This window comes from Anoxybacillus sp. ST4, from assembly GCF_019448545.1.
GTDB classification, from domain to species: Bacteria; Bacillota; Bacilli; order Bacillales; family Anoxybacillaceae; genus Anoxybacillus; species Anoxybacillus pushchinoensis.
The window spans coordinates 227,613-340,230 of the sequence record NZ_JAHZOE010000001.1 but is presented as its reverse complement, the minus strand read 5'-3'; the positions used below and the strand labels follow the sequence as shown (position 1 = coordinate 340,230).

At 40.2% G+C, this 112,618-nt stretch carries 139 protein-coding genes, 1 tRNA gene and 1 pseudogene (2 of these 141 only partly in view); 121 read left to right on the top strand and 20 right to left on the bottom strand.

Annotated elements, in window-relative coordinates; all coding sequences use genetic code 11:
• On the top strand, positions 1-120 hold the end of the coding sequence (locus K1I44_RS02005) for a phosphatidylserine decarboxylase (RefSeq protein ID WP_003393840.1). 675 nt of this gene lie to the left of the window's left edge; 120 of the gene's 795 nt are visible here — the last part of the coding sequence; its start codon lies off the left edge, out of view; it ends in the stop codon at positions 118-120.
• A 10-nt stretch (positions 121-130) separates the two neighbouring features.
• Here the strand turns inward: K1I44_RS02005 and K1I44_RS02000 are convergent, their stop codons facing one another.
• Positions 131-271 carry a sporulation histidine kinase inhibitor Sda gene (locus tag K1I44_RS02000; RefSeq protein ID WP_003393842.1) on the bottom strand — a complete coding sequence of 47 codons (141 nt, stop codon included), beginning with the start codon at positions 269-271 and terminating at the stop codon, positions 131-133.
• 281 nt (positions 272-552) lie between these two features.
• Between K1I44_RS02000 and K1I44_RS01995 the strand changes: the two genes are divergently transcribed.
• Genes K1I44_RS01995 through K1I44_RS01960 form a run of 8 tightly spaced genes read left to right on the top strand, consistent with a single transcriptional unit; the run spans position 553 to position 5,536 of the window.
• The gene (locus tag K1I44_RS01995; RefSeq protein WP_003393845.1) at positions 553-1,065 is read left to right on the top strand and encodes a YqeG family HAD IIIA-type phosphatase; all 513 of its coding nucleotides are present in this window, start codon (positions 553-555) and stop codon (positions 1,063-1,065) included.
• 5 nt (positions 1,066-1,070) lie between these two features.
• Positions 1,071-2,174, top strand: coding sequence for a ribosome biogenesis GTPase YqeH (yqeH, locus tag K1I44_RS01990; protein ID WP_219985105.1), 1,104 nt, complete (start codon positions 1,071-1,073; stop codon positions 2,172-2,174).
• Positions 2,175-2,192: 18 nt separating this feature from the next.
• Positions 2,193-3,017 carry a shikimate dehydrogenase gene (gene aroE / locus K1I44_RS01985; protein WP_091703563.1) on the top strand — a complete coding sequence of 275 codons (825 nt, stop codon included), beginning with the start codon at positions 2,193-2,195 and terminating at the stop codon, positions 3,015-3,017.
• Entirely contained in the window at positions 3,011-3,304 is a 294-nt protein-coding gene (yhbY, locus tag K1I44_RS01980; protein ID WP_003393851.1) for a ribosome assembly RNA-binding protein YhbY, read from the top strand. The genes aroE and yhbY overlap by 7 nt, the downstream gene beginning before the upstream one ends.
• A gap of 10 nt (positions 3,305-3,314) precedes the next feature.
• The gene (locus K1I44_RS01975; RefSeq protein WP_003393853.1) at positions 3,315-3,881 is read left to right on the top strand and encodes a nicotinate-nucleotide adenylyltransferase; all 567 of its coding nucleotides are present in this window, start codon (positions 3,315-3,317) and stop codon (positions 3,879-3,881) included.
• The gene (gene yqeK / locus K1I44_RS01970) at positions 3,871-4,446 is read left to right on the top strand and encodes a bis(5'-nucleosyl)-tetraphosphatase (symmetrical) YqeK (protein WP_003393855.1); all 576 of its coding nucleotides are present in this window, start codon (positions 3,871-3,873) and stop codon (positions 4,444-4,446) included. The genes K1I44_RS01975 and yqeK overlap by 11 nt, the downstream gene beginning before the upstream one ends.
• Entirely contained in the window at positions 4,443-4,799 is a 357-nt protein-coding gene (gene rsfS / locus K1I44_RS01965) for a ribosome silencing factor (RefSeq protein WP_219985104.1), read from the top strand. Before yqeK ends, rsfS begins: the two co-directional genes overlap by 4 nt.
• The gene (locus tag K1I44_RS01960) at positions 4,796-5,536 is read left to right on the top strand and encodes a class I SAM-dependent DNA methyltransferase (protein ID WP_219985103.1); all 741 of its coding nucleotides are present in this window, start codon (positions 4,796-4,798) and stop codon (positions 5,534-5,536) included. The genes rsfS and K1I44_RS01960 overlap by 4 nt, the downstream gene beginning before the upstream one ends.
• A gap of 62 nt (positions 5,537-5,598) precedes the next feature.
• Here K1I44_RS01960 and comER read toward each other — a convergent pair whose 3' ends face one another.
• Entirely contained in the window at positions 5,599-6,429 is an 831-nt protein-coding gene (gene comER, locus K1I44_RS01955; RefSeq protein WP_219985102.1) for a late competence protein ComER, read from the bottom strand.
• A gap of 77 nt (positions 6,430-6,506) precedes the next feature.
• Here comER and K1I44_RS01950 point away from each other — a divergent pair, with 77 nt between their 5' ends.
• From K1I44_RS01950 to K1I44_RS01940, 3 genes are read left to right on the top strand one after another with little or no spacing between them, the layout of a single operon-like run.
• Positions 6,507-7,094 carry a helix-hairpin-helix domain-containing protein gene (locus K1I44_RS01950; protein ID WP_219985101.1) on the top strand — a complete coding sequence of 196 codons (588 nt, stop codon included), beginning with the start codon at positions 6,507-6,509 and terminating at the stop codon, positions 7,092-7,094.
• A 45-nt stretch (positions 7,095-7,139) separates the two neighbouring features.
• Positions 7,140-7,607 carry a ComE operon protein 2 gene (locus K1I44_RS01945; RefSeq protein ID WP_003393864.1) on the top strand — a complete coding sequence of 156 codons (468 nt, stop codon included), beginning with the start codon at positions 7,140-7,142 and terminating at the stop codon, positions 7,605-7,607.
• Between the two features lie 18 nt (positions 7,608-7,625).
• Complete coding sequence (locus tag K1I44_RS01940) at positions 7,626-9,863, top strand: DNA internalization-related competence protein ComEC/Rec2 (protein WP_219985100.1); 2,238 nt, start codon at positions 7,626-7,628, stop codon at positions 9,861-9,863.
• Positions 9,864-9,911: 48 nt separating this feature from the next.
• On the opposite strand, the gene K1I44_RS01935 is transcribed toward K1I44_RS01940, so the two are convergent.
• Positions 9,912-10,046, bottom strand: a complete 135-nt coding sequence (locus K1I44_RS01935; protein WP_003393868.1) for a YqzM family protein — start codon at positions 10,044-10,046, stop codon at positions 9,912-9,914.
• Between the two features lie 239 nt (positions 10,047-10,285).
• Between K1I44_RS01935 and holA the strand changes: the two genes are divergently transcribed.
• Complete coding sequence (holA, locus tag K1I44_RS01930) at positions 10,286-11,266, top strand: DNA polymerase III subunit delta (RefSeq protein WP_035044563.1); 981 nt, start codon at positions 10,286-10,288, stop codon at positions 11,264-11,266.
• A 7-nt stretch (positions 11,267-11,273) separates the two neighbouring features.
• On the opposite strand, the gene K1I44_RS01925 is transcribed toward holA, so the two are convergent.
• Both K1I44_RS01925 and rpsT read right to left on the bottom strand, forming a co-directional pair.
• Positions 11,274-11,957, bottom strand: a complete 684-nt coding sequence (locus K1I44_RS01925; RefSeq protein WP_219985099.1) for a Crp/Fnr family transcriptional regulator — start codon at positions 11,955-11,957, stop codon at positions 11,274-11,276.
• A 59-nt stretch (positions 11,958-12,016) separates the two neighbouring features.
• Positions 12,017-12,283: a 30S ribosomal protein S20 gene (gene rpsT / locus K1I44_RS01920; RefSeq protein WP_003393873.1), complete on the bottom strand. Its 267-nt coding sequence runs from the start codon at positions 12,281-12,283 to the stop codon at positions 12,017-12,019.
• A gap of 191 nt (positions 12,284-12,474) precedes the next feature.
• On the opposite strand from rpsT, the gene gpr reads away from it, so the two are divergent.
• The 33 genes from gpr (at position 12,475) to K1I44_RS01755 (ending at position 42,190) form a co-directional block, all read left to right on the top strand.
• Positions 12,475-13,578, top strand: a complete 1,104-nt coding sequence (gene gpr, locus K1I44_RS01915) for a GPR endopeptidase (RefSeq protein WP_003393875.1) — start codon at positions 12,475-12,477, stop codon at positions 13,576-13,578.
• Between the two features lie 70 nt (positions 13,579-13,648).
• Positions 13,649-14,809, top strand: coding sequence for a stage II sporulation protein P (gene spoIIP, locus K1I44_RS01910; protein ID WP_219985098.1), 1,161 nt, complete (start codon positions 13,649-13,651; stop codon positions 14,807-14,809).
• Between the two features lie 9 nt (positions 14,810-14,818).
• Positions 14,819-15,124 carry a YqxA family protein gene (locus K1I44_RS01905; protein ID WP_219985097.1) on the top strand — a complete coding sequence of 102 codons (306 nt, stop codon included), beginning with the start codon at positions 14,819-14,821 and terminating at the stop codon, positions 15,122-15,124.
• A 93-nt stretch (positions 15,125-15,217) separates the two neighbouring features.
• The gene (gene lepA, locus K1I44_RS01900; protein WP_219985096.1) at positions 15,218-17,044 is read left to right on the top strand and encodes a translation elongation factor 4; all 1,827 of its coding nucleotides are present in this window, start codon (positions 15,218-15,220) and stop codon (positions 17,042-17,044) included.
• Between the two features lie 46 nt (positions 17,045-17,090).
• Positions 17,091-18,233, top strand: a complete 1,143-nt coding sequence (hemW, locus tag K1I44_RS01895) for a radical SAM family heme chaperone HemW (RefSeq protein WP_219985095.1) — start codon at positions 17,091-17,093, stop codon at positions 18,231-18,233.
• A 77-nt stretch (positions 18,234-18,310) separates the two neighbouring features.
• On the top strand, positions 18,311-19,345 hold the full coding sequence (hrcA, locus tag K1I44_RS01890; RefSeq protein WP_003393885.1) for a heat-inducible transcriptional repressor HrcA: 1,035 nt from the start codon (positions 18,311-18,313) through the stop codon (positions 19,343-19,345).
• A 66-nt stretch (positions 19,346-19,411) separates the two neighbouring features.
• Positions 19,412-19,993 (top strand): nucleotide exchange factor GrpE, encoded by a 582-nt coding sequence (gene grpE, locus K1I44_RS01885; protein WP_219985094.1) that lies wholly within the window; start codon positions 19,412-19,414, stop codon positions 19,991-19,993.
• 13 nt (positions 19,994-20,006) lie between these two features.
• Positions 20,007-21,824, top strand: coding sequence for a molecular chaperone DnaK (gene dnaK / locus K1I44_RS01880; protein WP_219985093.1), 1,818 nt, complete (start codon positions 20,007-20,009; stop codon positions 21,822-21,824).
• 131 nt (positions 21,825-21,955) lie between these two features.
• Complete coding sequence (gene dnaJ / locus K1I44_RS01875; RefSeq protein WP_003393893.1) at positions 21,956-23,077, top strand: molecular chaperone DnaJ; 1,122 nt, start codon at positions 21,956-21,958, stop codon at positions 23,075-23,077.
• A 23-nt stretch (positions 23,078-23,100) separates the two neighbouring features.
• Positions 23,101-24,039 carry a 50S ribosomal protein L11 methyltransferase gene (gene prmA / locus K1I44_RS01870; protein ID WP_219985092.1) on the top strand — a complete coding sequence of 313 codons (939 nt, stop codon included), beginning with the start codon at positions 23,101-23,103 and terminating at the stop codon, positions 24,037-24,039.
• A 31-nt stretch (positions 24,040-24,070) separates the two neighbouring features.
• A complete protein-coding gene (locus tag K1I44_RS01865) occupies positions 24,071-24,820 on the top strand; it encodes a 16S rRNA (uracil(1498)-N(3))-methyltransferase (protein WP_003393895.1) in 750 nt (249 codons plus the stop codon).
• Positions 24,821-24,830: 10 nt separating this feature from the next.
• A complete protein-coding gene (mtaB, locus tag K1I44_RS01860; RefSeq protein ID WP_003393896.1) occupies positions 24,831-26,183 on the top strand; it encodes a tRNA (N(6)-L-threonylcarbamoyladenosine(37)-C(2))-methylthiotransferase MtaB in 1,353 nt (450 codons plus the stop codon).
• A 99-nt stretch (positions 26,184-26,282) separates the two neighbouring features.
• Positions 26,283-26,456: a 30S ribosomal protein S21 gene (rpsU, locus tag K1I44_RS01855; RefSeq protein ID WP_003393897.1), complete on the top strand. Its 174-nt coding sequence runs from the start codon at positions 26,283-26,285 to the stop codon at positions 26,454-26,456.
• 14 nt (positions 26,457-26,470) lie between these two features.
• Complete coding sequence (locus K1I44_RS01850) at positions 26,471-26,914, top strand: GatB/YqeY domain-containing protein (RefSeq protein ID WP_003393899.1); 444 nt, start codon at positions 26,471-26,473, stop codon at positions 26,912-26,914.
• Between the two features lie 94 nt (positions 26,915-27,008).
• Positions 27,009-27,671 carry an NfeD family protein gene (locus K1I44_RS01845; protein ID WP_003393901.1) on the top strand — a complete coding sequence of 221 codons (663 nt, stop codon included), beginning with the start codon at positions 27,009-27,011 and terminating at the stop codon, positions 27,669-27,671.
• Entirely contained in the window at positions 27,668-28,657 is a 990-nt protein-coding gene (gene floA, locus K1I44_RS01840; protein WP_219985091.1) for a flotillin-like protein FloA, read from the top strand. Before K1I44_RS01845 ends, floA begins: the two co-directional genes overlap by 4 nt.
• Positions 28,658-28,664: 7 nt before the next feature.
• Positions 28,665-29,009, top strand: a complete 345-nt coding sequence (locus tag K1I44_RS01835) for a hypothetical protein (RefSeq protein WP_035044569.1) — start codon at positions 28,665-28,667, stop codon at positions 29,007-29,009.
• Positions 29,010-29,062: 53 nt separating this feature from the next.
• Positions 29,063-29,347 (top strand): sporulation protein YqfC, encoded by a 285-nt coding sequence (gene yqfC / locus K1I44_RS01830; RefSeq protein WP_003393904.1) that lies wholly within the window; start codon positions 29,063-29,065, stop codon positions 29,345-29,347.
• A gap of 11 nt (positions 29,348-29,358) precedes the next feature.
• Positions 29,359-30,546, top strand: coding sequence for a sporulation protein YqfD (gene yqfD / locus K1I44_RS01825; protein ID WP_003393905.1), 1,188 nt, complete (start codon positions 29,359-29,361; stop codon positions 30,544-30,546).
• Positions 30,547-30,549: 3 nt separating this feature from the next.
• The gene (locus K1I44_RS01820) at positions 30,550-31,512 is read left to right on the top strand and encodes a PhoH family protein (protein ID WP_003393906.1); all 963 of its coding nucleotides are present in this window, start codon (positions 30,550-30,552) and stop codon (positions 31,510-31,512) included.
• 70 nt (positions 31,513-31,582) lie between these two features.
• Positions 31,583-32,050 (top strand): rRNA maturation RNase YbeY, encoded by a 468-nt coding sequence (ybeY, locus tag K1I44_RS01815; RefSeq protein ID WP_003393910.1) that lies wholly within the window; start codon positions 31,583-31,585, stop codon positions 32,048-32,050.
• A gap of 6 nt (positions 32,051-32,056) precedes the next feature.
• Complete coding sequence (locus K1I44_RS01810) at positions 32,057-32,443, top strand: diacylglycerol kinase family protein (protein ID WP_003393913.1); 387 nt, start codon at positions 32,057-32,059, stop codon at positions 32,441-32,443.
• Positions 32,444-32,509: 66 nt separating this feature from the next.
• On the top strand, positions 32,510-33,418 hold the full coding sequence (era, locus tag K1I44_RS01805) for a GTPase Era (RefSeq protein ID WP_003393916.1): 909 nt from the start codon (positions 32,510-32,512) through the stop codon (positions 33,416-33,418).
• A gap of 99 nt (positions 33,419-33,517) precedes the next feature.
• Entirely contained in the window at positions 33,518-33,661 is a 144-nt protein-coding gene (locus K1I44_RS01800) for a YqzL family protein (RefSeq protein ID WP_003393918.1), read from the top strand.
• Positions 33,662-33,680: 19 nt separating this feature from the next.
• Positions 33,681-34,442, top strand: a complete 762-nt coding sequence (gene recO, locus K1I44_RS01795) for a DNA repair protein RecO (RefSeq protein ID WP_219985090.1) — start codon at positions 33,681-33,683, stop codon at positions 34,440-34,442.
• Between the two features lie 91 nt (positions 34,443-34,533).
• Positions 34,534-35,163, top strand: a complete 630-nt coding sequence (gene ccpN, locus K1I44_RS01790) for a transcriptional regulator CcpN (RefSeq protein ID WP_219985126.1) — start codon at positions 34,534-34,536, stop codon at positions 35,161-35,163.
• Between the two features lie 12 nt (positions 35,164-35,175).
• Positions 35,176-35,982: a pyruvate, water dikinase regulatory protein gene (locus tag K1I44_RS01785; protein WP_219985089.1), complete on the top strand. Its 807-nt coding sequence runs from the start codon at positions 35,176-35,178 to the stop codon at positions 35,980-35,982.
• Positions 35,983-36,273: 291 nt separating this feature from the next.
• Positions 36,274-38,088, top strand: coding sequence for a DNA primase (gene dnaG, locus K1I44_RS01780; protein WP_219985088.1), 1,815 nt, complete (start codon positions 36,274-36,276; stop codon positions 38,086-38,088).
• Entirely contained in the window at positions 38,081-39,199 is a 1,119-nt protein-coding gene (gene rpoD, locus K1I44_RS01775) for an RNA polymerase sigma factor RpoD (RefSeq protein WP_003393929.1), read from the top strand. Before dnaG ends, rpoD begins: the two co-directional genes overlap by 8 nt.
• A gap of 74 nt (positions 39,200-39,273) precedes the next feature.
• Complete coding sequence (locus K1I44_RS01770; protein WP_219985087.1) at positions 39,274-39,807, top strand: hypothetical protein; 534 nt, start codon at positions 39,274-39,276, stop codon at positions 39,805-39,807.
• Positions 39,808-39,917: 110 nt separating this feature from the next.
• Complete coding sequence (gene cccA, locus K1I44_RS01765; RefSeq protein ID WP_003393933.1) at positions 39,918-40,280, top strand: cytochrome c550; 363 nt, start codon at positions 39,918-39,920, stop codon at positions 40,278-40,280.
• 90 nt (positions 40,281-40,370) lie between these two features.
• Positions 40,371-41,075: a tRNA (adenine(22)-N(1))-methyltransferase gene (locus K1I44_RS01760; protein ID WP_219985086.1), complete on the top strand. Its 705-nt coding sequence runs from the start codon at positions 40,371-40,373 to the stop codon at positions 41,073-41,075.
• Positions 41,072-42,190, top strand: coding sequence for a Nif3-like dinuclear metal center hexameric protein (locus tag K1I44_RS01755; RefSeq protein ID WP_219985085.1), 1,119 nt, complete (start codon positions 41,072-41,074; stop codon positions 42,188-42,190). The genes K1I44_RS01760 and K1I44_RS01755 overlap by 4 nt, the downstream gene beginning before the upstream one ends.
• Positions 42,191-42,199: 9 nt before the next feature.
• Here the strand turns inward: K1I44_RS01755 and K1I44_RS01750 are convergent, their stop codons facing one another.
• Together K1I44_RS01750 and vrrA are read right to left on the bottom strand one after the other, a co-directional pair.
• A complete protein-coding gene (locus K1I44_RS01750) occupies positions 42,200-43,147 on the bottom strand; it encodes a 4-hydroxy-3-methylbut-2-enyl diphosphate reductase (protein ID WP_003393940.1) in 948 nt (315 codons plus the stop codon).
• A 67-nt stretch (positions 43,148-43,214) separates the two neighbouring features.
• A complete protein-coding gene (gene vrrA, locus K1I44_RS01745) occupies positions 43,215-43,658 on the bottom strand; it encodes a VrrA/YqfQ family protein (RefSeq protein ID WP_003393942.1) in 444 nt (147 codons plus the stop codon).
• 158 nt (positions 43,659-43,816) lie between these two features.
• On the opposite strand from vrrA, the gene K1I44_RS01740 reads away from it, so the two are divergent.
• Both K1I44_RS01740 and K1I44_RS01735 read left to right on the top strand, forming a co-directional pair.
• The gene (locus tag K1I44_RS01740; protein ID WP_003393944.1) at positions 43,817-45,097 is read left to right on the top strand and encodes a DEAD/DEAH box helicase; all 1,281 of its coding nucleotides are present in this window, start codon (positions 43,817-43,819) and stop codon (positions 45,095-45,097) included.
• 13 nt (positions 45,098-45,110) lie between these two features.
• Positions 45,111-45,998, top strand: coding sequence for a deoxyribonuclease IV (locus K1I44_RS01735; protein ID WP_219985084.1), 888 nt, complete (start codon positions 45,111-45,113; stop codon positions 45,996-45,998).
• Positions 45,999-46,021: 23 nt separating this feature from the next.
• Here K1I44_RS01735 and K1I44_RS01730 read toward each other — a convergent pair whose 3' ends face one another.
• Complete coding sequence (locus K1I44_RS01730; RefSeq protein WP_003393948.1) at positions 46,022-46,276, bottom strand: DUF2624 domain-containing protein; 255 nt, start codon at positions 46,274-46,276, stop codon at positions 46,022-46,024.
• An 84-nt stretch (positions 46,277-46,360) separates the two neighbouring features.
• Between K1I44_RS01730 and K1I44_RS01725 the strand changes: the two genes are divergently transcribed.
• The 4 genes from K1I44_RS01725 to K1I44_RS01710 all read left to right on the top strand — a co-directional run bounded on the left by K1I44_RS01725 (position 46,361) and on the right by K1I44_RS01710 (position 49,337).
• Positions 46,361-47,236 (top strand): YitT family protein, encoded by an 876-nt coding sequence (locus tag K1I44_RS01725; RefSeq protein ID WP_003393950.1) that lies wholly within the window; start codon positions 46,361-46,363, stop codon positions 47,234-47,236.
• Positions 47,237-47,299: 63 nt separating this feature from the next.
• Complete coding sequence (locus K1I44_RS01720; protein ID WP_003393953.1) at positions 47,300-48,055, top strand: metal ABC transporter ATP-binding protein; 756 nt, start codon at positions 47,300-47,302, stop codon at positions 48,053-48,055.
• A 15-nt stretch (positions 48,056-48,070) separates the two neighbouring features.
• Positions 48,071-48,904: a metal ABC transporter permease gene (locus K1I44_RS01715; RefSeq protein WP_219985083.1), complete on the top strand. Its 834-nt coding sequence runs from the start codon at positions 48,071-48,073 to the stop codon at positions 48,902-48,904.
• A 7-nt stretch (positions 48,905-48,911) separates the two neighbouring features.
• Positions 48,912-49,337 carry a Fur family transcriptional regulator gene (locus K1I44_RS01710; protein ID WP_003393957.1) on the top strand — a complete coding sequence of 142 codons (426 nt, stop codon included), beginning with the start codon at positions 48,912-48,914 and terminating at the stop codon, positions 49,335-49,337.
• A 2-nt stretch (positions 49,338-49,339) separates the two neighbouring features.
• Here K1I44_RS01710 and K1I44_RS01705 read toward each other — a convergent pair whose 3' ends face one another.
• Complete coding sequence (locus K1I44_RS01705) at positions 49,340-49,915, bottom strand: hypothetical protein (protein WP_003393959.1); 576 nt, start codon at positions 49,913-49,915, stop codon at positions 49,340-49,342.
• A 129-nt stretch (positions 49,916-50,044) separates the two neighbouring features.
• On the opposite strand from K1I44_RS01705, the gene K1I44_RS01700 reads away from it, so the two are divergent.
• Positions 50,045-50,380 (top strand): hypothetical protein, encoded by a 336-nt coding sequence (locus K1I44_RS01700; protein ID WP_003393962.1) that lies wholly within the window; start codon positions 50,045-50,047, stop codon positions 50,378-50,380.
• Between the two features lie 27 nt (positions 50,381-50,407).
• On the opposite strand, the gene ispG is transcribed toward K1I44_RS01700, so the two are convergent.
• A complete protein-coding gene (gene ispG / locus K1I44_RS01695; RefSeq protein WP_003393965.1) occupies positions 50,408-51,496 on the bottom strand; it encodes a flavodoxin-dependent (E)-4-hydroxy-3-methylbut-2-enyl-diphosphate synthase in 1,089 nt (362 codons plus the stop codon).
• Positions 51,497-51,575: 79 nt separating this feature from the next.
• Positions 51,576-51,887 carry a type IV pilus assembly protein FimV gene (locus K1I44_RS01690; RefSeq protein ID WP_003393968.1) on the bottom strand — a complete coding sequence of 104 codons (312 nt, stop codon included), beginning with the start codon at positions 51,885-51,887 and terminating at the stop codon, positions 51,576-51,578.
• Positions 51,888-52,047: 160 nt separating this feature from the next.
• Here K1I44_RS01690 and K1I44_RS01685 point away from each other — a divergent pair, with 160 nt between their 5' ends.
• Complete coding sequence (locus K1I44_RS01685) at positions 52,048-53,790, top strand: methyl-accepting chemotaxis protein (protein WP_219985081.1); 1,743 nt, start codon at positions 52,048-52,050, stop codon at positions 53,788-53,790.
• A 14-nt stretch (positions 53,791-53,804) separates the two neighbouring features.
• Here the strand turns inward: K1I44_RS01685 and K1I44_RS01680 are convergent, their stop codons facing one another.
• Positions 53,805-54,578, bottom strand: coding sequence for a DUF1189 domain-containing protein (locus K1I44_RS01680; protein ID WP_219985080.1), 774 nt, complete (start codon positions 54,576-54,578; stop codon positions 53,805-53,807).
• 137 nt (positions 54,579-54,715) lie between these two features.
• Here K1I44_RS01680 and K1I44_RS01675 point away from each other — a divergent pair.
• The 9 genes from K1I44_RS01675 (at position 54,716) to phoU (ending at position 63,638) form a co-directional block, all read left to right on the top strand.
• Positions 54,716-54,789: transfer RNA gene (locus tag K1I44_RS01675), tRNA-Ile, on the top strand.
• A 166-nt stretch (positions 54,790-54,955) separates the two neighbouring features.
• Positions 54,956-55,564, top strand: coding sequence for a superoxide dismutase SodA (gene sodA / locus K1I44_RS01670; RefSeq protein WP_003393974.1), 609 nt, complete (start codon positions 54,956-54,958; stop codon positions 55,562-55,564).
• Between the two features lie 92 nt (positions 55,565-55,656).
• Positions 55,657-56,871 (top strand): MFS transporter, encoded by a 1,215-nt coding sequence (locus tag K1I44_RS01665; RefSeq protein ID WP_003393976.1) that lies wholly within the window; start codon positions 55,657-55,659, stop codon positions 56,869-56,871.
• 61 nt (positions 56,872-56,932) lie between these two features.
• Positions 56,933-59,086 carry a peptidoglycan D,D-transpeptidase FtsI family protein gene (locus K1I44_RS01660; RefSeq protein ID WP_219985079.1) on the top strand — a complete coding sequence of 718 codons (2,154 nt, stop codon included), beginning with the start codon at positions 56,933-56,935 and terminating at the stop codon, positions 59,084-59,086.
• 114 nt (positions 59,087-59,200) lie between these two features.
• The gene (locus K1I44_RS01655; RefSeq protein ID WP_003393979.1) at positions 59,201-60,166 is read left to right on the top strand and encodes a PstS family phosphate ABC transporter substrate-binding protein; all 966 of its coding nucleotides are present in this window, start codon (positions 59,201-59,203) and stop codon (positions 60,164-60,166) included.
• A gap of 76 nt (positions 60,167-60,242) precedes the next feature.
• The gene (gene pstC / locus K1I44_RS01650; RefSeq protein WP_003393981.1) at positions 60,243-61,193 is read left to right on the top strand and encodes a phosphate ABC transporter permease subunit PstC; all 951 of its coding nucleotides are present in this window, start codon (positions 60,243-60,245) and stop codon (positions 61,191-61,193) included.
• Between the two features lie 2 nt (positions 61,194-61,195).
• Positions 61,196-62,077, top strand: a complete 882-nt coding sequence (gene pstA / locus K1I44_RS01645) for a phosphate ABC transporter permease PstA (RefSeq protein WP_003393983.1) — start codon at positions 61,196-61,198, stop codon at positions 62,075-62,077.
• Positions 62,078-62,103: 26 nt separating this feature from the next.
• Positions 62,104-62,916: a phosphate ABC transporter ATP-binding protein PstB gene (pstB, locus tag K1I44_RS01640; RefSeq protein WP_003393986.1), complete on the top strand. Its 813-nt coding sequence runs from the start codon at positions 62,104-62,106 to the stop codon at positions 62,914-62,916.
• A gap of 62 nt (positions 62,917-62,978) precedes the next feature.
• Positions 62,979-63,638 carry a phosphate signaling complex protein PhoU gene (gene phoU, locus K1I44_RS01635; RefSeq protein ID WP_003393989.1) on the top strand — a complete coding sequence of 220 codons (660 nt, stop codon included), beginning with the start codon at positions 62,979-62,981 and terminating at the stop codon, positions 63,636-63,638.
• A 35-nt stretch (positions 63,639-63,673) separates the two neighbouring features.
• On the opposite strand, the gene K1I44_RS01630 is transcribed toward phoU, so the two are convergent.
• The gene (locus K1I44_RS01630; protein WP_219985078.1) at positions 63,674-64,084 is read right to left on the bottom strand and encodes an endolytic transglycosylase MltG; all 411 of its coding nucleotides are present in this window, start codon (positions 64,082-64,084) and stop codon (positions 63,674-63,676) included.
• The gene (locus K1I44_RS01625; protein ID WP_003393995.1) at positions 64,081-64,398 is read right to left on the bottom strand and encodes a hypothetical protein; all 318 of its coding nucleotides are present in this window, start codon (positions 64,396-64,398) and stop codon (positions 64,081-64,083) included. The genes K1I44_RS01630 and K1I44_RS01625 overlap by 4 nt, the downstream gene beginning before the upstream one ends.
• Positions 64,399-64,542: 144 nt before the next feature.
• Here K1I44_RS01625 and K1I44_RS01620 point away from each other — a divergent pair, with 144 nt between their 5' ends.
• The 6 genes from K1I44_RS01620 (at position 64,543) to K1I44_RS01595 (ending at position 70,743) form a co-directional block, all read left to right on the top strand.
• Positions 64,543-66,927 (top strand): sugar phosphate nucleotidyltransferase, encoded by a 2,385-nt coding sequence (locus tag K1I44_RS01620; RefSeq protein WP_219985077.1) that lies wholly within the window; start codon positions 64,543-64,545, stop codon positions 66,925-66,927.
• Positions 66,928-67,007: 80 nt separating this feature from the next.
• Complete coding sequence (rpmG, locus tag K1I44_RS01615; protein ID WP_003394001.1) at positions 67,008-67,157, top strand: 50S ribosomal protein L33; 150 nt, start codon at positions 67,008-67,010, stop codon at positions 67,155-67,157.
• Positions 67,158-67,211: 54 nt separating this feature from the next.
• Positions 67,212-67,781: a 5-formyltetrahydrofolate cyclo-ligase gene (locus K1I44_RS01610; protein WP_219985076.1), complete on the top strand. Its 570-nt coding sequence runs from the start codon at positions 67,212-67,214 to the stop codon at positions 67,779-67,781.
• 160 nt (positions 67,782-67,941) lie between these two features.
• On the top strand, positions 67,942-68,892 hold the full coding sequence (locus K1I44_RS01605; RefSeq protein ID WP_219985075.1) for an L-lactate dehydrogenase: 951 nt from the start codon (positions 67,942-67,944) through the stop codon (positions 68,890-68,892).
• A gap of 76 nt (positions 68,893-68,968) precedes the next feature.
• A complete protein-coding gene (locus K1I44_RS01600; RefSeq protein ID WP_219985074.1) occupies positions 68,969-69,154 on the top strand; it encodes a hypothetical protein in 186 nt (61 codons plus the stop codon).
• 35 nt (positions 69,155-69,189) lie between these two features.
• Positions 69,190-70,743 (top strand): rhomboid family intramembrane serine protease, encoded by a 1,554-nt coding sequence (locus K1I44_RS01595; RefSeq protein ID WP_219985073.1) that lies wholly within the window; start codon positions 69,190-69,192, stop codon positions 70,741-70,743.
• Here the strand turns inward: K1I44_RS01595 and K1I44_RS01590 are convergent.
• Positions 70,714-71,574, bottom strand: coding sequence for a hypothetical protein (locus tag K1I44_RS01590; RefSeq protein WP_003394010.1), 861 nt, complete (start codon positions 71,572-71,574; stop codon positions 70,714-70,716). The genes K1I44_RS01595 and K1I44_RS01590 overlap by 30 nt on opposite strands.
• A gap of 120 nt (positions 71,575-71,694) precedes the next feature.
• On the opposite strand from K1I44_RS01590, the gene K1I44_RS01585 reads away from it, so the two are divergent.
• The 5 genes from K1I44_RS01585 (at position 71,695) to K1I44_RS01565 (ending at position 77,515) form a co-directional block, all read left to right on the top strand.
• Entirely contained in the window at positions 71,695-73,140 is a 1,446-nt protein-coding gene (locus K1I44_RS01585; protein WP_219985072.1) for a spore germination protein, read from the top strand.
• A gap of 108 nt (positions 73,141-73,248) precedes the next feature.
• Positions 73,249-73,482, top strand: a complete 234-nt coding sequence (locus K1I44_RS01580) for a YqgQ family protein (protein ID WP_003394015.1) — start codon at positions 73,249-73,251, stop codon at positions 73,480-73,482.
• On the top strand, positions 73,467-74,432 hold the full coding sequence (locus K1I44_RS01575; RefSeq protein WP_219985071.1) for an ROK family glucokinase: 966 nt from the start codon (positions 73,467-73,469) through the stop codon (positions 74,430-74,432). Before K1I44_RS01580 ends, K1I44_RS01575 begins: the two co-directional genes overlap by 16 nt.
• A gap of 266 nt (positions 74,433-74,698) precedes the next feature.
• Positions 74,699-76,561, top strand: a complete 1,863-nt coding sequence (locus tag K1I44_RS01570; RefSeq protein ID WP_003394019.1) for an LTA synthase family protein — start codon at positions 74,699-74,701, stop codon at positions 76,559-76,561.
• A gap of 39 nt (positions 76,562-76,600) precedes the next feature.
• Entirely contained in the window at positions 76,601-77,515 is a 915-nt protein-coding gene (locus K1I44_RS01565) for a M14 family metallopeptidase (RefSeq protein WP_219985070.1), read from the top strand.
• Positions 77,516-77,544: 29 nt separating this feature from the next.
• Here K1I44_RS01565 and K1I44_RS01560 read toward each other — a convergent pair whose 3' ends face one another.
• Positions 77,545-77,730 (bottom strand): DUF2759 domain-containing protein, encoded by a 186-nt coding sequence (locus K1I44_RS01560; protein ID WP_003394025.1) that lies wholly within the window; start codon positions 77,728-77,730, stop codon positions 77,545-77,547.
• Positions 77,731-77,862: 132 nt separating this feature from the next.
• On the opposite strand from K1I44_RS01560, the gene K1I44_RS01555 reads away from it, so the two are divergent.
• Together K1I44_RS01555 and K1I44_RS01550 are read left to right on the top strand one after the other, a co-directional pair.
• Complete coding sequence (locus tag K1I44_RS01555) at positions 77,863-78,495, top strand: MBL fold metallo-hydrolase (RefSeq protein WP_219985069.1); 633 nt, start codon at positions 77,863-77,865, stop codon at positions 78,493-78,495.
• Positions 78,496-78,638: 143 nt separating this feature from the next.
• Positions 78,639-79,709 carry a class I SAM-dependent methyltransferase gene (locus tag K1I44_RS01550; RefSeq protein WP_219985068.1) on the top strand — a complete coding sequence of 357 codons (1,071 nt, stop codon included), beginning with the start codon at positions 78,639-78,641 and terminating at the stop codon, positions 79,707-79,709.
• A gap of 27 nt (positions 79,710-79,736) precedes the next feature.
• Here K1I44_RS01550 and K1I44_RS01545 read toward each other — a convergent pair whose 3' ends face one another.
• Both K1I44_RS01545 and K1I44_RS01540 read right to left on the bottom strand, forming a co-directional pair.
• A complete protein-coding gene (locus tag K1I44_RS01545; RefSeq protein ID WP_003394032.1) occupies positions 79,737-79,979 on the bottom strand; it encodes a DUF2626 domain-containing protein in 243 nt (80 codons plus the stop codon).
• Positions 79,980-80,050: 71 nt separating this feature from the next.
• Entirely contained in the window at positions 80,051-80,749 is a 699-nt protein-coding gene (locus tag K1I44_RS01540) for a helix-turn-helix transcriptional regulator (protein ID WP_003394034.1), read from the bottom strand.
• A 188-nt stretch (positions 80,750-80,937) separates the two neighbouring features.
• Between K1I44_RS01540 and K1I44_RS01535 the strand changes: the two genes are divergently transcribed.
• The 39 genes and pseudogenes from K1I44_RS01535 (at position 80,938) to K1I44_RS01345 (ending at position 108,003) form a co-directional block, all read left to right on the top strand.
• Positions 80,938-81,309 carry a Spx/MgsR family RNA polymerase-binding regulatory protein gene (locus K1I44_RS01535; RefSeq protein ID WP_003394038.1) on the top strand — a complete coding sequence of 124 codons (372 nt, stop codon included), beginning with the start codon at positions 80,938-80,940 and terminating at the stop codon, positions 81,307-81,309.
• A 111-nt stretch (positions 81,310-81,420) separates the two neighbouring features.
• The gene (gene comGA, locus K1I44_RS01530; protein ID WP_003394041.1) at positions 81,421-82,491 is read left to right on the top strand and encodes a competence type IV pilus ATPase ComGA; all 1,071 of its coding nucleotides are present in this window, start codon (positions 81,421-81,423) and stop codon (positions 82,489-82,491) included.
• Positions 82,475-83,506 (top strand): competence type IV pilus assembly protein ComGB, encoded by a 1,032-nt coding sequence (gene comGB / locus K1I44_RS01525; RefSeq protein WP_219985067.1) that lies wholly within the window; start codon positions 82,475-82,477, stop codon positions 83,504-83,506. Before comGA ends, comGB begins: the two co-directional genes overlap by 17 nt.
• Positions 83,507-83,517: 11 nt before the next feature.
• A pseudogene (locus K1I44_RS01520) lies at positions 83,518-83,664 on the top strand (prepilin-type N-terminal cleavage/methylation domain-containing protein); the annotation flags it as partial.
• A gap of 35 nt (positions 83,665-83,699) precedes the next feature.
• Complete coding sequence (locus K1I44_RS01515; RefSeq protein ID WP_219985066.1) at positions 83,700-83,987, top strand: hypothetical protein; 288 nt, start codon at positions 83,700-83,702, stop codon at positions 83,985-83,987.
• Positions 83,988-84,149: a hypothetical protein gene (locus K1I44_RS01510; RefSeq protein WP_219985065.1), complete on the top strand. Its 162-nt coding sequence runs from the start codon at positions 83,988-83,990 to the stop codon at positions 84,147-84,149.
• Positions 84,150-84,312: 163 nt separating this feature from the next.
• Positions 84,313-85,365, top strand: a complete 1,053-nt coding sequence (locus K1I44_RS01505) for a hypothetical protein (protein WP_219985064.1) — start codon at positions 84,313-84,315, stop codon at positions 85,363-85,365.
• A gap of 207 nt (positions 85,366-85,572) precedes the next feature.
• A complete protein-coding gene (locus K1I44_RS01500) occupies positions 85,573-86,037 on the top strand; it encodes a helix-turn-helix domain-containing protein (RefSeq protein ID WP_219985063.1) in 465 nt (154 codons plus the stop codon).
• Positions 86,038-86,144: 107 nt separating this feature from the next.
• Positions 86,145-86,654, top strand: coding sequence for a hypothetical protein (locus tag K1I44_RS01495; protein WP_219985062.1), 510 nt, complete (start codon positions 86,145-86,147; stop codon positions 86,652-86,654).
• Positions 86,651-87,553 (top strand): hypothetical protein, encoded by a 903-nt coding sequence (locus K1I44_RS01490; protein WP_219985061.1) that lies wholly within the window; start codon positions 86,651-86,653, stop codon positions 87,551-87,553. Before K1I44_RS01495 ends, K1I44_RS01490 begins: the two co-directional genes overlap by 4 nt.
• Positions 87,554-87,832: 279 nt before the next feature.
• Positions 87,833-88,033 carry a hypothetical protein gene (locus K1I44_RS01485; RefSeq protein ID WP_219985060.1) on the top strand — a complete coding sequence of 67 codons (201 nt, stop codon included), beginning with the start codon at positions 87,833-87,835 and terminating at the stop codon, positions 88,031-88,033.
• 94 nt (positions 88,034-88,127) lie between these two features.
• A complete protein-coding gene (locus K1I44_RS01480) occupies positions 88,128-88,331 on the top strand; it encodes a helix-turn-helix domain-containing protein (RefSeq protein WP_219985059.1) in 204 nt (67 codons plus the stop codon).
• Positions 88,332-88,362: 31 nt separating this feature from the next.
• The gene (locus tag K1I44_RS01475) at positions 88,363-88,575 is read left to right on the top strand and encodes a DUF5659 domain-containing protein (protein ID WP_219985058.1); all 213 of its coding nucleotides are present in this window, start codon (positions 88,363-88,365) and stop codon (positions 88,573-88,575) included.
• 4 nt (positions 88,576-88,579) lie between these two features.
• Positions 88,580-90,328: a hypothetical protein gene (locus K1I44_RS01470; RefSeq protein ID WP_219985057.1), complete on the top strand. Its 1,749-nt coding sequence runs from the start codon at positions 88,580-88,582 to the stop codon at positions 90,326-90,328.
• A gap of 1,005 nt (positions 90,329-91,333) precedes the next feature.
• Positions 91,334-93,934, top strand: a complete 2,601-nt coding sequence (locus K1I44_RS01465) for a hypothetical protein (protein WP_255573148.1) — start codon at positions 91,334-91,336, stop codon at positions 93,932-93,934.
• A gap of 382 nt (positions 93,935-94,316) precedes the next feature.
• Positions 94,317-94,496, top strand: coding sequence for a helix-turn-helix transcriptional regulator (locus K1I44_RS01460; RefSeq protein ID WP_219985055.1), 180 nt, complete (start codon positions 94,317-94,319; stop codon positions 94,494-94,496).
• A 320-nt stretch (positions 94,497-94,816) separates the two neighbouring features.
• Positions 94,817-95,194, top strand: coding sequence for a hypothetical protein (locus K1I44_RS01455; RefSeq protein WP_219985054.1), 378 nt, complete (start codon positions 94,817-94,819; stop codon positions 95,192-95,194).
• The gene (locus K1I44_RS01450) at positions 95,191-95,355 is read left to right on the top strand and encodes a hypothetical protein (protein WP_219985053.1); all 165 of its coding nucleotides are present in this window, start codon (positions 95,191-95,193) and stop codon (positions 95,353-95,355) included. Before K1I44_RS01455 ends, K1I44_RS01450 begins: the two co-directional genes overlap by 4 nt.
• Positions 95,355-95,555: a hypothetical protein gene (locus K1I44_RS01445; protein ID WP_219985052.1), complete on the top strand. Its 201-nt coding sequence runs from the start codon at positions 95,355-95,357 to the stop codon at positions 95,553-95,555. Before K1I44_RS01450 ends, K1I44_RS01445 begins: the two co-directional genes overlap by 1 nt.
• Before the next feature lie 18 nt (positions 95,556-95,573).
• Positions 95,574-95,798, top strand: a complete 225-nt coding sequence (locus K1I44_RS01440; protein ID WP_219985051.1) for a hypothetical protein — start codon at positions 95,574-95,576, stop codon at positions 95,796-95,798.
• Complete coding sequence (locus K1I44_RS01435) at positions 95,785-95,988, top strand: hypothetical protein (protein WP_219985050.1); 204 nt, start codon at positions 95,785-95,787, stop codon at positions 95,986-95,988. Before K1I44_RS01440 ends, K1I44_RS01435 begins: the two co-directional genes overlap by 14 nt.
• A gap of 74 nt (positions 95,989-96,062) precedes the next feature.
• Positions 96,063-96,392, top strand: coding sequence for a hypothetical protein (locus K1I44_RS01430; protein ID WP_219985049.1), 330 nt, complete (start codon positions 96,063-96,065; stop codon positions 96,390-96,392).
• A 61-nt stretch (positions 96,393-96,453) separates the two neighbouring features.
• Positions 96,454-96,873 carry a hypothetical protein gene (locus K1I44_RS01425; RefSeq protein WP_219985048.1) on the top strand — a complete coding sequence of 140 codons (420 nt, stop codon included), beginning with the start codon at positions 96,454-96,456 and terminating at the stop codon, positions 96,871-96,873.
• A 125-nt stretch (positions 96,874-96,998) separates the two neighbouring features.
• Positions 96,999-97,586, top strand: a complete 588-nt coding sequence (locus K1I44_RS01420) for a recombinase family protein (protein WP_219985047.1) — start codon at positions 96,999-97,001, stop codon at positions 97,584-97,586.
• A 141-nt stretch (positions 97,587-97,727) separates the two neighbouring features.
• The gene (terL, locus tag K1I44_RS01415; RefSeq protein WP_219985046.1) at positions 97,728-99,317 is read left to right on the top strand and encodes a phage terminase large subunit; all 1,590 of its coding nucleotides are present in this window, start codon (positions 97,728-97,730) and stop codon (positions 99,315-99,317) included.
• A 15-nt stretch (positions 99,318-99,332) separates the two neighbouring features.
• Positions 99,333-100,610, top strand: a complete 1,278-nt coding sequence (locus K1I44_RS01410) for a phage portal protein (RefSeq protein WP_219985045.1) — start codon at positions 99,333-99,335, stop codon at positions 100,608-100,610.
• Positions 100,603-101,460: a minor capsid protein gene (locus tag K1I44_RS01405; RefSeq protein WP_219985044.1), complete on the top strand. Its 858-nt coding sequence runs from the start codon at positions 100,603-100,605 to the stop codon at positions 101,458-101,460. Before K1I44_RS01410 ends, K1I44_RS01405 begins: the two co-directional genes overlap by 8 nt.
• Before the next feature lie 111 nt (positions 101,461-101,571).
• Complete coding sequence (locus K1I44_RS01400) at positions 101,572-102,189, top strand: DUF4355 domain-containing protein (protein ID WP_219985043.1); 618 nt, start codon at positions 101,572-101,574, stop codon at positions 102,187-102,189.
• 78 nt (positions 102,190-102,267) lie between these two features.
• Complete coding sequence (locus tag K1I44_RS01395; protein ID WP_219985042.1) at positions 102,268-103,074, top strand: phage major capsid protein; 807 nt, start codon at positions 102,268-102,270, stop codon at positions 103,072-103,074.
• Between the two features lie 64 nt (positions 103,075-103,138).
• On the top strand, positions 103,139-103,303 hold the full coding sequence (locus K1I44_RS01390) for a hypothetical protein (protein ID WP_219985041.1): 165 nt from the start codon (positions 103,139-103,141) through the stop codon (positions 103,301-103,303).
• Between the two features lie 5 nt (positions 103,304-103,308).
• Positions 103,309-103,608: a head-tail connector protein gene (locus K1I44_RS01385; protein WP_219985040.1), complete on the top strand. Its 300-nt coding sequence runs from the start codon at positions 103,309-103,311 to the stop codon at positions 103,606-103,608.
• A complete protein-coding gene (locus K1I44_RS01380; RefSeq protein WP_219985039.1) occupies positions 103,605-103,919 on the top strand; it encodes a hypothetical protein in 315 nt (104 codons plus the stop codon). The genes K1I44_RS01385 and K1I44_RS01380 overlap by 4 nt, the downstream gene beginning before the upstream one ends.
• Before the next feature lie 6 nt (positions 103,920-103,925).
• Positions 103,926-104,249 carry an HK97-gp10 family putative phage morphogenesis protein gene (locus K1I44_RS01375; protein ID WP_219985038.1) on the top strand — a complete coding sequence of 108 codons (324 nt, stop codon included), beginning with the start codon at positions 103,926-103,928 and terminating at the stop codon, positions 104,247-104,249.
• Positions 104,246-104,647: a hypothetical protein gene (locus K1I44_RS01370; RefSeq protein WP_219985037.1), complete on the top strand. Its 402-nt coding sequence runs from the start codon at positions 104,246-104,248 to the stop codon at positions 104,645-104,647. Before K1I44_RS01375 ends, K1I44_RS01370 begins: the two co-directional genes overlap by 4 nt.
• Before the next feature lies 1 nt (position 104,648).
• On the top strand, positions 104,649-105,188 hold the full coding sequence (locus tag K1I44_RS01365; RefSeq protein ID WP_219985036.1) for a hypothetical protein: 540 nt from the start codon (positions 104,649-104,651) through the stop codon (positions 105,186-105,188).
• 66 nt (positions 105,189-105,254) lie between these two features.
• Positions 105,255-105,575, top strand: coding sequence for a hypothetical protein (locus tag K1I44_RS01360; protein WP_219985035.1), 321 nt, complete (start codon positions 105,255-105,257; stop codon positions 105,573-105,575).
• 56 nt (positions 105,576-105,631) lie between these two features.
• Positions 105,632-105,862: a hypothetical protein gene (locus tag K1I44_RS01355; RefSeq protein WP_219985034.1), complete on the top strand. Its 231-nt coding sequence runs from the start codon at positions 105,632-105,634 to the stop codon at positions 105,860-105,862.
• Entirely contained in the window at positions 105,862-107,757 is a 1,896-nt protein-coding gene (locus K1I44_RS01350) for a tape measure protein (RefSeq protein WP_219985033.1), read from the top strand. Before K1I44_RS01355 ends, K1I44_RS01350 begins: the two co-directional genes overlap by 1 nt.
• A 39-nt stretch (positions 107,758-107,796) precedes the next feature.
• On the top strand, positions 107,797-108,003 hold the full coding sequence (locus K1I44_RS01345; RefSeq protein ID WP_219985032.1) for a hypothetical protein: 207 nt from the start codon (positions 107,797-107,799) through the stop codon (positions 108,001-108,003).
• Between the two features lie 140 nt (positions 108,004-108,143).
• On the opposite strand, the gene K1I44_RS01340 is transcribed toward K1I44_RS01345, so the two are convergent.
• The gene (locus K1I44_RS01340; protein WP_255573147.1) at positions 108,144-108,389 is read right to left on the bottom strand and encodes an XRE family transcriptional regulator; all 246 of its coding nucleotides are present in this window, start codon (positions 108,387-108,389) and stop codon (positions 108,144-108,146) included.
• Between the two features lie 320 nt (positions 108,390-108,709).
• On the opposite strand from K1I44_RS01340, the gene K1I44_RS01335 reads away from it, so the two are divergent.
• From K1I44_RS01335 to K1I44_RS01325, 3 genes are read left to right on the top strand one after another with little or no spacing between them, the layout of a single operon-like run.
• Positions 108,710-109,045 (top strand): hypothetical protein, encoded by a 336-nt coding sequence (locus tag K1I44_RS01335; protein WP_219985031.1) that lies wholly within the window; start codon positions 108,710-108,712, stop codon positions 109,043-109,045.
• Positions 109,046-109,097: 52 nt separating this feature from the next.
• Positions 109,098-110,288, top strand: coding sequence for an FtsK/SpoIIIE domain-containing protein (locus K1I44_RS01330; protein ID WP_219985030.1), 1,191 nt, complete (start codon positions 109,098-109,100; stop codon positions 110,286-110,288).
• Positions 110,269-110,916, top strand: a complete 648-nt coding sequence (locus K1I44_RS01325) for a replication-relaxation family protein (protein WP_370627947.1) — start codon at positions 110,269-110,271, stop codon at positions 110,914-110,916. The genes K1I44_RS01330 and K1I44_RS01325 overlap by 20 nt, the downstream gene beginning before the upstream one ends.
• A gap of 212 nt (positions 110,917-111,128) precedes the next feature.
• On the opposite strand, the gene K1I44_RS01320 is transcribed toward K1I44_RS01325, so the two are convergent.
• Complete coding sequence (locus K1I44_RS01320) at positions 111,129-111,344, bottom strand: helix-turn-helix domain-containing protein (protein ID WP_219985028.1); 216 nt, start codon at positions 111,342-111,344, stop codon at positions 111,129-111,131.
• A 306-nt stretch (positions 111,345-111,650) separates the two neighbouring features.
• Here K1I44_RS01320 and K1I44_RS01315 point away from each other — a divergent pair, with 306 nt between their 5' ends.
• The 3 genes from K1I44_RS01315 to K1I44_RS01305 all read left to right on the top strand — a co-directional run.
• On the top strand, positions 111,651-111,803 hold the full coding sequence (locus tag K1I44_RS01315) for a hypothetical protein (RefSeq protein ID WP_219985027.1): 153 nt from the start codon (positions 111,651-111,653) through the stop codon (positions 111,801-111,803).
• A 14-nt stretch (positions 111,804-111,817) separates the two neighbouring features.
• Positions 111,818-112,045 carry a hypothetical protein gene (locus tag K1I44_RS01310; protein WP_219985026.1) on the top strand — a complete coding sequence of 76 codons (228 nt, stop codon included), beginning with the start codon at positions 111,818-111,820 and terminating at the stop codon, positions 112,043-112,045.
• A gap of 80 nt (positions 112,046-112,125) precedes the next feature.
• Positions 112,126-112,618, top strand: partial view of a recombinase family protein gene (locus K1I44_RS01305; protein ID WP_219985025.1) — the start only. It continues 1,187 nt past the right edge of the window; 493 of the gene's 1,680 nt are visible here — the first part of the coding sequence; it begins with the start codon at positions 112,126-112,128; its stop codon lies beyond the right edge, outside the window.

The window sequence follows — 112,618 nt, the reverse complement described above, 5'->3', positions numbered from 1 at the left end:
ACGGTCGTATTGTTGTTCGAAAAAGGAGTATTCACGTTAGATGAGCAAATTGTTCCGCCGTTAGAAGTTAAAGTGGGACAACGGCTCGGGCTCCTCGGTCTAAAAGAAAAAAGCGAGTGAGAGCCCGAACTTATGACGACTGCTTTAGCTTATGGTGAAGACGGCGGCGGACAATTTCTCGTTCGATTAGTTGAATAAACTCTGGGCTCAGTTGCAATTCTTTCGCTTTGTAGTATGATTCAATTAATAAGTCGTCAGGTAAACATTTCATTTTTTTCGCCTCCTTACGTATATGTGAATGAAGGTATACATATAATGGTAGGTTTATCTTCACTTTACCATAAATTAAAAACAAGAACAATCGTTCTGATTATCCACATGTCATCGTGGATAAGTTGTGGATGTGTTGTTTATAACATGGAGAGAAAGTTGAAAAATAAGTGTGGAATATGTGTATAAAGTTATCCACAATCTGTGAAAATGGTCGGATTTTGTCGAAAAATTTTACAATTTGTTTATTTATGTAAAAAATGAAAAAAGGAATGAGCAAAGATGTTAAAATATTTTTTGCCGAATGAACACGCAAAAAGCATTTTTGAAATTACCCCGGAGCGACTGAAGCAAAAAGGAATAAAAGGAATTATTACCGATTTAGACAATACGTTAATTGAATGGGATCGTCCGCTTGCGACGCCAGACGTTGTTCGATGGTTCGAGCAAATGAAACAAAGCGGCATTCAAGTGACGGTCGTATCCAATAATAATAAAAAACGAGTAGAAGCGTTCGCTAAACCGCTTGGCATCCCATTTATTTTCGAAGCGCGCAAGCCGTTGACGCGAGCGTTTCAACAAGCGTTGCACGATATGAGGCTGAAAAAAGAAGAGGTTGTCGTCATCGGTGACCAGCTTCTTACCGATGTATTCGGCGGCAATCGGATCGGATTACATACGATTTTAGTCGTTCCTGTTGCGCAAACAGACGGCTTTTTTACCCGTATTAATCGAAACATAGAAAGAAAAATTTTAAATATGATGCGAAAAAAAGGTATGATTCATTGGGAGTGATCGAAATGAGTGAACAAGTCATTTGTATCGGATGTGGAGTAACGATTCAAACAGAAGATGAAAAGAAAATTGGATATGCGCCTCCTTCAGCGCTCGAGCGCGATCCGATTATTTGTCAACGTTGCTTTCGTTTAAAACATTACAACGAAGTGCAAGACGTGTCGTTGACGGATGATGATTTTTTAAACATTTTAAACGGCATCGGACAATCGGACGGATTGGTCGTGAAAATTGTTGATATTTTTGATTTTAACGGTAGTTGGCTACCGGGGTTACATCGATTTGTCGGAAAAAAAGACGTGTTGCTTGTCGGCAACAAAGTCGATTTATTGCCGAAGTCGGTTAAACATGAAAAAGTGACGCGATGGATGAAACAGGCGGCACGGGAGCTCGGACTACAGCCGCGCGACGTCTTTTTAGTAAGCGCTAATAAAGGTTATGGCATGAAAGAAGTGATGGCAGCGATTGATGAGTATCGTAACGGCAAAGACGTATATGTTGTCGGTTGTACGAATGTTGGAAAATCAACATTTATTAATCGTATCATTAAAGAGGCGACAGGGAGAGGAAACGTCATTACGACGTCGTATTTCCCGGGAACAACGCTCGATATGATTGAAATTCCGCTCGATGACGGATCAGCGCTTTACGATACACCGGGCATTATTAATCATCATCAAATGGCTCATTTTGTCGACAAAAAAGATTTAAAAATCATTACGCCGAAAAAAGAAATAAAGCCGAAAGTGTATCAATTAAACGAACAACAAACGCTCTTTTTCGGGGGGCTGGCTCGGTTAGATTATGTAAGCGGTGGAAGACGCCCATTTGTATGTTATATGTCAAATGAACTATTTATTCATCGGACGAAGCGCGAACATGCCGATGAGTTATATGAAAAACATTTAGGCGAACTGTTGCAGCCACCGCGCAAAAGTTACTGTGAGCAATTGCCGCCGCTCGTTGCCCACCATTTTACGTTAAAAGAGCCGAAGACGGATATCGTTTTTTCAGGTCTTGGTTGGGTGACATGTCATGAGCCGGGCGCTCACGTTATCGCTTACGCACCGAAAGGCGTTGGCGTCATGTTGCGCAAGTCGCTCATTTAATGCAAGGGGGAGAGGAGTTTGAAATTATTTGCGCTCATTGGTTGTCCTGTACATCATTCGCTATCGCCGCTCATGCATAACGATGCATTTCAATCGCTCGGCATTCATGCGCATTATCACGCCTTTCACGTCGAGCCGCACATGTTAAAAGAGGCGGTACAAGGGTTAAAAGCGTTGCAGTGTGCAGGATTGAACGTGACAATTCCGCATAAAACGGCGGTAATGGAATATGTCGATGAATTAGATGAAACCGCAAAACAAATGGGTGCGGTCAATACGATCGTCAATGAAAACGGCAAATGGATTGGTTATAATACAGATGGTGAAGGATTTGTCCGAGCGCTATGCGAGCAAATGGACGTCGAATTGTCAGGTGCGCGCATTTTGCTTGTCGGTGCAGGTGGAGCAGCGCGCGGCATTTATTTCTCTCTTCTTAAACATCGTGTCGCCGCTGTCGATGTATGTAATCGAACAGTCAAAAAAGCAGAGGCGTTTGTTGTCCAACAATCGTCTGTATATTCGCTTGAAGAAGCAGAAGAGCGGGTAGGGGAGTACGATATCATTATTAACACGACGTCTGTCGGCATGTATCCGCATGTCGATGCGACGCCGCTGTCCCTTCGGCATGTAAAAAAAGATACGATCGTAAGCGACATTATTTATAATCCGCTCATGACGAAATGGCTGCAAGAAGCGAAAGAAAAAGGTGCACGCGTGCAAAACGGCGTCGGCATGTTCGTTTATCAAGGTGCGCTCGCGTTTGAAAAATGGACAGGTATATTCCCGAATACGAAACGAATGGAACAACTTGTCATACAACAGTTAGGAGGAAAAACATGTTAACAGGAAAACAAAAACGATTTTTACGTTCTTTAGCCCATCATTTAACGCCGATTTTCCAAGTGGGAAAAGGTGGCGTAAATGACAATATGATTAAACAAATTGCTGATGCGCTTGAAGCGCGAGAGTTAATTAAAGTGAGCGTATTAAAAAACTGCGAAGAAGAGAAGGAAGTTGTTGCTGAGCAATTAGCGAAGGGCGCGGGGGCGGAAATCGTCCAATTGATCGGCCATACGATCGTGTTATATAAAGAATCACGTGAACATAAACAAATTGTATTGCCAACATAGGAGAGACGAAGTGAAAAGAGTGGGCATTTTAGGTGGGACGTTTGATCCGCCTCATTACGGACATTTATTAATTGCAGACGATGTCCGAACGGAGCTAAAACTAGATGAAATATGGTTTATGCCAAACTACATGCCGCCGCATAAAGAAAATAAAGTGACAGATCATACGCATCGCGTCAATATGCTTTATGCGGCGATTGGCGATGAGCCGCACTTTCGCGTAGAAACGATTGAATTAGAACGAGAAGAGCGATCATACACGTATGATACGATTGTTTTATTGAAGGAAAGGTATCCAAATACAACGTTTTACTTTATTATCGGCGGGGACATGGTCGAATATTTACCGCGTTGGTATCGTATTGATGAGCTCATTCAACTCGTGCAATTTGTCGGTGTGAAACGTCCTGGGTATTCGCTTCGTACGGCATATCCGATTATCGAAGTAGATGTCCCGATGTTCGCAGTTTCTTCTTCACTTATTCGTGAACGCATTCAACGTCGGAAAAGTGTCGCGTATTTGTTGCCGAAAGCCGTTCAATTATATATAAAGGAGAATCGGTTGTATGAAACGTGAAGAAGCGTTAGCAATCGTGCGCAAGCAATTAAAAGAGCAACGGTATATTCATACATTAGGCGTCATGGAAACAGCGGTAGAGCTCGCCACTCTATACGGAGCAGATGTTCAACAGGCAGAATTAGCTGCCATTTTTCATGATTATGCGAAGTTCCGCTCAAAAGAGGAAATGAAGCGCATCATCATCGAGCAACAAATGCCGCAAGATTTATTGATGTATAGCCCAGAATTGTGGCATGCGCCCGTCGGAGCGTATTTAGTTCAAACGGAAGTTGGCATTCAAGATGAACACATTTTGAATGCCATTCGTTATCACACATCGGGGCGCCCAAATATGACGTTGCTTGAAAAAATTGTATACATTGCGGATTATATTGAGCCGAATCGTTCGTTTCCGGGCGTTGACGATGTGCGGGCGTTAGCAAGAGAACATATCGATCGCGCCCTTTTGCGCGCACTGCAAAATACCATTCAATTTTTAATGGAGAAAAATGAGCCGATTTACCCTGATACGTTTCATACGTATAATGATATCGCGAAAAAGTTAAAGGGGGTTTCATCATGACAGAACGAGATATTTTACGAATAGCAGTAAAAGCAGCCGATGAGAAAAAAGCGGAAAACATCGTTGCTTTAAATATGAAAGGGATTTCGCTTGTTGCCGATTATTTTATGATTTGCCATGGCAATTCCGATAAGCAAGTGCAAGCCATTGCGCGCGAAATTAAAGAAAAAGCGGAAGAGCATCACGTTTCTGTAAAACGTGTCGAAGGGTTTGATGAAGCGCGTTGGATTTTAGTTGATTTAGGAGACGTTGTCGTTCACGTTTTCCATAAAGAAGATCGTGAATATTACAATCTCGAACGGTTGTGGGGAGATGCGCCGCTTGAGCGGATCGAGAGTGATCTCGGAGCATGACGTACGAACGATTTGCGGGTTGGTATGATCAGCTGATGAGCGATGCTCCTTACGATGCGTGGTGCGCGCTCGTCGAACGGACGGTAGCTTCTTATCATGTTGGAAAGCGGCTTCTCGATCTCGGGTGTGGCACAGGGGAACTTGCGATTCGTTTAGCGAATAAAGGGTTTGATGTGACCGGCGTTGACTTGTCGGAACAAATGTTGGCGATCGCGCAAATGAAAGCAGAAGAGCGCGGGGTTCATGTTTTGTTTTATCAACAAGATATGCGTCATTTCGGCCCGTTTGAGCCGTTCGATACGATCGTTATTTTTTGCGACTCACTCAATTATTTATTGGAAGATGAAGATGTCGTCGCCACGTTTTCGCGCGTATATGATCAATTGCGTCCGGGCGGACTGTTTTTATTCGATGTTCATTCTTTATTTAAAATGGAGCATATCTTTTTGCAGAAAGAGACGTTTGCAAGTAATGATGAACAAGTAAGTTATATATGGAATTGTTACCCGGGTCCACGGCCGCATAGTGTCGAACATGAGCTGACGTTTTTCGTTCAACTAGAGGAAGGTGTATATGAACGAGTAGATGAAATGCACGTGCAGCGGACGTACGATGTGGCGCAATACGAAACGTGGCTAAAAGATGCAGGATTTCGCTTGTTGCACGTATGGGCCGACTTTACAGAACAACAGCCGACAAATGAAAGTGAGCGCATCTTTTTCGTTGCGCAAAAATAACATTCGTCCCAAAAGCATTTGCTTTTGGGACGTTTTTTATCAAAGCAGCAGGATTTTTTTAGTTAATGGCGAATATTGTCGATTTGTTGGCGCACCTTTTCTGTTTCTTCGTAAAACTTTTCATGTGTTTTTTGAAAAATATGGACGAACAAGTCCCCCACTTCTTTTTCTAGCACGTCAATGCCAGCCCCAGTAATGCCACCTTTGACGCATACTTTTTCCTGCAATGTCGGCAACGTATACAATTGTTGTTCAAGCAACGCACCTAGCCCGATGATCATTTCTGTCGCTAACGTCGTCGCTTGTTCTTTTGTAATGGGTGTTTGTTGCACCGCTGCGTCAATAAATTTTTGAATTAAGTAGCTAAAAAAAGCGGGGCCGCAACTTGCCAAATCAGAGGCGATGCGCGTAATAGGCTCGTCTATGTATATTGGACGAGAAATAGAGCGAAACATGTGTTCAACCGTCGTCCGATACTCGTCTCGGCAACGGTCGCCTACAGTAATTAAAGAGCTTCCAGCGAGTGCGCGGTTCGTAATGCTCGGGATGACGCGAATGACATGACAAGGAACGAGCGATTCGAGCTGTTGGACGGAAATTGGGCTCGTAATTGATACGATGCAGTGCTCATCAGTTAAGAGCGGTTGTAGTTGTTTTAATACGATCGGCATATGTAGCGGCTTTGTGCAAAGAAAAATGATCGTCGCTCGCTTTACTACTTCTTCGTTCGTTTTAAGCACGTGTATATTTGGGTAGCGTCGTTGTATGTTGTACGCTTTTTCAAGCGTTCGGTTCGTAATAAATAGTTGTTCTTGCTTCACTGCATTTCCGTTCATGAACGATTCAATTAAAATCGTTCCCATATTTCCTGTTCCAATAAATCCTATATTCAACGGTATTCCCCCCTTATCCGTCACCACTATACGTCATATGTATGCGACAACGATCCTTTTTATGAAAGGGTGAAAGCATGAAATGGATAAAAACGTATGAACGTTGGGTGTATATCGCGATTATTGTAATCGGGGCGGTCATATGGGGCGCGCAGCAAGAAGAAACGACGATCGAGCCGCTACCGTTAGAACAACAAGAACAGCAAGAACAACAAGAGGAGAAAAAAGAAGAGTTGTCCATTGTCGTCGATGTGAAAGGAGCAGTGAAACGAGTTGGCGTATATGAAGTAGCGCCGGAAAGCCGAGTTCATGACGTCATCCAACTCGCAGGAGGATTCACAGATGAAGCGGATGAGACGAAAGTTAATTTGGCGATGAAAGTGCACGATGAGATGGTGATTTATGTACCAAAGAAAGGAGAGGAAATAACGACGGAAGCGGCAACGACGAACGATGCAAGCCGCTCGAGTGAAAAAATCAACATTAATACAGCGACGGCAGAACAACTGCAAACGCTAGACGGCATCGGTCCCGCGAAAGCGTCGGCTATTATTGCGTATCGCGAGGAACACGGTCCATTTCAAAAAGTGGAAGATTTATTACATGTGAGCGGGATCGGCCAAAAATCGCTTGAAAAAATAAAAGAACAAATTGTCGTCCGATAAAATTGGCGATAAACTAAAAGCATAATGGACAAGGGGGAGAAACGAGTGGAGCGAATTACATGGGATCAATATTTTATGGCACAAAGCCATTTATTAGCGCTGCGGAGCACGTGTACGAGACTCGCAGTTGGAGCAACGATTGTGCGCGACAAGCGCATGATTGCAGGAGGTTACAATGGTTCGATCGCAGGCGGGGCGCATTGTATAGATGAAGGATGTTATGTGGAGGATAACCATTGCGTGCGTACAATTCACGCCGAAATGAACGCGATTTTACAATGCGCAAAGTTTGGTGTGCCAACAGAGGGAGCGGAAATATACGTCACTCACTTTCCGTGTCTACAATGTTGTAAAGCAATTATTCAAAGTGGAATTCGAGCAGTTTATTATGCGAACGATTATAAAAACCATCCGTTTGCGTTACAGCTGTTTGAACAAGCAGGTGTTAAAGTGCAGCACGTTCCGTTTGATGTCGAATCCATTCCGACATTTTTGCATAAAAAGGGGAGATGACGTATCGTTTATGCGGCGATGGCGGCCGTCTTGGCCGTCTTGTCTATATTGACGAAATCGGTCGTTTGTTTCGTGCTGTCGCTTATTTACTTCGCCTTTTTGTTTTGGCGCAAGCGAAAGCAATGTTTTGCTTACGTCAGCTGTTACTTATTTTTTTCGGTGTGGAGCCATTGGATTCATCAGCACAATGTGACGACGCTTTCAGGAAACGAAACGGCGCTCGTTGTTCGATTTATTGCTCCGATTTATGTTGATGGCGATCGAGTTAAGACGGTCGTTCAATGGCAAAATGAACGGCTGCAACTGATTTATCGTCTCCGTACGGAAGAAGAAAAGCGACAATGGGACGAACTGCAAATAGGGACAACGTGTTCACTCCAAGGGATGCTTGAGCGGCCTTCTTTGCCGACTAATCCGTATGCCTTCAATTATCGCCGCTATTTATTTCACCAACGCATACATTGGATTGTTCGTCCGACTTCACTCGAACGTTGTATGCGCGCCAACATCACATGGATGGAGCGGCTTCAGACGATTCGTCAAGACGGTATTCGCTACATTCAAAACCATTTTCCTCACGATGTTGGTGCGTTCATGCAAGCGCTCATTTACGGTGAGCGAAGCGATATTCATCCTGCGGTTCTTTCGAGTTATCAAAAGTTAGGATTAATTCATTTACTTGCTATTTCAGGTTTGCATATGACGTTGCTTGTCGGCGGTTGTTTTTATTTGTTCATTCGCTTCGGTATGACGAGGGAACGAGCGAGCACGGTTTTATTATTATGCATTCCGCTGTATGTCATTTTAGCAGGTGCTGCCCCGTCGGTCATGCGTGCAGCAATTATGACAAGTTGTTTTCTTCTCGCTTCTTCTCACCTTCGCACGCTCGATGTGTTAAGCGTGTCTTGCCTTCTTTTATTAGTGAAAGACCCGTACATCATTTTTCATCTCGGTTTTCAGCTCTCTTTTCTTGTTTGTTTTGCATTAATTATTTGTTCTCCGTGGATTCAAAGCGGTCGATCATTTGTTCATCAACTACTTATGACTTCGTTTGTTGCGCAAGTTAGTACGCTACCGATTTTACTTTACCATTTTTACGAAATATCTCTTTTATCTATCCCATTTAATGTCATCTTCGTTCCGCTTTATACGTTCGTCATTTTGCCGCTTTCCTTTTCAGCGTTGTTTATACACGCATATGTGCCGCTCGTTAGCCCGCTCGTCATATACGTGCTGACATTCGTCATTGAACGTACGAATGCGCTTGTTGTTACTCTTTCAGACGCGTTCATGCTTACTCTCGGTCGCCCACCAACGTGGCTTATGATCGCCTACATCATTGCGATATGTGTTTTTTTCCTCTCATTTGAACAGCGGCGGGCGGTTACGTTTCGCTTTTTATTTGCCGTCGTTATCGGTGTTCATTTCGTTTTGCCGTTTTTTCGTCCGAACGGTGAAGTTGTCATGTTAGACGTCGGTCAAGGGGATAGTATATATATCGAGCTGCCGTATCGAAAAGCAGTCTATCTCATTGATACCGGAGGAACGATGTCATGGGTGGATGAGCCGTGGAAAGAGCGCAAACAGTCGTTTCGTGTCGGAGAAGATGTCATCGTTCCATTTTTAAAAGCAAAAGGAGTGCGAACGATTGATGCGCTTATTGCGACACATGGCGATTTTGATCATATTGGGGATGCGAGGGATGTATGTCGTGCGGTTCGCATAAAAACGTTGATCGTCGGGATAAAAAAGGAGCGAAGCGATTTAGAGCAAGCGCTTATTTCCCAAGCGATAAAAAATGGTGCGCGTGTGCAAGTCGTGCAGAGTGGTCATCGTTGGAAGGTGGGGAATGCGCAATTTTATATTATGTCCCCATTCGGAAATGAAACGACGGAAAATGGTCGTTCTGTCGTATTGTATGCGTTTATCGGAGGAGTGTATTGGCTATTTACTGGGGATTTAGAGGAAGATGGGGAGCAGCAACTCATACGCACGTATCGGTCATTGCCTGTAGATATATTAAAAGTTGGGCATCATGGGAGCAAAACGTCAACGTCTGAATTATTTTTAAAACATATTCGTCCGAAAGTGGCGTTCATTTCAGTCGGTCGCCGCAATCGATATGGTCATCCGCATCGTGAAGTCATTGACCGTTTGCGCGATCATAACGTTCGTATATTCCGCACCGATGAACATGGCGCTGTCGTTATTCGTTTTCGTGAGCGGATAAGCACCATTCAGACGTTTTCACCATAATATGCAAGAAAAAAGAGACTGCACGCAGCAATCTCTTTTTGTTGTTCATTACGCACCGAAAAACTTCACAAGTGTGGCAATAATGAACATTGTGGCGAAAAAGCCGAATGATACGATGAAGCCAACAGCCGAGTCAACGGCATCGTTGCGCGTACATTGAACGTTTTTTTCAAATTCGTTCATGACCATCCCTCCTATTTTCTCACCATTAGTATAAGGGAAAAAAGAGAGAAAATCTACATCGTTGACAACAGTTGTCACAAATAGTTCTCGTCAGATCGGAAAAGATAAAGATACCCGTTGGACAAACGAGTTCCTAGGGCTTGTTTTCCAGCGTTTAAATAAATGGGAGTTGGCGATTTTCATCTGCTAACTCCCTTGTAAAATGCTCCGAAACGTTGTATGTTCTTTAAAGAAAGTGGATGAAGAATGGGGAAGAGAACATGGAACAACTATACGTCATTTATGGCACGGAGCATTTTTTAATTAAACAAGCCCACGAACAAATTGTTCGCCGAGCGTTGTCGGACGAAGAGCGGGAGTGGAATGTCAGTACATACGATTGCGAAGAAACACCGATTGAAGTGGCGCTTGAAGATGCAGAAACGCTTCCGTTTTTTGGTGAGCGGAAAGTCGTTGTCGTGAAGCAGCCGTATTTTTTAACGGCGGAAAAAGGAAAAGACAAGGTCGAGCACGACGTCAAACGGCTAGAGGCTTACATCGAGCGGCCGGCGCCGTTTTCGAGCGTCATTTTTGTCGGGGCGTATGAGAAGCTAGATGAGCGTAAAAAAGTGACGAAAGCGTTATTAAAGAAAGCGAATGTCATCGTTGCCAAGCCCCTCAATGAAAAAGAACTAAAGCAATGGCTGAAAGGGCAATGTCAAATCGATGATGACGCAATTGATACATTGCTTACGTTAGCAGGGACGGACTTAGCTACGCTAGCAAATGAAATCGAAAAGCTTATGCTTTTTGCCGAGCATCGCGCCATTACGGCGAACGATGTCCGTTTGCTTGTATCGCGGACGCTTGAACAAAATGTGTTCACTCTTGTCGAACAGATGGCGAAGCGAGACGTTCCAGCCGCGCTACAAACACTTCAAGATTTACTGAAGCAAAACGAGGAGCCGATTAAGCTTGTCGCGTTGTTAGCGAGTCAGTTTCGTCTCATTTACGAAGTGAAGGAACTGATGAAAAAAGGATATGGCCAACAACAAATTGCCTCGATGTTAGGTGTCCATCCGTTTCGTGTCAAAGTGGCAGCTAGTTATGCGAGCGGGTTTTCCGAACGACAGCTTATGCGTATATTATACGATTTGGCAGAAACCGATTATGCGTTAAAAAGTAGCGCGACGGACAAGCAGCTGTTGTTACAGTTGTTTTTCTTAAAGTTAGAGCGGTAGCGTTTCACTACCGCTTTTGTTGTAGTGCATGAACATCAATGATATAGCAGCCGTCTTCGTCGGTTGTGACGATGTCTTGTTGTTTCAGTTGACTTAACGCGCGGCTTACCGTTTCGCGCGCTGTTCCGATCATGTTGGCTAATTCGCGAGTCGTTAGCGGTGCTTTTAAGCGATAGCGACCGTTGACGTATGTGCCGTTTGTTTTTGCCAATCGAATGAAAAGTCGAGCTAATTGTTCCGCTGTATTATGGAAAGCGAGCTCTTCTAAACGAGTTTGCAATTCAATGATTTTTTCTCCCATCACGCGAAACAACTTGACGCACAATTGTGGGTAACAAATAAGCGTTTGTTCAAATTGCTCAATCGGGATGACGATGAGCGTCGTTTCGCTCATCATTTCTGCATGTGCAGGGTATGCGCCACGCCGAAAAAAGCCGGTATGTGGAAACATATCGCCTTCTTGTAAAAGGGAGACAATTTGTTCCTTTCCGTTCGTATCAGTTTTATAAATTTTTACCATTCCACGAGCGATGAAAAAGACGCGGTCGAGCGGATCTCCTTGCATAAATGCGAGCGTTTTCGGTTTATATGTCCGAACCGTCGCAATATGTACAATGGCGTCTAACTCTTGATCGGATAGATTGGAAAATAATGAAATCGCCTTTAAACGCTCTTTTACCCAATGAAACATATGTATCCCCTCCCGAAACGAAAAAACAGCTTGCCGCGTATGACAAGCTGTTTTTTTCATTATGCTGTAATGCTGTTTAATTTTTTCGCTAAACGTGATTTATAGCGATTTGCAGCGTTTTTGTGGATTAAGCCTTTGCTAGCTGCTTTGTCGATTTTTTTCGTTGCAAGTACGAAAGCTTCTTTCGCTTTTTCCACGTCTTTTAATTCAACAAGCGCTTCAAACTTTTTGATTGCTGTGCGCATTGCTGATTTCATAGATGCGTTATGAGCGCGACGCTTTTCGCTTGTTTTTGCACGTTTAATTGCAGATTTAATGTTTGCCATCTTTTTCACCTCCGTTAACCGATCGCAAATATATACGTTCAATACGCGACAGTTCGATGAACAATAAGAACAAGTGATATTCTACCAAACTGCTCTTAATTATGCAATAGGGCAAAGCCGGAAAAGTGCGATTGTATGAAAAAGGAGAGAAATGGATAAAACAAATGATAAAAAAACATGGAGGAAACAGTATGATCGACTTGCGACCATATAGTGTTCGAACGGACTTGGCGATTGAAGCGCACGAAATAGCGATTGAAGAACGGCTGCAAAACGAGCAACAAACATCGCTCGAAGGAATATATATTCGCGATTGGGAAGAAGATGGCATCCACTTTTCATTTGTGGAAGTAACGGAAGAAGGAGAAAAAACGTTAGGAAAAAAGGCTGGGAAATATTTAACGATTGAAGCGCAAGGCATTCGAACGCAAGATACAGATTTGCAGCAAAAAGTAGAAAAACTGTTCGCTAAACATTTTTATTCGTTTTTACAACAACTTGGCATTCCGAAAGAAGCGAGCTGTTTAGTCGTTGGATTGGGGAATGCAGAAGTAACACCTGATGCGCTCGGTCCGCTTGCTGTATCCAATTTAGTTGTGACGCGTCATTTATTTCAGCTACAACCAGAACGTGTTCAAGACGGCTTTCGGTCTGTCAGTGCGCTCGCTCCCGGGGTGATGGGGATGACAGGAATTGAAACGAGCGATATTATTGCAGGCATTGTAGAAAAAACGAAACCTGATTTCATTATTGCAATTGACGCGCTAGCTGCACGTTCAATTGAACGAGTAAACGCCACTATTCAAATTTCGGATACCGGTATTCATCCAGGTTCAGGAGTTGGGAACAAACGAAAAGAACTTAGCAAACAAACGTTAGGCATTCCTGTTATTGCGATCGGTGTACCGACTGTGGTTGATGCGGTATCGATTGCGAGCGATACGATTGATTTGCTTTTAAAACATCTCGGACGGGAAATGAAAGAAGGAAATCGGGCAGCTCGTGCTCTTGCCCCAGCTAGTCTCGTGTTCGGAAAGAAAAAAAGGTTAACGGAAGAAGATTTACCGAGCGAGGCAGATCGTTCTACTTTTTTAGGAATGGTCGGTATGCTTCAAGAGGAAGAAAAGCGGCGGTTAATTTACGAAGTGCTTGCCCCAATCGGTCATAATTTAATGGTCACCCCAAAGGAAGTCGACTTATTTATCGAGGAGATGGCGAACATATTAGCTAGCGGTTTAAATGCAGCTTTACACGGCCGCATTGATCAAGAAAATGTCGGGGCATATACGCATTAGTTTTTCGTTCTATCTTTCAAAGCTTTGTCATAATGATAGAGTAGACAAGCTTTGAAAGGGTGAAATAGACATGATGGTAACGGTTGATGGGACGAGTATAAAAAAATGGATCATATTTATTTTGTTTTTGTTTATAGGAACAATTACCGTTGTCGCTACGATGACAGCGACATCAACATATCGTCTTTCTTCTTCTTCCGTGCATGAAGTTGCACATCGTTTTTCAACAGAATCGCTCGTGCATGTGCTTTCGTCCGAAAATGTGTATTTCCGTCAAACGTTGCCGAAAGAAAAAAGACAGTTACCTTATTCGACATATTTTTTCGAAATGACGACGAGCGTAAACTTTAACGATCCGCGCAGCTTACTTGGACGGGAGCTTCCCGGTTTTTCATTGTACGATAGCGAAATTATTTTGGCGGGTGAAGGGACGAACTTTACAAACATTCCGTACGAATCCCCGCCTCCTCTAGAAGTGTTGCTTGCAGAGCGCGAAGCTGCACAAGAACAGCTTCAAGAGGAAGAAACTCCGCCAGCTCCTGCTCCTTCGCAAACGACAGGAGGAAAAAAGGTTGTTTATATATACCATACGCATACACAAGAATCGTATTTGCCGGCGTTAAAAGGGGTGACAAATCCAAACTTCGCCCACCATCCGACTGTGAATGTGACGAGAGTGGGGAAAAAGCTCGGGGAAGAATTAGAAAAGCGCGGAATCGGTACAGTTGTTGATACGACTGACTTTATAGGCAAATTGTTAAAAAACAATATGCCGTATTACCAGGCATACGACATGTCGCGTAAAACGGTTATTGAAGCGATGACGAACAATCGGGATGTTCAATATTTGATTGATATTCATCGTGATTCTCGTCGCCGTAATGATACGACCGTAACAATTAACGGCGTCGACTATGCGAGGGTGTCATTTATTATCGGTGGAGAAAATGCGAAATATGAAAAAAACTTGCAGCTTGTCACGAAATTACATGAGTTACTTGAAAAAAAATATCCTGGGTTGAGCCGTGGAACGTTTGAGAAAAAAGGTGTTGGCACGAACGGAAAGTTTAATCAAGATTTATCCGAAAACGCCATTTTAATTGAATTTGGTGGTGTCGATAATACGTTTCCAGAGTTGTATCGAACAGCGGCCGCTGTTGCCGATGTATTTAGTGAATATTATTGGCAAGCAGAAAAAGTGAATGCGCCGCAACAAGCAGAAAAAAAGTAGGTGAGTACGATGGTGAAGTTTACAATTCAAAGTTTACTCATCGCCGTCATTTTTTTAGTTGGCGTGTTGCTCGGCATGCAACAAGCGAATGAAGGAATGCGAAAAATGAAAGGGTATAACGATCCGTCGCTTGAACGAGTTGTACATGTGTCAAAAGATGAAACGATTGTGCTCGGACAATCGCTTGAACAAAAAAAAGCAAAACTACAACAAATCGAAACGTTTAACGTGTTTTCGAAGGTAGGACAACAGCTTGCCACTTTCGTTCATTCGCTCGTCGAACATATGCTTTCATTTACACAAAAGGCCGGATAACGATCCGCCTTTTCTTTTTTACGTTGAATATTGCGAACGTTGTTGCTATAATCAAAGCTAGCGTATTTCGGATGTTATAGGAGTGGAACATAGATGAATCGTGAAGAAAGATTAAAAAGAAGGGATCGCATTCGCAACTTTTCCATTATTGCACATATCGACCACGGCAAGTCTACCCTTGCTGACCGCATTCTTGAAAAGACGGGTGCGCTATCTGAGCGCGAGATGAAAGATCAAGCGCTTGACTCGATGGAGTTAGAGCGTGAGCGTGGCATTACGATTAAATTAAACGCCGTCCAGCTTCGCTACAAAGCGAACGACGGCAACGATTACATTTTACATTTAATTGACACACCGGGACACGTCGACTTTACGTACGAAGTATCTCGTAGTTTAGCGGCGTGTGAAGGGGCAATTTTAGTCGTTGATGCTGCCCAAGGCATTGAAGCTCAAACGTTAGCGAACGTATATTTAGCAATTGATAACAATTTAGAAATTTTACCAGTCATTAATAAAATTGACTTGCCAAGTGCAGATCCTGAACGTGTTCGTCAAGAAATTGAGGATGTGATCGGTCTCGATGCATCAGAAGCGGTGTTGGCATCAGCGAAAGTCGGTATCGGGATCGACGAAATTTTAGAACAAATCGTTCAAAAAATTCCTGCTCCATCTGGTGACCCGGATGCGCCGCTTAAAGCGCTCATTTTCGACTCGTTGTACGACCCGTATCGCGGCGTCGTCGCATACATTCGTGTCGTTGAAGGTACAGTTAAAGCCGGTCAAAAAATTAAAATGATGGCGACAGGAAAAGAATTTGAAGTTGTTGAAGTCGGGGTGTTCACACCGAAAGCGAAAGTCGTGGACGAACTAACAGTTGGGGATGTGGGTTATTTAACGGCTTCAATTAAAAATGTCAGCGATACGCGAGTAGGGGATACGATTACGCACGCAGACAATCCAGCAAGCGAGCCGCTTCCAGGGTATCGTCGATTAAACCCGATGGTGTTTTGCGGCTTATATCCGATCGATACGGCGCGCTATAACGATTTGCGTGAGGCGCTAGAAAAGCTACAGTTAAACGATGCTGCGTTGCAGTTTGAACCAGAGACATCCCAAGCGCTCGGTTTCGGTTTCCGATGCGGCTTTTTAGGGCTTTTGCATATGGAAATTATTCAAGAGCGTTTAGAGCGCGAATTTAATATTGACATTATTGCAACAGCGCCAAGCGTTGTTTATAAAGTATATTTGACGGACGGAACGGAATTAGCTGTCGATAACCCGTCAAACATGCCTGATCCGCAAAAAATTGATCGCGTAGAAGAGCCGTATGTGCGCGCGACCATTATGGTGCCAAACGATTACGTCGGACCTGTCATGGAACTATGTCAAAAGAAGCGCGGTATTTTTGGCGATATGCAATATTTAGACGAGCGACGTGTGACGTTAACGTACGAATTGCCGCTCGCAGAAATTGTATATGATTTCTTCGACATTTTAAAATCGAGCACAAAAGGATACGCATCGTTTGACTATGAATTAATTGGTTATAAACCATCGAAGCTTGTCAAAATGGACATTTTATTAAATGGGGAAAAAGTCGACGCCTTATCGTTCATCGTTCATCGCGATTCAGCATACGATCGCGGAAAAGTGATTGTTGAGAAATTAAAAGATTTAATTCCGCGCCAACAGTTCGAAGTGCCTGTTCAAGCAGCCATCGGAAATAAAATCATTGCACGTTCAACGATTAAAGCGCTCCGTAAAAACGTATTAGCGAAATGTTACGGGGGCGATATTTCCCGTAAGCGGAAGTTGCTTGAGAAGCAAAAAGAAGGGAAAAAGCGCATGAAACAAGTGGGCTCGGTGGAAGTGCCACAAGAAGCGTTTATGGCTGTTTTAAAGATGGACGACCAAAAATAACCGCAGAATGTTTCTGCGGTTTTTTATATAGAAAAGGGTGAAACGGATGATTCAAGCTGCGTATATTCACATTCCATTTTGTACGCACATTTGTCATTACTGTGATTTCAATAAAGTATTTTTACATCAACAACCGGTCGATGCGTACATAGATGCGTTGATCGTCGAAATGGAACGGACGTTTGAGCGCGTTCCGACATCGCAACTCCAAACGGTATTTATCGGGGGAGGAACGCCGACGTCGCTTACCGCCAAACAGCTCGATCGACTGTTAGGAGCTATTCACCGCATCGTCCCAATCGCTTCAAATGTTGAGTTGACAATTGAGGCGAATCCAGATGGAGTAAGTGATGAACAGCTGCACGTATTTAAACATTGGGGAGTTAATCGCCTAAGTTTTGGGGTACAAACGTTTACAAATGAGCTATTGCAGCGCATTGGACGCACGCATACGAAAGAAACAGCGATTGAGACAATTGAGCGAGCGCACAAACTTGGTTTTTATAACATCAATATCGATTTAATGTACGCATTGCCGACCCAAACGCTCGATCAACTAAAAGAGACGTTGCAACTGACATTTTCTTTACCGATTCAACACGTTTCGGCGTACTCATTAATTATCGAGCCGAAAACGGTATTTTATAATTTGATGAAAAAACGAGCGTTGTCGCTACCAAGTCAAGAAGAAGAAGCTCATATGTATGAGATGGTCATGGAGCAGATGGAGAAGCATGGGTATAACCAATATGAACTAAGTAATTATGCACAAGAAGGATGGATTAGCCGTCATAATATGACGTATTGGAATAACGAGCATTACTACGGATTCGGGGCAGGGGCGCATAGCTATGTAAACGGAGTGAGATATGTAAACGCTGGACCGATTAAAAAATATATTCAACTCATTGAACAAGGTCAACTTCCGCATGTGCACACACATATCGTTTCAAAAGAAGAGCAAATGGAAGAGCATATGTTTCTTGGATTGCGAAAAACGAAAGGGGTAAATAAGCAACAATTTTTACAACGTTATGGAAAAACGGTCCATGACGTCTTTTCCGATGCCATTATGTTGCACAAAAGAAATGGATTACTTGATGAAACAGATGAAGCTCTCTTTCTTACGCATCGCGGTAAATTGCTTGGCAATGAAGTATTTCAATCGTTTCTTGGCGTTTCATCTTGACATGACCTGTTCAATTTGATACCTTAATAGTAGATTTAGCACTCGCTTCATTAGAGTGCTAACAGAGGTGATGAGCATTGCTGACAGATCGCCAATTGTTAATTTTAAAAGTGATTGTTGATGAGTTTATTCGTTCAGGGCATCCTGTTGGTTCACGGACGTTATCGAAGAAGGAGGATATTACGTTTAGCTCTGCCACCATCCGCAACGAAATGGCGGATTTAGAGGAACTTGGGTTTATTGAAAAGACACATATTTCGTCTGGTCGCGTTCCGTCCCAAAAAGGATACCGTTATTATGTCGATCACTTACTGCCGCCTGTTCGGCTAACAAGTGAAGATATTCAAACGATTCAATCTATTTTTCATGAGCAAATATATGAATTAGAAAAACTCATTCAAAAATCGGCGCAAATTTTATCTGATTTAACGAACTATACGACCGTCGTTCTTGGTCCTTCAGTGAAGGAACATAAGCTAAAAACGATCCAAATTATTCCGCTTCATGCGGAGACGGCTGTTGCGATTATCGTAACGGATACAGGATATGTTGAAAAGCATGTCGTGACGCTTCCGCCGTCTATTGCGCCATCCGATGTAGAGAAGATGGTGAACATTTTAAACGAGCGGTTGACGGGTGTGCCTTTAGACGAATTAACAAATAAAATTCAAACGGAAGTTGCGCACATTTTCCGTGAACACATCGAAAACTACGACCATATGTTGCGTATGCTTGCGTCTTCTTTAGATTTAAATGCGCCTGCGCAAATGTTTTTAAGCGGAAAAATGAATATGCTCCGTCAGCCGGAATTTAGCGACATTGATAAGCTTCGCGCGTTGTTTAATGTCATCGAGCACGAAAAAGAGTTTTATCGCTTGTTAAGAAAGCATAAACAACAAGGTGTTCAAGTGAAAATTGGTACTGAAAACGATGTGGAAGGAATGGAAAATTGCAGTTTAATTACTGCCACATATTCCGTCGGTGGCGAAAAGCTCGGTACGATTGCAGTGCTTGGACCGACACGTATGGAATATTCCCGCGTCATTTCTTTATTGAATCTTGTCGCGAACGATTTATCGAAGGTATTGACGATGTGGTATCAAAAATATTAGCGATGTCAATATTATGGATGGGGATTTTCCCCATCCGCTTTTCAAGTATTTGAGGGAGGTGAGAAGATGGAGAAAGAACAGCGTACATATGATGAAACGATTGAACAACAAAACGAAGACGTACAAGCTGAACAAAAAGAAGATGAGCAAGTACACAACGAAGAAACGCAAGAGGAAAAAGATGAGTTAGCGCTTGCAAACGAAAAAATCGCTCAATTAGAAGCGAAATTAGCGGAAGCGGAAAATCGTTTACTTCGTTTGCATGCTGATTTCGATAACTATCGTCGCCGAGTGCGTTTAGATATGGAAGCTGCTGAAAAATATCGCGCGCAAAGCTTAGTAGCTGACTTGTTACCGATTTTAGATAACTTTGAACGCGCGCTACAAGTGCAAGTCGAAGATGAAAAGGCAAAATCGTTATTACAAGGAATGGAAATGGTATATCGCGCGTTAATTGAGGCGCTCAAAAAAGAAGGGGTCGAAGCGATTGAATCGGTTGGAAAACCGTTCGATCCTCACGTACATCAAGCGGTGATGCAAGTGGATGATCAAAACTATGAACCAAACACGGTCGTTGAAGAGTTTCAAAAAGGGTACAAGTTAAAAGATCGTGTGATTCGTCCAGCAATGGTCAAAGTAAATCAATAAGGAGGGACTGTATATGAGCAAAATTATCGGTATTGACTTAGGTACGACAAACTCTTGTGTCGCTGTGCTAGAGGGTGGAGAACCAAAAGTTATTCCAAACCCAGAAGGAGGTCGCACGACACCATCTGTCGTTGCGTTTAAAAACGGTGAACGTTTAGTCGGTGAAGTTGCAAAACGTCAAGCGATCACAAACCCGAATACGATCATTTCGATCAAGCGTCATATGGGAACAGACTATAAGGTGCAAATAGAAGGAAAAGAATATACACCACAACAAATTTCGGCAATGATTTTACAATACTTAAAATCGTATGCGGAAGCATATTTAGGTGAGCCGGTTACACGTGCGGTCATTACTGTTCCAGCATACTTTAACGACGCACAACGCCAAGCGACAAAAGACGCAGGTCGCATCGCTGGTTTAGAAGTCGAGCGCATCATTAACGAGCCGACAGCAGCAGCGTTAGCATACGGATTAGATAAGATGGACGAAGATCAAACGATTCTCGTTTATGACCTTGGCGGCGGTACGTTTGACGTGTCCATTCTTGAATTAGGTGATGGTGTATTTGAAGTAAAAGCAACAGCTGGCGATAACCATCTCGGTGGTGACGACTTTGACCAAGTCATTATTGATTACTTAGTCGAGGAGTTCAAAAAAGAAAACGGCATTGACTTATCAAAAGACAAAATGGCGTTACAACGTTTAAAAGATGCGGCAGAAAAAGCGAAAAAAGAGCTTTCCGGCGTTATGCAAACGCAAATTTCGTTGCCGTTTATTAGCGCGAACGAGAACGGTCCACTTCACTTAGAAATGACGTTAACGCGCGCAAAATTTGAAGAATTGTCCGCGCACTTAGTTGAGCGTACGATGGGACCTGTCCGTCAAGCGCTAAAAGATGCTGGTTTGACTCCTAATGATATCGACAAAGTCATTCTTGTCGGTGGTTCAACGCGCATTCCAGCCGTTCAAGAAGCGATTAAAAAAGAAATTGGAAAAGAGCCGCATAAAGGTGTAAACCCAGATGAAGTCGTTGCGATCGGTGCGGCAATTCAAGGTGGCGTTATTGCCGGTGATGTAAAAGACGTCGTTTTATTAGACGTTACACCACTTTCGCTCGGTATTGAGACGATGGGTGGCGTATTTACAAAATTAATTGAACGCAATACGACGATCCCAACAAGCAAATCACAAATTTTTACAACGGCGGCAGACAATCAAACTGCAGTGGACATTCACGTGTTACAAGGTGAACGTCCGATGGCTGCCGATAACAAGACGCTCGGCCGTTTCCAATTAACAGATATTCCACCAGCTCCACGCGGCGTGCCGCAAATTGAAGTCACGTTCGACATTGATGCAAACGGTATTGTGCACGTGCGGGCAAAAGATTTAGGTACAAATAAAGAACAATCGATTACAATTAAATCTTCTTCTGGTCTTTCTGAAGAGGAAATTCAACGCATGATTAAAGAAGCGGAAGAAAACGCAGAAGCGGATCGGAAGCGAAAAGAAGAAGTAGAACTTCGCAACGAAGCAGACCATCTCATTTTCACAACGGAAAAAACATTAAAAGAGCTAGAAGGAAAAGTAGACGAAGCGGATGTGAAAAAGGCGCAAGAAGCAAAAGATGCATTGAAAGAAGCGCTTGAGAAAAAAGATATGGAAGACATTCGTGCGAAGAAAAACGCGTTGCAAGAAGTTGTACAACAACTTTCGATCAAGTTATACGAACAAGCTGCACAACAAGCACAAGCGCAACAAAGCGAAGGCAAAAAAGATGACAACGTCGTCGATGCAGAGTTTGAAGAAGTGAAAGAAGATAAGTAAACAAACAAAAAGTCAAAGTCAGGCCTGCCTTGGCTTTGACTTTTTTGCTATGGAAACGTCAAATATATTGCACAACGAGTTCAGACAATGATAAAATTACGTTCATGTGAACGAGTCGGGAGTGGGTGATCATGAGTAAACGAGACTACTATGAAGTGCTCGGCGTGAGTAAAAATGCGACAAAAGAAGAAATTAAAAAAGCATATCGGAAGTTATCAAAACAGTATCATCCAGATATTAATAAAGCGCCCGATGCAGCAGAAAAGTTTAAAGAAATTAAAGAAGCATACGAAGTGTTAAGCGATGATCAAAAACGCGCCCATTACGATCAGTTTGGCCATACTGATCCGAACCAGCAGTTTGGTGGGTTTGGCGGTGCGGACTTTGATTTTGGTGGATTCGGCGGCTTTGAAGATATTTTCAGTAGCTTTTTTGGCGGCGGTCGTCGCCGTGATCCGAACGCACCGCGCGCAGGCGCAGATTTGCAATACACGATGCGCCTGACATTTGAAGAAGCGGTATTCGGTAAAGAAACGAACATTGAAATTCCGCGCGAAGAAACGTGCGATACGTGCCATGGTTCCGGTGCGAAAGCTGGAACGAAAAAAGAAACGTGCGCGCATTGTCACGGGACAGGACAACTAACGATCGAACAAGCGACACCGTTTGGCCGCATCGTGAATCGGCGCGTTTGTCATCATTGCGGCGGCACAGGGCAGTTGATTAAAGAAAAATGTGCGACGTGTCACGGGACAGGTCGCGTGAAAAAGCGCAAAAAAATTCATGTCAAAATTCCTGCAGGTGTCGATGATGGTCAACAGCTCCGTCTAGCCGGTCAAGGTGAACCGGGTATTAATGGCGGACCAGCGGGAGATTTATATATCGTCTTCCATGTCGAACCACATGAGTTTTTTGAACGTGACGGCGATGATATTTATTGCGAAATGCCAATTACGTTTACGCAAGCAGCGCTTGGAGCAGATATTGAAGTGCCGACGTTATATGGGAAAGTGAAATTAAAAATTCCTGCTGGTACGCAAACAGGTACGAAATTCCGTCTGAAAGGAAAAGGAGTGCCGAATGTGCATGGGTATGGAAAAGGGGACCAACATATTCGCGTTCGCGTCGTTACGCCAACAAAATTAACGGAACGCCAAAAACAGTTGTTGCGTGAATTTGAGCAATTGAGTCAAGGGCACGGTCAAGAGGAAAGCTTTTTTGCGAAAGTGAAGCGAGCATTTAAAGGGGAGTAACGTGAAGGAGGAGTTGGTAGATCATGAAATGGTCAGAAATAAGCATTCATACAACACATGAGGCGGTCGAAGCGATTTCGAATATTTTACATGAAGCAGGTGCAGGCGGCGTCGTCATTGAAGATCCGTTTGAACTTACGAAAGAACGAGAAACGACTTACGGGGAAATCTACCAACTCAATCCTGACGATTACCCCGAAGAAGGCGTGATCATTAAGGCGTATTTGCCAGTAAATAGTTTTTTAGGTGAAACGGTTGAAGAAATTAAACAGGCGATTAACAACTTAATGTTATATAACATTGACATCGGGCGAAATAAAATTACAATTAGCGAAGTGAACGAAGAAGAGTGGGCAACAGCGTGGAAAAAATATTATAACCCTGTCAAAATTTCTGAGCGCTTTACGATCGTACCAACGTGGGAAACGTATGAACCGGTTTCGAGCGATGAACTAATTATTGAGCTAGATCCGGGCATGGCGTTCGGTACAGGGACGCACCCGACAACTGTGATGTGTATTCAAGCGCTTGAAAAAACGGTGAAAAAAGGCGATACGGTCGTCGATGTCGGCACAGGTTCGGGCATTTTAAGCATTGCCGCAGCCATGTTAGGGGCTGAACGTGTGCATGCGCTCGATTTAGATCCGGTTGCAGTAGAAAGCGCGAAGTTGAACGTAAAGCTAAATAAAGTACACGATGTCGTTATCGTTTCACAAAACAATTTGCTTGATCGAATGGATGAACAGGCCGATGTCATCGTGGCGAACATTTTAGCTGAAATTATTCTTCGCTTTGTTGACGATGCGTATCGTTTATTGCGTGCTGGTGGTATGTTTATTACATCGGGCATCATTCAAACGAAAAAGCAAGAAGTAAAAGAAGGTCTTTTGCGCGCCGGCTTTACAATTGAAGAAACGTTAACGATGGAAGACTGGGTTGCGTTTATTGCGAAAAAACAATAAATTGACATGATGACGAAAAAGGGTGTTCGCATTGCAACGATATTTTGTACGTAACGAGCAAGTCGTTGGCGATCATGTAGTCATTTCTGGCGATGACGTCCATCACATTGGACGAGTCATGCGCATGAATGAAGGTGATCGCCTTCTTTGTTGTAATGAAAAAAGTGAGACGATGCTTTGTGAAATCGAACAAATTTCCAATGATTTTGTTCGGTGTCGTATTATACAATGGATGGAGACAAATGTAGAACTTCCTGTGCATGCGTATATCGCTAGCGGATTGTTAAAGGGCGACAAATATGAATTCGTGTTGCAAAAAGGAACAGAACTTGGAGCAAAAGGGTTCATTCCTCTTATCACTTCTCGCTCCGTCGTCAAGTGGGATGAGAAGAAAGGCGATAAAAAAGTAGAACGTTGGCAAAAAATTGTCAAAGAGGCGGCCGAACAATCCCACCGAGCGTATATGCCGCCTGTCTATGCCCCGATGACCATTCGCCAGCTTCTCGCATGGGCGAAAGATATCGATCATAAATGTATCGCTTACGAGGAAGAGGCGAAAGAAGGGCGGCATCGTGCATTTGCTCATCTCCTTCAAACGATGAACGACGGGGAATCGCTCCTGATCGTTTTCGGATCGGAAGGAGGGCTTTCGGAGCAGGAAGTTGCTTTGCTAACGGAAAATGGGTTCGTCGCTTGTAGTCTAGGGCCGCGCATCTTACGGGCAGAAACGGCGCCGTTATATGCGTTATCAGCTTTGTCTTACGAATGGGAACTAAAGTGAGGTGATATATATGCCAACAGTTGCATTTCATACGTTAGGATGCAAAGTGAATCATTACGAAACGGAAGCGATTTGGCAATTGTTTAAGCAAGCTGGATATGAACGAAAAGATTTTGAGACTCATGCAGATGTGTATGTTATTAATACATGTACAGTAACGAATACAGGGGATAAGAAAAGCCGTCAAGTCATTCGTCGCGCGGTGCGCCGTAATCCAGATGCAGTCATATGTGTAACGGGCTGTTATGCGCAAACGTCTCCGGCGGAAGTGATGGCGATTCCGGGTGTTGATATCGTCATCGGCACACAAGATCGCGGGAAAATTTTAGAGTACATTGAACAGTTTAAACAACAACGTCAGCCGATTAATGGGGTGCGCAACATTATGAAGACGCGCGTGTATGAAGAACTTGATGTCCCTGCGTTTACCGACCGCACGCGCGCATCGCTTAAAATTCAAGAAGGATGTAACAACTTTTGTACGTTTTGCATTATTCCGTGGGCGCGCGGCTTAATGCGTTCGCGTGATCCAAAAGAAGTCATTCGTCAGGCGCAACAGCTTGTAGATGCAGGCTATAAGGAAATCGTATTAACGGGCATTCATACAGGCGGATATGGAGAAGATATGAAAGATTATAACTTCGCCATGTTGTTGCGCGATATTGATGAGCAAGTGAAAGGATTAAAACGGTTGCGTATTTCATCTATTGAAGCGAGTCAAATTACAGATGAAGTGATTGACGTGTTGAAACGGTCGGATAAAATTGTCCGGCATTTGCACATTCCGCTACAATCCGGCTCAAATACAGTGTTAAAACGGATGCGCCGCAAATATACGACCGAATTTTTTGCGGAACGATTAGCTCGTCTGCGCGAAGTATTTCCAGATTTAGCTGTTACATCTGATGTCATTGTCGGCTTCCCAGGGGAAACGGAAGAAGAATTTATGGAGACGTATGAATTTATTCGTGCGCAACGTTTCTCTGAATTGCACGTCTTCCCATACTCGAAACGAACAGGTACACCAGCTGCGAGAATGCCTGATCAAGTGGACGAGGAAATAAAAAATGAACGTGTCCATCGTTTAATCGCGCTTTCTGATCAATTGGCGAAAGAGTATGCGTCGATGTTTGAAGGACAAGTGCTAGAAGTCATTCCAGAAGAACTTGATAAAGAAAATCCAACGAGCGGCCTATACGTCGGTTATACAGACAACTACTTAAAAGTAAAGTTCCCGGCGACGGAAGACATGGTCGGTCAACTCGTGAAAGTGAAGATTACGAAGGCAGGTTATCCGTATAACGAAGGCGAGTTTGTCCGCGTCATTCACGATGTCGACGATGCCATTCGGTTAAGCTCGTAAAAAGAAGTTGACTTATGGACTTGGTTATATTATACTTTGAAAGTACATGTTCTACATGTGACAAGGATTAGCGGTTTTGTTCGGAGGGAGGGAAGTAGGATGTCAAAAACGATCGTTCGTAAAAACGAGTCGCTTGAAGATGCTCTTCGTCGCTTCAAACGTGCGGTTTCAAAAACAGGTACGTTACAAGAAGCAAGAAAGCGCGAATTCTATGAAAAGCCAAGCGTAAGACGCAAGAAAAAGTCTGAAGCGGCTAGAAAGCGCAAATATTAAAAGAGGGTGTATTTATGAGTCTTCTCGAACGTTTGAACAATGATATGAAACAAGCGATGAAAAACAAAGAGAAGGACAAATTGTCGGTCATTCGTATGGTAAAATCCGCTTTGCAAAACGAAGCGATTAAACTTGGCAAAACGTTGACCGAAGATGAAGAATTAACCGTACTTTCTCGCGAATTAAAACAGCGTAAAGACTCCCTCCAAGAATTTGAAAAAGCTGGTCGCACAGACCTTGTTGATAAAGTAAAAGAAGAAATTACGGTTCTTGAACTTTACATGCCGAAGCAGTTGAGCGAAGAAGAGCTTGTGCAAATCGTGAAAGAAACGATTGCCGAAGTAGGCGCTTCCTCAAAAGCGGATATGGGTAAAGTAATGGGAGCGATCATGCCGAAAGTGAAAGGAAAAGCGGACGGCTCGCTCGTAAACAAACTTGTTCAACAGCATTTAAGCTAAAGAAAAACACCTTACAATACTGTAAGGTGTTTTCTATTTTTGAAACTTTTTTTCTCCCCGTACGTACATATTAAAGGTGAAGGGAGGAAAAAGCATGACCGGTTTCATTATCGCTTTGACGCACCCGTTTCTCGTTGCGCTTTTGTTGATCGTCGGTAGCGTGACGTTTGTTGCGCAGCTGTACGATGCGCGTTGGAATTGGAAAGGAACAATAAGCTTCATTTGTTTCTTCCTTTTTTTTTCATCGCATTTAGCGGCTGGTTTAACAAGCGTCGGGGCGATCATATTGTTCGCTATTGGTCTCATTTTGTTGGTCATTGAGTTGTTTGTACCGGGCGGGGTGATCGGTTTCGCTGGGGTAGGCACGCTTGTGTGGAGTTTGTTTTTGGCTGCCAAGCACTCTCCGTTCATTACCGTGTCTTTATCGGTAGCCGTCGTTAGTGCGCTTATTATGGGGCTGTGGCTTAGTCGAGTTGCTAAAAAGAAGATGGCGCTTTTTGAAAAAATTGTGCTAACTGACGAACAGCGAAATGAAAGAGGGTATGTGTCTCATGAAGCGCGTGTCGATTTAATCGGAAAGCGCGGCATGACGCTAACGGTGTTGCGACCGGCTGGGACAGCGCTCATTCATGAAGAGCGTGTAGATGTCGTGACAGAAGGGGAATATATTGATCGACATCGTCCTGTTGAAGTCGTTTATGTAGATGGCTTAAAAATCGTCGTTCGTGAATGTAAAAAAGAGGAGGAAGTCGTATGACACCAGATCAATTTTTATTTATTATTGCGATTGCTTTAGGGCTTGTGTTGTTAGCTGTTTTCTTTTCATTTGTTCCGGTTATGCTTTGGATTTCAGCGCTTGCTTCCGGCGTGCCGATTAGCATTTTTACGCTGATCGGAATGCGATTGCGCCGCGTCATTCCATCGCGCGTCATTAATCCGCTCATTAAAGCGAAAAAAGCGGGATTAGATGTGACAATTAATCAGTTAGAAAGCCATTACTTAGCAGGTGGTAATGTTGACCGCGTCGTTAACGCTTTAATTGCCGCTCAAAGAGCGAACATTAATTTAACGTTTGAGCGTTGCGCAGCGATTGACTTAGCTGGTCGAAACGTATTGGAAGCCGTACAAATGAGCGTCAATCCGAAAGTCATTGAAACGCCGTTCATTTCTGGTGTGGCGATGGATGGTATTGAGGTGAAGGCGAAAGCGCGCATTACTGTACGTGCAAATATTGATCGTTTAGTTGGTGGTGCAGGTGAAGAGACGATTATTGCGCGCGTAGGGGAAGGAATAGTTTCAACGATCGGCTCTCAAGACGATCATAAAAAAGTGCTAGAAAATCCAGATATGATTTCTCAAACGGTGTTAGCTAAAGGGCTAGATTCAGGGACGGCGTTTGAAATTTTATCGATCGATATTGCCGATATTGATATCGGGAAAAACATTGGTGCGGAATTACAAACAGACCAAGCGGAAGCAGATAAAAAGATTGCGCAAGCGAAAGCAGAAGAGCGTCGTGCAATGGCAGTAGCGCTTGAACAAGAAATGAAAGCGCGCGTACAAGAAATGCAAGCGAAAGTAATTGAAGCGGAAGCGCAAGTGCCGCTTGCGATGGCAGAGGCGCTTCGCTCTGGCAAGCTCGGCGTCATGGACTATATGAACTTAAAAAACATTATGGCAGATACAAATATGCGTGATTCGATTGGTAAGCTCACACAACATCCTGATGACGAGCAAAAGTGAGGAATGAATGATGATGCTCATCGATTGGCTTTTTGACAACATATTTGTCGTGTTTATTTTAGGAGCGTTTATTTCTTGGATTGGAAAATGGATGAAAGCATTAGAAGAGACGGTGGAACGAAAAGAACAACGAGAACAACAAGAACAACAGTCGACAGCTGTTTTGACAGAAGTTGAACCGCGAACGAGACGGACAGTCAACCAAAAGCAGGAGCAAGTTGTCGTATCACAGCCGACTGCCAAGCAGCAAACAAAAGCAAAACAATTGCCCACCCATCCGCTCGTACAAGGTGTAATTTTTTCTGAAGTGTTTGGTCCGCCGCGCGCGAAGCGTCCGTTTGGCAGAAAATAAGTGCTATAACCCCCTTTTCTCTCATACATATGAGATGAAAGGGGGTTTTGTTTATGATAAAAAAGTGGAAAAACAAAATGCGGCAATGGCTAACGAATCAAATGGAATTGCCGGCAGATGTCATCGTTGATCTCCCCCGTATTACGATGATTGGACATATTCACATCTACATAGAAAATCATCGCGGTTTGCTTCTATTTACAGACCGCGAGTTGCGCTTATTGTTAAAAAACGGTCAGTTACTTGTTAAAGGGGAGTCGTTTAGCATTAAAACGATTTTGCCTGAAGAAATTTTGCTTGAGGGGAAAATTAGCCAAGTGCTGTATTTGGAAGAATAGGGGGGGCGGGTGTGAAAAACGAATGGATGTATCGGCTGTCAGGAAACTTGCGTATACGTATTGTTGGAAAAGGATTAGAACGATTATTAAACGAATGCACACGACGAGGCATATACATATGGGACGTAAGAAGAGAGGGGGAACATTCACTCACGTGTTATATATTTCTCCGCGATCTTCGTCATGTGCGTATTGCGATGCGAAAAAGTGGTTGTAAATTGTATATTCTCGAGCGAAAAGGGGCACCGTTTTGGGTGAAAGCGTCATGGAAAAATAGCGGCATCGTTGTCGGATTAGTTGTTTTTATATGTATTGTATTTTTATTATCTAATATGGTTTGGCGAATTGAAGTGACAGGAGGAAACGCTGAAACGGAACATGCGGTTCGGCAACAATTGAAAAAAATCGGTGTTGAACGAGGAGCGCTACAATTTGTCGTCCCTACTCCCGAATCCATTCAAAAAACAATTATGAACAATATGGATACGATTACATGGATTGGTGTTGAATGGCGTGGAACGACGCTATATTGTCAAGTAGTCGAAAAAAAGCAACCGAAACAAACCGAATCGCACACTCCCCAACATCTCGTTGCGAAGAAAAAAGCAGTCATTACGTATATGTTTGTTGAACAAGGTCAAGCGGTTGTAGAAGTTCATGATCACGTCGTTCCAGGACAACTGCTCGTCTCAGGTTTCATTGGGAAAGAAGGGCAAACGGAGATCGTGCCTGCGCGCGGTCAAATTTTAGGAGAAACATGGTACAAGTCTACCGTTATCGTTCCGATGAAGACGACGTTTTACATGTTTACAGGAAAGAAGCGTGAAACACATTATCTTCGACTCTGGTCGTGGAAAATTCCGTTTTTTTGGAATAATAAAGAGCAATTTTCACAATTTGAAAAACAAGTTGATGAAAAAACATTTCGTTTTTTGACGTGGACGTTGCCTGTTACTTATGAAAAAGTAGTGTGGCGTGAAAAAGAGATTGTAGTTCGGGAATATTCATATGATGAAGCTAAATTAGCAGCGAAACGAATAGCGCGCGAGCAGTTAAAACGGAATTTGCCAGCAGACGCGACTATTCAAGGTGAAAAAGTTTTGCATGAGACGAAGGAGAATGGTAAAGTAAAAGTAGAAATGCACTACCAAGTCATTGAAAACATTGCGATACCACAACCAATTATTCAAGGAGACTGAGGAATGTCGGAACAGTTTGTCACGATTTACCCTAACGTACAAAATGCAGATGAAGCGCTCGCTTTGTTTGGTACGCACGATATTCACTTAAAGCGAATTGAACAAGAACTAGGTGTTTCGATTGTAACGCGCGGGGAAGCGATCAGCGTTTCAGGAAACAGACAACATATTGAACTCGTTGATGAGCTATTGCGCCATTTGTTGCTTGTCATTCGCAAAGGTATTGTAATTAGTGAACGGGACGTGCTTTATGCGCTACAAATGGCCAAAAATGGCACGATTTCTTACTTTGCGGAACTGTACAACGAAGAAGTTGGCAAAAATGCAAAGGGAAAAGCGATCCGCGTGAAAACGCTCGGTCAGCGGCAATACGTTTCTGCCATTCAACGGCACGATTTAATTTTTGGCATTGGACCAGCAGGAACAGGGAAAACGTATTTAGCGGTTGTGATGGCTGTCCAGGCATTGAAAAACGGACAAGTCAAGCGAATTATTTTAACGCGGCCAGCTGTGGAAGCAGGCGAAAACTTAGGGTTTTTACCCGGGGATTTAAAGGAAAAAGTCGATCCATATTTACGGCCGCTTTATGATGCGCTTCATGACGTGCTTGGTCATGAGCATACACAGCGATTAATTGAACGCGGTGCAATTGAAATTGCTCCGCTTGCCTATATGCGTGGGCGCACGTTAGATGATGCATTTGTCATTTTAGATGAGGCACAAAATACGACGCCTTCGCAAATGAAAATGTTTTTGACACGCCTCGGATTTGGTTCGAAAATGGTCATTACCGGTGATATTTCGCAAGTTGATTTGCCAAAAGGCGTCCGCTCCGGACTTGCGATTGCAAAAGATATTTTGACGAATGTAAACGGAATTTCATTCGTCTTTTTGGAGCAAGCTGATGTTGTACGCCATCCGCTCGTCGGCAAAATTATTGCTGCATATGAAGAAGCTGGAATGTAAATGCGACCCATATTGTTGTGGGTCCTTTTTGCACTTTTGTCATAATCATATAGAGGAAGAAGGGATTTGCGTGTTAATCATTGATTTTATAGATGAAACAAATGAAGTAACCGATGAACAGCTTGAGTTGCTTGAGCAGCTATTGCAACATGCTGCAAAGGAAGAAAACGTGCCGAGTGGCGCTGAGATGAGTGTGACATTTGTTGACAATGAAAAAATTCGCGAAATAAACCGTGAGTATCGTGGAAAAGATGCACCGACAGATGTCATTTCATTTGCGCTTGAAGAAATGGGGGAAGAAGAAATCGAAATTATCGGTGCAGACTTGCCGCCTGTGCTAGGAGATATTATCATTTCTTTGCCAAAAGCGCGTGAACAAGCAGAGCAATACGGCCATTCGTTTATGCGTGAGCTCGGCTTTTTAGCGGTGCATGGTTTTTTACATTTGCTTGGCTATGATCATGAGACGGAAGAAGAGGAAAAAGTGATGTTTGCAAAACAAGAACAATTGTTACAACAGTTCGGTTTAACGAGATGATAAATGATGAGCTGGAAGCGATTGATTGCGAGCATGTCATATGCTTTAAACGGTATTCGTCTCGCTGTTCGTCATGAGCGACATATGCGCGTTCATTTAACAGCAACGTCCGTCGTAGTTGTTGCGGCGACGGTGTTTCGTATTTCGAAAATGGAGTGGCTGATTTTGTTGCTGACGATTGGAGCAGTTATTAGCTTAGAAATAGTCAATAGCGCCATCGAACGGACGGTTGATTTAGTGACGGATGAGTATCGACCGTTAGCGAAAGAAGCGAAAGATTTGGCGGCTGGTGCTGTGCTCGTTTTTGCCATGCTTTCCGTCGTTATAGGGATTTCCATTTTCTTTCCTTATATGTATGTATTTTTTAAAAATTCTTTACATTTTCATAAATAGTAGTGAAATCGTGTTCATATTTTGGTAAAATAAAAAAGAAGCATACGTTATGCGTTGGAGGTTTACATGATTAGAGAAGGATATAAGTCAGGATTCGTAGCTATTATCGGAAGACCGAATGTAGGAAAATCTACATTTTTAAATCGCGTCATCGGGCAAAAAATTGCGATTATGAGCGATAAGCCACAAACGACGCGCAATAAAATTCAAGGTGTATACACGACAGACGACGCGCAAATCATTTTTATCGATACGCCAGGCATTCATAAGCCGAAGCATAAGCTTGGCGATTTTATGGTGAAAGTAGCGCAAAGCGCGCTGCAAGAGGTCGATTTAATTTTATTTATGGTAAACGCAGTAGAAGGGCTCGGTCGCGGAGATGAATTTATTATTGAGCGCTTAAAGCATGTGCAAACACCGGTGTTTTTAGTCATTAATAAAATCGATGAAGTGCATCCGGACGACCTATTGCCGCTCATTGAGCAATATCGCTCGCTCCATGCGTTTGCTGAAGTTATTCCTATTTCAGCGTTGCAAGGCAACAATGTCGAAACGTTGCTGCAACAAATTAAAAACTACTTGCCTGAGGGGCCACAATATTACCCAGCGCACCAAGTAACAGATCATCCCGAGCGATTCATTATTGCTGAATTTATTCGGGAAAAGGCGCTTCATTTGACGAGAGAAGAAGTGCCTCATTCGATTGCGGTCGTCATCGATTCGATCGAACGCCGTGAAAATAGCGATACAGTATACGTGGCGGCTACAATTATTGTGGAGCGAGATTCGCAAAAAGGAATTATTATCGGCAAGCGCGGTCAAATGTTAAAAGAAATCGGCCAGCGGGCGCGCGTCGATATTGAGGCGCTACTCGGTTCAAAAGTGTTTTTAGAACTATGGGTAAAGGTGCAAAAAGATTGGCGCAATAAAATGGGACAGTTGCGGGATCTTGGTTATCGAGAAGACGAATATTAAGGCTGTAAAATTTTAAAAGACATCGTGACAGCGAGAGAAGGGCAAACTACAAATGAGCTGCTCAATCACCGTCAACTAACGAGAGAAAGGTGTGGTTCGATGCTCGATTTTACTTGGAAACTGTTTAGTCAAACAGGAAATATTGACACGTATCTTTTATTTAAGGAGTTAGAACGCGAAACGCAAGAGCAAGGGGATAATGAGACATATTACTTAGCAGAACGAGATTACCACGTCCTTTAACGTTGGAAGGTTATGTTGCATGTTTGAAAAGTGTGAAGGAATTGTTATTCGAACAATCGACTACGGAGAGACGAATAAAATCGTTACGATATTTACGCGCGAATGGGGAAAGGTTGCTGCGATGGCACGAGGAGCGAAAAAGCCGAGTAGCCGCCTTTCTTCCGTTACGCAAATGTTTACATACGGAATATATCTCGTACAAAAAAGCCGTGGCGTCGGAAGCTTGCATCAAGGGGAATTGCTTTCAACGATGCGGCATATACGAGAAGATATTTTTTTGACAGCATATGCGTCATATATTGTGGAGTTAACAGATAAAGCAACGGAAGAAAGAAAGCCGAATCCGTATTTGTTTGAACTTCTTTTACAAACGCTCACGTATATGAATGAAGGGCTCGATGCTGAGGTACTGACATACATATACGAAATGAAGCTCCTTCCAGCATTCGGATTGTATCCGAAGTTGGACGGCTGCGCCGTTTGTGGACAAACAGAAGGAACGTTTGCTTTTTCAATTACAGAGGGAGGATTTCTCTGTCATCGCTGTTTTGAGCGCGATCCACACCGCATATCGATGAGCTCATCGGTGTTGAAGCTGCTTCGCCTTTTTTACTACGTTGATTTGTCCCGTATTGGTCGAATCGCTGTCAAACAAGAAACGAAACAACAACTGCAAACGATCATCTCAGCCTACTACGATGAATATTCAGGTCTCTCGTTAAAGACAAAACGTTTTTTACGGCAGCTCCATACATTAAAAGGTGAAAGCGGACAAATATAACGTTGTCCGCTTCCCACTTTTGTTTGCAAAATATGAAGATGAATTATAATATGGTCTTATAATGTAGCCTATTGTAAGGTGGTGAGCGACAATCGAACTCAATAAACGTCAAGAACAAATTTTGCAAATCGTCAAAGATCACGGTCCGATTACAGGTGAGCACATCGCTGAGAAGCTTAATTTGACGCGTGCGACGTTGAGACCAGACTTGGCCATTTTGACGATGGCGGGATATTTAGAGGCGAGACCTCGTGTCGGTTATTTTTACACAGGAAAAACAGGGACGCAGTTGCTTGCCGATAAAATTAAAAAAATTAAAGTAAGTGACTATCAATCCATTCCTGTTGTCATTCATGAAAACGTGAGCGTCTATGATGCGATTGTCACGATGTTTTTAGAGGATGTTGGCACGTTGTTTGTCGTGGACGAGGAATCTTTGCTCGTCGGCGTTTTATCTCGGAAAGATTTGCTTCGCGCGAGCATCGGAAAACAAGAGTTAACATCGATCCCTGTCAATATTATTATGACGAGAATGCCGAACATTACTTTTTGTGAAAAAGATGACTTACTTATTGATGTCGCCCAAAAATTGATTGAAAAACAAATTGATGCGATGCCTGTCGTTAAAAAAGTAGACAAAGGGTATGAAGTTGTTGGGCGCATCACGAAAACAAATATGACGAAGGTGCTTGTCGCGCTAGCGAAAGAAGACGTGCTTTAAAGGGGGAAAAACATGAGCCAGATCGTATACGTCGTATCCGATTCAGCAGGAGAGACGGCAGAACTCGTTGTGAAGGCGGCGGCGAGTCAGTTTCAAGGGGCGCTCGTGCAGTTCCGACGTGTCCCGTACGTAGAGGACGTTGAGACGTTATCGGAAGTTGTCGCTTTAGCTAAAATGAACCGAGGGATCATTGTATTTACATTAGTGATACCAGAAATGCGCCGATTTTTATTAGCTGAGGCGGCACGTGAAGGGGTTCCTGTATATGACATTATCGGACCGCTCATTGAACAAATGGAACAACTATTCGGAATGACGCCACGTTGCGAGCCAGGACCTGTTCGTGTACTAGATGAAGATTACTTCCGTAAAATTGAAGCTATCGAATTTGCGGTGAAATACGACGATGGACGTGACCCGCGCGGCATTTTGCGAGCAGATATCGTGTTAATTGGCGTATCACGCACGTCAAAAACGCCATTATCACAATATTTAGCCCATAAGCGCTTTAAAGTAGCGAACGTGCCCATCGTTCCAGAAGTTGACCCACCAGAGGAGTTATTTCAAGTGCCGCCAGAAAAATGTTTTGGACTGAAAATTAGCCCAGAAAAGTTAAATGAAATTCGTCGTGAGCGATTGAAGTCGCTCGGGTTAGATGATCGCGCCATTTATGCAAATATCGATCGGATTAAAGAGGAATTGCAATATTTTGATGGCATCGTAAAAAAAATTGGCTGCGAAGTCATCGATGTAACAAATAAAGCTGTTGAAGAAACAGCAAACGTCATTATGAATATTATGCGGAAAAGAGAGAAATAAACGAATGGAGCACAGTCACAATAGTGATATGTGCTTTTCATTTTGATGTATTTTTATAGCCAACTCATGTTTTTTATATTATAATAAAAAATTGTGATAAAACAGGTTTAGACTGAACATAGGACGAATAAACTATTTATAGCTAATTGTCAAGTGACAATGCATCGGGATTTTCGACAATATTTTTTTCGCAAAAAGAAGGATTGTTTCGCGCGATGGAGAATAAAGACATACAAAACATTTCTATATCAGAAACGAGTTTTGTCGAAATATGTTTGGAGCTGTTGGAACATGGGACAACGCATTCCTGAAGAAACGGTTGAGCATATTCGTCGCTCAGTCGATATTGTAGACATCATTCAGCAGTATGTTTCACTGAAGAAGCAAGGGCGCAACTACTTTGGATTATGTCCTTTCCACGGAGAGAAAACACCTTCTTTTTCTGTTTCACCAGAAAAACAAATTTACCACTGTTTTGGATGTGGAGCAGGCGGAAATGTGTTTTCGTTTTTAATGGAAATTGAAGGGATCACATTTATTGAGGCTGTAAAGCGATTGGCGCCGCGGGCAAATGTCGATTTATCGGACGTTGTCGATGATCATCCATCGGCTAAACGAACAGAAACAGCGGTGATGGTTGCAGCACATGAGCTGTTAAAGAAGTTTTATCATCATTTGCTTATGCATACAAATGAAGGAGAGGAAGCATTAAACTACTTGCTTCAACGTGGATTTACGCTCGAGATCATTGAACAGTTCGAAATTGGGTACGCTTTGCCATCTTGGGATGCGGCTGTCACGTTTTTAGCAAACAAAGGCTTTTCGCTTCCGCTTATGGAACGAGCGGGCTTAATTGCGAAAAAATCAGGTGAGGAATCATATTTTGATCGTTTTCGCCATCGCATTATGTTTCCGATTCATAACCATCAAGGAGAAACGGTTGCCTTTTCGGGCAGAACGCTCGGAAACGAAGATCCGAAGTACGTCAATAGCCCTGAAACACCCATTTTTAATAAACGAAACATTTTATATCATTTTCATGAGGCGCGTTTGCCGATGAGGCAAAAGCAGCAAGTCGTTCTACTTGAAGGGTTTGCAGACGTAATTGCTGCTGTGCGGGCGGGCATTACCCATGCGGTAGCAACGATGGGGACGGCGTTATCAGAAGAGCAAGCACGTATGCTGCGTCGAAACGCCTCGTCGGTGATCGTTTGTTACGATGGTGATCGAGCGGGGATAGATGCTGCGTTGCGGGCGTCAGAAACGCTCGTTGAGGCTGGTTGCTACGTAAAAGTCGCGATGATGCCAGACGGACTCGATCCTGATGAGTACGTGCGTCGATACGGTGCTGATCGTTTTCGTCATCACGTACTTGATGCGAGCTTGTCGTTGACGGCGTTTAAGCTTGAATATTTAAAGCGCGGTCGTCATTTGCAAAACGAAAGCGAGCGTCTTCGCTACATTGAAGAAGCGGTAAAAGAAATTAGCCGTTTATCTAATGCGATTGAAGCCGATTATTACTTGCGGCAACTTGCTGATGAGTTTTCTATTTCAATGGATGCATTGCGCGAACAAATGGCGGTATATGGGAAGAAGCAACAAGTCGAACGCAAGAAAGAGCATCGCGAAACAGTATTGCCGCCTACGAAATCGAAATTGTTGCCAGCCTTTCAAAAGGCAGAGCGGATGTTAATCGCACATATGTTGCGTGATAAAACGATCGCATTTACAGTTCAACAAGCGATCGAAGGGGCATTCAACATTGAAGAGCATCGCGCCATTGTCGCTTATGTATATGCGTTTTACGAAGAAGGACACGAACCCGATGTAAGCTCGTTACTTGAACGCATTCATGATCCGCAATTGAAGCGCACTGTTACAGAGCTGGCGATGATGCCGATAAACGAAAATATTTCATCAGCAGAGTTACAAGATTATATCCAATGCGTGCTCAATTACCCTCAAGAACAGTTGTTGAAGCAAAAAGAAGCGCAGCTACGGGAAGCCGAACGGCAAAAAGATTATGAGCGCGCCAAACGCATTGCAAGTGAGATCATCGCATTGCGAAAGTCTTTGCATTTTGGAAGGAGGGGAATAAATGGCTGAAAAGTCAACACATTCCGATTTAACGTTAGAACAAGTAAAAGAACAATTAGTCGAACTAGGTAAAAAACGTGGTGTTCTTACCTATGAAGAAATCGCTGAACGATTATCCCCGTTTGATCTTGATTCTGATCAAATGGATGAGTATTATGAGTATTTAAACGAACAAGGTATCGAAGTCGTCGGCGAGTCTGATCTTGATGATGCTGATTTAGACGATCCAGATTTCGACGATTTGAAAGATGAAGAGTTCGATTTAAACGATTTAAGCGTTCCGCCGGGCGTAAAAATTAATGACCCTGTCCGCATGTATTTAAAAGAAATCGGCCGCGTTCCGCTATTGTCAGCGGAGGAAGAAATTGAACTAGCGAAACGTATTGAACAAGGAGACGAAGAAGCTAAACGCCGTCTAGCAGAAGCGAATCTTCGCCTCGTCGTAAGCATTGCGAAACGTTACGTCGGCCGCGGTATGCTTTTCCTTGACTTAATTCAAGAAGGGAACATGGGCTTAATTAAGGCGGTCGAAAAATTTGATTACCGCAAAGGATATAAATTTAGCACATATGCAACATGGTGGATTCGCCAAGCAATTACGCGCGCCATTGCTGACCAAGCGCGCACGATCCGCATTCCTGTCCATATGGTTGAAACGATTAACAAGCTTATTCGCGTTCAGCGTCAGCTGTTGCAAGATCTCGGCCGCGAGCCATCTCCCGAAGAAATTGCAGAAGAGATGGATTTAACGCCAGAAAAAGTGAGAGAAATTTTAAAAATCGCTCAAGAACCTGTGTCGCTTGAAACACCGATTGGCGAAGAAGACGATTCACATTTAGGCGACTTCATTGAAGACCAAGATGCGACATCTCCTGCCGAACATGCGGCGTATGAACTATTGAAAGAACAGCTCGAAGACGTGTTAGATACGCTAACAGATCGAGAAGAAAACGTGCTTCGTCTTCGCTTCGGCCTTGACGATGGACGGACGCGAACGCTTGAAGAAGTCGGAAAAGTGTTTGGCGTGACGCGCGAACGCATTCGCCAAATTGAAGCGAAGGCGTTGCGAAAACTACGCCATCCAAGCCGCAGCAAACGTTTAAAAGACTTTTTAGAATAACCGTTTACAAGAAATAGTTTACTTCTTACAATAGAAGTAAGCTATTTCTTTATTTAGGAAGGAATGCGTATTCAATGGAACAAAAACGAAAAGAGATCATTATTAACGAAATTAAGTATTGGAAGAAGACGCGGCTGTTGCCGGAACAATATTGCGATTTTCTTCTTGCATTGTATACAGAAGGAAATCGTGACGATGTTGAACGATCAACGAGACAAGTACCGACATGGGCAATCCGTGCAACAATGGCGATGATCGGCATATGTTTACCGCTTGCTCTTCTTGTCATTTATTTTACTGAATTGTCGTTCGTTTTGCAAACGCTCATTTTGTCACTTTTTGTCATAATTTGTTTTATAGCCGTTCGTTTTTTTGTGCAAAACAAGATGTTAACGCATATTGCGCTTATTGTTGGAGCTTTGTCGTTGCTCCTTCTTTCGATTCGTGCGAGCGATTTTTATTTCTCGGGAAGTACGAATGCATTAGCGGCGGCAGTTATGTTCAACTGTTTCGTCTGGCTGTTGATCGGTTGGCGTTTTTCGCTTATGTATTTTTTCATTTCGGGCGTTGTCGGCATTATTCTTCTTATTTCTTCATTTTTCATTTAAAAAAATTTACATACGGGGCTTTTCCTTTATGGGAATTTAAAGTACAATAAAATTGTTTGTAACGTTTTCATTTTGAAAAACATGTTTTATTACATAAGGGAGGGTAAAGTATGAATCGCAATCCGTTAATCCCATTTGCACTCATTATGGTGATGGGAATTGGTCTCATTTTCTTTCTGTCTGTAAAAGGCCTCGGAGATATGAAAGAAGTCGCGAAAGAGAAAGAAGGCGGCGCAAAGACAGAAGAAACAGCAGCTGCTGGTCCAGAAGACATTTACAAGAAAAGCTGTGTAGCATGTCATGGTGCGAACTATGAAGGTGGCGTTGGCCCAGCATTAACAGGTGTGGGCGATCGTTTATCTGTCGACCAAATTAAAGAGGTGTTAGTAAACGGTCGTGGAAGCATGCCAGCTGGATTAGTACCTGCGGATCAAGCAGAAGAAATGGCAAAATGGCTTGCCGAATTGAAATAAACGAAGCTGAAAAGTCCCTTTACTTCGGTGAAGGGATTTTTCGTTTTTTGTAAAACGTGATAAACTGAAGAAAAAAGCGTGGTGATCATTGTGAATGAATTACAATTATCTAAGCGATTGCAAACGGTCGTTTCATTTATTCCAAAAGGAAGCGTGTTGGCAGATATCGGATCAGACCATGCGTATTTGCCATGTTATGCGTATTTACACGGATACATAACAAAAGCGATTGCGGGGGAAGTAGCAGATGGACCGTTTCGTTCAGCAAAACAGCAAGTAGAAAAGTGCGGACTTTCTCACGTTATTTCCGTTCGTAAAGGAGACGGTCTACAAGTTGTAGCGCCAAATGAAGTTGATTGTGTGACGATTGCCGGAATGGGAGGAACGCTTATCTCTAACATTTTAGAAGCAGGGAAAGAAAAACTATGCGCTGTTAAACGGTTAATTTTACAGCCGAACGTTGGCGCTCATATTGTGCGTAAATGGCTGTTGGAAAATAATTGGGAATTGATTGATGAGCGCATTTTAGAGGAAGATGGACAAATTTATGAAGTGCTCGTTGCCGAACGAGGTCATCCGCTTCGACCATATACACAACTTCATATCGAATTGTTGCTCGGTCCATTTTTATTAAAAGAAAGAAATGAAGCGTTCGAAAAGAAATGGATGATGGAAATGAGTCATTGGCGTGATGTGATCGAGCAGTTAAAACATGCAAAAACAGGAGAAGCGATAAAAAAGAGGCAACAGTTTATTGAAACATTACGCATAGTAGAGGAGGCTTTAAAACGATGAAAACGCCAAACGGATATGAAATCATTCAGCTGTTCGAACAATTTGCTCCGAAACATTTGGCGATGGAAGACGACAAAATTGGTTTGCAAATCGGTACATTAAATAAACCGATTCGCCGTGTCATGATCACGCTAGATGTGTTAGAACAAGTTGTCGATGAAGCGATTGAACATCAAATCGATTTAATCATTGCCCACCATCCACCGATTTTCCGCCCGCTCAAACATATTGTGACCGACCAGCCGTACGGTCGAATGATTGAAAAATGTATAAAACACGATATTGCCGTCTACGCTGCGCATACGAATTTAGATATTGCAAAAGGAGGGGTGAATGATTGGCTTGCTGAAGCTTTGCAACTGCAAGACGTTGACGTTCTCGTTCCAACGTATGAGGAGCCGCTAAAAAAGCTTGTTGTATATGTGCCGCGTACGCATGCGGATGCGGTGAGAAAAGCATTGGGTGATGCGGGGGCTGGGCATATCGGAAATTATAGTCATTGCACATTTAACAGTGAAGGGGTTGGCACTTTTTTACCAGAAGAAGGAGCCAATCCGTTTATCGGTCAGCAAGGAACGTTAGAGACAGTAGAAGAAGTACGGATTGAAACGATTGTTCCTGCCAGCTTGCAACGAAAAGTGGTGCGGGCCATGTTACAGGCACATCCGTATGAAGAAGTGGCATATGACATATATCCACTTGAAAATAAAGGAACGGCATATGGGCTTGGACGGATCGGCAAGTTAAGCGAAGAAATGACGTTGCAACAATTCGCTGAACATGTGAAGGCGTCATTGCAAGTGCCGGCTGTTCGTGTCGTCGGCGAGTTAGATAGCCGCGTTCGCAAAGTAGCGGTTATCGGAGGAGACGGAAATAAATATATTCGCGAGGCAAAAATGCGAGGTGCGGATGTGTACGTTACTGGCGACTTATACTATCACGTCGCACATGATGCGTTAATGCTCGGTTTACATGTCGTTGATCCGGGACATCATGTCGAAAAAGTCATGAAAGAAGGAGTAGCGAACGTATTAAAAACGATGTGCGCACAACAAAAATTTGCAGTTGATATATATGTGTCTCAAGTGAATACAGAACCATTTACGTTCATATAAAAAAGAGGCTTATTCGCCTCTTTTTTTCACCTTTGGTAAAATTTTTGTTAGCGGTACTTTTCGTTCACGTGTCCACGTTTCAGGACGATTTGGATCAAACTGCTCTAAAAAGTCAATGACTTCTTTTGTAATCGGTGTTGGCGTCGATGCACCAGCGGTAACCGCTACTTTTTTCGCATCTTTAATCCATTCAATATCGATTTCTGTCACATCCGCTACTCGATAAGCTTTCGTTCCGGCAATTTCTTCAGATACTTGAGCAAGTCGATTCGAGTTATTGCTTCGCGGGTCGCCGACAACAATCGTCACATCCGCTTCTTTCGCTTGTTCAGCGACCGCTTCTTGCCGTACTTGCGTCGCTAAACAAATTTCACGATGCATTTCCACATGTGGATATTTTTCTTTTACTTTTTCCATGATATGTGCAACGTCCCATTGACTCATTGTCGTTTGGTTTGTCACAATAATGTGTTCTGATTGAATATTCAGTTGTTCCACATCTTCAGGCTTTTCGATTAAATGGACGGCATGAGGTGCGACGCCAATCGCTCCTTCAGGTTCAGGGTGTCCTTTTTTTCCAATGTAAATGACTTCATATCCGTTAGCAACTTTCTCGCGAATGAGCTCATGTGTTTTTGTGACGTCTGGGCATGTCGCATCGATGGTGACGAGCCCTTTTTCTCGCGCACGCTGTTTCACTTCAGGTGAAACGCCATGAGCGGTAAAGATGACCGTTCCATGATCGATTTTCTCTAAAATCTCAAGTCGATTCGGACCGTCGAGTGTAATAATACCTTCTTCTTCAAATGCATCTGTGACATGTTTATTATGAACGATCATGCCTAAAATATAGATCGGCCTTGGTAACGTAGGATCGAGCGCGGCGTTGCGGGCGATGACCATCGCATCGACGACTCCGTAACAATATCCGCGTGGCGTAATTTTTATCACTTCCATATGGATCGCTCCTTCTCGGCGTGTTTGTCGTTTTCATTATATAAAAGAAGGAGCGAACATACAAAAGTTAAATATATAGTTTTGGAACGGAGTGTCCTTTTTTCTTCGTTTTTTCTTGTTTTTGCTCTTTTTGTTTGCGTGCAGTTGGAACGGGACGTTGTTTGTTTACTATTTGTTTCTCAGTCGTAGCAGCGCTTGTTTCGCTCGCTGTTTCACTTGTTTTTGCTGTGGAATCAGACTGTTTCAATTCACGAAAAATTCGCATCATTGAAGGCATGCTCTTAATGAGCGGGCCGTATTGTTGTACCATTGGTGTAATGGTTTGAACCATGTGCAACATTTTTTGTACATTCGTTAACATCGAATCAATGCTCGGTAATGCGCCTTGGGCAGGAAGTTGACTGCCAAACAAACGTGAAAACATCCCTCCGTGCATTTGTCGCATCATAGGTTGTTGCCACATGGGCGGCATTGGCGAACGAGAAGGCGGAAACATAAATGGGTGTCGCAATGAAAATCCTCCTTTCCGTATGAGCTAGCTAACTTTGCTTTTTTCATCTATATTACGATATGCACAAAAGTTCATATAGTTGAATGAACGGTTAGTGTTCGTATATAATATGTAACTGGTTTATTTTTTTTACTGAATAAGAAAGGGGATGAGAAATCGTGTTTGAACGTTTTTCGTTTCATCCGTTTATTATAGAAGCGATTCATCATATGCAGTTTCATAAACCGACACCGATTCAAGAGCGTGTCATTCCTGCTGTGTTGCGGGGGGAAAGCGTCATCGGTCAGTCGCAAACAGGGACGGGAAAAACTCATGCTTATTTATTGCCGATCATCCAGCGTATTGATCCACATGTGGAAGAAGTGCAGGCAGTCATTACAGCACCGACTCGTGAGTTAGCAACACAAATTTATCATGAAGTGTTAAAAATTACGAAATTTTGTCCAGATGATCATCGAATTACAGCGCGCTGTTTTGTCGGTGGGACGGATAAGGTGCGAGCGATTGAAAAATTAAAAACACAACCTCATATTGTGATTGGTACACCAGGACGCGTTTATGATCTCGTTCGTGAACAGGCTTTATTTGTTCATACTGCTCGCATGCTTGTTATTGATGAGGCGGATGTCATGCTCGATATGGGGTTCATTACGGACGTCGATCAAGTGGCTGGACGAATGCCTGGAGATTTACAAATGCTTGTCTTCTCTGCAACAATTCCTGAAAAGCTGAAGCCGTTTTTGAAAAAGTATATGGAGAACCCAACTCATATTCATATCGCTCCGAAACAAGTAGCAGCGTCCACGATTGAACATATTCTTGTTCCGCTCCGTCATCGCGACCGTTTGCAGCTTTTATATGATATATTAGTTAGTTATAATCCGTATTTAGCTATCGTGTTTGCTAATACGCGCAAAACGGCTGATGAAGTGGCGGAAGGTTTAATTGAAAAAGGATTAAAAGTAGGTGTGCTACATGGCGATTTAACACCACGCGAGCGGAAAAAAACGATGAAGGCCATTCGGGACTTGCAATTTCAATACATTGTTGCGACAGATTTGGCAGCGCGAGGCATTGACATTGAAGGTGTCAGCCATGTTATAAACTACGAGCTGCCGACGGATTTAGACTTTTATGTTCACCGTGCGGGTCGCACAGGACGTGCTGGCTATGCTGGGATTGCAACGACGATTTATGAAGCATCAGATCAACATGCGCTTGTGAAGCTAGAAAAAAAGGGGATTCAGTTTCTCCATCGCGACTTGCGTCATGGGGAATGGGTCGAGCTCGACGCATGGAACGGACGTAAAAGAGAGAAAAAAGTTGATGAAGTTGAGCAACTTGTGGAAAAAATAGCGAAAAAACAAAAGAAAGTAAAGCCAGGATATAAGAAAAAATTGCGTGAGCAACTGAAAAAACAAAGAGCGAAAAAGAAATAAGGGAGAGAATGGTGTGTTAAAAATTGGTTCGCACGTATCGATGAGCGGGAAAGAGATGCTATTAGCTGCGAGTAAAGAAGCCGTTTCATACGGGGCAAACACATTTATGATTTACACAGGGGCACCGCAAAATACAAAGCGGAAGCCGATTGAACAGTTAAACATTGAACAAGGAATTGCCCATATGAAAGCGCATGGTATCGATGAAATTGTTGTTCATGCTCCGTATATTATTAATATTGGTAATACGATGAATGCGGATACGTTTTCACTTGGCGTCTCTTTTTTGCGCTCGGAAATTGAACGAACGGAAGCGATCGGCGCCAAGCAGCTCGTTCTTCATCCCGGTGCACATGTCGGTGCAGGAATTGAGGCAGGGATAGCTAAAATTATAGAAGGATTAAACGAAGTAATCACGCCCGATCAACAAGTGCAAGTGGCATTAGAAACGATGGCTGGAAAAGGTTCGGAATGTGGAAGCCGCTTTGAAGAATTGGCGAAAATCATTGACGGCGTCGTTTATAATGATAAATTGTCTATTTGTTTCGATACGTGTCATACGCATGATGCAGGATACGATATTGTTAACGATTTTGATGGCGTGTTAGAACAATTTGATCGCATCGTAGGGCTTGATCGTTTAAAAGTACTGCATATTAATGATAGTAAAAATCCGTGCGGAAGCCGAAAAGACCGCCACGAAAACATCGGTTTCGGTCATATCGGATTTGAAGCGCTAAATTATATTGTGCATCATCCACAGCTCATGCATGTACCAAAAATTTTAGAGACGCCGTATGTTGGTGAAAAGTCAGCGGCAAAGCCACCATATCGATTTGAAATTGCGATGTTGCGTGCGCAACAGTTCGATCCGCATATTCGTGAGAAAATTGCCGAGTAGAAGGCTGTCGACAGGCAGCCTTCTTACTGTATAAACTGGCGGATAAAGTCATTTGCTTGCTTGGCAAGTTGCGGCGACGTACGATAAGCGAGTTCGCGAATCCAATCTTTTCTAGCTTGCTCATTAAACACATCAATCGTTTTTTCGCGCATCATTTGAACGATGATTTCGGCATCTTTGGACGAAAGCGACACGTTGTATTGTTTTGCGTACATCATTAACTCGGCCGCGGTAATCGATTTCATTTTATGTTGGACAATTTTATGATATACATTCACGAAGCATCCCTCCTTGTTTACGATATGAGAAAGAAGAAGAAGATGTGCGATGGTATAATGAAATAAATGAAAGGGGAGATTCGGATGAAAAGGGAGCATAAAAAAGAAACGGTAAGTCATCTATTATATCGTGTTGTCATGATGACGATTGGTGCGACGCTTGCGGCGCTATCGATCGAGTTGTTTTTAGTTCCAAATGAAATTATTGACGGTGGGGTGATCGGTATTTCCCTTATTCTTGATCGCGTCCTTCCGAATGATGTATGGCTAAATTTTGCAACGCTCGTTATTTTGCTAAACGTACCTTTTATGTATTTCGGTTATAAACAAATCGGAAAAACGTTTATGCTCTCCTCCTTTTATTCTATCGTTGTTTTAGCTGTTATGGAGCGCTTGTTTCATCATGTATCCCCGTTTACAACAGATTCCATTTTAGCAACGGTGTTCGGTGGTGCAATTCTTGGTGCAGGTGTAGGGCTTGTCATTCGACACGGCGGTTCGTTAGACGGAACAGAAATTTTAGGTATTTTAATGACGAAAAAACTACCGTTTTCTGTCGGTGAATTTGTTATGTTTACAAACGTGTTTATTTTTACTTGGGCGGCATTTGTATTTGGGCCGAAGCAAGCCATGTACTCCGTGTTGACATATTACATTGCTTTTAAAACGATTGATACGGTCATTCAAGGATTAGATGAAACAAAAGCGGTGCTCATCGTGTCGGATCGCTACGAGGAAGTATCAGATGCTATTTTGAATCGACTCGGACGCGGGACGACAAAGCTAATGGGGAAAGGTGGATATACGGATGAGCAAAAAGAAGTTATTTATGCTGTCGTTACACGCTTAGAAGTGACGAAATTGAAGTCGATTGTATATGAAATTGATCCAAACGCTTTTATTACCATTATGAATACACAAGAAGTGCGCGGTGCTAAATTTAAGTCCGCTATTCATTAATGAAGGTAAATGCGTTATACTTACTGATGAATCGGAATCATTTTGAATTAAGGTGGTTAAGCAATGGATGATATTTTACGAATAGAAAACGTATCGTTTCGATATGATGATGAGGACGTGTTGCAACATATCGATTTTCGCATTCCGAGGGGGGCTTTCGTCGGTTTAGTCGGTCCGAACGGCTCGGGAAAATCAACGTTGCTCAAATGTATTTTACGATTGTTAAAGCCGCAAACAGGGCGCATTTTTTTGTTCGGCACACCGATTGAACAGTTTAAAGATTGGTATAAAATCGGCTTTGTATCTCAAAAGGCAAATAGCTTTAACACAGGGTTTCCTGCGACGGTGTACGAAGTTGTAGCAAGCGGCTTAACTGGAAAGCTCGGTTTATTTCGTCGATTGAAAAAAAGCGATGAAAAAGCGGTATATGAAGCAATTGATGCAGTCGGTATGAGCCCGTTTGTTCATCGAAATATTGGCGAACTTTCAGGGGGACAACAGCAACGTGTATTTATTGCCCGCGCCATTGTGTCAAAACCGGAATTTTTAATTTTAGATGAGCCGACTGTTGGAGTGGACGTCCAACACGTTCAAAGTTTTTATGATATGCTTGAGCAATTAAACAAACAGCATCATATGACGCTACTTCTCGTGACGCATGATATCGGAACAATTACGGAGAAAGTGACGCATGTTGCTTGTTTAAATAAACATTTACATTTTCACGGAAGCGTGCAGCAGTTCGCGCAGCTAAAGACAGAAGATGTAGCATCATTTTATGGTCATCATCTCCATTTACTCGCCCACGACCATGTGTAGAAAGGGACGATATGCATGTTAGAAGCATTGTTTCAGTATGAGTTTTTGCGAAATGCGTTCATTGTCGGGATATTTATCGGATTCATCGCTCCTCTTTTAGGTGTGTTTATTGTCGTTCGACGTTTATCACTTATCGCCGATGCGTTAAGTCATGTGACGCTTGCAGGGATCGCCGCCAGCTTACTTGTGCAAAAAAAATGGTTAACAACAGCTACACTCAATCCAATTTATATTGGTATGGCTTTTTCCGTCGCAGGCTCATTATTTATTGAAAAATTGCGCACCGTATATAAACATTATCAAGAATTAGCTATTCCGATTATTTTATCTAGTGGCATCGGACTAAGTGTCATTTTCATTTCTCTTGCCGATGGATTTAATACTGATTTGTTTTCGTATTTATTTGGAAGCGTGAGCGCAGTAAGCCGCTCGGACGTATGGACGATCGGCATCATTTTTTTCATCGTACTTACGATCATTTTATTGTTGTATAAAGAATGGTTTATTTTATCATTTGATGAGGAGTATGCCCACGCATCAGGGGTAAAAGTAAAGACGCTCCATTTTATTTTCATCGTGTTAGTTGCGCTCGTCATTGCCGCTTCGATGCGGATTGTCGGTATTTTACTCGTTTCGTCACTTATGACTCTTCCGGTGGCAGCAAGTATTCGAATCGCGAAAGGGTTTAAACAAGCGTTATGTTTTTCGATATTATTTGGTGAGCTTGCTGTCGTTGCTGGTTTGTTTCTTTCCTATTACTTGAATTTAGCTCCCGGTGGAACGATTGTGCTGTTAGCTGTTTTCATATTGATTAGTACGATCATGTGGAAAAAGTGGAAGAGAGGGTGAAAGAAGCATGAACGTGTCTGAGGCGCTTGAATTAATGAAAAAAAGAGGATTTAAGTATACAGGAAAGCGGGAAGAAATGTTGGAGCTGTTCGCGCAAACAGACAAATATTTAACAGCAAAAGACGTGCTTGATGTGATGAAAGAGCGATATCCAGGTCTTAGCTTTGACACAGTTTATCGCAATTTGGCGTTGTTCGTCGAGCTAGGTATTTTGGAAATGACAGAGCTTTCTGGAGAGAAGCGTTTTCGGTTTACGTGCAATGTGCATCACCATCACCATCATTTTATTTGTATGTCATGTGGAAAAACAAAAGAGCTTGTGACGTGTCCGATGAATGAATTATCCGAAGATTTGCGAGGATACAGCATTTCCGGTCATAAGTTTGAAGTGTACGGAATGTGTCCATCATGCCAACAACAAGCTGATGTATAGTGTCAGCTTGTTGTTGTAACTAATTGTTCCACTTGTCGCTTCGCTTCATGCCAGTTGTACACTCGAATGACTCCTTCTGGGAGTGGGCCGCGGTTATACGGCGTATCAAATAAAATGACAGGAATGCGGCACTGTTCAGCGATATTACAAGCATTATCGTATTTGTCTTCAAAAAAAATATCGATGTTGTATTTTTTTACCGCTTCCATTTTGTCATGGGAACCGACAAGATCGATATGATGATAATGCACGCCGTGTTTTCGAAACCATTTTTCTGTAATGTCGTATAAGTGGCGACCACGTGCACTAATGTAATACAGTTCGTATTTATCCTTCCAACTGTTGATGACCTCTAATGCTCCATTGGCAAGAGGGGCTTCGCTGTAAATGATCGGTTCATATTGTTCCATCCATTCATTTAATTTTTCTTCTGTTGTGTCTAAAAAAGGAACTAAGTCGTAATCTGTAATATCATCGAGCGTTAAATTTTTTTGAAACGATTCATTTAAATATGGAATGAATGTACTTGGACATGTGACCGTCCCATCAATATCGATGCCAAATCGCCGTTTGAACATATAGTTTCCCCTTTCTATGATGCAGTTTCCTCGCCCATTATATCACTGACATAAAGTAACATCTATAATGCCGCTTCGTTTACTCCATAATAATAGTGCTCCTCATTTCACGAAAGCGAGGGAATTGTCATGGACAATGAACGTGAGCGATTGTATGACAACACACGAATAGACACGGTTCCAAATGTAGAAAGAGACTTTATGGAGGAAACAGCAGGTGAAATCGCAGAGCCGATTCGATTTTCTGACAAAGAAGTAGATCGTGGAGAGAACGGTCGCGGAGTTGGTTGGCTCGCACTTGCTTTATCGATTGTTTCCCTTTTTCTTATGCCAGTCATTATGGGAGCAGCCGGCATTATTTTCGGATTTATCGCCCGCCGTCGAGGAGCGGAAACGTTAGGTGCTTGGGCGATCGGAATCGGTGCTGTCTCCATCATTTTAAGCTTTTTCGTTCGATTTTGGTAAATAAGAGGGGCGTGTCCCCTCTTATTTTTATTTTCCTTTCGACGCATATTCTTCCGCTAATTTGTCGATTTCTTTTTTCAACTCTTCAACCATTGTTTCTTCAGGTACTTTGCGAACGATTTTTCCATGGCGAAACAATAATCCTTCTCCGCGAGCTCCTGCAATGCCGATGTCCGCTTCGCGCGCTTCCCCCGGTCCATTTACTGCACAACCGAGCACAGCGACTTTAATCGGTGCCTTAATTTTTGCGATATATTCTTCAATTTCATTTGCTATGCGAATTAAGTCAATTTCAATTCGTCCGCATGTTGGACAAGAAATTAACGTTGCCGCATTTGCAGCGAGACCGAACGCTTTCAACAGCTCCCGCGCCACTTTCACTTCTTCGACAGGATCAGCGCTGAGAGATACACGTACGGTGTTGCCGATTCCTTTGCTTAAAATCGCTCCAAGCCCTGCAGCGCTTTTTACCGTCCCTGCAAATAACGTACCGGATTCAGTAATGCCGAGATGAAGTGGATAGTCGAACGCTTGAGCTGCTTTTTCGTACGCCTCAATGGCTAAGCGTACGTCGGAAGCTTTGAGTGAAACGATAATGTCTTCAAAATCAAGGTCTTCTAAAATGCGAATATGGTGCAAAGCACTTTCGACCATACCATCTGCAGTTGGATACCCGTATTTTTCTAAAATGCGCTTTTCGAGCGAGCCAGCATTGACACCGATACGAATAGGTACTCCGCGCTCTTTTGCTGCCTTAACGACCGCCTCGACTTTTTCACGCTTGCCAATGTTTCCGGGATTAATGCGAATTTTATCCGCGCCGTTTTCAATCGCCTTTAAAGCGAGACGATAGTCGAAATGAATATCGACAACGAGCGGGATATGAATACGTTTTTTTATTTCAGCAATCGCATCGGCTGCTCTTTCATCCGGGCAAGCGACGCGAACGATTTGGCATCCAGCTTCTTCTAACCGATGGATTTGTGCAACAGTTGCATCTACATCATGCGTTTTTGTCGTCGTCATACTTTGAATGACGACTTCGTTGTTCCCGCCGATTGTAATGTTCCCAACGCGAACAGGGCGGGTTTTTGAACGATGAATGATTTCACCCACGCGTCAATCGCTCCTTTAACGTATTAATCAAATCATTTTTTATTGTAGCAATGTTACTCGTTTGTTGACAATGTTTTTGCTATTTCCGCTTATAGTATGGAATGCGATATGTTTTCCCGACTTGAAGTGAATGGGCGTTGACATGGGGATTGAGCGTTTGAAAATCTGCAATAAGTTGATGAATGGATACCGGCAACTTTCCATCCGTGTCACGTTCGACGATCGAAAGGAGGGTATCGCCACGTTGAACGGTAACCTCGCGATATGGAAGCTCGTTCGTTTGTTTGACCGTTTTTTCTGCATGAATTGTATGAATCGTTCCTTTTGTGACATCATGATACGCAATGGCACATATGGCAACGAGCATAAAAAGAATGAGAAGCTTTTTCATGATATTCCCCCATTTTCCTTTTCTTATTTATCCATATGGCTTGTCCGATCGATGTATGCGTAAAAATTACATGTGCTTTACATTGTTTTACAACGGCTTAACATATGGTTGACATGTTTTTGGTATTCTTTGTCTGTATTTGTCGAAGGGGGGATGTGCGGTGGGCGCACAAATGAAAAGGTATGTACAATACATTAGAAAACATATGAATATGTCTACATTCCAATCATCACCAAAAGTAAAAAAATGGTTACTTCAAATTAGTTTACAAAATCGTTTATTTATCTTATTTTTTAGCGTATTGATTACTTCATTAAGCGTCGTTGGGATGATTGCATATGATCAAGCAAAACAAACGACAGTAAAAGCGATCGAAAATCGTCTGGAACGAGAAGCAAAGATGATGTTTGATGTGGCGCGTAATCTCATGTACATTCATGCAGGAAATGAACAACTGTTTGAAAAAAGCTTACGTTCTACCATTAGGCAACAAAAAGCTGAGCTTATGCAAGACGGGTTGGCTGTACATATTTTTTTAATTAGAGAAGGAGAAGTAAAAACATTTGAGCGAAATGAACAGCTTGATGTACCGACATCGCTTCAAGAAACGATTGTGAAACAAAAAAACGGTGTTTCGCATATGGAATGGGACGGGCGTACATATACGTTCGCGTATAAAACGATTCAAGAGTTAAAAGGAACTTATGTGATAGCGGTAACGGATGAACAGTTTATGAAACCCATTCATCGGCTTGCGCGGCTGACGATCATTGCTATTGCTGTGAGCGTTATTATTTCTGCATTCATGATTAAATGGCTAGTGAGCGGATTGACGAGACCGATTGCTCAACTTCGTCATGCGATGAGTCGGCTGTCGCGCGGTGATTTAACGGTTGATGAACATATTTATTCGACGACGCCGGAAGTGGACTCGCTTTCGCGTAGCTTTCAGCGCATGTTAATGAATATGAAAAATATGATTCGCGAAATGAATGAAATGACAAAGCAGTTAACGATGACAGGTGGCGATTTAAGGCACGTTTCGCAGCATGCGATGGAGTCGAACGATCACCTTATGGAAGCCATTGCAACTGTGAAACAAGGGGCTGAAGAAACAGCAAGTGCTTCAGATGAAAGCATTTATCGTGTAGACGAGATGAAAAAACGAATGGAACGTTTATTAACAAGCGTGCAAAACATTTCGGAAAGCGCTAAAGATATGAATATGTCTTCGCAAGGTGGGGAGGAGCGACTGACGCATTTAATTACTGGCATTCATTCGTTCGCTGAAGAGTTTAAAAAAGTAAACGATACGATTCAAAGCGTAAAACATCATTCGACGTCGATTACAAAAGTGGTGGATGTCATCCGACAAATTGCTGAACAAACGAAGCTATTGGCGCTTAATGCAACAATTGAAGCCGCGCGCGCTGGTGAAGCTGGAAAAGGATTTGCTGTCGTTGCTATGGAAGTAAGAAAATTGGCAGAGCATGCGTCGAAAGCAACGGAAGAAATTACATCGTCTATCTTTGCGATGGAAGAGGTAGCAACTTATGCGACAGATCAGTTTGAAGGTATGATGACGCACTTGCAACATCAACTCACGTCTGCAAATGAAGCGAAGTGTTCATTCGACCGTTTATTAACAGAAATTCAGCGCGTCAACCGAAACGTTGCCGAAATGGAGGTCGAGCTAGAACAGTTTCAGCAATTGTTGCCGATGATTGAAACGGTCACCATGGCATTTGCATCTGTTGCCCAACAAACGTTAGCGAGCGCGGAGGAAATGATGTCTGTTTCTCATGACCAAACAAAACAAATGAATGATATGTATCGGGTTGGTGAGCGATTAAATGAATTATCGCAATCATTATCAATGCTTACCTCCACATTTAAAGTATAAAAGAAGCAGGTGCATTAGCCTGCTTCTTTTATAGAAGGGAGTTCTTTAATGGAGACGAACAAAATCGTCACAGAAACGAACCAGTCTAAAGCAACCGCATAAGGTACAACGATTTGCAATGCCTCCATAACGGTAAAAAAGATTGTCGCTAGCGTGATGGAGTAGGCGGATATGCTCCACATGTGGCGATACGTTCCGCGCTTATTTAATGTTCCACGGAAAATAAGACCGATGAATGCGAGAACCGTAACGTAAAGGAATTTGCTTGTACATGTGAAAAAGTACAAAACGAGAAACGATAGCGAAATGACAATCGGAAGCAGCGATTGTAGCGTCCGAGCAAACTCATATACATCTTCTTTTGTGAATCGCTCCACTTGCATGAAAGCGTACGGATATGATTGCATATGTCCATTGGCGACAAGCGCGAGCTCTTCCTTTAAAAATGCAATAGCATTGATATAGCGTGTTGCATCATCTGTGGTGAGCGTACCTGTGCTATCGAATAAAATCGTTACGTTCGGATGCGTCAATTCAATTGGCTCATTTTCATTTGATGTCAGTTTTCCGTCTATGACCTCAAATGGAGGAAGATCTTGTTCAAGTAGCTGATGCGTTGAGCCGATCATTTTGTTTATGCTTATTGTAAAATACACGGCGATTGGCAACGTTGCAATGAGCGATAAAAAGAATACGTAGCCAATCGCTTTTCCAATCGGATGAAAGCGAAAGCGAGCAATATGTACTGGGGAATAAAGGCTTTGTAACAATCGTCTCCACATCATCATTCACATCCTTTTCACGTTTACGCGTCATCATTTCCCATTCTACTTCTTTTTATGTTCGCTACACAACCATTTTGTTTCACCATTTGCACGTATTGACGATAGGTTACTTTTTTGATAAAATTACCACCGAATATGACGGACCCTTAGCTCAGCTGGTTAGAGCGGACGGCTCATAACCGTCTGGTCGCAGGTTCGAGTCCTGCAGGGTCCACTTGCCTCGCTGAGTAAGTTGGCGAGGTTTTTTTGCAAATAATTTGAAACATTCGCTTCATTTTGGTACTCTTAAAGTAGGTTCACTTATGAAACTTTTCTGTTTGTTAAACGTGTAAATAAGTTTCATTAGTGAATGATTACATAATGAAGAGGAGGAATGAAGCATGGCATTTGAATTACCACAATTGCCTTATGCGTACGACGCATTGGAACCACATATTGACAAAGAAACGATGAATATTCATCACACGAAACATCATAATGCGTATGTGACTAACTTAAACGCGGCGCTTGAAGGACATCCAGAGTTACAAAACAAAACAATTGAAGAGTTAATGGCCAATTTAGAAGCAGTGCCTGAAAGCATTCGTACAGCTGTCCGTAATAACGGTGGAGGACACGCAAACCACTCACTATTTTGGACAATTCTTTCGCCAAATGGTGGCGGTGAGCCAACAGGTGAATTAGCAGAGGCGATTAACAGCACGTTCGGCAGCTTTGAAAAATTTAAAGAGGAATTTTCAAAAGCAGCTGCAACACGTTTCGGTTCTGGTTGGGCTTGGCTTGTCGTTCATAACGGCCAACTTGAAGTGACGAGCACACCAAACCAAGACACACCACTTATGGAAGGGAAAACACCAATTTTAGGATTAGACGTGTGGGAACATGCGTACTATTTGAAATATCAAAACCGCCGTCCTGACTACATTTCAGCATTTTGGAACGTAGTGAACTGGGACGAAGTTGCAAAACGTTACGCGGCAGCGAAATAACGAAAAAGAGCTCGGCAAATTTTGTCGGGCTCTTTTTTGCATATCACTGTAAAAGAGTAGGCAAACTACTTGTCAAGAAAGGGAGTTTGCCTATGGATAGATGGAAACGAATAGTTTTGCATATTCGCACGCATCGACAATTATTTTTGTTATTGGCGATCGGTGGACTGTATGCTCTTAGCATCGCGCTGTCCAATACGTTTGTAAACGTGTATGTTTGGAAAAAAGTAAATAGCTTCCATGCGCTAGGTATATACAATTTAGCTATTGTGACATGGCAGCCGCTTGCGTTTATTGTTGCAGGGCAAATCGCTAAAAAAGTTGATCGAGTGATCGTTTTACGGATGGGCGTCACGTTTTTAGCGCTCTTTTTTTTAGTTGTCTTATTTAGCGGGGATCGGGCGATGAACCATTTATTTTTACTTGGCGGGTTGCTCGGTATTGGTTACGGTTTTTATTGGCTAGCATTTAACGTATTAACATTTGAAATTACCGAGCCGGATACACGTGATTTATTTAACGGGTTGCTTGGGGCGATGACGTCTGTGGCGGGGATGATTGGCCCGCCGCTTGCTGGCTGGGTCATCGCTTCGAGCGAGAAGTTTACCGGGTATATGGCCATTTTTTTATCCTCTTTATGTTTATTTATTGCAGCTGTTGTATGTAGCTTTTTTCTACATCGGAGACGATCGGCAGGCCGTTTCATGTTGCGATGTGCATATGCTGAACGGAAGAAAAATAAAAATTGGAGGATGATTACAAACGCCCATTTCTTTCAAGGATTTCGGGAAGGGACGTTCGTGTTTATCGTTTCTATTTTTTTATTTATAGCAACAGGAACGGAAAAAGCACTCGGTGTATTTGGCTTCGTCAATGCGATCGTTTCGTTTCTTACGTACTCGTTTGCCTCAAAATGTATAAACAAACGATGGCGGTTGCGCGCCATTTTATTTGGTGGCGTGCTATTATATGCTTCTGTATTTTTGCTCGTGTTCGATTTATCCTACTTCAAACTGATCGTATACGGTGCGCTCATTGCGATCGGATACCCGATTTTGCTCGTTCCATATTTGTCGCTTACATTTGACGTCATTGGACAAAGCCATTATGCGAAAGAGTGGCGAATTGAATACATTGTTGTACGGGAATTGTTTTTAAACGGTGGGCGTGCCACATCTGTTTTATTATTTTTACTAGCTATTACGTTATTTGAAGCAAAAGAGGCGATCCCGTTACTAATGTTAATTGTTGGATCCGGGCATTTCATTATTTACTTTTTTGTAAGGCGCATTCGACTTTCTATGTAGAAATTTGCGAGCGTTTCTTTTACAATGAGGAAGGAGCAAGTAAAGGAGGTGCTCGCTCGTTTTGAAGCAAATACAACAAGCTCAAAAAGTAAAGAAAAAGAAAAAAAGAATGCAGTTGCCGTTTCGGTTAAACGTATTGTTTTTTTTCGTGTTTTTACTGTTTTCGGCTCTTATTTTAAGATTAGGCGTTATTCAAATTGTTTACGGTGAACAATATCGGAAAGAAGTAGAACGAACGGAAAACGTCACAGTGAATACACCGGCACCGCGCGGAAAAATTTATGATCGCAATTACCAAGTCGTTGTCGATAACGAACCGCTTCATGCGATTACGTACACACGCACACAAACAACAAAGCCTTCAGAAATGATTGACATCGCCAAAAAGCTAGCGACATACATTGAAAAGCCGACGGATCGTGTGACAGAACGAGATATAAAAGACTATTGGATTTTGACGAATGAAGAAAAGGCTAAGGCGAAAATTACAGAAAAAGAATGGAAGCAGTTTCGGGATAAAAAATTAAAAGATAAAGACATTTATCGATTGCAACTAGAGCGCATTACGGAAGAAGATGTAAAATGGATTAAAGAAAAAGAACTTGAGGTTGTTGCTATTTTTCGGGAAATGAACAGCGGTTACGCACTAACGCCACAAATGATTAAAAATGATGGAGTAACGGACGAAGAGTATGCAGTCGTTAGCGAGCATTTAGAAGAGCTGCCTGGTGTAGATGTGACGACAGATTGGAATCGTCATTACGCATACGGTGACACGTTTCGCACAGTGCTCGGAAACATTACGTCATCAGAAGAAGGATTGCCGCGCGAAAAGCTTGACTACTATTTAGCGCGCGACTACAGCCGAAATGACCGCGTTGGGAAAAGTTATATTGAAGCTCAATATGAAGATGTATTGCGCGGACAAAAGGCAAAAATAAAAAACGTGACTGATAAAGCTGGAAACATTATTGAAACGATTGAGATATCGCAAGGACAGCGTGGAAAAGATATCGTTTTAACGATCGATATGGAATTGCAAAAACGGGTCGAGCAAATTATCGAGGAAGAATTAACGACGATGAAGCGTCGGAGTGGGACTGAATTGCTTGATCGCGCCTTTGTTGTCATGATGGATCCACATACAGGGGAAGTTTTATCGCTAGCTGGAAAACGATATACACGTGATGAAAATGGAAAAGTTGTGCTGAAAGATTATGCTTTAGGAACGATTACATCCGCTTATGCGATGGGATCAGCCGTCAAAGGGGCTACCGTCTTAACCGGCTTTCAAACAGGTGTCATTCGTCCGGGAACGGTGTTAGTTGATGAGCCGCTATATATTAAAGGAACGCCGACGAAAAAGTCGCATAGTGGCATTCGACCTGGCCCAATGAACGACTTAAAAGCGCTTGAAATGTCATCGAACGTTTATATGTTTAAAACAGCTATTGCGATCGCAGGTTCTACGTATCGTCCGCATCAAGCGTTGCCGATTAAAAAAGAGGCGTTTTCTATTATGCGCCGTTATTTTAATCAATTTGGTTTAGGTGTGAAAACAGGGATCGATTTGCCAGGAGAAATTATCGGATGGCCTGGTCAAAGTACGCTCCCGGGGCATTTGCTTGACTTGGCAATCGGACAATTTGATGTATACACACCTATTCAAATGGCTCAGTATGTTTCAACGATCGCTAACGGTGGATATCGCGTGCAGCCACATGTTGTAAAAGAAATTCGTGAACCAATTAGCGAAAAAGATCAAATCGGAAATGTGATTTATTCGTTTGAACCGAAAGTGTTAAATCGCGTCGATATGAAAACAGAATATATTGAGCGTGTGCGAGAAGGATTTTACCGTGTAATGCACGGTTCAAACGGAACAGCGCGCGCGTTTTTCGCTAATGCTCCTTATGACCCGGCCGGAAAAACAGGAACAGCCCAAGCGTTTTATGATGGACCGATTCAATCGCGCCGAATGGCACAAACGTATAATTTAACGTTAGTTGGTTTTGCGCCTTACAACAATCCCGAAGTCGCGTTCGCTGTCGTTGTGCCATGGGTATATCAAAATCCAAAAAACCATTATCCGATCAATAACTATATTGGGAGAAAAATTTTAGATGCGTATTTTGAATTAAAAAAAGAGCGGCAAACCAATGAACAATCCTCTACCGAATCGTTGCATAATGATGAACAAACGATGGAAAGATAGAAGAAAGCGAATTTACAAAAGCTTAACATTTCGTTAAAACGAATTTAATACCTTTCCATTATGCTATAAAACGTAGGACAAAAACGAATGAAAAAAGTAGGGGGAAATCAAAAGATGAAGAAAAACAAATGGTTTGCACTCGCAGGAATGACAAGCGCTGTATTAGCATTCACAACAGCATGTGGTGGAAATAGCGCTGAGCAAGGCGGAGAAAATGGTGGAGAACAGTTAAGCGGAAACGTTGTTGTTGACGGATCATCAACCGTTTATCCAATTATTGAAGCAGCCGCTGAAGCGTATGCGGGTGAACAGCCAGATGTGAAAGTATCTGTTGGTTTGTCCGGAACGGGCGGTGGATTTGAAAAGTTTACGAAGGGAGAAACAGACTTTTCAAACGCTTCTCGTCCAATTAAAGATGCTGAAAAAGAAGCTGCTGAGAAAAATGGCATTCAATTTGAGGAACTTCAAATTGCATTTGATGGCCTTTCGATTTTAGTGAATAAAGATAACGACTGGGTTGATTATTTAACAGTCGATGAGTTAAAGAAAATCTTTGCTTCAGGTGCAGTAAACGGCGATGACAAAGTAAAATGGTCGGACATTCGTCCAGAGTGGCCAAACGAAGAAATTAAGTTGTTCTCGCCAGGACACGATTCTGGGACGTTCGACTATTTCGATGAAGTCATTTTAGATGGACAACCGTTAAATAAAACAGCGCAATTATCTGAAGATGATAACGTGCTTGTGCAAGGAATTGCAGGCGATAAAAACGCTCTCGGTTACTTCGGATTTGCGTATTACATCGAAAATAAAGATAAATTAAAAGCTGTACCAATTGATAACGGAAATGGTCCAGTTGAACCGACGCATGAAACAATTCAAAGTGGCGAGTATGCACCACTTTCGCGTCCGTTATTTACGTATGTTAGTGTGAAATCATTAAAAGAAAAAGCGCAAGTGTACGACTTTGCGAAGTTTTTATTAGAAAACGGTGCAGAGTTTGCTGAAGAAGTTGGTTACGTCGCGCTTCCACAAGAGAAATACGATGAGCAGTTGAAAAAGATTGAAGGGTTAAAATAACAATAAAAGTGGGATGAGAAGCGACCGCATCGTCGCTTCTCATCTTTCCATGAAATTGGAAAGGGGTTTTCACATTATGGCGATGACAGATGGGAATCGTTCATATTCTGTCCGTGAAATGATTAAAGAGAATAAGAAAAAACAAAACGGACAGCAGTTTATTGAATGGCTAATGCCAAAATTGCTATTGTTGACAGCAACCATTTCTGTTTTAACGACGATCGGCATTTTATTTACATTATTGTTTGAAACATTTATTTTCTTTGAGCGAGTATCTATTGTAGAGTTTTTAACGAGTAAAGAGTGGCTTCCATGGGATGAAAAAACCGGATCGTTCGGTATTGCTCCGCTCGTGACAGGAACGCTTTTAACGACAGCAATTGCAATGCTTGTAGCGATTCCGATCGGCTTAGCTTCAGCGATTTACTTGAGTGAGTATGCGTCTGAAAAAGCACGGAAAGTATTGAAACCGATATTAGAAGTATTGGCGGGAATCCCGACAATCGTATATGGATTTTTCGCGTTAACGTTTGTTACACCGCTTTTACAAAAAGTTATTCCTAATTTAGGGATTTTTAACGCGTTAAGCCCAGGTATTGTCATGGGAATTATGATTATTCCAATGGTTGCTTCTTTGTCTGAAGATGCGATGAGTTCCGTACCGAATTCAATTCGTGAGGGGGCGCTCGGTCTTGGTTCGACAAAACTAGAAGTGGCATTGAAAGTCGTCCTTCCTGCAGCGACGTCAGGTATTGCGGCATCGTTTATGCTTGCCATTTCTCGCGCTGTCGGTGAGACAATGATTGTAGCAGTAGCAGGTGGTTCATCTCCAGTATTTACATTCGACGTAACGAAATCGATTCAAACGTTGACAGCCTACATCGTACAGGTGACTACAGGAGATGCAGGTTATGGAACAACGGTATATTACAGCATTTACGCTGTTGGTATGACGTTATTCGTGTTTACATTGGCTATGAACTTACTTGCGCAATACATTTCTCGTCGCTTTAGGGAGGAGTACTAATCATGGAAAAATTAATCGACAAACAACGTGTCGTTCAATACATGAACGGTCGTCTGTTGCGCAACAATGTGTTAAAATTTTTATTTTTGTTAGCTACATTATTTGGCTTAATCGTTCTCGTCGTCCTTCTATATCGGATATTCACTCAAGCAATTGGCTGGTTAAATGTTGACTTTTTAAATAATTTCCCGTCTCGTCGTCCAGAAAACGCAGGGATAAAAGCGGGATTGGTTGGCTCACTTTGGTTGATGGTGATCGTTGCTCCTGTTTCGCTCATCCTTGGAGTCGGAACGGCAATTTACCTTGAGGAATATGCGAAGAAAAACCGTTTTACTGATTTTATCCAAACGAACATTTCAAACTTAGCAGGGGTTCCATCGATCGTATTCGGTTTGCTTGGTTTGACGATTTTCGTTCGCGAATTAAATCTAGGGCGCAGCATTTTAGCAGCAGGTTTGACGATGAGTTTGCTCGTTCTTCCTGTCATTGTCGTTGCAGCGCAAGAAGCTATTCGCGCCGTGCCGAATCAATTGCGCGAAGCATCGTATGGTATGGGGGCAACGAAATGGCAAACGATTTATCGCATCGTTCTTCCAGCGGCCATTCCTGGTATTTTAACAGGTAGCATTTTGGCGCTGTCACGTGCAATTGGTGAAACTGCGCCGCTTGTCGTTTTAGGTATTCCGACGTTTTTAGCGTATTTGCCACGCGGCATTCTTGATACATTTACTGTCATGCCGATGCAAATTTACAACTGGACGTCGCGTCCGCAAGCTGATTTCCAAAACGTTGCAGCTGCCGGAATTGTCGTGTTGCTCGTTGTGCTCATCTTTATGAACTCGATTGCCATTTTCATTCGCAACAAGTTTCAAAAACGTTATTAATTGCGCGTTGAAAGGGGAACTTATCCATGGAATTAACAGTTGTGAAAGAACGTAAAAATAAGCAAGCTGAAGAACGAAGCGAAAAAAACGCAGTGTATCGCACGAAAAATTTAAATTTATGGTACGGCGAACATCATGCGCTAAAAAATATTGATTTAGATATTTACGAAAATGAAGTAACAGCTATTATCGGTCCATCAGGCTGTGGAAAGTCGACATACATTAAGACGTTAAACCGAATGATTGAGCTTGTACCAAGTGTGCGTACGTCTGGGGAGATTACGTATCGTGGCCGTAACATTTTCGACAAATCGTATCGTGTCGAGGAATTGCGTACGCAAGTGGGAATGGTATTCCAAAAGCCAAACCCGTTTCCGAAATCAATTTATGATAACGTAGCGTACGGACCACGTATTCACGGCATTCGTGATAAGAAAATTTTAGATGAGATTGTCGAAAGAAGTTTGCGTGGTGCGGCAATTTGGGATGAAGTGAAAGATCGTTTGCACACGAATGCGTACGGATTATCAGGTGGACAACAACAACGTTTATGTATTGCCCGCTGTTTAGCGATTGAGCCGGATGTCATTTTAATGGATGAACCAACGTCTGCGCTTGACCCAATCTCTACATTAAAAGTAGAAGAACTCGTTCAAGAATTAAAGAAAAATTATAGCATCATTATCGTTACGCATAATATGCAACAAGCTGCGCGTATTTCCGACAAAACCGCCTTTTTCTTAAACGGTGAAGTCGTCGAGTATAACGATACAGATAAGTTGTTCTCAAATCCAGACGACAAACGAACAGAAGATTATATTACAGGCCGATTTGGATAAAAAAATCGTGCGAGCGTACTCGCACGATTTTTTCAAAATACAAAAAGGGGGAGTGTGGTTCAATGGCTGTACGTGAGAAGTTTGATGATGATTTACAAGCGTTGCGCGATCAACTGTTGCAGCTCGGAAGTTTAGCAGAAATTGCATTAACACAATCATTTGAAGCATTGAAAACGAAAAATAACGATTTAGCGCTACAAGTGCTTGAAAATGATGCAAAAATCGATTTGCTTGATGAAGAAATTAACGATTTCGCCATCTTGTTAATTGCGAAGCAGCAACCAGTTGCCATCGACTTGCGCCGCATTATCGTGGCCATTAAAATTGCAACAGACGTCGAGCGTATGGCAGATTTTGCAGTAAATATTGCAAAATCTGCGATTCGAATTGGCGAACAGCCGTTTGTGATTTCGTTAAATAAGTTAGAAAAAATGCATAATATAGCAGTGAATATGCTTTCATTAACGTTAAAAGCGTACTATGAAGAAGATGTTGTTGCTGCTAAAAAAGTGGCAGATATGGACGATGAAGTCGACCGCTTATATGGAGAAACGATTCGTGAACTGCTTGAGCGAACAAAAGCTCATCCAGATGCTATGTCACAAATTACCCAACTATCTTTTACCGCTCGCTACATTGAGCGCATTGCTGACCATGCAACAAACATTGCTGAAAACGTCTTTTATTTAGTAAAAGGGAAACATTACGATTTAAATGACTAAATGAAAAGGATGTCCTCGCACGTGCGTGGACATCCTTATTTTGTTATTTGTCGTGCAATTTGTTCATGAGACATATCGCTCGTGACGACGTATGTTCCCGGGCGAACAGCGCGCGTCAACTGGTGTGTATCAAGGTATGTTAAAAATGATTGTGCGTGATCAATGATGCGAGCTTGCTCGAGACGTTTAGCGATATCTCGGCTTGCTTCCCCTTTTTCGATCGTTAACGTATAAACGTACGTTTCTTTTCGCGGAAGTGTCGTGTTTTTCTTTTCTTTTTTTAGTTTTTCTAGCTCATCAGCTAGTTTATTTCGTTCAGCGATCACTAGTTCATATTGTTGTTTCGTTACATGTGTATCGCCCATGTGATAAACGTGGTACACGATAGCTAATATCGTTGTAGCGAACAATATGCCAGCCGAAAATGCACGAGTTATGTTTCTCATCGTTCATTCCTCGCGATCGTTAAGCTCACTTCATCAATCGGCATATGTACTTTGTGGGCGATTTGTTCCTTTGTCCATCCTTGCTTATATAAGCGCCATATTTGTTCTTCATTGGAAAATGGCTCGATTCCGACGAGCAATTCCTCTTCGACCGCTTTGACACGCTTTTTTATTTCATACAATTGCTGCATCGTCGACAGCGTCAACTGCTCTACTTGTTCTTCCACTTCTTTTACACGGTCTTTTTGGAAAAAAGAGATAAGCAATAATAACACAGCAAGAGAAACAAGTCCAATAAATGTGTATTCGATCATGTTTTTCACCCCACTTTATTATACATAAGAATGTAGCTATCATGCATCATTTTCGTGTAATGTCGACAATTTTCGTATATTGTCCGAATATTGCTGTCATGATACGATGGAAAAAAGTGTGCTTTCACTTGGGGGGGATATGTTGTGAAAGCGGTCATTATGGCGGGGGGAAGAGGAACGCGGTTACGCCCTTTAACTTGCCATGTTCCGAAGCCGCTCGTCCCGGTTATGAACAAACCAGTGATGGAGTATAGTATTGAATGGTTAAAACGATATGGAATTACAAATATTGCTGTAACTGTTCAATATTTAAGTGACGAAATTGTTCGCTATTTTGGTGACGGGCGGCGGTTCGGTGTACATCTTCATTATTTTGAAGACGATGTACCACTTGGAACGGCAGGAAGTGTGAAACATGCACAATCGTTTTTAGACGATACGTTCGTTGTAATTAGCGCAGATACAATGACAACGATTGATTTACAGCCAGCATTAGACTTCCATTTCTCCAAACAAGCAATAGCTACCGTTCTTATGCATCATGAAGCTATTCCTCTTTCATACGGTGGAATTGTAACAGATCGACACGGGAAAATGATTCATTTTGTAGAAAAACCAAAATGGAATGAAGTGTGTAGCGATTTAGTTAACACAGGCATTTACATTTGCCATCCAGCTATTTTCGATCATATGCCAGAACATCCACCTTACGATTTTAGTCAACATGTTTTTCCATATCTCATTCAAAACGGATATCCGATATACGGATGGCAAGCGGATGGATATTGGTCCGATATAGGCGTCATTGAACAATACCATCAAACACATATGGACTTTATGGCTCATCGTTTTATTTCGCCGCATTATAGGGAAATTGCTCCTGACGTATGGGTCGGTGAGCGGGTCGACATTGCACAACAGGTAAAGTTGGAAGGACCGATTGTCATTGGGGATGATGTATGTATTGATCAACATGCCGTGATCGGCCCTTATACAGTCATTGGTGACGGCTCATTTATTGGAAAGCATGCATCACTAAAACGCTCTATCGTTTGGTCGGACGTGTATATCGATCAACATAGTGAATTGCGTGGGGCGATCGTAGCGAACGATGTGTATATCGGCAAAAAAAATGAAATATTTGATTATGCGGTCATCGGAGCGAAATGTAAATTAGAAAATAAGGTAAAGGTGCAGCCTTTAGCAAAAATTTGGCCGAATAAAACGATTGCTGAAAAAACGAGAGTAAAAGAATCAATCGTATGGAAAGAAAGACAGATGAAAACATCGTTTAGTGAGCAGGGAATGAAAATACGGGCAGCTGATGCGCAGCCGTCACTCATTGTGCAGCTTGCATCAGCATATAGCAACTTATATCAAAGGGGAAGCTGTATATTAATCGGTTTTGATGACCATCCGCTTTCTAAAACGATCGGCATGTTATTTGCTCAATGTTTGCACATGTATGGGCTAGATACAAACGTATATGATGGAGCATATTTGCCATCTTTTCGTTACATCATTGCTAATAGACGCTATGATGGGGGCATATTTATCACAATCAATGAACATGACGAAGTAATCATCGATATACATGATGAATATGGGTATCCGGTCGATCGAAAAGTGGAGCAAGCGATTGAACAGAAAATAGGGTATGAGCAAATGAGTTACGTGCTAACAGAGCAAATTGGTCAATCAATGAAACAAAAAGAAGACGATCACATGTACGTTCGCGCATTGCAGCAATTAATGTCTTTTTCTTCATTAGATCCATTGAAAGTCGTTGTATGCAGTTCCCCTTTATTACGACAAGTGATTGAACGTACGCTTCAGTCGTTTCCTATCGAAGTGATTTGGACAGCAAATGGGGACGACGAACATATGAAAAATGAAGTAGAAAAGACACAAGCTCATTTCGCGGTTGTGTTCCATCATTTTGGGGAACGTTTTCGCGTTTTTGACGGACGAGGGGTCGTTTTGACGAATGAAGAAGTCATCTCTTTACATGTATTAGTATCCCTTTTGTTTAGTGAAACGAAAAAAGTAGCAGTTCCTTCTTGGGCGCCGTCCGTTTTGCATACGCTGGCAGAACGTTTGCATGGCGAGATGACTTATGTCAAAAATACGAGACGAGACTTGCTGCTTGCTCATCATGAACCGTTCCATTTTTATTTTGATGGATTATATGCGTGCATACAATTGTTGCACTTGTTAGCGATTGAACGTTGCTCCCTCCGCGCCATTTTGTCGTCTATTCCGACAATCCATTTATCTTGTCGTCACGTTTACTGTCCGTGGAACGAACGTGCTGCTGTGATGCGCAAGTTGCTAGAAGATGAAGGCGATAAACAAGTTGATTTTACAGATGGAATGAAAGTATATCACGAAGACGGGGCATGGACGTTAATTTTACCGAAGCTTGATGAACCGACGTTGACCATTTATTCACAAGCGGCAAATGCTCAAAAGGCAAAAGAATATACGAAATACTATATAAAGAAAATTCGGCAATATCAAAACGTATAAAATTCATATGGAATTTGTTTAAAAAAAATGATATGATGGAAAGGTGTGATTACAATACTTTTGTTTGGAGGGAAAGAACGATGCGTGTAAATATTACGTTAGCATGCACAGAATGCGGCGAACGCAACTATATTTCAACAAAAAACAAGCGCAACAATACAGAGCGTCTTGAATTGAAAAAATATTGCCCACGAGACAAAAAAGCAACGCTTCATCGTGAAACGAAGTAAGCAGCAGGAACTTTCTCCTGTTGCTTATTTTTTTATGAAAGAGGGGGAAGGATAATGGATAAGAAATTATTGCGACAACAGATGAAACAACGTATTTTACATATGACAAAAGAAGAGCGTAAGAAAAAAGAAACAATCATTCACGACATATTATTTCAGCAACATAGTTGGAAAAAAGCACATGTAATTGGCATAACGATATCGCGGCAAACCGAAGTGGATACAATGGCCATTATTGAACGGGCATGGCAAGAGGGGAAAAGAGTTGTGATCCCGAAATGCGATGTGCAGACGAAACAAATGGTATTTCGAGAAATTCGTTCGTTTCAACAAACAGAACGCTCTTTTTTTGATTTATATGAACCGATTGTAGAAAAAACGAAAGAAGTGCAAAAGCACGATATACAACTGTTATTTGTTCCGGGGCTCGCTTTCGTTCGCCGAGGGTATCGGCTTGGCTACGGAGGAGGATATTACGACCGATATTTAGTAGACTTTTCTAACGATACCGTCTCTCTCGCGTACGACTGTCAAATTGTTTCTACCCTACCGGTCGAAACACATGACATTCCTGTTCAAATCGTCATTACGAATGAAGGAATTATCGTTTGTGAAAGCGAATAACAAAACAGTATAAGCGTTTTCATATCATACAGGTGAAAAAATTAACAAAATGTTAATAATTCATGCCTTATAAACTTTGTGAAACAGTGTACAATGTAAGTGTGAAACAGATAAACAATGCACATATTGTAAAATAACATAAACGAAAGGTGGAAGAACAATGTCTAATCAAGTAAATCGTGTCGTTTTAGTCGGAACAGGTTTTGTTGGTTCAAGTTATGCGTTCGCGATGTTAAACCAAGGGGTAACAGAAGAACTAGTACTTATTGATATCAATAAAGAAAAATCAGAAGGAGACGCGATGGACTTAAACCACGGCATGCCGTTTGCTCCGTCGCCAACGAAAATTTGGTTTGGAAATTATGAAGACTGCAAAGATGCAGATCTCGTTGTGTTAACAGCTGGAGCAAATCAAAAGCCGGGGGAAACAAGACTAGATTTGGTGGAGAAAAATACGAAAATTTTCAAAAATATTATTGATCAAGTGATGGCGAGTGGATTCGATGGTATTTTTCTCGTTGCGACAAACCCTGTTGATATTTTGACATATGCTACATGGAAATTTTCAGGTTTACCAAAAGAGCGCGTTATCGGTTCAGGTACGATTTTAGATACAGCTCGCTTTCGTTATTTGTTAGGTGAATATTTTCATGTCGATACACGCAATGTGCATGCTTATATTATTGGTGAGCATGGAGATACAGAGTTGCCGGTTTGGAGCCATGCGTTCATCGGATGCCGTCCAATCGCTGATATGATGAAGGAGAAATCTGAATATAAACAAGAAGATTTGGATCAAATTTTTGTGAATGTACGTGACGCAGCATATCAAATTATTGAGCGAAAAGGTGCGACATATTATGGAATTGCTATGGGTCTCGTTCGTTTGACAAAAGCGATTTTACAAAATGAAAATAGCGTTCTTACCGTATCCGCTTATTTAGAAGGTCAATACGGACAAAGCGATATATACATTGGTGTACCTGCGATCGTCAATCGCAACGGCATTCGCGAAGTTGTCGAATTGCAATTGAATGAGACAGAAAAGGAAAAATTTACTCATTCAGCAACTGTATTAAAAGATGTTATGAAGCGTGTTGGATTACAATAGGTTGTCTCATCATGAGGCAACCTTTTTATAATTTCGTTTTGAAAAGGGAACGGTAAAAACGAGGAGGTTGATCATATTGAATGGAAGAACATGGATTTTCACCTTACTTGCCGTACTAGTTCTTTATCGGTTTCGCTATCGGTTACTGAATGAAGTATTGAAACGGGAATTTGTTCGAAAGCGTCTTGTACAATGGGGGATGTCTATTCCGTTCATTCGCCATCGCCTTATGCCCACATTATTTTTACAAAAGTACAAATAGTTGCGCTTTGTAAAAGAGTATGGTAAAAGAGGGGTATGATAGCGAAGGGAGAGGGAAGGTTGAGCATTCGCTTTGATTTTGTATATTGGCAAATGATGTTCCAACTTTTAAAAGCAGATCATGAAATCGTTTATTTGTCGTCTGACGAAAGAGAAGCTTGGCTACAGTCCACGCGCGAGCGAAAAGCGCCCCTCGTTCGCCTCGTTCGCGCGGACATCGATTGGGGCATATCGTTAAAACGCGATATACAACGTGCGCTTATTGCTGTCGATGAGTGGCGAAGGAAACAGTTTCGTCGCCAGCTTCATGTCATTAACATATATGTGATGATGTATCCTCCAGTCGACGATTGGGAATTACATGTGCAGCATTCGTTAACAAATGACCGAGTGCATATAGAAACATTCGTCATGCATGCAGGCAATATGTACCCGATCTTGCATGAGCTTTGTGAGCGGTTTCAACAATCAATGAAAGTATATGTACCTGACGATTCTCCGATTTTATACGATGAACTGCAATCATTTAAAAAACATGTGTTATCGTTCGCTGAGCAAATGTATGAAAACGAACGGCGCATGTTTGAGCGTGGAAAAGCAAGATGGACGTATGTATTCATTGCGTTGCAAATCGCGATGTTTTTCATTTTAGAGTTAAATGGCGGAAGTACAAATACGTTGACGCTTATTGAATATGGGGCGAAATTCAACCCTCTTATTTTGCAAGGAGAATGGTGGCGATTTTTCACGCCAATCGTTTTACATATCGGTTTTTTGCATTTAATTATGAACACGTTTGCGCTATATTATTTAGGTCCGCTCGTTGAAAAATTGTACGGCTCGTCCCGATTTTTATTCATTTATATATTTGCTGGTTTTGCCGGTTCACTCGCTAGTTTTTTGTTTTCGCCATCAGTATCTGCTGGTGCATCTGGCGCGATTTTCGGATGTTTTGGGGCGCTTCTTTATTTTGGAAAAGTTCATCCACATTTATTTTTTAGAACAATCGGAATGAATGTGTTAACGGTCATTGGAATCAATGTAGCATTTGGTTTCGTCGTCCCAAATATTGATAATGCTGGCCATATCGGTGGTTTGGTCGGCGGATTTTTAGCTGCTAGCATCGTTCATCTTCCGAAAGAGCGCCCTCGTCTTGGACAGTGGCTAGCGGCTTTGTTGACTGCAATCGTTACCGCTACCTGTTTATATATTGGTTTTCAACGGCCGCCAGCGGACGAAGCACAGCTCGTTCTTGCCTTGTCAAAGCAATATATTGACGAGCGTGAGTATGGAGAGGCAGAGCGAATGCTTGCACTCATTCATCCGCGAGATGCGGAAGCGTATAAGGCTGACTTTTTACGTGCGTACATTCGTATTCAACAAAAAGATTATGATGCAGCGAAACAATATTTATACGATGCCATCGAAAAAAATGAACGTTTTCATGAAGCATTTTACTATTTAGCACTATTGTATGCGGAAGAAAAAAATTACGAAAAAGCAAAGCAAGCGGTAGAACGTGCATTGCAGCTTCAGCCAGATGACAGTCAATATAAGCAGCTATTGCGTGAACTCGAGCAGCTGCTTTAATATGACGAGCTCTCCATCCGCTGTTTCTGTGATAACAAGCAGCTTGCTGTAATCTTTTTTTATTAAAATAAGCGGAACGGTGCTGCCGATTGGTGATTCAATCGAACCGTTCTGTTTTTTTATGCCTAAAAAATAATTTTTGTATAGTCCTTCCCATAAATTTCCGATCATTATTTCCGTTTCATTTGTTGTTAAATCCATAAATGGTTGTTCGTTATATTGAACAAGTTCGGTCAAATATAGATGATAATATTCGTCTGTTTGTAGGATGTCGTTCATCTGTTTGGCAGCTTTGTTGACGATCGTCTGCGTTTGTTTATTTAATGTGTTTGCCCACGTTTTTTGTTCGCTTGTTATCGGTTTGCGAAACGATTGAAGCGGGGCGAATGAAGAGTCAATGACGTACAACAAATCTCCGCTCATTTTTTGACTGCTTCGAATATCATCGCCATTATGCAATTCCCCTTGATGATACGAAATCGCTTGAAACAGTCGACTCCCTTTTTGTTCAACATGTTTTTGTTGAATAAGATTTTTTCCTTTTTCTTTCCATTTTGATTGTGTAGCTATTAATCGTCCATTCGCGAAAAGCATGGAAATATCTTGGCGCAAGTAGGCTGTTCGATCAAGTGATGAAGTGACAATCCAGTCGATCACATAACGCGTTTCTTTCTTTTTTGGCTGTAGCGATAATTTTGTTTGAGCATTCGTAAAGCGGACGGTCGGATCAATCGGGAAAAACATAATCGTTTCACGCGCAGGTCGTTCAAACATTTGAACGATGATGACAAATACAAACAACAAGATAAATAGTAATGATAGACGTTTCATCGCATTCCTCCGGTCAAGCTTACATTTGTAAAAATGTATGTGCATGCTATACGAAATATGTATGAACGAATATGGATATGTCAAAGATGGGTGGTAGTAAATGTAAAGTAGGTGATCGCAATGAAACGAGTATCCTCGCGTCTTTCGGAAAACGTAGCATATATGAAAACAAAACTTGGCGTTGAGAAAAGCTTTGACGTCATTTATTTAGATGTGCATTATGCGGGAAAAGACATGGCATTATTTATGATTGACGGGTTTGTTAAAGATGATATTCTCCATTATTTAATGAAATTGTTGTCCGAATTGCCGAACGGTGTGTTAGATGAACAACCATTAGATAAATTATTAAGAACGCATCTTCCATATGTGGAATTGGATCAAACGGATGATTTTGAACGAATCATTGATGGAGTGCTTGCAGGACCGACAGCGCTCTTTGTAGACGGAATGAACAAAGCCATTTTAATCGATGCCCGTACATACCCTGTACGAGGCCCTCAAGAACCGGATATGGAACGTGTCGTTCGGGGGGCACGGGACGGATATGTAGAAACGATTGTCTTTAATACAGCACTAACGAGACGACGTGTGCGCGATTGTTCGTTACGGATGGAATATATGCAAATTGGGCGACGTTCCAAAACGGATGTATGCGTTTGCTATATTGAAGATATTGCCGACTCAGCTATTGTCGAAGAAGTGAAGCAATCATTAGCTAAAATTGATACAGATGGTTTACCGATGGGGGAAAAAACAGTCGAGGAATTTATTTCAGGGAGACACCTTAATCCGTATCCTGTCGTTCGCTATACAGAGCGGCCAGATACGGCAGCTGCTCATTTATACGAAGGGCATGTTCTCATTTTTGTCGACGGGTCTCCAAGTGTTTTAATTGCGCCGGCAACATTTTGGCATCATTTACAACACGCGGAGGAATATAGAAATAAACCTATTGTTGGCGCATATTTGCGCTTCGTTCGGTTTCTTGCAGTGTGGCTTTCTATTTTTTTATTGCCACTTTGGTACATGTGGATGAAAAATCCAGAGCTCGTTCCACCCGCATTATCATTTGCCGCTAAGTCAAGTGAGGGGAATATTCCGTTATTCGGTCAAATATTGCTCATTGAGTTTGGATTAGATATGTTGCGCATGGCGGCTATCCATACCCCATCTGCTTTAGCTACGGCGCTTGGGCTCGTTGCTGCGCTAATGATCGGGGGAATCGCAGTAGAAGTCGGTTTATTTTCAAACGAAGTGATTTTATATTTTGCTATGGCGACGATTGGGACGTTTGCGACACCAAGTTATGAACTCGGATTAGCTAATCGGCTCGTTCGTCTTGCTTTGCTCATCGTCACTGCGTTATTTGGAGTCGTTGGATATGTAGTCGGTATTACGATATGGCTTGTGATGCTTGCGCGCATGCAATCGTTCGGTGTGCCATATTTATGGCCATTTATCCCGTTTTCATATCGCGGAATGCGCGATGTGCTCATACGCTCCCCGATCCCATTAAAAAATCGTCGTCCGACTGTACTACATCCGAAAGATCCAGATCGGTAAAAATGTGAAAAATTCCGCAAAGTCACGGTTCGGTTCTTGACGCCTTTTCGTTTTCTTTATACATTTAAAATATGTCAGTTGAAAACGCTTATACACAGGTGAAAAAAAATGAAATCTGTATATGATGTGCAACAGTTGTTAAAAACATATGGGACGATAATTTACGTTGGTGATCGTCTCGCTGATTTAGAGTTAATGGAAGAAGAAGTAAAAGAGCTATTTCAGGCGCAACTGATCGATGTGAAAGATTATCAAATGGCACTTCTTATTTTGCGTCACGAAGCACAAATTGAACGAGAAAAAAGAGAAAAAGGGATGAAGGAACAATGGAACAATGGTTAGTCGGTGTAGATTTAGGTGGAACGACGGTCAAATTAGCATTCGTCAGTATATATGGGGAAATCATTTGTAAATGGGAAATACCTACCGATAAATCAGAAAACGGAAAATACATCACGACGCATATTGCGAAAGCGATCGACGAAAAATTACGCGAACTAGATGAATCAAAAGAGCGCCTCATCGGTATTGGAATTGGTGCGCCAGGGCCGGTCAACATGGCGACAGGAGACATTTATGAAGCTGTAAACTTAGGGTGGAAGAACTTCCCTCTAAAAAACCGTTTGGAAGTGGAAACAGGGCTTCCTGTCGTTGTTGATAATGATGCAAACATTGCTGCAATCGGAGAAATGTGGAAAGGAGCGGGCGATGGCGCGAAAAACTTAATTCTCGTCACGCTTGGCACCGGTGTTGGTGGAGGCATTATCGTAAACGGTCAAATCGTTCATGGGACAAATGGTGCTGGCGGTGAAATTGGCCATATCACTTCGATTCCAGAAGGCGGGGCTCCTTGCAACTGCGGGAAAACAGGATGTTTAGAGACGATTGCTTCGGCAACAGGTATCGCGCGTATTGCGGCAGAGCGCTTGCAACAAACGGACGAGCCGAGCCGCTTGCGTCATGTTTGGAATGAAGCGGGAACCGTTACGGCAAAGGACGTGTTTGATGCAGTGAAAGAAAATGATGCATTGGCGCAACAAATTGTTGATGAAGTGACATTTCATCTCGGTTTGGCGTTAGCCCATTTGGCGAACGGTTTGAATCCGGAAAAAATTGTTATTGGTGGCGGCGTATCGAAGGCAGGGGATGTATTAGCGCAAGCGGTTGCTCATCATTTCAAACGATTTGCGTTTCCTCGTGTGGCTGAGGCTGCCGAAATCGTGATCGCAACGCTTGGAAACGATGCCGGGGTGATAGGTGGCGCTTGGTTAGTGAAAACAAATATGGCGTAAAAGCAGGCGAGGTAATCGTCTGCTTTTTTGTCGAAAATGTGTCGTTAAAAAACGTCTTGCATTTTTACAAGAAAAGGTGTAAAACAGTCATATGCGGATAGGACGCTCGTCTATTATATCGTTCGTAGTTTAAGATAACAGTTGCTTTTTTGTTAAGAAAGTATTAATATTGTTTTTGGTTAAGATAAAGAAATGTAAAAAAACGGATATACCTCGTACAGCATAGAATAAGCAACGAATGTGTGATGAATTAAAGGAGGGAGAATATGAGAAATTACCGTTTTGTTCTTTTAACGGTATTGCTTTTATGGTTAAAAACGTATTTAGTCTATAAAAATAGCTTTGATATAAAAATTGAGTCATGGAAGCAGGAGTTCATCTTATTTATTAGTCCATTAAGCTTCCTGTTATTTATTTTTGGGCTTGCTTTATTTATGAGCGAAAAACGCCGAAATCGTTATATTGTTATAACAAGCTTTATCATTTCATTTGTTTTATATGCGAACGTCATGTTTTATCGCTTTTTTAGTGACTTTATTACTATCCCTGTGTTGTTCCAGACAAACAACATGGGTGACTTAGGAAATAGCGTATTCGAATTAATGAATGTTTCTGATATGTTCTTTTTCCTCGATGTCGCGTTGCTTGCATGGATGGCGTATAAAAAAGTGTCGTTTACTCAATATGTTCCGGCGACAAAACGGTTCCGTCGCACATATTTTGTTGCGACAGCAGCGCTCGCTTTAGTTAATTTAGGATTGGCAGAAACAGAGCGCCCGCAATTGTTGACGCGCACGTTCGACCGTGAAATGTTAATTAAAAACTTAGGTATATATAACTACCATGTGTACGACATTATTTTGCAGTCGCGTTCAAAAGCGCAGCGTGCGTTAGCGGATAGCAGTGAATTAGCAGATATTCAAAACTATATCAATGCGAATGAAAAAGCGCCGAATAAACAATTGTTCGGCATCGCAAAAGGCCGCAACGTCATTGTCGTTTCGATGGAATCGTTGCAGAGCTTCGTCATTAACAATACAGTAAACGGACAAGAAATTACGCCGTTTTTAAATGATTTTATTAAGCAAAGTTACTACTTTGATCAGTTTTATCATCAAACAGGGCAAGGAAAAACATCTGATGCTGAGTTTTTAATTGAAAACTCATTATATCCGCTCGGTCGTGGTGCGGTGTTTTTCACGCATGCGACAAACGAGTATAACGCAACGCCAGAAATATTGAAAAACTACGGCTATTACTCGGCCGTTTTCCATGCTAACAATAAAAGCTTTTGGAACCGTGATGTTATGTATCAGTCTATGAAATACGATCGCTTTTTCTCAATGACTGACTATGACATCACAGAAGAAAATTCAGTTGGTTGGGGATTGAAAGATATTCCATTTTTCGAACAATCTGTGCAACATTTAAAAACGTTGCCACAGCCTTTTTATACAAAGTTTATTACGTTGACAAACCACTTCCCATTTGAACTAGGGGAAGAAGATAAGATGGTTCCAGAGTACACGTCGAATAGCCGGACGTTAAACCGCTATTTCCCGACGGTTCGATATATGGATGAGGCGCTCAAAGTATTTATTGAGCGATTAAAAGAAGAAGGGTTGTATGAGAATTCCGTTATCATTCTTTATGGGGACCATTACGGTATTTCAGAAAATCATAATAAAGCAATGGCCCAATATTTAGGTAAGGATGAAATTACACCGTTTGACCACGTTCAATTGCAACGTGTTCCGTTCATTATTCATATTCCAGGTGTGACGGACAAACAACCGAAAGTGATTTCAAAAGTGTCTGGACAAATTGATGTAAAGCCAACGTTGCTTCATTTATTAGGTATTGATACACGCAACCAAATTCATTTTGGTGAAGACTTATTCTCAAAAGATAAGCTCGACTTTGTCGTTCTTCGTGATGGAAGCTTTGTGACAAAAGATTATGTATATACGAAAAACGCATGTTACGATAAGAAAACAGGAATAGAAGTCGATGCGTCCCATTGCGAACCGTATATGGAGAAAGCGCGTCAAGAACTTGAATATTCCGATAAAATCGTATACGGCGACTTGTTGCGTTTTTACAATAAGCAGCAAGAAAATAAACAATAAGCTAGCTCTTACGATAGGGCTAGCTTTTTTCGTATACATATGGACGAATTTTCATTTCATACAATAAAGCGAGGGGGGAGGGCAATGTACGATTTTTCAATGTTGATGAAGGATGTCGACGAATTGCGAAGCCATTCGATCGTGCGCGTACATGAGATCGGACAAAGTGTGCTAAACAAGCCGATTGTTGAATTGCAAATTGGTGAAGGTGAAACGTATGTGCATATGAATGCGTCGTTTCATGCGAATGAATGGATTACTTCAGCCGTTGTGATGGCATTTGTACGCGATTATGTGCAAGCGTTAAAGAATAAAAATCATCTTGTTAAATACGATGTACAACAATTGTATAAAAAGACGACATTATCAGTCGTCCCGATGGTTAATCCAGACGGAGTGGATCTCGTATTACATGGAAAAAAGGCTGCACAACATTACGAAGATGAAGTGTTGCACATAAACGAAGGAAACGATGATTTTTCGCAATGGAAAGCTAATATTCGCGGGGTTGATTTAAATAATCAATTTCCTGCAAAGTGGGAAGTAGAAAAGGAAAGGAAAATTCCGAAAGCACCAGCTCCACGCGATTTCCCAGGTTTTCTTCCGCTCACAGAACCAGAAGCACAAGCGATGGCTGAATTGACGATAAAACGCGATTTTTTTAAAGTGCTTGCGTTTCATACGCAAGGAAAGGAGATTTATTGGGGATATGAACAATGCGAACCACCCGAAGCGGAAGAGGAAGTAAATGAATTTGCGAAATGGAGCGGTTATACACCTGTTCGTTATATTGACAGCCATGCCGGGTATCGTGATTGGTTTATTTTCAATTGGAAACGACGCGGTTATACAATCGAGCTTGGTGAGGGGGTGAATCCGCTCCCGTTTTCCCAATTTCAATCCATTTACAATGATAGCATTGGTATTTTTGTGACTGCTCTTGCCCGAACATAAAAAGACGCCAAAAAGATGTTGGCGTCTTTTTAATGGGCAACTGGATATCCGTGATGAATGACAGTCATAATTGTAAACCAACCAAATACAGCAACCGTTCCGATTCCGAACAATACACCAAGGAAATTTTTCTCACGTAACGAACGGATCGTGCCGTAAGCAGCAAGCAACGTCACTAATGTGAAAATCACGACTAAAATAATTCCTGTCGGCATAAATTCCCCTCCTTATGTATACCGATTATTCCTTTTTCATTGTAATCGTTTTTGTTACGTTTGTCGAGGTGCAAAACGTATGTTGTTCGTGTACAATGGGAATAGAATATAGGATGAAAGTGAGGGAATAAAATGAAATGGAACCGAATTCCGTTAGGACCGTTACAAACGAATGCGTATGTGCTCGTTCATGAAGATCAAACATGCTTAGTTTTTGATCCAGGTGACGAGGGGGAAAAACTCATTGAGTATATTACTGCAAATGGTTGGACACCTCTAGCCGTTTTGCTTACACATGCTCATTTTGATCATATTGGAGCGGTAGATGACATAAGAAAGCGATGGTCTATTCCTGTATATGTACATAAACAAGAGCAACATTGGTTAACAGATCCGATGAAAAACGGTTCCTTATTGTTCATGGGAGAAGCAATTACAGCAAACGAAGCGGACGTATTGCTTGAAGGAGAGCAAACGTTGACGATTGGTGCTTTTTCTCTTCAAGTGTTTGAAACGCCGGGACATTCGCCTGGAAGTGTATCATATTATGTGGAAGAAGCTCACGCAGTTGTATCTGGAGATGTGCTGTTTTTAGGAAGTATTGGTCGTACAGATTTACCTGGAGGAAATTATGAACAATTGTTGCAAAGTATTCACCGTCATCTTCTTGTTCTTCCAGAAGAAACGGTTGTGTTGTGCGGTCATGGTCCAGAGACAACAATTGGAGCGGAGATGGATACAAATCCATTTTTAAATGGATTTTAAGAAAAAAAATCCCTTCTCTATACAGAGAAGGGGTTTGGGGGATGTTTTATTCCTATAATGGGAGGGGATATAGTTAAGCTACTAAATTAACAATATAACAAATTTAACACTATGTCAATAGTGAAAAAGGGTGCGAATAAAAAATGTTAGAAAAAATGAAACATAAACGTTTATCTTATGCACAATATATGGAACTTGTATTGTATGATGAACAGTACGGATATTACATGAAAAGAAAAGAAAAAATTGGTCGTGCAGGAGATTTTATTACAACGAGCAACGTAGCGAATGTCATCGGGCACGTATTTGCCACGTTGTTTATTCGTTTGATGGAAACGTACAACGTTCCGCCACATATATGCGAAATAGGCGGAGGGACGGGGCGATTTGCTTATGCGGTGTTAGAGCAATGGCAGCGCCAGTCGCCTGAAACGTTTTCTAACGGTCGCTATACGATTGTAGAGGCAAGTCCGTATCATCGCGAAAAACAAGTAGAAATGCTCGCTCCATTCGCCGATCACGTACATATCGTTTCCAATCTAACAGAGCTGCCGTCTTCTTTTTCCGGGATTGTGTTTAGTAATGAGTTGTTTGATGCGTTTCCTGTTCACGTTGTTGAGAAGCGAAATGGACAAATATATGAATGTTTTGTGGCGGTAGAAGGCGATAAGCTTGTTGAACAATACGCCCCGCTTGAAAATGAAGAAATTGCTCAATATTTAGCCGAGCGAAACATCGATCTTGTTGACGGACAGCGTTTTGAAGTTCCATTAGCGATGAAAATGTTTATTTTTCAGTTAAATGATGCGATCGAACGAGCGATCATTTTTACGGTTGATTACGGGTATACAGATGAGGAGTGGAAACATCCTTTAAGGAAACAAGGAAGTTTACGAGGATATTATCGCCATCAACTCATCAACGATCCGCTTCGCTATCCAGGAGATATGGATATAACGACGCATGTTCAGTGGGATGCTTTGCGGTTTTACGGAGAACAAGTTGGTTGGACATTTACGCATTTATGGCGCCAAGATGAGTTTTTATTAAAGGCAGGCATTTTTAATCAATTGATCGATCATGATGATCCGAATCCATTTTCAGAGAAAAGTCGGTATAACCGTGCGATTCGTTCGTTAGTGATGAGCGACATCGGGAGCGCGTTTCAAGTGATGGTTCAACAGAAGAAAATAAATATCCCCATTTTGACATAAAAAGCGATGAGTGTGCCTCATCGCTTTTTATTCGCCCACGCCTGGAACCATCATAAATGTTGTCCAGTACGTAAATCCGGCGAAAAAGACTGTTAAATACGCGCCGAAAATATAAATGTACATTCTTTCTGTTAATTTTAAGTAGCTTAACAAAAGAAAGAATCCAGTTTGGCCGAGGAACAATAATGACGTTGTATGCATATGGCCAAGATAAAACATGACAGCGAAAATACCTGTCCAAAATGATAAGACGCGGAACATACGATCCATATATGTATCCCTCCTTCTCTGACCGTTTCCCTTACTTATTATAATGTACTTCAAATGGTTGTGTAAACGTTCTATTTTTTAAGAACGGCTTGATACGTACATGAATTGCAGCCAGATGGCATAATGTCTTCTGTGATCAGCTCAGCATTTGTGAACAATACTTCCAACATTCCCTTTAAAAAAGCGTTATGCATATAGCAGACGGAATCAGGATGTGTGAACGCTAACTCTTTAAACGGACAGTTGAAAATTTCAAAATAAATTTTTCCTTGACTTTCACTGTAATGGAACGTCGGATAAAACCCTGCTGCTTCTGCTGCTTTTTGTAAAATGGTCATTTTTTCTTGAACGCTTAATTGGTCAAGCGTTTGCATCGATTGGACGTGTTGTTGTACAAGCTCTTGTCCGAATAACTTTCCTGTTTCATACAATGCATGTTTCCCCGCTTCTCCAAGTTTCATCATCGCTTGAATAGCAATTTTCGATAATAACTGATAATCACGAAACGGAAAATGAAGTTGGATGACATCATCGGATAGGCGATATAGTCGACTCGGTCTTCCGCCTTTTCCTGTTTTCTTTGTTTCAGATACAAGCATATTGACATCTTCGAGCTTAGTTAAATGGAGACGGGCAACGTTCGGATGAATATGGAAAGCATCTGCAATTTCTTGAACGGTAACTTCTTGATGCTTTCTAGCGATATACTGATAAATTTCGTAACGAGTCGGATCGGCAAGGACGCTTGTAATTTTCAATACTTGATCCATCTTGTCTCACTCCTACATGTTCGGTTCATTTACATTATAATACATCTATTTCCACAATGAAAATGCATATATAAAACTTTCTTCTTATCTTTTCCTAAACGTTCACAAAGTTTTAAAACAATTTTCTGTACAAAAGTTATACGGAAGTTATACAATATGTATAATAATGATGGAAGGGGATGTTTGTCATGCTGACTGTATATACGTACCCAAGCTGCACATCGTGTCGAAAAACAAAGAAGTGGCTATGTGCGAACAATATTGAATTTCGTGAGCGTCATTTGTTTCGGGAAACACCGACATACGAAGAACTATTGCATTTGTTGTCATTAACAACGGAAGGTTTAGATGAAATTTTAGCAACGCGCAGTCAATCATTTAAAAAGCTCGTTGACAATGTTGAAGAGTGGCCGTTATCGAAAGTTGTTGACTTACTTGTGAAAGAGCCTCGTTTGCTTCGCCGTCCGATTGTAACAGATGGCAAACGGATCGTCGTTGGCTACAATCCATCCGCATTAAAAAACATGGCGAAAAAATATCGCCGCGTATGTGTGTCTTGATGTTCACCCGCATATGGGTGAATATTTTTTTTGAATTTTTTGTGAATCAAGAAGGAATTTGACGAAATATGTTGAATGAAGAGGACGAGAAAACGAGAAAGGAGGATGGAGTTGCTGTCTATTGAACAGTTAGCTGATCGACTTATTGAAGAAGCTTGTATGCTTCAAGCTTCCGACATTCACATCGTTCCGCGCAAACAAGATGCGCTCGTGCAATTTCGGTTAGGAGGGATGCTTGTTACGAAAAACGTGTTGTCCAAACAAACGTGCGAACGCTTGCTGGCGCATTTTAAATTCCTCGCTGATATGGATATCGGGGAACGCCGTCGTCCGCAAAGCGGAGCAATGGAAATGAATATCGCCCACACGACTGTACATCTTCGTTTATCGACATTGCCCACCATTTATGATGAAAGCTTAGTCATCCGCTTGCTTCCATTACACTCGTTTCTTCCGCTCAAACAGCTCGCTTTATTTCCTTCGACAGTGAAAAAGTTGCTATCGTTATTAAACTATGCTCATGGATTAATTATTTTTACAGGACCGACTGGATCAGGGAAAACGACGACATTGTATAGTTTATTAAACGTATGTCGCCATCATTTTCAGCGCAACGTCATTACCCTTGAAGATCCTGTGGAAAAGCGGGCGGAAGATATGTTGCAAGTGCAAGTAAATGAAAAGGCAGGAATTACGTACGCGGCAGGGTTAAAAGCGATTCTTCGACACGACCCTGACGTTATTATGGTCGGTGAAATTCGTGATGCGGAGACCGCGCGAATTGCCGTTCGGGCCTCGCTAACTGGACATCTTGTATTGACAACGATGCATACAAAAGATGCTGTTGGAGCGATTTATCGCCTTCTTGAGTTTGGGGTGCCGTTTCAAGAAATGGCGCAAACGTTAGTCGGAGTGACAGCGCAGCGTCTCGTACAGTTGAAATGTCCATTTTGTGAAGGAGAGTGTTCCCCTTTTTGTCGTCAATATCGCCCTGTTCGGAGAGTTGGCATTTATGAGCTGCTGTATGGGAGCGAACTAACAAAAGCGATGCGAGCAGCGAGAGGAGAGAAGGCGACATATATGTATACCCGATTGAAAGATGTCATTAAAAAAGGTATTGCGCTCGGTTTTTTACATGAAAGCATGATCGAAAGTTGGTTGTTAGATGAAGCGACGTTGTAATTGGTCGTTACAAGAGCAAAGCACTTTCTTTATTCAGCTTGGCAAATTGCTTAGTAAAGGGTATTCGCTTGCTCAAGCTATCGAGTTTTTGCAAATTCAACAACCTGTTGCCAAACAACGAGATTTAGATGATTGCATACATGCGTTACGAGGGGGGATGCCTATTCACGCTGCTTTTGCTCGCATGAATTTTCATCATCATCTTTTAGGATATTTATTTTTTGCAGAACAACATGGACAACTTGCCCACGGATTCATCGAAGCCGGGGAAATCGGTCACATGAGAGCGCGTTACGTTGAACAAGTGAGGCGTATGATACGCTATCCGTTGTTTTTGTTCGGCTTTTGTGTGATGATGTTTCTTATATTTCAGCAAGTATTAGCTCCGCAGTTTTCTCAACTTCTTTCTTCGTTTCATGCTCGTTCTTCCTTTTCTACTTTCATTTTTGCTGCCGCTGTATGGCTTCCACGTATGCTTTCCGCTATGCTTATAATCGTTCTTTTTATCGTTTCATTTTACTTTCTTTTCGTTCGTTCATGGCCGATTTACAAGCAAATGGATTTGTTTATGAAATTGCCGCTCGTTCGTTCTTGGATTGTCTCTTTTCATACACAAGTGTTCTCTTTGCAGTTAAGTCACTTACTAAAAGGAGGACTATCCATTTATGAGGCGCTGCAAATCTTTATGCAACAGCCTCATCTCCCGTTATTGAAAGAAGAAGCAAAAATAATTCGACAACAGCTATGTGCAGGCGAAAAGCTGGACGAAATCATTCAGCGGCGGAAGTATTACGAAAAGGAGCTTCCTGTTGTCATTCGGCACGGTCAGTCGAATGGTGAATTAGTTCAAGAATTGTTTCATTACAGTCAATTTTCGTTACAAAAATTAGAAAATCGTATAAAAAAAATCGTGTATATCATTCAACCGTTGTTGCTCAGTTGTATCGGCATTTTTGTCATCTTCATGTATGTGGCTATGTTATGGCCCGTTTTTCAACTGTTAAATCACATATAAGGGGGATATGTATGCGCAATGAAAAAGGATTTACGTTAATCGAAATGTTAATTGTGTTAATGGTTATTACCATTTTAATTTTAATTACGATTCCAAATGTGACAAAACATAACAGTATGATTAACAGTAAAGGGTGTTCCGCGTTTATAAATATAATTGTATTCAAAGGCATCCTTTTAGGAGGTAATCAAATATGAATATTCTTTCTGATCACATTCGCTACACTACACGAACGATTGACGCTTTTCTCGATCAATACACACTCGGTACACTCATCATCGAGAACCAAACAGTTTTGCTTCTTCTCGAAAATAACGATGAAATTCAACTTGACGATTCATTCATTATCGAAGTGTTCGATGGCTCACAATATCACACAATCACATATGAGCAAGCAATCAATACTTATTGTTCTGATGCTCCTGAATGGCACTTGTTCGCAGGGTTTGAGGCAAGAGTGAAAAGAAAGGAAGTGGCGTAAATGAAAACACTAAAACTTACTGAGCAAGAATTAGCGACTTTAAAAGCGGTGCTTTTCACAGAAATTCAACGTGTGAAAAAGGAAAAAGCCGCAGGTGCAAATGTGGATGATTTGCTTGAACAATACAAAAAAGCTTTTGAAGCATTATCATTTGCACAGTAACAAAAAAAGCGGGAGTGATGTTGGCGCATCACTCCCAATAGGGTAAACATATTGAAAATAATCAGGTACTTAAAGCATACAACATTTTTTAAAAATATGCAAGATGTATGCTTATTTCAATATGTTTATCCTATCGAACATATATTCGATAGGAGGAGAAAAAATGCGTAAACATACTATCATCGAACATCATCAATTCAAACAAATTCTTCAATATCATCCTGCCGTCACATTAGAAGAAGATCGGAACAGCCTCAAAATGAAGATGCTTCGCTCAATCATTTCAGCCATCGGGGAAAAGTGGGCGCGTATGAAACAAGAAACAAAATCTGCGCTTGAATATCTGTGCTTTCTTTCTATCGAACGGGGCTTCGTTTACGCTGGCTCATATCATGTTGGCGAACGTTATGACATTGATTCAAGTACAGTTAGACGTTACATAGCGTTTTTAGAACAAAAAGGCGTAATTAAGCGATTGTGGAGATCAAGCAGTAAACAAAACGGTCGAGGCAAAGCTGTCATCTTTTTCACATCACATCCTTACTATACAAAATATTGGCAGACATTATTTTTTTCGCATTTAGATGAACAAGCTCATGCACAAACAGAAAGTGTCGAAAATGATAGAAAAATAGAAGGTTCAGACGCTCAAAATGATGCTTTACCTTATATTTCACCAGATCAAAATACAAATAATAATAATCATCTAAATGTTAGTCATTCGGACAACAAACCAACTTTTGTAAAATTTGTGTCTAAAGAGGTAAACAGAATCGTAAATGGTCTTTTCAATGCTGAAACGCTCAAGCAAGCGTGGAATCGCATCACACTTGCTTTTCGAAAAGCAATTAAGGAATTCAGAGATATCATTACAAACGATGATCGAAAACGTATTGCTATTGTTACATTTGTATCGCTTAAACAATATTTCATGAAAGCGAAAGGACAGTTGCAAACAGACGAAATTTGCGCTCTAGCATACAGTATCGCTTCAAAACAATTCGAGCAACTATATCACAGTAGAGCCGATATATCTGAACAACATCAACAAAGAAAGATCGTTAGACATGAATTGTTGCCAGATTGGTTTGATGACTATCAACAACAGCTTGAGCAGCGTATCAAAAAACAACAAGAAGAAGAAGTATATGACGAAGAACGTATCGAACGTTTGCGCGAAAAACTGAAACGAACAGGAAAGTCGAATCAGAAATAGTTGCTAGAAGCTTATATTTGTCTTGTATGACGTTTGAAACATCATGCAAGGTTCTTACCTTCTTTTCGTTTTTCGTTCGTTATACAGGGGTTTCTGTTCCTTGAAAATTTTATAAAAAATTTTCAAAAAATATATTGACTAATAATTAGTCTTTGTATTATATTTTACTTAGGTGATTGACTAATAATTAGTCGGAGGATTTTTCGTATGCACGCATTAGATTATTTTTTCGCGCTCTGGAAATTAAAAAACAAAGATGTTGCTGAATATTTAGGGATACCAGCTCCACAGATTAATGATTGGAAAAAGGGTAGAAGACCGATTCCGAAACATCATTTAGAAAAACTTTGTGAATTATTCAGCATCCCTCCCGAAAAAAGTTATTTATTGCAAAAGGAATCACTAACAAAGATAGATCGTCTTGAAATTGAAATCATTTTGAATCAAGCAAAGTTAAAAAATTTTGTTGAAGGAGACGATGAGCAGATAAACAAAGCTATTCGTATTACTTTTGAAATGAATATTGCCGTTTGTAAAAGAAATATTGAAGTGTTAAAAATTCTTGATCAATTAGAAAAAGAATTAATGGGATGTTCCCACGTTCCGCAATTGTTTTACAAAAATCTTGAAAAAGTTAAGTGTTTAATTGAAGAAATTAAAAGTGAAATGTAAAAATTTATAAAACTTTAAAGGGGTGATGCTATTGATGTAGCATGGGACGATATTGGTCGATACGTTGATTGATGGATATAAACGAAAAAGAAAATGGGGGAATAAAAATGGTAAACGAAGTAGAACTTAGAAATTTTGTTGTGAAAAGTTGTGCAGAATTACTTAATGACTATGAAGTAGTTACTCCTTTAATAAACACTATTAAAGAAATGTTTATAAATTGGGTAAATGAAGGAGTACATTACGAAGTGGAAAGTCATGAAGAATACGGAAGATGGTACTACTTTCTTAAAGCAAAGAAACTTAGTTTTGAAGAAATGATAAGTCTGTATCAAACTTTGGGGGATTGGAAAGAGGAGGAACACACTGGAGAAAAAGGTGTAAATTTTATACCTACCACATTTGCAGAAAAGATATATGATTTATTATATGACTTTATTTACGACAAGATGCTTGAGATCAGTGAATTAACTGAAGAAAGCGATGTTGATGAATTATACGAAATCTTATGCGATGAAAAATGGAGATTTATTGATAATTTTCAAGAGAAATACATCGATTATTTAACGCCACGAGAAGTAATACAAAGTAAATTAATCAAGGAGGAATCTAAATGAACGTAATTCAATTGAAAAATCAAATTAACGACTTTCTTCAAGAAACTAAACAACGTATCCAAACATTTATTGAATTTGCTGAAGATGAAAACGAAGAAATTTGGCTCATGTTTGAAACATTGAATGAAAAAGCTTTGCTGCGCATGGCGGTCGAATGTAAAAAAGAAGTGTCACCAGAGAAATTTGAGCAATTTATTAGCGATTTAGAAAAACAATACCGAATTTATGTGCCTCAAGCACGTAAATTAGAGAAATACTCTAAATTCAATCTTATCATTGAGGCAAAGCAAGCATGGAAACGATACAAAGAAATTCATCAAACGTTTGATTATTTGAAATGGTTATTGAAAAATTCATTATCAAAAATGGGAGTCATAGCAAATAAGATTGACAATCTCGACAATAATACAGTTATCAAATATTATTCGTATCTAAAAAATTCACTCGATGAAATGGATGAAATTTATGACCGCATCATGAAGTTACTTACATATCGCTTATTCGAAATAGATTTTGTACTTTACATTGATTTGATGTTTGCAGGGAACACAACAATTACGAAAAACGAAATGTTAAGCATTATCGCGCCAGACCATTTGTTTGAGAGTAAACAAGAATATATTCGCTCTTTACCAAATGAAATTGATCGAGATACATTCCATCGAGCCATCTTTGTTGAAAAAATCGAGGATATGGACAATGACGTATTCGCTGAAATGATATTTGATTCAATCATGCAGAAAAGGGAACGAAATGAAGAGGTTCGGAAGCAGATGGATGAAATGGTCGATGAGATTTTTGGAGACAAGCTACCAAAATTTAAAGTTGAATATGATGAGTACCTTCAACCAGCGAAATTAGAACGCATGAAACCTAAATTAAGACTTGTAAAAAAGTAAAAAAGACACGTTCTTCAACGCATCTTTGTAATAAAACTGTAATATTTGTAACTAAAATTTAACATAAAAGTTATAAAAAATAACTAAAATTAATTGTAATTTTTTCGATATAACTATTGACAGGTATATTTCACCTGTGTTAAGATTGGATTGACACCTTCATATCTCCAGAAATGCATAGTGAGTGCATTATAAATTAATTTTGATTCTGACTATATGATACACCATGAGCGTGGAGGTGTCAACAATAAATTTTAAAAAATTGAAAGGAGGGGAGTAATGCAAACGTACTGGGAGCTATCTGTACGCCAATTCTTCGATGAATGGAAACAGATGAAAACACCTTTGACGCATCCAGAGCATTTTGTGACGAAAAAGCAAGAAAAGATATTACTTACGATTGACGATCTCGTACATAAAACGAAACAACAGCCGACAACGGAAAAGAAACGTGGTAGACCGAAGAAAAAAGCAATTTAATACATATAATTTAACTTTAATTATATTTGACCTTCGAGGGCAAACCTTTTTTTACCCTCGAAATACTAATTTTTATTAGGGAGGAGATTATACAATGGATTTCAATATTAAACGCAGACATATTTTCATGCTTAAACGGAAAGAGCGAAAAATCACACATAAGGAGATTGCTCAAGCAATTGGAGTTACTCAATCAGCTATTTCACAATACGAAACAGGAAGAATTTCACTCAAGCCACACTTGCGGCAAGCATATGAGGAGTACATTGAAACGCACGACAACCGCATTAAAAACTGAATTTTAAACAAAAAAATAAGGGAGGAATTTTATGACGGAAACACTTATCGTTCATTCTCGTAAATTAGCAATCTATTTACAATGTCGAGGCTTTTTGCTTGTGGGAGTTGAGCCAGATTTAAAAAGTAACAACCGCAGGGTATTTCTGTTCAATGATTCTGAGCCTATTAGAAAGGCGATGCTTCAATACAAGAAAGATGCTAAATTCCATGCTTTCTTAGCTCAAATGGCAGAAGGGCGGTGAGAGCGTGGAAGCAAAACAGATCATACAAAAGGATGATGCTTATTGTCAAATATATGGTGAAAAGTACATACAAAAAATTGATTATCTCCGCAAATTAATTGTCGAAGATGAAACAGGCGAAAACATATTTAAAGTGGTCAACTTTGAAGCAGGATTGGGAAAAAGTCGATATACAGACATTATCATTAAACAATATTTTGATGAATGGAATTTTGACCGCAATTTTCTTATTGTGAAGCGATTTAATGATGAATCATACCGTTCAGCAGAAACAATCGAACAAGATAGTTTTCTTCGTGATCATGTAGTCGTTATTACTGCGGACAATTGGCAGAAGTGGAAGAAGAATGTTAAGGAATTACAATCCAAACAAGTTATCATCATATCACACAAACGATACATAGATCTATGCGAAAACGATACAGAACGAGCGATTTTCACTAAAGATCGACATACGCTCATTATAGATGAAAAGGTTAATTTCCCAATTTATACATATTCTTATCAATATTATTCAGATATTCGCAAATACATATCATATGCAAATGCAAAACTGTTTGACAAGGCTTGCCAAGCACTCAATGAAATAGCTGAAAATCCTTCTACATCGTGTACAAGAATCTATCCAAAAATCGAAAAAGAGTTACTGCAACAATTTACAGACATGATGAAAGATGAAATACGCAATCAGCACGATCTCAAAATCAAACGTCAACTAGAGAATTTTCTTGATACTGTATTGCTTCTGTATGACAAGAATGTATTAGCCTTGCACAATTCAAAAGAACTCTATACACTCAACCGTAAACACAAACACTGGGGACTCAAAAATAATATCATTCTCGATGCCTCAGCAGGAATAGATGGCGTATACGAAGTACATGACAAATTCAAAATGCAACGTCAAACAAGGTTAATTGACCATTCTGAATCGAAATTTGTACATATTAAAATGAATACGTCTAAAAGTGCAATTAGAGCAAATCAGAAGAAATATTTCGAAAAGATCATTGAAATGATACAAGAACGGCATGTTGACGGAGAAAAAACGTTGTTAGTCATACATAAGAAATATGCAGATACGCTCTATGGGCATATGAAAAAAGTGTTTGGTGATGATGTTTGGAGAGAAAAAGAAAAGGAAACTGATCATGACTACAATGAACAATCATATGCAATCTCATGGTTTGGGAATCTAATTGGCAAAAACACATTCAGCGACTTTGACAATGTTTTGATACTGGGAACACCAAATATCTCGAATGCTCATTATCTCATTCACTACATGCAGTATGCAGACAAAACGCTCGGAAAGAATAGTCTACAAGTTGACCGCACAGGTAAATTTAAAAACTCTAAATTTAGGGCGATACAGGATGGCTATATTGCAGCAGAAATTTATCAGTCGATTAAACGGATTCAGAGAAATCCTAAACCAAAGGGAAAATTTTACATCGTCACAAAAGATGAAGAGATCGTACATAAAGTGCTTGGGCAAATAAAAAATGCAAAGCTAACAGAAATCATCGAAGTTAAAGATGAGCAAAAAGAAAAATCGGCTACCAAAGAGCCGACTAAAATTGATCAAATCGTACAATACATACATACCCTTGTAAAAGATGGACAAAAGAAAATATATAAATCAGATATTCAAATGCAATTTGGTACAATCGTTTGGAATCGGGTGAAAAAACATCCGCAATTTCAAAAACTTAAGCTTAAAGAACAACAAAAATATTTCGTTGTACCATAACATTCTACAGTCAATTGAATTGACATGATAAAAGTTGACATGCTGTTTACAATGTGAACGTAGTAAAAGTTTTGCAACTTTTTACTACTCCAAAAATGACGTACGTCACTTTTGTGTCTTATTATTTTATAGCACTGATGTCAAGAAAGTGGCTTCAACCTTACAGCCACAAGGGATTCAGCGATTTTGTTATAAAATTTTTCTCGTCAAAATAGATATAAAATTAACTATGTGAATGTCAAGAAAGTGTTAAAAACGTTGATATATCAACACTTTCCAAACATCATACATAAATTTTTCACAAACTTCAAAAAATCCTTATGTATCAATACTTTTGGAACATTGATAAAGAAAAATGCAAAAAATAGGTCTAATATGTCAAGAAAGTGGCTTCAACCTTACAGCCACAAGGGATTGACGCATTTTTAGTTACAATTTTTCTTATACAATTCAACAATTAACTAATTAATTAAATAGTCAATTATTCATCAATTAATATTATACAATTCATTAATCAATTATTCAATTAACAATTCAATAATACAAGATAAGTTTAACTTTCGAATGCGTAGCATGCGAAACGTGAGTAAGATTGCAGGAAGCTACTGCTTCCGTTGCAATCTACTCGGAACAATCTGTAAACAGTGTGTCAACTTTTGAAAGGGGTGATGTCTATTGATTGTATTAATTTCGCTTTCTTCTTGTTGTTGATGAATATGAGCAACCAATTAATCAAATGCAAACAGCAAAAGGACAATGATAAGCAATCAACAGTCACAAAGATATAATGTTAAATGCAAAATGAATAATAACAAATGGCAAGCAGCCGAACACAATGCAAAAAAGAATACACAGTGCAAACAAAAAAGTGAGCAAAAAGGAGAAGATGAGCAATGACAAACGCAATGAAATTAACGATGACAAGAAGAAAGCAAGCAGTTGATGTTGTTGTTTGGGCTTATGGGATGAGAAAGAGAAAAAAAATAAATAAATGGAGGAATGAAAATGACGGTGAAATTAGAAAAATTTGTACGTATCTATTCTGTTGATACTTCTGCTTTTTACAATGATGAAGAGTATAAAATACATAAAGAACTTTTGAAATCATATCGACATAGAGATATTTTGAAAAGAAAACTTTCTGATAAAAAGTATGAGAAAAACAAAGAAAGATATAAATACTATCAAAAATACATAAGCCAACGTATTGCAAGATTAAAAGATAAATTGTATAAATCATTCGCTGAAAACAAATCTATCCGCCATCTTAGAAAAGACGCACTCAAAGAAAACAAAGTAATCGGGCTATTTGAATCTGTACTGACAAGAACATTAGGAATCAAAGAAAACGAACTATCTGAAGACATTATAGTTGTACAAGTGTATTACTTCCAAGTCTTAGAAGACATCATCAAAAATGGATTCGTACATAATGGTGAAAAATACATATATTTCAGTAGCTCCGCAGGTCAGATTCGAACGAAAAAAGCAGTATTTATTCGTGAGTCATTGTGGGAGAAACATAAAAATTCGCTCACTTGCGGTTTGAGTGTTGAGGAAATTAATCAAAAAGGCGGAGTTAACATCAACAAATACCAAGCATACTTAGCTTTAACAAATAGTGCCACTGAAGTATGGAAAGATTTTAATATTCATAAAGCAATTGTTGTAGATGATTTAGAAACAAATGTACATAGTTTATTCGATTATATTGACCGAGATACATATGAAATCACAAGAAAAGAAATGGATATTTCTATTGAGCATACAGACGGTTGTGGGATGATATTACCTAAGAAAAGTAAAAAGTCATTCATGGTCAGATTGCCGTGGATTAAGGGGTTGCTAGTCCCTTTTCCTTTCGATAAATTTGCTAAAGAATATAATTCATTCGTTGTGAAAGATATTTACGGTAAAGAATGGGATATTATTAAAGATGATATACATATCATTTTCACTAAATCACAGTTTAAAATGTGGAAGTATTATGATAGTTGGCAAGAATACAAGGATAAATTTATTAAATACAATTGCCAAGCAGCAAAATTAAATGAAGAGGATACATCGGGTGAAGCAAAATTAAATTATCAGATGTTACAGACACTTACAGATATTTCTGATGAAGAGTTAAAAAAGATTGCAGAAAGTACGGTTCAGGATATTCTAAATGTGGGTAGCGATAAAGAAACAATGTTGAGAGTGTTGGGAGCGACAAAAGAGAACAAAAAGAAAAATTGGTTTCAACAGGCGTTATTAATTTACCCTGAGTTGTTGAATGATCCACATTCAAGACAAGTTATTAAAGATAAAAAGAGAAAGTTAGTTAAAGAAGCTAGAGCTGGAAAACTGAATGTGAATGGCAAATACACTTTTCTATGCCCAGACCTATATGCGTTCTGTGAGAAGCTGTTTTTAGAGGAAGAAAATCCAAAAGGCTTACTTGCTAATGGAGAAGTTTATTGTAGATTATTTGAGAATGGCAAAGTCGATGTGTTGCGCTCCCCTCACCTTTACCGTGAACATGCTATTAGAACAAATGTAATTGATGATGAAAAGAAAAAATGGTTTATTACTGAAGGTATTTATACAAGTATTCATGATCCGATTAGCAAAATGCTTCAATTTGACAATGATGGTGATAAAGCTCTTGTGATTCAAGATGAGACATTAATCAAAGTAGCAGAAAGGAATATGCAAGGTATCGTTCCTTTGTATTATGAAATGGCTAAAGCAGGTGCGGAAGAAATTAATCCAGAGAATATTTATAAAAGTTTAATCTTAGCTTATAAAGCAAACATTGGAGTAATCAGTAATGATATCACTAAGATTTGGAATAGTGAAAAGGTGGATTTAGATGCAATCAAGTGGCTAACAATGTACAACAATTTTGTGATTGATTATGCGAAAACGTTATTTATGCCTGAGCCACCTGAAGATATAAGACAGACATTGAAATCTTATGCAAAGAGCAAAATGCCACATTTCTTCAAATACGTAAAAGAAGAAACTAAAAAAATTCAAACAATGAAGGACAGAAAAAAAAGAACAATCACGATAAAGAAGAAAAAAGAAGTTGAGCCGATTAACAATAGTACAGTGAACAGATTGCATGAAATTATACCAGATAAGAGAATTAATTTTACAAAAATTGAAGGTAAGTTTGATTTCAAAATGCTGATGAAGAACAAAAGAGTGAAATTAGATGATGAGATAATTAGCAAGTATGAAGAATTAGACGGAAACAAAAAGCAATTCATGAATGATCAAGAAGAATACAAACCGCATAAAACGCCATACATATATGAACGTATCAGAGAAGAATTATTAAAAGTTAACGGTGACGAGCAATATGTGACAGATGTGTTAGTGAAGTATTTGTATGCAGAGAAAGATAGTCCGTTTAAGACAACGCTTTGGTCAAGTTTTGGTGACATAATAATTCAAAATATGTTACGAAATTTAAAGAATACTAAACAATGTGAAATGTGTGGTGAACGGATTGAGCGTAAGAAGAAGAAAAAGTATTGCGAAAAGTGTGCTACAAAACGTGAACGCGAAAGAGTGAAACGATTAAGACAGAAACAGAAAAAAGATGAACGAAAATAAAATTGCAAAAAAAATATTATTTTTCAATAGTTTTTGTTAATTTGTGCAAAGGTAAATAATTAATTATACCCTAAATTCCTTAGAGTAGCAAGGGATTTAGGGTTATTTTTTATAAATTTCGTTAACAGTCTTTAAGGGAGACGAGCAGGTTATAAAACTTAACTTGTTTGTCTTGTTTCAACTTTTTGCTTTGCAATTACTGTATCTACACAAAGTTTAATTATTTCTTGATAAGCTTTTGCTATTTCAATATCAGAAGCATCAGCAGTGTCATAAAATTCCTCCTATATTTTTATAATTATATTTGTTGACAGTCGGAGCGTTCGGCTGTCTTATTTTTTAGTTATAAATTATAACTTTATATACAGGTAGGTGAGAGGTGATGAACAAAATCAAAAAAGTACGAATCCTTCTTGGTATGACACAAAAAGATGTAGCAAAACAGATCGGAGTCACACAAGCAATGTATTCAATGATTGAAAACGGAAAACGGAAGCCAAGTAAAAAGACGGCTACAAAGATTGAAGATTTGTTCGGAGTATCATTGTTTTTCGTAGATTGAATACACGCTGACATCTTGTTAGTGTGTACACACTTATTGTCGATAAGTGACAGACCGCATCGCTAGTGAAATGCTAGTGCCTTGTTGTTGCTCGGTCGTAAAAGATAAGCGCAACATATTAATATCTTTAAATCATTATTCACTTTACACCCTTTCTAAAGGCAGGATTCGTTTCCTGCCTCATCTTTTTTTTAACGGAGTGATTGAATGAAATTTGAACGCAAGAAGAAGAAAAAGACATTCGAACAATTACTTCGAGAGTATCTAAAGCAACATGATGAAAAACAACAACAAATTAATAAACGAAAGGAGAAAAAGAAATGAGAGATTATAAACGGTTGGAACAAAAACAAGTAACTGAAATGAATGGACAAGAAATTGAAGAATTGATGTTTCATGCTTGTCGTGGAGCGAGTGATCAACTCTTTTACGGACTGGCAAAACGTTTTTTACTTCAAATGGAAGATGAAATTCGAGCCATTCATGAGCGATTAGAGTACTTAGAACGATTGATTAAGATGTTGATTGAGTCGAAAAATGAAGCATGGAAACCAAACGCGAAAGAAGCTATTGCAAATATAAACAAAGATGCTTTGAAACAGTCTCTTGAAGAAGCGATGAAGGTAAATACATTGCGTACTTTTCCGATGCCAAAAATTGAAGTGCCAGAGTTCAAGAAAGGAGCAGACGAGAAATGATCGTTGCTCCTGCCGAACATCATGTTTTTCTTGTCAATGGTGAATATGTTTTGCGATGTGATGAAAGTGATGTACCGTTTGGAGATGATTTTTATCATTTTGTAGCAAAGAAAATGATCGAAGACGGGGAAATTCGAATCGAATGGGAAAAGGTGATGTGATGATTAATATTGAGGAAGTTATTTATCACAATGAAGGCGTAACTGTTCATTTTACATATAAAGGCGATGATATTGAATTTGATGGACATATTAGGCTAAGTCCTAAAGAATACAAAACAAGTGGCAATGGTGAGGATTTGGATTATTTAGTTAAGTGTGTGTTGGCAAGGGAATTGCATCATTTAGTGAATGGATATTGAGGGACTTGGAGGGATAAGATGAAAAATTTTCGTATTGAACGAATTGAGTTCTTTAGTGATGAAATGAAGAAGGAAAAAGGATTGGATGGTGCTTTTGGTATTGCAGGGACATTTGAACAGGATGGCAAAAAGAAATATTTTGCGATGCAGTTGGGTGAAAACTGTTTTGAAATGAGCATTAAAGAATTGATGGAGATTGCAAGGCAAGAATGTGAATGGGTGAGTATGAATGAGATTGCATGATGAAAGAGAAGAGCAGATTGCTTATATTAAAGATGGCGAAATTGTGGAAGTTTCTAAAAATGCGTCATTGGTTATAGTTAAAGATAATTTTGATGAGGAATGTATTAAAAAGATGATGAACGAAGGAGTAATAATGATTCCTGAAGATACAGAAGTAAAGTGGATTAGTGAGGATGAGTTAGGTGGTTAATTTTTTTGTTTATATAAGTACATGATTATATATTTATATATTGTGATGGTTGGTGAATGTTAAGGAGTGAATATATGCCACACAAATTTGCTGAGTGTGAATGCTGTCAGACAAAATTTAAAGCAAAGAAAATGATGAAAAAGGACATTGTTGGTTTTTATAAAGGTGATCCTGTTTATCATCATTATTATGAATGTGTTAGATGTAAATATAAACATACTGTGAAGATTGATACTCCATCTGTGAATATATGGACTGATCGAATGTTCATGTTGAAGTGGTATATGAGAATACATAGAAATGATGAAAGGAAATATGAAGAGTTGGCGAGGGAATATGAGGTAGTGAGAGGGGAAGTTGAGAAAGTGATTGAAGATGTGAAGAAGGTTGTTGGGATTGAGTAGTTAGTGAAAAATGAGTGCAAACCTAAAGACAAATGTAGACATGTTAAAGGGGGTGAAAAATATGCTCACAGAAAAACAAATGCAAGCTATCCGTTTGTACTTTGAGGGTAAAATGACTGTTCAGCAAATTTGCGATACTGTCGGTTACAAGCATAGATCGTCTATTTATGAATTGTTGCAGAAGCCAGAAGCTCAAGAATACATACAAAAACTTTCTGAAGAGGGAGTACGTGAAGCCCTTCAAATTATGCAAATTAACTCAAAAAAATTGGCTAAAGAGTTGCTTCGTATTGCTGAAGGTGACGTAAAGAATCGTCATCTTGTCTATGCTCAATTGCAAGCGCTCAATAGCTTGCTCGAAAAGGCTGGACTATCTGCAAAAAATACAGTTGTTATTGAGAACAAGAAGAACAATGATGATCAAGATTACAATGAGTTATTGGATATGTTGAAGAAAGAAGAAGGCAGCAAAGAGGAATGAGTTAAAAATTTTTTAATCAATTTGTATCATTTGACTACACCCTATTGATACATTTTTGAGATATTGATATAATAGGCTTAACGATGTATCAAATACATGTATCAAAAATAGGAGGGTGTAGTCGTATGAAATATGGATATGCAAGGGTATCATCATCTGGTCAAAATTTAGAAGCGCAATTGAAACAATTGAAAGAGTTTGGTTGCGAAAAGATATTTAAAGAAAAAGTAAGTGGACGTAAAAAGGATAATCGTGAAGAGTTTAAGAAGTTATTGGAAACAGTTAAAGAAGGCGATGTGATTGTGGTAACTAAACTAGATCGCTTTGCCAGAAGTACAAAAGATGCTTTGAATACAATAGAGTATCTTAATTCAAAAAGTGTCGGACTTGTCATCTTAAACATGGGCGGTGACAGAGTAGATACAACGACGGCAATTGGAAAACTGATGGTGACAGTCTTGGCTGGTATCGCAGAATTTGAAGCAGATATGATACGTGAAAGACAGCTTGAAGGTATTGTATTAGCAAAGCAAAGAGGCGTTTACAAAGGCAGACCAAAGACGTACGGTGAAAAGCACAAAGGTTTAGAACATGCTTTAGAACTGTTTAGAAATCGTCATGAAAATAAATTAACAGTGAATGAGATAGCAGAGATCACGAAAATAAGTCGAGCAACGATATATCGTGAAGCAAAACGATTAAATATTGATTAAGACGGTCAACAATTGACGGTCTTTTTTCTTTTGCTTTTGTTTAAGGGGTATCCTTCTTATTTTGGCTGAAAATCCCCGACAGCAAGTATCACAAATTTTTTTACCAAATTTTTAACCCTTTTTAAGACAGGAGGTGACAAAATGGACTCTCAACAAAAGCAACTCATGCTCCAATATCTCAAACGTCACTTCACAGATGAGCAAATTCAAGAATTACTCATCAAATACAAAGGCAAATATACAGGTCAAAACGGTTTGCGAAAAAAACTTGCTCAACTTGATAAGGAGTATTTCGGGAAAGCCTATTTTCCTAAATATTTCAGTCGTGAATCTCCTGCTTTTCACGCTGAAATTGAAGAACATTTACAAAAAATGCTCGATGATGAAATAAAAAATCTTTGTGTGGTTGCTCCTCGTGGGCATTCGAAATCTACGCTCGGAAGCTTCAAAATCCCATTATATTGCTTATTGTTTCGTTTGAAGCCATTCATTCTTCTTATTAGTGCAAATGAAGCAATGGCAAAGGAATTTTTGAAATCTATCCGTATCGAATTAGAAACAAATGAAGCCATTCTTGAAGACTTTGGCGATCTCAAAGGCGATACATGGAATACGGAGTGTTTAATCCTTACCAATGATACATGTATCATGGCTAAAGGTGCTGATTCTAGTTTACGTGGTATCAAATATAAAAACCTCCGTCCAACGCTTATCATTTCAGATGACATCATGAAGGACTCAAATGTTGCATCTGAATCCAAACTCGATCAATTGAAAAAATGGTACTATGAATCATTGGCAAACACAGGTGATACATATACATCTTTTCTGTTCATCGGTACTCGAATGACAGAGGATGACTTACTTGCGGATATCATGAACAATCCCACATACACAACTTTATTCTATCAAGCTGTTATTTCTTGGTCAGAACGAGAAGACCTTTGGAATGAATGGGAAGAAATCGTCACAGACCTATCGAATCCATTCAGATTGTCGGCTGCTGAAACATTCTTCGAGAAGCACAAAGACGAGATGTTGCGTGGAACTCAAGTGCTTTGGGAAGCTAAAAATGATTATTACGATCTCATGTTAAAGAGAATTGAAATTGGTGATGATGCCTTTTCTAAAGAACTTCAAAACGAGCCAAAATCATCGAAAGATAGAGTATTTCAAGAACTCATTTATTTTATACCTTCCGAACTTGATACATCGAAACTTGAAGAAATTGTAATGACAATTGACCCATCACTTGCTAAATCAAACCGTTCGGACTTTTCCGCGATTACGATTCTCGGAAAAGATTCTGACGGTTATTTTTATGTGCTTGAAGGTGATTGTAGACGATTGAAACCAGATGTGTTGATTGATGTTGTCATTGAAAAACTGTCAAAATATCCTGTTTCACGTATCGGTATTGAAACGGTAAACTTTCAAGCATTGTTAAAGCAACAGCTTGAGAAAAAACTGATTCAAAACGGCTATTACATCGAAATTGTTGAAATTAATTCACGTTCAAACAAACATTCACGTATCATGTCACTTCAGCCGATGATCGCTAATGGGTATATAAAATTCAATCCGAATTCGAAAGTATACAATCAACAAATTCTCGACTATTCGTCAACAGCAAAACACGATGATGCGCCAGACTCTTTAGAAATGGCTGTCACGTTGATTCAGAAAATGAGACGTATTCAGTCATTGGATCGAAGATTATTAGGAATATAGAAAGAAGGTGAAAAGGTGTTAACTTCGGAACAAATTAGAGATGCAATAAAGAAACATCGTCTTGAATTGCCTCGATACGAAAAGCTATATCGCTATTATACAGGCAAAAACGATATTCTGAATCGTACTTTGCCAGATCCGCTCAAGCCAAACAACAAAATTGCAACATCATATTGTAGCTTGATTGTAGATACAGTTGTCGGCTATTTCGCAAGCAAACCAGTAAGTTATTTATCTCGTTCAAACAATGAAAAGTATCTCGATGACTTGCACGAGATCTTTCTTATTAACGATGAAGAGGATACAAATGCGGAAATCGTGAAAGATTTTACGATTTTTGGTAAATGTTACGAACTTACATATATTGATCCGCAAGGAAATATCCGTTTCAAACAATATTCACCGATCGAGATGTATGTTGAAAAAGATTCACAAGACAATATCCTTTTCGGTATTCGATACTGGAAAGAAAAACAAGGCGATACGGATGTCATGAAAGTGGAAGCGTACGATGCGGAAGGATTTCACTATTTCACATCGTTTGACGGTGGTGAAACGTTTGTATTAGATCAATCCATTCCTCACTATTTCGGTGAAGTGCCAGTAACTATTTATAAAAATAACGATGAGGAAATTGGGGATTTTGAAAAACAAATTCCTTTGATCGATGCCATTGATAAGATTCTTTCAGATAGCGCAAATGAATTGGAAAGTTTCTCCAACGCGTATCTATTGATTAAGGGATATCAGGGTACGCAACCAGAAGATGTGCAAGCCATGCGTCAAAATGGTGTGCTTTTGCTTGATCAGCAGGGAGATGCTGAATGGCTTATTAAAAATATTAACAATCAATTCCAACAGAATTTCTTTGAAACAATCGATAATTTGATACATATTCAAACAGCGACACCGAAACTTACGACAGAAGAATTTAGCAGTAACCTTTCCGGTATTGCCATTGGCTTCAAGTTGTTCGGTCTTGAATCCAAGTGTTCAGTCAAAGAGCGAAAAATGGAAAAAGCGTTGCGTAAACGTATTCGATTGATTACAAGCATTTTAAATCTAAAAGGTGCGAACTACAACTATACAGATATTCAATTGCAATTTAGTCGCAACATTCCGCAAAACGATATGGAGATTACGCAACAAATTGTTCAGCTTGCAAATATGGTTGACCTTGAAACACGTCTTTCGTGGCATCCGAAAATTCAAAATCCGAAGCAGGTTATTGAAAAACTGAAGAAAGAACAAGATGTGATGGATCTCGATACAATAGGTGACAACGATGAATGAAAAAGAATTTCTCAAGATGGTCGATGAATTATTCAATATATCCGACAAAGAGCATCGTGAAGTATTAAAACTGTATCGGAAACATCGTGACAATGTTAAGCAATTGATTGCTGAATTATTCATGAAATATGGACAAGACGGCAAAGTGAACGTTTCCGACATTCCGAAAATTGAGAGGCAAATACAAGAAGAAATAAGAAACATCGCTGTTTCTGAAGTAGCAATAGTCACATCTATTCTTGCGACTGTATTTGCGCTTGCGTATTATCGGACAGCTTACGAGATTGAGAAAAGTATTGGTGTTGCCATTTCTTTTTCGTTGTTGCGAAAAGAAGTGATTGATGAGATTGTCAATTTTAATTGGAGTGGTATTCCATTTTCACAACGCATTTGGGATAACACAAATGCACTTGTAAATGCTTTGCGTACAGAACTTTATCTTGGTATTCAGCAAGGAGAAAGCATTGACAAAATTGCAAAGAGGATTGATAAACAATTCAATTCAAAAGCATATCAATCTCAACGCCTCATCCGTACAGAATCGGCTCGCGTGATTTCGTCAGCGCAAGAGAAGATTTATAAAGAAAGCGGTGTAGTGAAATATCTCATGTACACAGCAACGCTTGATAATCGTACATCAGATATATGTCGTAGTAGAGATGGGAAGAAATGGAGTATTGATGATCCGAATCGTCCAATGATTCCTGCACATCCGAATTGTCGCTCGTGTTGGATTCCTGCAATTGAAGGATACGAGCCAACGCGAAGAAAGGATAATGAAACGAAACAAGTAATTGAATACAAGACATATAATGAATGGGCAAAGAGTAAAGGAATTCAGTCACCTTAATGGTGGCTTTTTTCTTTGACCTGTCATATGTCGTTAAACTGGGCAAAAAAATCAAAATACTGCACTTCTAGGACTATACAGTGTTAGAAGGGCAACAGGAGGTAAATACATATGAATTTAGAAGATGTTAAGGAATTTTTTGAGCAAAACAAAGACAATGAAGAAGTAAAAGCATATCTTCAGGACTTACGTTCAGTAAGTGTTGAAGAGGTGCAAAAAATGCTTGTTGAAAATGATGAGTTGAAGAAATTCTTCGATTCTGAAAAGGATAAGCATTTCTCAAAAGGTTTGGAAACGTGGAAACAAAAAACACTTCCGAAACTCATTGAGGAAGAAATTTCTAAACGTTTCCCAGAAGCAGACCCGAAAGATGTGAAATTAAAAGAATTGGAAGCAAAAATTCAACAAATGGAACAAGAAAAGTTGCGTGAATCGCTCAAAAATAAAGCACTCACGCTTGCTACTGAAAAGAAACTTCCGATTCAGTTAATTGATTTCTTAATCGGTCAAGATGAAGAAACTACACTTCAAAACCTTTCTACATTTGAAGAAGTGTGGACTTCTCATTTGCAAACACTTGTTGATGAAAAATTAAGAGTGACAGGTGTTCAACCGAAAGATTCAAATGTAAGAACTCAAACATTTACCCGTGAACAAATTCAAAGTATGAGTACAGAAGAGATTCAGAAAAATTGGGATTTAATTAGAGATCAATTGAAAAATTTATAACGTTTATTAAGTCACCGTATCCGGTGACTTTTTTACATATCTAAAAAAATTAAAAAATTATAAAGGAGAGATGTTTAAATGTCAGTAGTTTCTTTTATTCCTCAAATTTGGGAGGCGCGCCTTCTTTCAAACTTCCATTCTCGTTCTGTAGCAGATGTGATTAGTACAAAACCTACTGAGGTACGAGGAAATACGGTGAAATTCAATCGCATTGGTGCGGTACAGGTAAAAGATTACGCAGGTTCGGTTACTTTCGATGACGTGAATACTACACCAATTGATCTCGTTTTAAATCAGAAAAAATATTTTGCGATCAAATTGAATGATGTTGATAAGGTTCAAGCAGCAGGTGACGTTCTTGACGCGTATACAGCAGATGCAAGCGCAAGTGTTCAAGAAGTTATTGATTCTTATGTGTTGTCATTGTATACAGAAGCACAGCATGCAATTGGCAATGATACGACTCCTATTGCACTCGACAAAACGAATGTATATGACTACATTGTTGACTTGGGTACAAAACTTTCGCAAGCGAAAGTGCCGATGGCAAATCGTTTCGTCATCGTAAATGCTCAAGTGTTAGGCTTGTTGAGCAAGGACGCACGATTCACAGCGAATCCGACTGTACTTGAAAATGGCGTTGTTGAGAATCAAAAAATTAACGGTATGCAAGTTGTTGTATCTGAAAACATTGCAAATGTAAGCGGCAAATACAAAATTCTTGCCGTTCATCAGTCAGCCGTTGGATACGAAAAACAAATCGAAAATATCGAAGCTATTCGCCTTGAATCAGACTTTGCGGATGCCGTACGGGGTTTGTTTGTGTATGGAGCTACTGTACTCCGTCCAGAAGCGATGGCAGTGCTTACAGCGACTATTGCTTAATATTTAATTTTTCAACGGGCAGGGCTTTCCCTGCTCATTTTTTTTTGAAATGAGGTGATGAGTTTTGTTATTTCGTAATAAGAAAACTGGTCTAGTATGGGAAATTGTAGACGAAGATCATATTAAACGATTACAAAATGATGATGGTTATGAAGAAGTCAAAGAAGAAAAAGAACAAAAAGAGCAACCAAAACCAACTCCTAAAAAATCCCCGACTAAAAAGGGGTGAATTAGATGGCTTCTTTAGAAAATGTAAAAACATTGTTGGGTATTTCTGATACTTCTCAAGATACTTTGATCAATTTATATCTAACTCGTGCAACATCGTTCGTTAAAAACTATTGCAACATCGAAGAAATACCTATCGAACTCGATGAGGTAATTGAAGATATCGCCGTTTATCGCTACAGAATGAAGGGTGTAGAAAACGTGAAAGCAGAATCGAAAGGTTCGCTTTCGGAAACGTATCGTGATTCGTTGCCCGATGATATCATCGCTCAATTGAACCAATATCGAAAGGTGAAGTTTGTATGAGACTAACAAAAAAAGTGTATTTTCTTGAAGAAGATGGAGAAGTGTTAGTCGGATATAACATTTTCAATGAGCCGATATATGAAAAGACGTACAAAAAAGCTTCTATTGAATGTGAAATTGAGCCGTATAGTTCTAAACTTGCTGAAAACACATACGGAATTATTGCAGACGTACAATATCGACTATTTATGAAGCCCGATGAACGATTGAAAATGGGCGAAAAAATCGAATATCAAAACGAAAACTATACGATTACAGGTATCATGAAATACGACAAACATTTCGAAGTGCTCATGAAAAAAGGTGGGTGATGATTCATGAGTCGTTTTCAAGAAGAAATCCAGAAAATGCGCGAAAGACGTGAGAAAACAATTAAAGAAATTGCTATTTTTGTTGAAGCCGAAGCAAAACTTCGCGCTCCTGTCAAAACAGGACATTTGCGAAGATCTATTTCGCATGAAACAGAAAACAGTGAAACACAATCAAAAGCGTATATCGGCACAAATGTTGAATACGCTCCGTATGTCGAATTTGGCGTGGCGAGTAAGAATATCAAACCGCAGCCATATTTGCGCCCTGCAATTGAGGAAAACAAGGATAAAATCAAAGAAATTATCGAGAAGGGAATGAATGTTCAATGACGATTTCACAAATCATTCATTACCTTCTTGTGTCTGATGAACAATTAGTTTCACTTGTTGGCTATACACCAAAAAATAAGCGCATTTCTGCAATGATTCCCAATAATCGTGAAGATTACCCTTATATTGTATTCGAAACTTTTACATATGAAGCAGGAGAAGTCGATACATACAGATGCGATATTCGCATTGTCTCAAAAAATGTAGTTGAGATGGAGAAAATCGCTAAAAGATTGATTGATTTATTACATTTTCGTGCGGCAGATAAGCCATTTAGCGTGAATAATACAACCATTTATCATGCAAAGCATGTTGGTGGTGGTGTTTTGTTTGTTGACGATTTAAACGTATATGAACAATTACTGATTTTCCATGTAAAAGTAAAGGAGATGATTTAATATGGCGACTGTAAAAGAAGATACTATTTTACTAGGTTCGGGCGATCTTTATCTAGGTCAAGTAGATCCAAACGCTACAGAAACAGAAATTCAAGCTGCACTTGTAAACGCCGGAGCTATTTCGGGCGGAGCCACATTGACGTATAAACCTACGTTTCATGACGTGAAAAGTGCCAATAGAGGAACAATCATGAGTTTTCTAACTGAGGAAGAAGTAACTTTCAAGTCGGGTTTACTCACGTGGAATCTTGAAAATTTAGCAAAATTGAGTGCTGCAAGTTATTCCGAAGATACAACGGCTGGTACAAGACGCATTGGTCTTGGTGGACTTAAAAATGTACCTGTTAACTACCTTCGTTTTGTACATACGAAGTCAGATGGTAAAAAATTGACAGTAAACATTTTCCGTGCACAAGCTCAATCAGGATTTGAAATTACTTTTGATCCAGAAAAAGAAACAGTAATTGATGCGGAGTTTAAAGCGTTAGCATGTCTCGATAAAGCAGACGGCAACTTAGTTGAGATCATCGAAGAAATTTAATTCGGAAGGGAGTTCCTTTCCTTTTTTATCTTTATGTATGACAAAAAATTAGGAGGATGAAAGTATATGAAAATCATTGATTTAGATTTACTCGTGAATGAACCTATCACATTCAAAATTGGTGAAGAAGAATTTACAGTACCATCTACACCATCTACTCAGTTAGTTTTACAAGTAATGGATATCGAAAATAAAGTCAAAAAGACAAAAGATAATAAAGAACAAATTTATTTATTAGCTGAAATGGTAGCCACGTTACTTTCTCAAGGTGAACGAAAAGTGTCTATTGATGAAGTAATACAAAAGTTTTCAGTAATTCAAATGAAAAAAGTAATTGAAGCATATCAACAAAAAATGATGGAGATTAACACCAACCCAAACTCCTAATGCCCTCCCTTCCGACTGATGAAGGGAAGGCGAGGGGAAGCGAAGGAATTGAATTCATGGAGAAAATAGCATATCTCAATATGAAAACTCGAATGTCGCATACGGAGATCATGAATCTGCCGTATGCGATTTTTTTGTCTTATCTCAAGCATTATCAAATGTTCGATCTTATGAGTACGCCAGAAGGACGAGAGTATCTCGAAAAATGTGAGCGCATCAAACAAACTATCCCAGACTTTGCAAAGTTACGTCAAGTATCGGGTTACAAAGAAGGAGGTGAAAGTTAATGAGGACAGTGAATCTCGGAGCGTATAGAGCCGAAATAATACTAGATGATTCAAAATTCACATCGAAAATGAATGCAGCCGAACGTGATCTTAAAGGTTTTGAATCGGGTGCAAGTCGTTGGGGGAGTAGACTTGGAACACTTGCGACTAGTGCGATTGCTGGTCTTAGTGCGGCAATAAGTGCAGTAGGATTGGCGGCAGGGAAAACAGGTATTGAATTCAATGCGATGATGGAGCAGTCGGAAATCGCTTGGACTACCCTTCTTGGAAGTGCAGAAGAAGCAAAGAAAACAATAAATGATCTCGTTAAACTAGGCGCAGAAACTCCGTTCGAATTCAAAGGACTTGATCGAAGTGCAAAACTTTTAAATATGGCTGGATTTGAAGGAGAAAAACTCAAGGAAACCCTTGTTGCAGTTGGTGATGCGGTATCAGCAGTCGGTGGAGGGCAGGAAGAATTAGAAGGAGTGTCAATGGCACTCTTTCAAATGAGTGCTAAAGGAAAAGCGTCAGCAGAAGAGATGAATCAATTGGCGGAGCGCGGGATTCCTGCTTGGCAGATTCTTTCCGAAACTATGGGCAAACCAATCCCTGAACTCATGAAAATGTCCGAACAAGGTAAACTAATGGCTGATCAAGTCATTCCTGCGCTTGTCGAAGGCATGGGAAATCGCTTCGGTGGAGCGATGGAGAAACAAAGTCAAACGTTCAACGGTTTGATGTCAACACTCAAAGACAATCTTAAATCGTTTTCAGCTATGATCACGACTGATCTATTTGAACGAATGAAGTCATTCCTTCCAACTATCATCGACTTTGTTGATCGTATTTCAGATGCTTTCAAAAACGCAGGATGGAAAGGTGTCATTCAAGAAATCCTTCCACCAGAAGTCGCAAATTTTATTTCGCAAAATCTTGGGATTCTCAAGGAAATTATCAATGATTTTGTTAAATTCGGGAAAGATATTTGGAAGAAATACGGTGATGAAATTACAATTATTTCAAAAGTGGCTTGGGAAGCAATATCACAGACGATTAAAGGATTGCTCGAAATCTTGCGTGGAAGTATTAAGACTATCCTTTCTTTAATTTCGGGTGACTGGAAAGGTGCATGGGAGGGAATAAAACTTCTAAGTAAAGGATTGTTTGATACCATATTAGGTATAATAAAAACAGCACTGAATGGTACTCAGAATACGGTGAAATCGACTCTTGAGGTAGTGAAGAATATTTTTTCCAGCATATGGAACGGTATCAAGTCTACGGTCTCTACAACAGTATCAGATATTTCTTCATCTGTAAATTCCATGAAAACTAACTTGTCTAATACATTTGATAATATTTTATCAACGGCAAAGCGTATTTGGAACAGTATCAAAACTGCAATAACCTCTCCTATCGAATCGGCAAAAAATACAGTATTAGGAATCATTTCAACCATCAAAGACGCATTTTCAAAGCTCACAATTTCGATTCCGAAACCGAAGCTCCCACATATTGATGTGAATTGGAAATCATTTGGTGTAGGGGATTTAAAGGTAAAAGTTCCAACCTTCGATATTTCTTGGTATCAAACGGGAGGAATTTTCGATAAACCTTCGATTGTAGGTTTAGCGGAAAACGGACGTGAGGCAATTCTTCCACTTCAGAATCCTACATACATGTCTCCATTCGCTGATGCGGTATGGGATAGAATGAAAGAGAATATGAAGAATGAAAGTGTTACAAATAATCATCAAAACATGCAAATTCATAATACATTTAATTTTTCAATTGCTGGTGCAATAGATGAGCGAACAGCGCAAAGAGCAGCGAAAATCGTAAGTGAAAACATTATAACTAATTTAAAATTAGGTAGAATGATACATAAAGGTGGTAGACCTCACTTCATTTGAAGTTCGAGGTCTTTTTTTTTAATTTTTGGAGGTGTTAAAATGACAGAAGTTTGGAAGCTCGATAATAAACATTATTGTCTCTACACAGAAAATAAAGACATCATGAGACGAATTAAACGTTATTACAAAGATTTTGACATCATGGCTGAATACTTTAAATTCGATAAATTAGTCGGCATTCAGTACAAAGTGCCAATTGCTCGTAAACGTTCAGCTTTCCGATTAGCGAAGGTGGATCAAAATTAAAAAAATGTTGCACAGTATAAAGAAAATTAGCCGATTTGAGAGTAGGGATATAAATATATAGGGATTGTATTCACAGTCTGAAAAATCAATTGTAAATCGGCTAATTTTTTGCTAAAGCGTACAAAATACACACGTTTTGTTTACTTTTCCTCGTCATCTTCTTCAACTTCAATTAACTCCGCAAGATCATCCACTTTGCATCTTAGAATTTTTGCTAAAATAAATGCTTTTTCTAAAGTCGGAAAACTTACTCCATTCTTCCAATTCCAAAGCTGTTTTTGTTGTACATCTACATGCTTCCGTATATAATCATTCCTTAATCCACTTTTTTCTATTGCTTCTCCAATTCGGCTTTTTAATTTATATTTTTTCATCATCATCACCATTTCATATTATTCTATCCGTCTTTGTTGTTTCCTGCTTCCAAAAATAATACAAGTTATTAGTAAAAAATTTTGATATGTACATGCAATTTAATTACTGATTATTCATAAGTTAAAACTAAAGCAACTACTTTAGTCACACTAATTTGTCCGCATCGTTTCATTATTTTAGTCGCTACTTTAGTCAGTTCATCATTTTATTTTTCATTTCATATCAAGCATTTACTCTAGTCGCTACTAAAGTATCCTATACTAAAGTTTTTGTGTCTGAATCGTTGAATTCAAAGGGTTTTTGCGAATCATTAAGAGAGAAGGTGGAGGAAATGTTTAAGAAAACGAAAACGGAAACGTACTCTATTCGTGAGTTCATGGCAGGGGAGCACAGAATAGAAACGTTTCCTAGAAAGAATTTTGCGTTCATTCCGGGTGTCGATATTACATTGAAAACGTTTATCCCGACAGGAACAAGTCCAGCTGATACACTCGTATTACTCGTCTGTGGTGCTGGTGCATTTTTTATCGGGGTCACGCTTCTTGAGAAAATGCTCATTAGAAACGGAAATACAATACTTGCAGAATCGATAGCGTCCACGATCAATTTTCTAGTGCCAGTCGGCATATACATCTATATTTTTTACAAAATTTGCAAAACGTTTTGAAACGGTTTAGAACGGCTCAAAACGGTTTAGAACGGTTTAGGACGGTGAGAATATGTTTGAATGGCTCAAGAAACAGTACGCAAAGTCAACGTTGATCAAGTGTTTTCGCGCTGCTGAATTGTATCAGACATATAAAACAGGAGAAAAAGCAATATATATCTATCCGAAAATTCATTCGGTGCAATTCAAAATCAATAAAACCATCTATACTTTCACGCTTCAAAACGGTATGAATCCGAAAGATGTGAAGAAGAAGGAATATGTATTTCAGCAAATATTCGGCAAACAAATTGAAATAGATGGTGATGTGAAAAAATTTACGCTTACGGTGTATCATGATTCGTTGGATCATGAAGTATTGTACGATTATCAAGCGTTCTATGACGTGATAGCAAAAATGAAACTTCCGATAATTGCAGGCAAAGATAAAAATGGTCAATGGCGTGCATTTGACATGACAAAACATCCTCATTTGCTCATCGCTGGCGAAACAGGTTCGGGGAAATCTACACAGCTCCGGTCGATTTTAACAACGCTTATTCAATACAAGAAGCCAGATGAATTAGAATTGTATTTAGCCGACTGTAAAAAATCCGAATTTCATATTTTCAAGCAGATTGAGCATGTCAAATGTGTTTTGAGTAGTCCAAGAGACATTCGGAAAATGCTTCAATATATCAAACAAGAATTAGATGAACGAAGCAATTTAACGGATGAATTCGGTGTAGCGCACATTGATGACTTGCCAGACAGTCACAAGAAGCCATATATCATCGTTTGCATTGACGAATTTGTGATGTTACGAAATGATTCAAAAATCATGGATATTCTCATTGAAATTGTGGCAATTGGTCGTACATTAGGTGTCTTTACTATTCTTTCAATGCAAAGACCGACAGCGGATGTTCTCGATACAACGATAAGGGCAAACTTAACGGTTCGCATGGGTTTTAAAGTTGCTGATGCAACAAACGCAAAAATAATTAACACAATTGGGGCAGAAAAGATTGAACAAGCAGGACAATTTATTTTGCGAATTGTAAAACAGGAAGAAATCCAAGCTCCATATCTTGATATTGAGAAAGCGAAAAAGATACTTGAGTCGTATGTAGTTGAAAAAGAGGTTAAGGAGATCAAAGACGAGCCAAAACGACCATCACAAATGAAAAATATTCCAACGTTTTTACAGCCTGTTCAAGAAAACATTGAATGGTTTGGAGTGGATGATGATGAGAGATCGTGACAAACAGATACTTGCAGCATTAGAGCGTTTTAAATGTCTTACACGCGATCAGATAGCACAAATGTTTTTCAATCACACAAAAAAACCACATACAAACGCCAATTTCGTCCTTAAACGACTTAGACGAGATGGATATATCACAGCCCGAACAGACCGAGTATTTCAACAATACGTTTACTTTCCGAATCCTCCAGAGATAAAGAAAAATTCACAAAAAGTAGACCATTATCTTCTCATCGCTCAAATATATATTGACATGATGAAATATGATACGGTTAAGCAATACGATATAGAGCCGATTGTTGACGATTTTATTCCCGATGCGTTCGCTCGTTGGAAAGGGAGTCGATGGTTTATTGAAGCCCAAAACTCATTATATACAACAAAACAGCTTGAACAAAAGTTACAGAAATATCTTGCATGGTACGAATCGGGAGAATGGAGATATACGCAATTCGTAAATGATATGAAGCCGATTTTTCCGCATGTCTTGATCGTGGGTAAAGTCAACAAAAAACTCGATACCTCCGAATATCCGTTTCGAGTGGCACAAGTAGAAAGCATAGATGCGTTCATGAAAATGATTCAGAAGCAAATACAAGTGAATGGAGTGAGAATGAGGGAATGATATTTGTCACTCCCTTTTTTTTAAATTTTCCATCTTTCAAAAACTCTTATTTATCAATGGTTTTTGAATATATAACAAAAGTGTTAAAAAGTATTGAAAAATAAGCGTTTTTGAGTGGTTGGCTCAATATTCATCGTTTCTATTCAATAGAAAAGCGTCTGATGAATGAATACCCATCAGACGCAAATAAAACGAAAGGAAATGATGTATATTTATTTTGTTTCCTCATCGTCAATAATCTCTAATAAATCTTCTATATCACATTCTAAAGCCCTACATAATTTCTCCAACGTATCAAATTTGATACCGTCTGTTTCCTCATTGTATAGTTTCGTAATACCATTCCGATGCAATCCTGTCATTCTAGCCACATCAGCAATTTTCAGTTTCTTTTCTCCCATGATCCGTGAAAGGTGTACTTTAATCATTTTCAATCCTCCTTAACTCTAATATAAATTGTAATGTACAAAATTTCAATTTAAGCATTGACAATGTATATTCCAATATTTATTATTAAATTAACACCGAAGTATTAAAAATATACATTGTAATTCATATTTTATGTAAAAGGTGGTGGGATCATGATCATTAAAGCAAGCGAATGGTTACATATGACATATCAGCAAAAAATGTACTTGTTGGCAGGAATTTTTTTCTTACAAAAGCAGAAAAAGAAGGAAAAATAGGATATTTTGTTGAATCCATATGACAAATGGCATAGGAGAGGGGATGGGGTGACGATTAATCAGTTTCGGAAGTTTTTATATTCGCTGGCTAAATTTCTTGGTGATGTAAATGCAATTCAAAAAGGAACAATTGAAAAGCGTATCGGTCGCAGAATAGCTGGGAAAATGACAGGTAAATTATTGAGAAAATTATTTAAGTAGGGGAGAGGAATCATATGAAAGAATATGTGGCGCAATACACGATCACTTTGAACGTGTCCAAAAAAATTGAGGCTGAAAATATGGTGGATGCGGCAACGATGGCGATGACAACTATATGTACGTTGGGTTTGAATCTTGACAATATCAAGTTCAAAACGATACACGGAGCAGAAATCGATGTAGATGTAGATGATTTTCATGTAGAATTTGATGACATTTACGATAAAGCCACACTTGTTTAAGTGTGGTTTTGTTATTTACAGTTTCTAGTATAAATAGTACAATTATTTGTAGAAAAAGTTTTAAATAAGGGTGAAACGATATGAAAGTAGCAATCTATACAAGAGTAAGTACGGATCATGAAGAGCAATTATCTTCTTTGAAAAATCAGGAAGAATATTACAGGAATTATTGTAATGAACGAGGATATGAAATTTACAAAATCTACGCTGATGAAGGGTTTTCGGGAGTCAACATAAAGCGTGAACAATTTTTACAAATGCTTTATGAGGCGGGTCTCGATGTGCACGTAAAAAAAAACGGACAGATTGAATTTGAAATATCTGAAAGAAAACCGAAATTTAGAATGATTATTACAAAAGATGTTTCTCGGTTTGCAAGAAATATTAATGCAATAGAAATTGCTCGAACGCTCAAGAAAAATAATGTTCATATATTTTTTGAAAATGCGAATTTAGATACAAAAATGGATGACTGGGAATTTAGATTGGGTCTTTTTCTACTTTTTTCACAACAAGAATCTATCGACCGATCAAAAAAAGTGCGTTTTGGAAAATTACAAAAAGCAAAAAAAG

Excerpts from the sequence above, each read along its gene's own strand:
- K1I44_RS02000 (WP_003393842.1), bottom strand. The coding sequence starts at position 271 with ATGAAATGTTTACCTGACGACTTATTAATTGAATCATACTACAAAGCG.
- K1I44_RS01995 (WP_003393845.1), top strand. The coding sequence starts at position 553 with ATGTTAAAATATTTTTTGCCGAATGAACACGCAAAAAGCATTTTTGAA.
- yqeH (WP_219985105.1), top strand. The coding sequence starts at position 1,071 with ATGAGTGAACAAGTCATTTGTATCGGATGTGGAGTAACGATTCAAACA.
- yhbY (WP_003393851.1), top strand. The coding sequence starts at position 3,011 with ATGTTAACAGGAAAACAAAAACGATTTTTACGTTCTTTAGCCCATCAT.
- yqeK (WP_003393855.1), top strand. The coding sequence starts at position 3,871 with ATGAAACGTGAAGAAGCGTTAGCAATCGTGCGCAAGCAATTAAAAGAG.
- rsfS (WP_219985104.1), top strand. The coding sequence starts at position 4,443 with ATGACAGAACGAGATATTTTACGAATAGCAGTAAAAGCAGCCGATGAG.
- K1I44_RS01960 (WP_219985103.1), top strand. The coding sequence starts at position 4,796 with ATGACGTACGAACGATTTGCGGGTTGGTATGATCAGCTGATGAGCGAT.
- K1I44_RS01950 (WP_219985101.1), top strand. The coding sequence starts at position 6,507 with ATGAAATGGATAAAAACGTATGAACGTTGGGTGTATATCGCGATTATT.
- K1I44_RS01940 (WP_219985100.1), top strand. The coding sequence starts at position 7,626 with ATGGCGGCCGTCTTGGCCGTCTTGTCTATATTGACGAAATCGGTCGTT.
- K1I44_RS01935 (WP_003393868.1), bottom strand. The coding sequence starts at position 10,046 with ATGAACGAATTTGAAAAAAACGTTCAATGTACGCGCAACGATGCCGTT.
- holA (WP_035044563.1), top strand. The coding sequence starts at position 10,286 with ATGAAGAATGGGGAAGAGAACATGGAACAACTATACGTCATTTATGGC.
- K1I44_RS01925 (WP_219985099.1), bottom strand. The coding sequence starts at position 11,957 with ATGTTTCATTGGGTAAAAGAGCGTTTAAAGGCGATTTCATTATTTTCC.
- rpsT (WP_003393873.1), bottom strand. The coding sequence starts at position 12,283 with ATGGCAAACATTAAATCTGCAATTAAACGTGCAAAAACAAGCGAAAAG.
- gpr (WP_003393875.1), top strand. The coding sequence starts at position 12,475 with ATGATCGACTTGCGACCATATAGTGTTCGAACGGACTTGGCGATTGAA.
- spoIIP (WP_219985098.1), top strand. The coding sequence starts at position 13,649 with ATGATGGTAACGGTTGATGGGACGAGTATAAAAAAATGGATCATATTT.
- K1I44_RS01905 (WP_219985097.1), top strand. The coding sequence starts at position 14,819 with ATGGTGAAGTTTACAATTCAAAGTTTACTCATCGCCGTCATTTTTTTA.
- lepA (WP_219985096.1), top strand. The coding sequence starts at position 15,218 with ATGAATCGTGAAGAAAGATTAAAAAGAAGGGATCGCATTCGCAACTTT.
- hemW (WP_219985095.1), top strand. The coding sequence starts at position 17,091 with ATGATTCAAGCTGCGTATATTCACATTCCATTTTGTACGCACATTTGT.
- grpE (WP_219985094.1), top strand. The coding sequence starts at position 19,412 with ATGGAGAAAGAACAGCGTACATATGATGAAACGATTGAACAACAAAAC.
- dnaK (WP_219985093.1), top strand. The coding sequence starts at position 20,007 with ATGAGCAAAATTATCGGTATTGACTTAGGTACGACAAACTCTTGTGTC.
- dnaJ (WP_003393893.1), top strand. The coding sequence starts at position 21,956 with ATGAGTAAACGAGACTACTATGAAGTGCTCGGCGTGAGTAAAAATGCG.
- prmA (WP_219985092.1), top strand. The coding sequence starts at position 23,101 with ATGAAATGGTCAGAAATAAGCATTCATACAACACATGAGGCGGTCGAA.
- mtaB (WP_003393896.1), top strand. The coding sequence starts at position 24,831 with ATGCCAACAGTTGCATTTCATACGTTAGGATGCAAAGTGAATCATTAC.
- rpsU (WP_003393897.1), top strand. The coding sequence starts at position 26,283 with ATGTCAAAAACGATCGTTCGTAAAAACGAGTCGCTTGAAGATGCTCTT.
- K1I44_RS01850 (WP_003393899.1), top strand. The coding sequence starts at position 26,471 with ATGAGTCTTCTCGAACGTTTGAACAATGATATGAAACAAGCGATGAAA.
- K1I44_RS01845 (WP_003393901.1), top strand. The coding sequence starts at position 27,009 with ATGACCGGTTTCATTATCGCTTTGACGCACCCGTTTCTCGTTGCGCTT.
- floA (WP_219985091.1), top strand. The coding sequence starts at position 27,668 with ATGACACCAGATCAATTTTTATTTATTATTGCGATTGCTTTAGGGCTT.
- K1I44_RS01835 (WP_035044569.1), top strand. The coding sequence starts at position 28,665 with ATGATGATGCTCATCGATTGGCTTTTTGACAACATATTTGTCGTGTTT.
- yqfC (WP_003393904.1), top strand. The coding sequence starts at position 29,063 with ATGATAAAAAAGTGGAAAAACAAAATGCGGCAATGGCTAACGAATCAA.
- K1I44_RS01820 (WP_003393906.1), top strand. The coding sequence starts at position 30,550 with ATGTCGGAACAGTTTGTCACGATTTACCCTAACGTACAAAATGCAGAT.
- K1I44_RS01810 (WP_003393913.1), top strand. The coding sequence starts at position 32,057 with ATGAGCTGGAAGCGATTGATTGCGAGCATGTCATATGCTTTAAACGGT.
- era (WP_003393916.1), top strand. The coding sequence starts at position 32,510 with ATGATTAGAGAAGGATATAAGTCAGGATTCGTAGCTATTATCGGAAGA.
- K1I44_RS01800 (WP_003393918.1), top strand. The coding sequence starts at position 33,518 with ATGCTCGATTTTACTTGGAAACTGTTTAGTCAAACAGGAAATATTGAC.
- recO (WP_219985090.1), top strand. The coding sequence starts at position 33,681 with ATGTTTGAAAAGTGTGAAGGAATTGTTATTCGAACAATCGACTACGGA.
- K1I44_RS01785 (WP_219985089.1), top strand. The coding sequence starts at position 35,176 with ATGAGCCAGATCGTATACGTCGTATCCGATTCAGCAGGAGAGACGGCA.
- dnaG (WP_219985088.1), top strand. The coding sequence starts at position 36,274 with ATGGGACAACGCATTCCTGAAGAAACGGTTGAGCATATTCGTCGCTCA.
- rpoD (WP_003393929.1), top strand. The coding sequence starts at position 38,081 with ATGGCTGAAAAGTCAACACATTCCGATTTAACGTTAGAACAAGTAAAA.
- K1I44_RS01770 (WP_219985087.1), top strand. The coding sequence starts at position 39,274 with ATGGAACAAAAACGAAAAGAGATCATTATTAACGAAATTAAGTATTGG.
- cccA (WP_003393933.1), top strand. The coding sequence starts at position 39,918 with ATGAATCGCAATCCGTTAATCCCATTTGCACTCATTATGGTGATGGGA.
- K1I44_RS01755 (WP_219985085.1), top strand. The coding sequence starts at position 41,072 with ATGAAAACGCCAAACGGATATGAAATCATTCAGCTGTTCGAACAATTT.
- K1I44_RS01750 (WP_003393940.1), bottom strand. The coding sequence starts at position 43,147 with ATGGAAGTGATAAAAATTACGCCACGCGGATATTGTTACGGAGTCGTC.
- K1I44_RS01725 (WP_003393950.1), top strand. The coding sequence starts at position 46,361 with ATGAAAAGGGAGCATAAAAAAGAAACGGTAAGTCATCTATTATATCGT.
- K1I44_RS01720 (WP_003393953.1), top strand. The coding sequence starts at position 47,300 with ATGGATGATATTTTACGAATAGAAAACGTATCGTTTCGATATGATGAT.
- K1I44_RS01715 (WP_219985083.1), top strand. The coding sequence starts at position 48,071 with ATGTTAGAAGCATTGTTTCAGTATGAGTTTTTGCGAAATGCGTTCATT.
- K1I44_RS01710 (WP_003393957.1), top strand. The coding sequence starts at position 48,912 with ATGAACGTGTCTGAGGCGCTTGAATTAATGAAAAAAAGAGGATTTAAG.
- K1I44_RS01705 (WP_003393959.1), bottom strand. The coding sequence starts at position 49,915 with ATGTTCAAACGGCGATTTGGCATCGATATTGATGGGACGGTCACATGT.
- K1I44_RS01700 (WP_003393962.1), top strand. The coding sequence starts at position 50,045 with ATGGACAATGAACGTGAGCGATTGTATGACAACACACGAATAGACACG.
- K1I44_RS01690 (WP_003393968.1), bottom strand. The coding sequence starts at position 51,887 with ATGAAAAAGCTTCTCATTCTTTTTATGCTCGTTGCCATATGTGCCATT.
- K1I44_RS01680 (WP_219985080.1), bottom strand. The coding sequence starts at position 54,578 with ATGATGATGTGGAGACGATTGTTACAAAGCCTTTATTCCCCAGTACAT.
- sodA (WP_003393974.1), top strand. The coding sequence starts at position 54,956 with ATGGCATTTGAATTACCACAATTGCCTTATGCGTACGACGCATTGGAA.
- K1I44_RS01665 (WP_003393976.1), top strand. The coding sequence starts at position 55,657 with ATGGATAGATGGAAACGAATAGTTTTGCATATTCGCACGCATCGACAA.
- K1I44_RS01655 (WP_003393979.1), top strand. The coding sequence starts at position 59,201 with ATGAAGAAAAACAAATGGTTTGCACTCGCAGGAATGACAAGCGCTGTA.
- pstC (WP_003393981.1), top strand. The coding sequence starts at position 60,243 with ATGGCGATGACAGATGGGAATCGTTCATATTCTGTCCGTGAAATGATT.
- pstA (WP_003393983.1), top strand. The coding sequence starts at position 61,196 with ATGGAAAAATTAATCGACAAACAACGTGTCGTTCAATACATGAACGGT.
- pstB (WP_003393986.1), top strand. The coding sequence starts at position 62,104 with ATGGAATTAACAGTTGTGAAAGAACGTAAAAATAAGCAAGCTGAAGAA.
- phoU (WP_003393989.1), top strand. The coding sequence starts at position 62,979 with ATGGCTGTACGTGAGAAGTTTGATGATGATTTACAAGCGTTGCGCGAT.
- K1I44_RS01630 (WP_219985078.1), bottom strand. The coding sequence starts at position 64,084 with ATGAGAAACATAACTCGTGCATTTTCGGCTGGCATATTGTTCGCTACA.
- K1I44_RS01625 (WP_003393995.1), bottom strand. The coding sequence starts at position 64,398 with ATGATCGAATACACATTTATTGGACTTGTTTCTCTTGCTGTGTTATTA.
- rpmG (WP_003394001.1), top strand. The coding sequence starts at position 67,008 with ATGCGTGTAAATATTACGTTAGCATGCACAGAATGCGGCGAACGCAAC.
- K1I44_RS01610 (WP_219985076.1), top strand. The coding sequence starts at position 67,212 with ATGGATAAGAAATTATTGCGACAACAGATGAAACAACGTATTTTACAT.
- K1I44_RS01605 (WP_219985075.1), top strand. The coding sequence starts at position 67,942 with ATGTCTAATCAAGTAAATCGTGTCGTTTTAGTCGGAACAGGTTTTGTT.
- K1I44_RS01595 (WP_219985073.1), top strand. The coding sequence starts at position 69,190 with ATGATAGCGAAGGGAGAGGGAAGGTTGAGCATTCGCTTTGATTTTGTA.
- K1I44_RS01590 (WP_003394010.1), bottom strand. The coding sequence starts at position 71,574 with ATGAAACGTCTATCATTACTATTTATCTTGTTGTTTGTATTTGTCATC.
- K1I44_RS01585 (WP_219985072.1), top strand. The coding sequence starts at position 71,695 with ATGAAACGAGTATCCTCGCGTCTTTCGGAAAACGTAGCATATATGAAA.
- K1I44_RS01580 (WP_003394015.1), top strand. The coding sequence starts at position 73,249 with ATGAAATCTGTATATGATGTGCAACAGTTGTTAAAAACATATGGGACG.
- K1I44_RS01575 (WP_219985071.1), top strand. The coding sequence starts at position 73,467 with ATGGAACAATGGTTAGTCGGTGTAGATTTAGGTGGAACGACGGTCAAA.
- K1I44_RS01570 (WP_003394019.1), top strand. The coding sequence starts at position 74,699 with ATGAGAAATTACCGTTTTGTTCTTTTAACGGTATTGCTTTTATGGTTA.
- K1I44_RS01565 (WP_219985070.1), top strand. The coding sequence starts at position 76,601 with ATGGACGAATTTTCATTTCATACAATAAAGCGAGGGGGGAGGGCAATG.
- K1I44_RS01560 (WP_003394025.1), bottom strand. The coding sequence starts at position 77,730 with ATGCCGACAGGAATTATTTTAGTCGTGATTTTCACATTAGTGACGTTG.
- K1I44_RS01555 (WP_219985069.1), top strand. The coding sequence starts at position 77,863 with ATGAAATGGAACCGAATTCCGTTAGGACCGTTACAAACGAATGCGTAT.
- K1I44_RS01550 (WP_219985068.1), top strand. The coding sequence starts at position 78,639 with ATGTTAGAAAAAATGAAACATAAACGTTTATCTTATGCACAATATATG.
- K1I44_RS01545 (WP_003394032.1), bottom strand. The coding sequence starts at position 79,979 with ATGGATCGTATGTTCCGCGTCTTATCATTTTGGACAGGTATTTTCGCT.
- K1I44_RS01540 (WP_003394034.1), bottom strand. The coding sequence starts at position 80,749 with ATGGATCAAGTATTGAAAATTACAAGCGTCCTTGCCGATCCGACTCGT.
- K1I44_RS01535 (WP_003394038.1), top strand. The coding sequence starts at position 80,938 with ATGCTGACTGTATATACGTACCCAAGCTGCACATCGTGTCGAAAAACA.
- comGB (WP_219985067.1), top strand. The coding sequence starts at position 82,475 with ATGAAGCGACGTTGTAATTGGTCGTTACAAGAGCAAAGCACTTTCTTT.
- K1I44_RS01515 (WP_219985066.1), top strand. The coding sequence starts at position 83,700 with ATGAATATTCTTTCTGATCACATTCGCTACACTACACGAACGATTGAC.
- K1I44_RS01510 (WP_219985065.1), top strand. The coding sequence starts at position 83,988 with ATGAAAACACTAAAACTTACTGAGCAAGAATTAGCGACTTTAAAAGCG.
- K1I44_RS01505 (WP_219985064.1), top strand. The coding sequence starts at position 84,313 with ATGCGTAAACATACTATCATCGAACATCATCAATTCAAACAAATTCTT.
- K1I44_RS01500 (WP_219985063.1), top strand. The coding sequence starts at position 85,573 with ATGCACGCATTAGATTATTTTTTCGCGCTCTGGAAATTAAAAAACAAA.
- K1I44_RS01495 (WP_219985062.1), top strand. The coding sequence starts at position 86,145 with ATGGTAAACGAAGTAGAACTTAGAAATTTTGTTGTGAAAAGTTGTGCA.
- K1I44_RS01490 (WP_219985061.1), top strand. The coding sequence starts at position 86,651 with ATGAACGTAATTCAATTGAAAAATCAAATTAACGACTTTCTTCAAGAA.
- K1I44_RS01485 (WP_219985060.1), top strand. The coding sequence starts at position 87,833 with ATGCAAACGTACTGGGAGCTATCTGTACGCCAATTCTTCGATGAATGG.
- K1I44_RS01480 (WP_219985059.1), top strand. The coding sequence starts at position 88,128 with ATGGATTTCAATATTAAACGCAGACATATTTTCATGCTTAAACGGAAA.
- K1I44_RS01475 (WP_219985058.1), top strand. The coding sequence starts at position 88,363 with ATGACGGAAACACTTATCGTTCATTCTCGTAAATTAGCAATCTATTTA.
- K1I44_RS01465 (WP_255573148.1), top strand. The coding sequence starts at position 91,334 with ATGACGGTGAAATTAGAAAAATTTGTACGTATCTATTCTGTTGATACT.
- K1I44_RS01460 (WP_219985055.1), top strand. The coding sequence starts at position 94,317 with ATGAACAAAATCAAAAAAGTACGAATCCTTCTTGGTATGACACAAAAA.
- K1I44_RS01455 (WP_219985054.1), top strand. The coding sequence starts at position 94,817 with ATGAGAGATTATAAACGGTTGGAACAAAAACAAGTAACTGAAATGAAT.
- K1I44_RS01450 (WP_219985053.1), top strand. The coding sequence starts at position 95,191 with ATGATCGTTGCTCCTGCCGAACATCATGTTTTTCTTGTCAATGGTGAA.
- K1I44_RS01445 (WP_219985052.1), top strand. The coding sequence starts at position 95,355 with ATGATTAATATTGAGGAAGTTATTTATCACAATGAAGGCGTAACTGTT.
- K1I44_RS01440 (WP_219985051.1), top strand. The coding sequence starts at position 95,574 with ATGAAAAATTTTCGTATTGAACGAATTGAGTTCTTTAGTGATGAAATG.
- K1I44_RS01435 (WP_219985050.1), top strand. The coding sequence starts at position 95,785 with ATGAGATTGCATGATGAAAGAGAAGAGCAGATTGCTTATATTAAAGAT.
- K1I44_RS01430 (WP_219985049.1), top strand. The coding sequence starts at position 96,063 with ATGCCACACAAATTTGCTGAGTGTGAATGCTGTCAGACAAAATTTAAA.
- K1I44_RS01425 (WP_219985048.1), top strand. The coding sequence starts at position 96,454 with ATGCTCACAGAAAAACAAATGCAAGCTATCCGTTTGTACTTTGAGGGT.
- K1I44_RS01420 (WP_219985047.1), top strand. The coding sequence starts at position 96,999 with ATGAAATATGGATATGCAAGGGTATCATCATCTGGTCAAAATTTAGAA.
- terL (WP_219985046.1), top strand. The coding sequence starts at position 97,728 with ATGGACTCTCAACAAAAGCAACTCATGCTCCAATATCTCAAACGTCAC.
- K1I44_RS01405 (WP_219985044.1), top strand. The coding sequence starts at position 100,603 with ATGAATGAAAAAGAATTTCTCAAGATGGTCGATGAATTATTCAATATA.
- K1I44_RS01400 (WP_219985043.1), top strand. The coding sequence starts at position 101,572 with ATGAATTTAGAAGATGTTAAGGAATTTTTTGAGCAAAACAAAGACAAT.
- K1I44_RS01395 (WP_219985042.1), top strand. The coding sequence starts at position 102,268 with ATGTCAGTAGTTTCTTTTATTCCTCAAATTTGGGAGGCGCGCCTTCTT.
- K1I44_RS01385 (WP_219985040.1), top strand. The coding sequence starts at position 103,309 with ATGGCTTCTTTAGAAAATGTAAAAACATTGTTGGGTATTTCTGATACT.
- K1I44_RS01380 (WP_219985039.1), top strand. The coding sequence starts at position 103,605 with ATGAGACTAACAAAAAAAGTGTATTTTCTTGAAGAAGATGGAGAAGTG.
- K1I44_RS01375 (WP_219985038.1), top strand. The coding sequence starts at position 103,926 with ATGAGTCGTTTTCAAGAAGAAATCCAGAAAATGCGCGAAAGACGTGAG.
- K1I44_RS01370 (WP_219985037.1), top strand. The coding sequence starts at position 104,246 with ATGACGATTTCACAAATCATTCATTACCTTCTTGTGTCTGATGAACAA.
- K1I44_RS01365 (WP_219985036.1), top strand. The coding sequence starts at position 104,649 with ATGGCGACTGTAAAAGAAGATACTATTTTACTAGGTTCGGGCGATCTT.
- K1I44_RS01360 (WP_219985035.1), top strand. The coding sequence starts at position 105,255 with ATGAAAATCATTGATTTAGATTTACTCGTGAATGAACCTATCACATTC.
- K1I44_RS01355 (WP_219985034.1), top strand. The coding sequence starts at position 105,632 with ATGGAGAAAATAGCATATCTCAATATGAAAACTCGAATGTCGCATACG.
- K1I44_RS01350 (WP_219985033.1), top strand. The coding sequence starts at position 105,862 with ATGAGGACAGTGAATCTCGGAGCGTATAGAGCCGAAATAATACTAGAT.
- K1I44_RS01345 (WP_219985032.1), top strand. The coding sequence starts at position 107,797 with ATGACAGAAGTTTGGAAGCTCGATAATAAACATTATTGTCTCTACACA.
- K1I44_RS01340 (WP_255573147.1), bottom strand. The coding sequence starts at position 108,389 with ATGGTGATGATGATGAAAAAATATAAATTAAAAAGCCGAATTGGAGAA.
- K1I44_RS01335 (WP_219985031.1), top strand. The coding sequence starts at position 108,710 with ATGTTTAAGAAAACGAAAACGGAAACGTACTCTATTCGTGAGTTCATG.
- K1I44_RS01330 (WP_219985030.1), top strand. The coding sequence starts at position 109,098 with ATGTTTGAATGGCTCAAGAAACAGTACGCAAAGTCAACGTTGATCAAG.
- K1I44_RS01325 (WP_370627947.1), top strand. The coding sequence starts at position 110,269 with ATGATGATGAGAGATCGTGACAAACAGATACTTGCAGCATTAGAGCGT.
- K1I44_RS01320 (WP_219985028.1), bottom strand. The coding sequence starts at position 111,344 with ATGATTAAAGTACACCTTTCACGGATCATGGGAGAAAAGAAACTGAAA.
- K1I44_RS01310 (WP_219985026.1), top strand. The coding sequence starts at position 111,818 with ATGAAAGAATATGTGGCGCAATACACGATCACTTTGAACGTGTCCAAA.